Annotated in this window: 116 protein-coding genes and 2 pseudogenes (2 of these 118 cut by a window edge); 62 read left to right on the top strand and 56 right to left on the bottom strand. The window is 61.5% G+C overall.

Features of this window, described 5'->3' with window-relative positions; all coding sequences use genetic code 11:
• From AC1D06_RS03465 to AC1D06_RS03455, 3 genes are all read left to right on the top strand, one after another.
• Positions 1–662: the 3' portion of a LysR substrate-binding domain-containing protein gene (locus AC1D06_RS03465; RefSeq protein WP_477985020.1), read on the top strand. Its footprint begins 223 nt before the window's first position; 662 of the gene's 885 nt are visible here — the last part of the coding sequence; its start codon lies beyond the left edge, outside the window; it ends in the stop codon at positions 660–662.
• Between the two features lie 240 nt (positions 663–902).
• Positions 903–1,847, top strand: a complete 945-nt coding sequence (locus AC1D06_RS03460; protein ID WP_477985018.1) for a threonine/serine dehydratase — start codon at positions 903–905, stop codon at positions 1,845–1,847.
• A 43-nt stretch (positions 1,848–1,890) separates the two neighbouring features.
• Complete coding sequence (locus AC1D06_RS03455) at positions 1,891–2,475, top strand: IMPACT family protein (protein ID WP_477985016.1); 585 nt, start codon at positions 1,891–1,893, stop codon at positions 2,473–2,475.
• 246 nt (positions 2,476–2,721) lie between these two features.
• Here AC1D06_RS03455 and AC1D06_RS03450 read toward each other — a convergent pair whose 3' ends face one another.
• Entirely contained in the window at positions 2,722–4,305 is a 1,584-nt protein-coding gene (locus tag AC1D06_RS03450) for a peptide chain release factor 3 (protein ID WP_477985014.1), read from the bottom strand.
• 91 nt (positions 4,306–4,396) lie between these two features.
• On the opposite strand from AC1D06_RS03450, the gene dut reads away from it, so the two are divergent.
• The 4 genes from dut (at position 4,397) to cysK (ending at position 7,632) form a co-directional block, all read left to right on the top strand.
• Positions 4,397–4,870 carry a dUTP diphosphatase gene (dut, locus tag AC1D06_RS03445; RefSeq protein WP_477985012.1) on the top strand — a complete coding sequence of 158 codons (474 nt, stop codon included), beginning with the start codon at positions 4,397–4,399 and terminating at the stop codon, positions 4,868–4,870.
• Positions 4,867–5,763 (top strand): GNAT family N-acetyltransferase, encoded by an 897-nt coding sequence (locus AC1D06_RS03440; protein WP_477985010.1) that lies wholly within the window; start codon positions 4,867–4,869, stop codon positions 5,761–5,763. The genes dut and AC1D06_RS03440 overlap by 4 nt, the downstream gene beginning before the upstream one ends.
• A gap of 156 nt (positions 5,764–5,919) precedes the next feature.
• On the top strand, positions 5,920–6,537 hold the full coding sequence (locus AC1D06_RS03435; RefSeq protein ID WP_477985008.1) for a LysE family translocator: 618 nt from the start codon (positions 5,920–5,922) through the stop codon (positions 6,535–6,537).
• A 126-nt stretch (positions 6,538–6,663) separates the two neighbouring features.
• On the top strand, positions 6,664–7,632 hold the full coding sequence (cysK, locus tag AC1D06_RS03430; RefSeq protein WP_477985006.1) for a cysteine synthase A: 969 nt from the start codon (positions 6,664–6,666) through the stop codon (positions 7,630–7,632).
• Here cysK and AC1D06_RS03425 read toward each other — a convergent pair.
• Both AC1D06_RS03425 and AC1D06_RS03420 read right to left on the bottom strand, forming a co-directional pair.
• Positions 7,629–8,075, bottom strand: coding sequence for a hypothetical protein (locus AC1D06_RS03425; protein ID WP_477876141.1), 447 nt, complete (start codon positions 8,073–8,075; stop codon positions 7,629–7,631). The genes cysK and AC1D06_RS03425 overlap by 4 nt on opposite strands.
• 14 nt (positions 8,076–8,089) lie before the next feature.
• Positions 8,090–9,622 (bottom strand): YifB family Mg chelatase-like AAA ATPase, encoded by a 1,533-nt coding sequence (locus AC1D06_RS03420; protein ID WP_477876140.1) that lies wholly within the window; start codon positions 9,620–9,622, stop codon positions 8,090–8,092.
• Positions 9,623–10,191: 569 nt separating this feature from the next.
• On the opposite strand from AC1D06_RS03420, the gene AC1D06_RS03415 reads away from it, so the two are divergent.
• A complete protein-coding gene (locus AC1D06_RS03415) occupies positions 10,192–10,425 on the top strand; it encodes a hypothetical protein (RefSeq protein WP_477985004.1) in 234 nt (77 codons plus the stop codon).
• A 162-nt stretch (positions 10,426–10,587) separates the two neighbouring features.
• Here AC1D06_RS03415 and gshB read toward each other — a convergent pair whose 3' ends face one another.
• From gshB to rsmI, 8 genes are all read right to left on the bottom strand, one after another.
• The gene (gshB, locus tag AC1D06_RS03410; RefSeq protein WP_477876138.1) at positions 10,588–11,535 is read right to left on the bottom strand and encodes a glutathione synthase; all 948 of its coding nucleotides are present in this window, start codon (positions 11,533–11,535) and stop codon (positions 10,588–10,590) included.
• A gap of 101 nt (positions 11,536–11,636) precedes the next feature.
• Positions 11,637–12,623, bottom strand: coding sequence for an endonuclease/exonuclease/phosphatase family protein (locus tag AC1D06_RS03405; RefSeq protein WP_477985002.1), 987 nt, complete (start codon positions 12,621–12,623; stop codon positions 11,637–11,639).
• Positions 12,620–13,720, bottom strand: a complete 1,101-nt coding sequence (ugpC, locus tag AC1D06_RS03400) for a sn-glycerol-3-phosphate ABC transporter ATP-binding protein UgpC (protein WP_477876136.1) — start codon at positions 13,718–13,720, stop codon at positions 12,620–12,622. Before ugpC ends, AC1D06_RS03405 begins: the two co-directional genes overlap by 4 nt.
• Before the next feature lie 13 nt (positions 13,721–13,733).
• Positions 13,734–14,648: an ABC transporter permease subunit gene (locus AC1D06_RS03395; protein WP_477985000.1), complete on the bottom strand. Its 915-nt coding sequence runs from the start codon at positions 14,646–14,648 to the stop codon at positions 13,734–13,736.
• Between the two features lie 10 nt (positions 14,649–14,658).
• A complete protein-coding gene (locus tag AC1D06_RS03390; protein ID WP_477876134.1) occupies positions 14,659–15,543 on the bottom strand; it encodes a carbohydrate ABC transporter permease in 885 nt (294 codons plus the stop codon).
• Between the two features lie 121 nt (positions 15,544–15,664).
• Positions 15,665–17,014 (bottom strand): extracellular solute-binding protein, encoded by a 1,350-nt coding sequence (locus tag AC1D06_RS03385; protein WP_477984998.1) that lies wholly within the window; start codon positions 17,012–17,014, stop codon positions 15,665–15,667.
• A 225-nt stretch (positions 17,015–17,239) separates the two neighbouring features.
• A complete protein-coding gene (locus AC1D06_RS03380; protein WP_477984996.1) occupies positions 17,240–17,608 on the bottom strand; it encodes a YraN family protein in 369 nt (122 codons plus the stop codon).
• Positions 17,605–18,513: a 16S rRNA (cytidine(1402)-2'-O)-methyltransferase gene (rsmI, locus tag AC1D06_RS03375; RefSeq protein ID WP_477984994.1), complete on the bottom strand. Its 909-nt coding sequence runs from the start codon at positions 18,511–18,513 to the stop codon at positions 17,605–17,607. The genes AC1D06_RS03380 and rsmI overlap by 4 nt, the downstream gene beginning before the upstream one ends.
• A 179-nt stretch (positions 18,514–18,692) precedes the next feature.
• Here rsmI and dnaN point away from each other — a divergent pair, with 179 nt between their 5' ends.
• The 3 genes from dnaN to AC1D06_RS03360 all read left to right on the top strand — a co-directional run bounded on the left by dnaN (position 18,693) and on the right by AC1D06_RS03360 (position 21,117).
• Positions 18,693–19,811: a DNA polymerase III subunit beta gene (gene dnaN / locus AC1D06_RS03370; protein WP_477984992.1), complete on the top strand. Its 1,119-nt coding sequence runs from the start codon at positions 18,693–18,695 to the stop codon at positions 19,809–19,811.
• Positions 19,812–19,912: 101 nt separating this feature from the next.
• Positions 19,913–20,509: a phospholipid N-methyltransferase PmtA gene (gene pmtA / locus AC1D06_RS03365; RefSeq protein ID WP_477984990.1), complete on the top strand. Its 597-nt coding sequence runs from the start codon at positions 19,913–19,915 to the stop codon at positions 20,507–20,509.
• Positions 20,510–20,511: 2 nt separating this feature from the next.
• Positions 20,512–21,117 (top strand): histidine phosphatase family protein, encoded by a 606-nt coding sequence (locus AC1D06_RS03360; protein ID WP_477984988.1) that lies wholly within the window; start codon positions 20,512–20,514, stop codon positions 21,115–21,117.
• Positions 21,118–21,126: 9 nt separating this feature from the next.
• On the opposite strand, the gene AC1D06_RS03355 is transcribed toward AC1D06_RS03360, so the two are convergent.
• Positions 21,127–21,999, bottom strand: a complete 873-nt coding sequence (locus AC1D06_RS03355) for a sigma-70 family RNA polymerase sigma factor (protein WP_477984986.1) — start codon at positions 21,997–21,999, stop codon at positions 21,127–21,129.
• A 113-nt stretch (positions 22,000–22,112) separates the two neighbouring features.
• Between AC1D06_RS03355 and AC1D06_RS03350 the strand changes: the two genes are divergently transcribed.
• From AC1D06_RS03350 to AC1D06_RS03330, 5 genes are all read left to right on the top strand, one after another.
• Positions 22,113–22,568 carry a carboxymuconolactone decarboxylase family protein gene (locus AC1D06_RS03350; protein WP_477984984.1) on the top strand — a complete coding sequence of 152 codons (456 nt, stop codon included), beginning with the start codon at positions 22,113–22,115 and terminating at the stop codon, positions 22,566–22,568.
• A 100-nt stretch (positions 22,569–22,668) separates the two neighbouring features.
• Entirely contained in the window at positions 22,669–23,361 is a 693-nt protein-coding gene (gene pyrF, locus AC1D06_RS03345) for an orotidine-5'-phosphate decarboxylase (RefSeq protein ID WP_477984982.1), read from the top strand.
• Between the two features lie 42 nt (positions 23,362–23,403).
• Positions 23,404–23,691, top strand: a complete 288-nt coding sequence (locus AC1D06_RS03340; RefSeq protein ID WP_477984980.1) for a DUF1330 domain-containing protein — start codon at positions 23,404–23,406, stop codon at positions 23,689–23,691.
• 65 nt (positions 23,692–23,756) lie between these two features.
• Positions 23,757–24,737, top strand: coding sequence for a complex I NDUFA9 subunit family protein (locus AC1D06_RS03335; protein ID WP_477984978.1), 981 nt, complete (start codon positions 23,757–23,759; stop codon positions 24,735–24,737).
• A 370-nt stretch (positions 24,738–25,107) separates the two neighbouring features.
• A complete protein-coding gene (locus AC1D06_RS03330; protein WP_477984976.1) occupies positions 25,108–25,269 on the top strand; it encodes a hypothetical protein in 162 nt (53 codons plus the stop codon).
• A 44-nt stretch (positions 25,270–25,313) separates the two neighbouring features.
• Here AC1D06_RS03330 and AC1D06_RS03325 read toward each other — a convergent pair whose 3' ends face one another.
• Positions 25,314–26,357 carry an SDR family oxidoreductase gene (locus tag AC1D06_RS03325; RefSeq protein WP_477984974.1) on the bottom strand — a complete coding sequence of 348 codons (1,044 nt, stop codon included), beginning with the start codon at positions 26,355–26,357 and terminating at the stop codon, positions 25,314–25,316.
• 192 nt (positions 26,358–26,549) lie between these two features.
• Positions 26,550–27,338 (bottom strand): annotated as a pseudogene (locus AC1D06_RS03320) (undecaprenyl-diphosphate phosphatase); the annotation flags it as partial.
• 330 nt (positions 27,339–27,668) lie between these two features.
• Here AC1D06_RS03320 and AC1D06_RS03315 point away from each other — a divergent pair.
• From AC1D06_RS03315 to AC1D06_RS03275, 9 genes are all read left to right on the top strand, one after another.
• Positions 27,669–28,361 carry a glutathione S-transferase family protein gene (locus tag AC1D06_RS03315; protein WP_477876121.1) on the top strand — a complete coding sequence of 231 codons (693 nt, stop codon included), beginning with the start codon at positions 27,669–27,671 and terminating at the stop codon, positions 28,359–28,361.
• 236 nt (positions 28,362–28,597) lie between these two features.
• Entirely contained in the window at positions 28,598–29,740 is a 1,143-nt protein-coding gene (gene queG / locus AC1D06_RS03310) for a tRNA epoxyqueuosine(34) reductase QueG (RefSeq protein ID WP_477984972.1), read from the top strand.
• 2 nt (positions 29,741–29,742) lie between these two features.
• Positions 29,743–30,612 carry an SDR family oxidoreductase gene (locus tag AC1D06_RS03305; RefSeq protein ID WP_477876119.1) on the top strand — a complete coding sequence of 290 codons (870 nt, stop codon included), beginning with the start codon at positions 29,743–29,745 and terminating at the stop codon, positions 30,610–30,612.
• Between the two features lie 350 nt (positions 30,613–30,962).
• On the top strand, positions 30,963–31,298 hold the full coding sequence (locus AC1D06_RS03300) for a septal ring lytic transglycosylase RlpA family protein (RefSeq protein ID WP_477876240.1): 336 nt from the start codon (positions 30,963–30,965) through the stop codon (positions 31,296–31,298).
• 84 nt (positions 31,299–31,382) lie between these two features.
• Positions 31,383–32,672 (top strand): RsmB/NOP family class I SAM-dependent RNA methyltransferase, encoded by a 1,290-nt coding sequence (locus tag AC1D06_RS03295; RefSeq protein ID WP_477984970.1) that lies wholly within the window; start codon positions 31,383–31,385, stop codon positions 32,670–32,672.
• A gap of 220 nt (positions 32,673–32,892) precedes the next feature.
• Positions 32,893–34,170, top strand: a complete 1,278-nt coding sequence (locus tag AC1D06_RS03290) for an imelysin family protein (protein ID WP_477984968.1) — start codon at positions 32,893–32,895, stop codon at positions 34,168–34,170.
• A gap of 48 nt (positions 34,171–34,218) precedes the next feature.
• On the top strand, positions 34,219–35,742 hold the full coding sequence (locus AC1D06_RS03285) for a di-heme oxidoreductase family protein (protein WP_477984966.1): 1,524 nt from the start codon (positions 34,219–34,221) through the stop codon (positions 35,740–35,742).
• Positions 35,742–36,824: an imelysin family protein gene (locus AC1D06_RS03280; RefSeq protein WP_477984964.1), complete on the top strand. Its 1,083-nt coding sequence runs from the start codon at positions 35,742–35,744 to the stop codon at positions 36,822–36,824. The genes AC1D06_RS03285 and AC1D06_RS03280 overlap by 1 nt, the downstream gene beginning before the upstream one ends.
• Before the next feature lies 1 nt (position 36,825).
• Entirely contained in the window at positions 36,826–37,905 is a 1,080-nt protein-coding gene (locus AC1D06_RS03275) for a DUF1513 domain-containing protein (protein WP_477984962.1), read from the top strand.
• Positions 37,906–37,907: 2 nt separating this feature from the next.
• Here AC1D06_RS03275 and AC1D06_RS03270 read toward each other — a convergent pair whose 3' ends face one another.
• Genes AC1D06_RS03270 through AC1D06_RS03255 form a run of 4 tightly spaced genes read right to left on the bottom strand, consistent with a single transcriptional unit; the run spans position 37,908 to position 41,577 of the window.
• Positions 37,908–38,969 carry a 3-carboxy-cis,cis-muconate cycloisomerase gene (locus tag AC1D06_RS03270; protein WP_477984960.1) on the bottom strand — a complete coding sequence of 354 codons (1,062 nt, stop codon included), beginning with the start codon at positions 38,967–38,969 and terminating at the stop codon, positions 37,908–37,910.
• 1 nt (position 38,970) lies between these two features.
• Entirely contained in the window at positions 38,971–40,173 is a 1,203-nt protein-coding gene (pcaF, locus tag AC1D06_RS03265) for a 3-oxoadipyl-CoA thiolase (RefSeq protein WP_477984958.1), read from the bottom strand.
• A 1-nt stretch (position 40,174) separates the two neighbouring features.
• Positions 40,175–40,873, bottom strand: coding sequence for a CoA transferase subunit B (locus AC1D06_RS03260; RefSeq protein ID WP_477984956.1), 699 nt, complete (start codon positions 40,871–40,873; stop codon positions 40,175–40,177).
• Complete coding sequence (locus AC1D06_RS03255) at positions 40,870–41,577, bottom strand: 3-oxoacid CoA-transferase subunit A (RefSeq protein WP_477984954.1); 708 nt, start codon at positions 41,575–41,577, stop codon at positions 40,870–40,872. Before AC1D06_RS03255 ends, AC1D06_RS03260 begins: the two co-directional genes overlap by 4 nt.
• 140 nt (positions 41,578–41,717) lie before the next feature.
• Here AC1D06_RS03255 and AC1D06_RS03250 point away from each other — a divergent pair, with 140 nt between their 5' ends.
• Positions 41,718–42,479, top strand: coding sequence for an IclR family transcriptional regulator domain-containing protein (locus AC1D06_RS03250; protein ID WP_477984952.1), 762 nt, complete (start codon positions 41,718–41,720; stop codon positions 42,477–42,479).
• Positions 42,480–42,506: 27 nt separating this feature from the next.
• Here AC1D06_RS03250 and pcaG read toward each other — a convergent pair whose 3' ends face one another.
• From pcaG to pcaD, 4 genes are read right to left on the bottom strand one after another with little or no spacing between them, the layout of a single operon-like run.
• Positions 42,507–43,130 carry a protocatechuate 3,4-dioxygenase subunit alpha gene (gene pcaG, locus AC1D06_RS03245; RefSeq protein WP_477876109.1) on the bottom strand — a complete coding sequence of 208 codons (624 nt, stop codon included), beginning with the start codon at positions 43,128–43,130 and terminating at the stop codon, positions 42,507–42,509.
• 1 nt (position 43,131) lies between these two features.
• Positions 43,132–43,872 carry a protocatechuate 3,4-dioxygenase subunit beta gene (pcaH, locus tag AC1D06_RS03240; RefSeq protein ID WP_477876108.1) on the bottom strand — a complete coding sequence of 247 codons (741 nt, stop codon included), beginning with the start codon at positions 43,870–43,872 and terminating at the stop codon, positions 43,132–43,134.
• A complete protein-coding gene (gene pcaC / locus AC1D06_RS03235; protein ID WP_477876107.1) occupies positions 43,869–44,285 on the bottom strand; it encodes a 4-carboxymuconolactone decarboxylase in 417 nt (138 codons plus the stop codon). Before pcaC ends, pcaH begins: the two co-directional genes overlap by 4 nt.
• A gap of 1 nt (position 44,286) precedes the next feature.
• Entirely contained in the window at positions 44,287–45,075 is a 789-nt protein-coding gene (pcaD, locus tag AC1D06_RS03230; protein ID WP_477984950.1) for a 3-oxoadipate enol-lactonase, read from the bottom strand.
• 87 nt (positions 45,076–45,162) lie between these two features.
• Between pcaD and pcaQ the strand changes: the two genes are divergently transcribed.
• Positions 45,163–46,086, top strand: coding sequence for a pca operon transcription factor PcaQ (pcaQ, locus tag AC1D06_RS03225; protein ID WP_477984948.1), 924 nt, complete (start codon positions 45,163–45,165; stop codon positions 46,084–46,086).
• On the opposite strand, the gene ubiB is transcribed toward pcaQ, so the two are convergent.
• On the bottom strand, positions 46,083–47,660 hold the full coding sequence (ubiB, locus tag AC1D06_RS03220; protein WP_477984946.1) for a 2-polyprenylphenol 6-hydroxylase: 1,578 nt from the start codon (positions 47,658–47,660) through the stop codon (positions 46,083–46,085). The two genes, pcaQ and ubiB, sit on opposite strands and share 4 nt — an antisense overlap.
• A 4-nt stretch (positions 47,661–47,664) precedes the next feature.
• On the bottom strand, positions 47,665–48,441 hold the full coding sequence (gene ubiE / locus AC1D06_RS03215) for a bifunctional demethylmenaquinone methyltransferase/2-methoxy-6-polyprenyl-1,4-benzoquinol methylase UbiE (RefSeq protein ID WP_477876103.1): 777 nt from the start codon (positions 48,439–48,441) through the stop codon (positions 47,665–47,667).
• A 178-nt stretch (positions 48,442–48,619) separates the two neighbouring features.
• Here ubiE and mutM point away from each other — a divergent pair, with 178 nt between their 5' ends.
• The 5 genes and pseudogenes from mutM (at position 48,620) to AC1D06_RS03190 (ending at position 53,892) form a co-directional block, all read left to right on the top strand.
• Positions 48,620–49,507, top strand: a complete 888-nt coding sequence (mutM, locus tag AC1D06_RS03210; protein ID WP_477984944.1) for a bifunctional DNA-formamidopyrimidine glycosylase/DNA-(apurinic or apyrimidinic site) lyase — start codon at positions 48,620–48,622, stop codon at positions 49,505–49,507.
• A 12-nt stretch (positions 49,508–49,519) separates the two neighbouring features.
• Entirely contained in the window at positions 49,520–50,293 is a 774-nt protein-coding gene (locus AC1D06_RS03205; protein WP_477984942.1) for an enoyl-CoA hydratase, read from the top strand.
• Between the two features lie 185 nt (positions 50,294–50,478).
• Complete coding sequence (gene rpsT, locus AC1D06_RS03200) at positions 50,479–50,745, top strand: 30S ribosomal protein S20 (RefSeq protein WP_477876100.1); 267 nt, start codon at positions 50,479–50,481, stop codon at positions 50,743–50,745.
• Positions 50,746–51,621: 876 nt separating this feature from the next.
• Positions 51,622–53,061: pseudogene (gene dnaA / locus AC1D06_RS03195) on the top strand (chromosomal replication initiator protein DnaA); the annotation flags it as partial.
• 24 nt (positions 53,062–53,085) lie between these two features.
• Entirely contained in the window at positions 53,086–53,892 is an 807-nt protein-coding gene (locus tag AC1D06_RS03190; protein ID WP_477984940.1) for a phosphate/phosphite/phosphonate ABC transporter substrate-binding protein, read from the top strand.
• On the opposite strand, the gene AC1D06_RS03185 is transcribed toward AC1D06_RS03190, so the two are convergent.
• From AC1D06_RS03185 to rph, 6 genes are all read right to left on the bottom strand, one after another.
• Positions 53,874–54,872 carry a fatty acid desaturase gene (locus AC1D06_RS03185; protein ID WP_477876097.1) on the bottom strand — a complete coding sequence of 333 codons (999 nt, stop codon included), beginning with the start codon at positions 54,870–54,872 and terminating at the stop codon, positions 53,874–53,876. The two genes, AC1D06_RS03190 and AC1D06_RS03185, sit on opposite strands and share 19 nt — an antisense overlap.
• Before the next feature lie 196 nt (positions 54,873–55,068).
• Positions 55,069–56,256 (bottom strand): radical SAM family heme chaperone HemW, encoded by a 1,188-nt coding sequence (gene hemW, locus AC1D06_RS03180; RefSeq protein ID WP_477876238.1) that lies wholly within the window; start codon positions 56,254–56,256, stop codon positions 55,069–55,071.
• Positions 56,253–56,897: a non-canonical purine NTP pyrophosphatase gene (locus tag AC1D06_RS03175; RefSeq protein WP_477876096.1), complete on the bottom strand. Its 645-nt coding sequence runs from the start codon at positions 56,895–56,897 to the stop codon at positions 56,253–56,255. Before AC1D06_RS03175 ends, hemW begins: the two co-directional genes overlap by 4 nt.
• 11 nt (positions 56,898–56,908) lie before the next feature.
• Positions 56,909–57,214 (bottom strand): antibiotic biosynthesis monooxygenase family protein, encoded by a 306-nt coding sequence (locus AC1D06_RS03170; RefSeq protein ID WP_477876095.1) that lies wholly within the window; start codon positions 57,212–57,214, stop codon positions 56,909–56,911.
• Between the two features lie 28 nt (positions 57,215–57,242).
• Positions 57,243–57,659, bottom strand: a complete 417-nt coding sequence (locus tag AC1D06_RS03165) for a VOC family protein (protein WP_477876094.1) — start codon at positions 57,657–57,659, stop codon at positions 57,243–57,245.
• A gap of 9 nt (positions 57,660–57,668) precedes the next feature.
• Positions 57,669–58,385 (bottom strand): ribonuclease PH, encoded by a 717-nt coding sequence (gene rph / locus AC1D06_RS03160; RefSeq protein WP_477876093.1) that lies wholly within the window; start codon positions 58,383–58,385, stop codon positions 57,669–57,671.
• A 143-nt stretch (positions 58,386–58,528) separates the two neighbouring features.
• On the opposite strand from rph, the gene hrcA reads away from it, so the two are divergent.
• The 3 genes from hrcA to grpE all read left to right on the top strand — a co-directional run bounded on the left by hrcA (position 58,529) and on the right by grpE (position 62,434).
• Positions 58,529–59,584 (top strand): heat-inducible transcriptional repressor HrcA, encoded by a 1,056-nt coding sequence (gene hrcA / locus AC1D06_RS03155; protein ID WP_477984938.1) that lies wholly within the window; start codon positions 58,529–58,531, stop codon positions 59,582–59,584.
• A gap of 222 nt (positions 59,585–59,806) precedes the next feature.
• Positions 59,807–61,618, top strand: coding sequence for a M10 family metallopeptidase (locus AC1D06_RS03150; protein ID WP_477876091.1), 1,812 nt, complete (start codon positions 59,807–59,809; stop codon positions 61,616–61,618).
• A gap of 204 nt (positions 61,619–61,822) precedes the next feature.
• Positions 61,823–62,434: a nucleotide exchange factor GrpE gene (gene grpE / locus AC1D06_RS03145; protein WP_477876090.1), complete on the top strand. Its 612-nt coding sequence runs from the start codon at positions 61,823–61,825 to the stop codon at positions 62,432–62,434.
• Positions 62,435–62,488: 54 nt separating this feature from the next.
• On the opposite strand, the gene ybaK is transcribed toward grpE, so the two are convergent.
• Both ybaK and AC1D06_RS03135 read right to left on the bottom strand, forming a co-directional pair.
• Positions 62,489–62,962 carry a Cys-tRNA(Pro) deacylase gene (gene ybaK, locus AC1D06_RS03140; RefSeq protein ID WP_477876089.1) on the bottom strand — a complete coding sequence of 158 codons (474 nt, stop codon included), beginning with the start codon at positions 62,960–62,962 and terminating at the stop codon, positions 62,489–62,491.
• A gap of 30 nt (positions 62,963–62,992) precedes the next feature.
• Positions 62,993–63,343 carry an arsenate reductase gene (locus tag AC1D06_RS03135; protein WP_477876088.1) on the bottom strand — a complete coding sequence of 117 codons (351 nt, stop codon included), beginning with the start codon at positions 63,341–63,343 and terminating at the stop codon, positions 62,993–62,995.
• A gap of 159 nt (positions 63,344–63,502) precedes the next feature.
• Here AC1D06_RS03135 and AC1D06_RS03130 point away from each other — a divergent pair, with 159 nt between their 5' ends.
• Positions 63,503–64,021 carry a methylated-DNA--[protein]-cysteine S-methyltransferase gene (locus tag AC1D06_RS03130; protein ID WP_477984936.1) on the top strand — a complete coding sequence of 173 codons (519 nt, stop codon included), beginning with the start codon at positions 63,503–63,505 and terminating at the stop codon, positions 64,019–64,021.
• Here the strand turns inward: AC1D06_RS03130 and AC1D06_RS03125 are convergent.
• Complete coding sequence (locus AC1D06_RS03125; protein ID WP_477984934.1) at positions 64,013–64,615, bottom strand: 2'-5' RNA ligase family protein; 603 nt, start codon at positions 64,613–64,615, stop codon at positions 64,013–64,015. The two genes, AC1D06_RS03130 and AC1D06_RS03125, sit on opposite strands and share 9 nt — an antisense overlap.
• A 252-nt stretch (positions 64,616–64,867) precedes the next feature.
• Between AC1D06_RS03125 and AC1D06_RS03120 the strand changes: the two genes are divergently transcribed.
• Positions 64,868–65,431, top strand: coding sequence for a methylated-DNA--[protein]-cysteine S-methyltransferase (locus AC1D06_RS03120; RefSeq protein ID WP_477876084.1), 564 nt, complete (start codon positions 64,868–64,870; stop codon positions 65,429–65,431).
• Positions 65,432–65,483: 52 nt separating this feature from the next.
• Here AC1D06_RS03120 and AC1D06_RS03115 read toward each other — a convergent pair whose 3' ends face one another.
• From AC1D06_RS03115 to AC1D06_RS03105, 3 genes are all read right to left on the bottom strand, one after another.
• Entirely contained in the window at positions 65,484–66,845 is a 1,362-nt protein-coding gene (locus AC1D06_RS03115; protein WP_477876083.1) for a M10 family metallopeptidase C-terminal domain-containing protein, read from the bottom strand.
• 341 nt (positions 66,846–67,186) lie between these two features.
• Positions 67,187–67,699 (bottom strand): GNAT family N-acetyltransferase, encoded by a 513-nt coding sequence (locus AC1D06_RS03110; RefSeq protein ID WP_477876082.1) that lies wholly within the window; start codon positions 67,697–67,699, stop codon positions 67,187–67,189.
• 3 nt (positions 67,700–67,702) lie between these two features.
• A complete protein-coding gene (locus AC1D06_RS03105; RefSeq protein WP_477876081.1) occupies positions 67,703–67,996 on the bottom strand; it encodes a type II toxin-antitoxin system TacA family antitoxin in 294 nt (97 codons plus the stop codon).
• Positions 67,997–68,298: 302 nt separating this feature from the next.
• On the opposite strand from AC1D06_RS03105, the gene AC1D06_RS03100 reads away from it, so the two are divergent.
• Both AC1D06_RS03100 and AC1D06_RS03095 read left to right on the top strand, forming a co-directional pair.
• On the top strand, positions 68,299–69,123 hold the full coding sequence (locus AC1D06_RS03100; protein WP_477876080.1) for a bifunctional allantoicase/(S)-ureidoglycine aminohydrolase: 825 nt from the start codon (positions 68,299–68,301) through the stop codon (positions 69,121–69,123).
• Between the two features lie 34 nt (positions 69,124–69,157).
• Positions 69,158–69,574: an SRPBCC family protein gene (locus tag AC1D06_RS03095; RefSeq protein WP_477984932.1), complete on the top strand. Its 417-nt coding sequence runs from the start codon at positions 69,158–69,160 to the stop codon at positions 69,572–69,574.
• A gap of 47 nt (positions 69,575–69,621) precedes the next feature.
• Here AC1D06_RS03095 and AC1D06_RS03090 read toward each other — a convergent pair whose 3' ends face one another.
• The 4 genes from AC1D06_RS03090 to AC1D06_RS03075 all read right to left on the bottom strand — a co-directional run bounded on the left by AC1D06_RS03090 (position 69,622) and on the right by AC1D06_RS03075 (position 74,617).
• Positions 69,622–70,521 carry an alpha/beta fold hydrolase gene (locus AC1D06_RS03090; RefSeq protein WP_477876078.1) on the bottom strand — a complete coding sequence of 300 codons (900 nt, stop codon included), beginning with the start codon at positions 70,519–70,521 and terminating at the stop codon, positions 69,622–69,624.
• Positions 70,522–70,599: 78 nt separating this feature from the next.
• Complete coding sequence (locus tag AC1D06_RS03085; RefSeq protein WP_477876077.1) at positions 70,600–70,914, bottom strand: EthD family reductase; 315 nt, start codon at positions 70,912–70,914, stop codon at positions 70,600–70,602.
• Positions 70,915–71,139: 225 nt separating this feature from the next.
• On the bottom strand, positions 71,140–73,623 hold the full coding sequence (locus tag AC1D06_RS03080; RefSeq protein WP_477984930.1) for a DEAD/DEAH box helicase: 2,484 nt from the start codon (positions 73,621–73,623) through the stop codon (positions 71,140–71,142).
• A 400-nt stretch (positions 73,624–74,023) separates the two neighbouring features.
• Entirely contained in the window at positions 74,024–74,617 is a 594-nt protein-coding gene (locus AC1D06_RS03075; RefSeq protein WP_477984928.1) for a TetR/AcrR family transcriptional regulator, read from the bottom strand.
• Between the two features lie 157 nt (positions 74,618–74,774).
• On the opposite strand from AC1D06_RS03075, the gene AC1D06_RS03070 reads away from it, so the two are divergent.
• Complete coding sequence (locus AC1D06_RS03070) at positions 74,775–75,173, top strand: RidA family protein (protein ID WP_477984927.1); 399 nt, start codon at positions 74,775–74,777, stop codon at positions 75,171–75,173.
• A 571-nt stretch (positions 75,174–75,744) separates the two neighbouring features.
• On the opposite strand, the gene AC1D06_RS03065 is transcribed toward AC1D06_RS03070, so the two are convergent.
• A complete protein-coding gene (locus tag AC1D06_RS03065; protein WP_477984925.1) occupies positions 75,745–76,341 on the bottom strand; it encodes a hypothetical protein in 597 nt (198 codons plus the stop codon).
• Between the two features lie 641 nt (positions 76,342–76,982).
• On the opposite strand from AC1D06_RS03065, the gene AC1D06_RS03060 reads away from it, so the two are divergent.
• The 8 genes from AC1D06_RS03060 to AC1D06_RS03025 all read left to right on the top strand — a co-directional run bounded on the left by AC1D06_RS03060 (position 76,983) and on the right by AC1D06_RS03025 (position 87,387).
• Positions 76,983–78,503, top strand: coding sequence for a TIGR02677 family protein (locus AC1D06_RS03060; protein WP_477876237.1), 1,521 nt, complete (start codon positions 76,983–76,985; stop codon positions 78,501–78,503).
• Positions 78,500–79,789 (top strand): TIGR02678 family protein, encoded by a 1,290-nt coding sequence (locus AC1D06_RS03055; RefSeq protein ID WP_477984923.1) that lies wholly within the window; start codon positions 78,500–78,502, stop codon positions 79,787–79,789. Before AC1D06_RS03060 ends, AC1D06_RS03055 begins: the two co-directional genes overlap by 4 nt.
• A complete protein-coding gene (locus AC1D06_RS03050; RefSeq protein WP_477984921.1) occupies positions 79,786–83,964 on the top strand; it encodes a TIGR02680 family protein in 4,179 nt (1,392 codons plus the stop codon). The genes AC1D06_RS03055 and AC1D06_RS03050 overlap by 4 nt, the downstream gene beginning before the upstream one ends.
• Positions 83,961–85,262: a TIGR02679 family protein gene (locus AC1D06_RS03045; RefSeq protein WP_477984919.1), complete on the top strand. Its 1,302-nt coding sequence runs from the start codon at positions 83,961–83,963 to the stop codon at positions 85,260–85,262. Before AC1D06_RS03050 ends, AC1D06_RS03045 begins: the two co-directional genes overlap by 4 nt.
• Positions 85,252–85,557 (top strand): hypothetical protein, encoded by a 306-nt coding sequence (locus tag AC1D06_RS03040; protein WP_477984917.1) that lies wholly within the window; start codon positions 85,252–85,254, stop codon positions 85,555–85,557. The genes AC1D06_RS03045 and AC1D06_RS03040 overlap by 11 nt, the downstream gene beginning before the upstream one ends.
• 337 nt (positions 85,558–85,894) lie before the next feature.
• Positions 85,895–86,515, top strand: a complete 621-nt coding sequence (locus AC1D06_RS03035; protein ID WP_477984915.1) for an antitoxin Xre/MbcA/ParS-like domain-containing protein — start codon at positions 85,895–85,897, stop codon at positions 86,513–86,515.
• An 8-nt stretch (positions 86,516–86,523) separates the two neighbouring features.
• Positions 86,524–87,108 (top strand): RES family NAD+ phosphorylase, encoded by a 585-nt coding sequence (locus tag AC1D06_RS03030; RefSeq protein WP_477984913.1) that lies wholly within the window; start codon positions 86,524–86,526, stop codon positions 87,106–87,108.
• A gap of 30 nt (positions 87,109–87,138) precedes the next feature.
• Positions 87,139–87,387 (top strand): DNA methyltransferase, encoded by a 249-nt coding sequence (locus AC1D06_RS03025; protein WP_477876236.1) that lies wholly within the window; start codon positions 87,139–87,141, stop codon positions 87,385–87,387.
• Between the two features lie 259 nt (positions 87,388–87,646).
• Here AC1D06_RS03025 and AC1D06_RS03020 read toward each other — a convergent pair whose 3' ends face one another.
• On the bottom strand, positions 87,647–87,895 hold the full coding sequence (locus AC1D06_RS03020; RefSeq protein ID WP_477984911.1) for a hypothetical protein: 249 nt from the start codon (positions 87,893–87,895) through the stop codon (positions 87,647–87,649).
• A gap of 58 nt (positions 87,896–87,953) precedes the next feature.
• Positions 87,954–88,850: a LysR family transcriptional regulator gene (locus AC1D06_RS03015; RefSeq protein WP_477984909.1), complete on the bottom strand. Its 897-nt coding sequence runs from the start codon at positions 88,848–88,850 to the stop codon at positions 87,954–87,956.
• 294 nt (positions 88,851–89,144) lie between these two features.
• Between AC1D06_RS03015 and AC1D06_RS03010 the strand changes: the two genes are divergently transcribed.
• Together AC1D06_RS03010 and AC1D06_RS03005 are read left to right on the top strand one after the other, a co-directional pair.
• Positions 89,145–89,879, top strand: a complete 735-nt coding sequence (locus AC1D06_RS03010) for an SDR family NAD(P)-dependent oxidoreductase (protein WP_477984907.1) — start codon at positions 89,145–89,147, stop codon at positions 89,877–89,879.
• Positions 89,880–90,004: 125 nt separating this feature from the next.
• Positions 90,005–90,604, top strand: a complete 600-nt coding sequence (locus tag AC1D06_RS03005; protein WP_477876063.1) for an NADPH-dependent F420 reductase — start codon at positions 90,005–90,007, stop codon at positions 90,602–90,604.
• 264 nt (positions 90,605–90,868) lie between these two features.
• On the opposite strand, the gene guaA is transcribed toward AC1D06_RS03005, so the two are convergent.
• Both guaA and AC1D06_RS02995 read right to left on the bottom strand, forming a co-directional pair.
• Entirely contained in the window at positions 90,869–92,446 is a 1,578-nt protein-coding gene (gene guaA, locus AC1D06_RS03000) for a glutamine-hydrolyzing GMP synthase (protein ID WP_477984905.1), read from the bottom strand.
• Positions 92,447–92,491: 45 nt separating this feature from the next.
• Positions 92,492–92,920: a MarR family winged helix-turn-helix transcriptional regulator gene (locus AC1D06_RS02995; RefSeq protein WP_477984903.1), complete on the bottom strand. Its 429-nt coding sequence runs from the start codon at positions 92,918–92,920 to the stop codon at positions 92,492–92,494.
• A gap of 91 nt (positions 92,921–93,011) precedes the next feature.
• On the opposite strand from AC1D06_RS02995, the gene AC1D06_RS02990 reads away from it, so the two are divergent.
• Entirely contained in the window at positions 93,012–93,332 is a 321-nt protein-coding gene (locus tag AC1D06_RS02990; RefSeq protein ID WP_477879259.1) for a hypothetical protein, read from the top strand.
• Here AC1D06_RS02990 and AC1D06_RS02985 read toward each other — a convergent pair.
• Positions 93,324–93,965, bottom strand: coding sequence for a 5'-methylthioadenosine/S-adenosylhomocysteine nucleosidase (locus AC1D06_RS02985; protein ID WP_477984901.1), 642 nt, complete (start codon positions 93,963–93,965; stop codon positions 93,324–93,326). The genes AC1D06_RS02990 and AC1D06_RS02985 overlap by 9 nt on opposite strands.
• Positions 93,962–94,411, bottom strand: coding sequence for a PaaI family thioesterase (locus AC1D06_RS02980; protein ID WP_477984899.1), 450 nt, complete (start codon positions 94,409–94,411; stop codon positions 93,962–93,964). The genes AC1D06_RS02985 and AC1D06_RS02980 overlap by 4 nt, the downstream gene beginning before the upstream one ends.
• Positions 94,412–94,634: 223 nt before the next feature.
• Here AC1D06_RS02980 and AC1D06_RS02975 point away from each other — a divergent pair, with 223 nt between their 5' ends.
• Complete coding sequence (locus tag AC1D06_RS02975) at positions 94,635–95,624, top strand: potassium channel beta subunit family protein (RefSeq protein ID WP_477879262.1); 990 nt, start codon at positions 94,635–94,637, stop codon at positions 95,622–95,624.
• 93 nt (positions 95,625–95,717) lie between these two features.
• Positions 95,718–96,197 carry an MEKHLA domain-containing protein gene (locus tag AC1D06_RS02970; protein ID WP_477984897.1) on the top strand — a complete coding sequence of 160 codons (480 nt, stop codon included), beginning with the start codon at positions 95,718–95,720 and terminating at the stop codon, positions 96,195–96,197.
• 149 nt (positions 96,198–96,346) lie between these two features.
• Here the strand turns inward: AC1D06_RS02970 and AC1D06_RS02965 are convergent, their stop codons facing one another.
• From AC1D06_RS02965 to lptC, 7 genes are all read right to left on the bottom strand, one after another.
• Entirely contained in the window at positions 96,347–97,030 is a 684-nt protein-coding gene (locus AC1D06_RS02965) for a glutathione S-transferase family protein (protein ID WP_477984895.1), read from the bottom strand.
• Positions 97,031–97,065: 35 nt separating this feature from the next.
• Positions 97,066–97,530, bottom strand: a complete 465-nt coding sequence (ptsN, locus tag AC1D06_RS02960; RefSeq protein WP_477879265.1) for a PTS IIA-like nitrogen regulatory protein PtsN — start codon at positions 97,528–97,530, stop codon at positions 97,066–97,068.
• Positions 97,531–97,606: 76 nt separating this feature from the next.
• Positions 97,607–98,188: a ribosome hibernation-promoting factor, HPF/YfiA family gene (gene hpf, locus AC1D06_RS02955; RefSeq protein WP_477879266.1), complete on the bottom strand. Its 582-nt coding sequence runs from the start codon at positions 98,186–98,188 to the stop codon at positions 97,607–97,609.
• A gap of 398 nt (positions 98,189–98,586) precedes the next feature.
• Positions 98,587–100,137, bottom strand: coding sequence for an RNA polymerase factor sigma-54 (gene rpoN, locus AC1D06_RS02950; protein ID WP_477984893.1), 1,551 nt, complete (start codon positions 100,135–100,137; stop codon positions 98,587–98,589).
• 181 nt (positions 100,138–100,318) lie between these two features.
• Positions 100,319–101,068: an LPS export ABC transporter ATP-binding protein gene (gene lptB / locus AC1D06_RS02945; RefSeq protein ID WP_477879268.1), complete on the bottom strand. Its 750-nt coding sequence runs from the start codon at positions 101,066–101,068 to the stop codon at positions 100,319–100,321.
• A 63-nt stretch (positions 101,069–101,131) separates the two neighbouring features.
• Positions 101,132–101,686, bottom strand: a complete 555-nt coding sequence (locus AC1D06_RS02940) for an LptA/OstA family protein (protein WP_477879269.1) — start codon at positions 101,684–101,686, stop codon at positions 101,132–101,134.
• 5 nt (positions 101,687–101,691) lie between these two features.
• Positions 101,692–102,360 carry an LPS export ABC transporter periplasmic protein LptC gene (gene lptC / locus AC1D06_RS02935; RefSeq protein WP_477879270.1) on the bottom strand — a complete coding sequence of 223 codons (669 nt, stop codon included), beginning with the start codon at positions 102,358–102,360 and terminating at the stop codon, positions 101,692–101,694.
• A 197-nt stretch (positions 102,361–102,557) separates the two neighbouring features.
• Here lptC and sppA point away from each other — a divergent pair, with 197 nt between their 5' ends.
• The 3 genes from sppA (at position 102,558) to AC1D06_RS02920 (ending at position 104,446) form a co-directional block, all read left to right on the top strand.
• On the top strand, positions 102,558–103,532 hold the full coding sequence (gene sppA, locus AC1D06_RS02930; protein WP_477984891.1) for a signal peptide peptidase SppA: 975 nt from the start codon (positions 102,558–102,560) through the stop codon (positions 103,530–103,532).
• Positions 103,533–103,552: 20 nt separating this feature from the next.
• Positions 103,553–103,870: an integration host factor subunit beta gene (locus tag AC1D06_RS02925; RefSeq protein ID WP_477879271.1), complete on the top strand. Its 318-nt coding sequence runs from the start codon at positions 103,553–103,555 to the stop codon at positions 103,868–103,870.
• Between the two features lie 234 nt (positions 103,871–104,104).
• Positions 104,105–104,446 (top strand): lipopolysaccharide assembly protein LapA domain-containing protein, encoded by a 342-nt coding sequence (locus AC1D06_RS02920; RefSeq protein WP_477879272.1) that lies wholly within the window; start codon positions 104,105–104,107, stop codon positions 104,444–104,446.
• A gap of 223 nt (positions 104,447–104,669) precedes the next feature.
• Here the strand turns inward: AC1D06_RS02920 and AC1D06_RS02915 are convergent, their stop codons facing one another.
• Positions 104,670–105,125: an SRPBCC family protein gene (locus AC1D06_RS02915; RefSeq protein ID WP_477879273.1), complete on the bottom strand. Its 456-nt coding sequence runs from the start codon at positions 105,123–105,125 to the stop codon at positions 104,670–104,672.
• 117 nt (positions 105,126–105,242) lie between these two features.
• On the opposite strand from AC1D06_RS02915, the gene AC1D06_RS02910 reads away from it, so the two are divergent.
• The 5 genes from AC1D06_RS02910 (at position 105,243) to olsB (ending at position 111,219) form a co-directional block, all read left to right on the top strand.
• Positions 105,243–106,358 carry an RsmD family RNA methyltransferase gene (locus tag AC1D06_RS02910; protein WP_477984889.1) on the top strand — a complete coding sequence of 372 codons (1,116 nt, stop codon included), beginning with the start codon at positions 105,243–105,245 and terminating at the stop codon, positions 106,356–106,358.
• Positions 106,355–107,209, top strand: coding sequence for a TrmH family RNA methyltransferase (locus tag AC1D06_RS02905; protein ID WP_477984887.1), 855 nt, complete (start codon positions 106,355–106,357; stop codon positions 107,207–107,209). The genes AC1D06_RS02910 and AC1D06_RS02905 overlap by 4 nt, the downstream gene beginning before the upstream one ends.
• Positions 107,209–107,700 carry a signal peptidase II gene (gene lspA / locus AC1D06_RS02900; RefSeq protein WP_477984885.1) on the top strand — a complete coding sequence of 164 codons (492 nt, stop codon included), beginning with the start codon at positions 107,209–107,211 and terminating at the stop codon, positions 107,698–107,700. Before AC1D06_RS02905 ends, lspA begins: the two co-directional genes overlap by 1 nt.
• Before the next feature lie 64 nt (positions 107,701–107,764).
• Positions 107,765–110,098 carry a hybrid sensor histidine kinase/response regulator gene (locus tag AC1D06_RS02895; protein WP_477984883.1) on the top strand — a complete coding sequence of 778 codons (2,334 nt, stop codon included), beginning with the start codon at positions 107,765–107,767 and terminating at the stop codon, positions 110,096–110,098.
• 287 nt (positions 110,099–110,385) lie between these two features.
• The gene (gene olsB / locus AC1D06_RS02890) at positions 110,386–111,219 is read left to right on the top strand and encodes a l-ornithine N(alpha)-acyltransferase (RefSeq protein WP_477879339.1); all 834 of its coding nucleotides are present in this window, start codon (positions 110,386–110,388) and stop codon (positions 111,217–111,219) included.
• Positions 111,220–111,295: 76 nt separating this feature from the next.
• On the opposite strand, the gene AC1D06_RS02885 is transcribed toward olsB, so the two are convergent.
• A complete protein-coding gene (locus AC1D06_RS02885) occupies positions 111,296–111,487 on the bottom strand; it encodes a hypothetical protein (protein WP_477984881.1) in 192 nt (63 codons plus the stop codon).
• Positions 111,488–111,660: 173 nt separating this feature from the next.
• Between AC1D06_RS02885 and AC1D06_RS02880 the strand changes: the two genes are divergently transcribed.
• Positions 111,661–112,131, top strand: partial view of a LysR substrate-binding domain-containing protein gene (locus AC1D06_RS02880; RefSeq protein WP_477984879.1) — the 5' portion only. The gene runs 450 nt beyond the window's last position; 471 of the gene's 921 nt are visible here — the first part of the coding sequence; it begins with the start codon at positions 111,661–111,663; its stop codon lies beyond the right edge, outside the window.

Below are 112,131 nucleotides of genomic sequence, written 5' to 3'. Positions count from 1 at the left end.
CGGAGAATGCCGAAAATCTCGTCCGCACTCATCTCGGCGAGCCGAGCGGCACGGTGCGGCTCACCACCTCGGTCCCGACGGCCCAGTTCACGCTTGCCCCGCACCTGCCGGAACTTTCGGCGCGCTATCCGAAGCTTGTGCTGTCACTGCATGTCACCGATCGCTTCGTCGATATCGTGCAGGAGGGGTTTGATCTGGCGATCCGCAGCCATGTCCAGCCGTTGCCGGATTCGGCGCTGGTGCAGCGGCGGCTCGCAACACATGCTTTCCTGGTGGTCGCCTCACGGGATTATCTTGCGCGGCATGGTGCGCCGATGCAGCCGGAAGAGCTGGTATCGCATCGCATCATCGCCGGTGGCGCCAGCGATGTCACATGGCGGCTGGAGAGCGATGAGGGCGAAAAGATTACTCTTGATCTCCAGCCGGTGCTCGCCGCCGACGAACCTTTCGTACTGCTGAAAGCCGCCGCTGCAGGCATTGGCATCACCTGCCTGCCGACCTCCATCTGCCGTCCCGCACTTGAGGATGGCACGCTTGTCCACCTGCTGCCGGATTGGACAGCCGGCAGCGTGACGACAACCATCCTGATGCCCCATCGCCGCGGCCAGTTGCCGGCCGTACGCGCCGTCGTCGATTTCCTGCAGGAACGGCTGGGTGACTAGATTCACGCCTATATTCGCTCAGCGTCGCCTGCCCGACGCAGGACTTTTCGGCGATGTAGAGCGCGCAGACGCCGTCCTCGACCGGATCGCCGTCAAGCTGTGGCGGGACATGTGTGGGTCCTTGAGCCACTCGAGAACGGCTGGTCTTTTGTCCCTGCCGGCGCTTTGTAGAGGTCGGCATCTTGCATTTCGTTTTTTGCCAAGTAACGAAGTAATATCAATCTCCGCGAGGCCAGAATCGTGACCGATATCACCGACATCACTCCCGAACGCATCATCGCAGCCGAGACGTTGATCCGGCCGCATATCCGCCATACGCCTGTGATGACGGTTGCCATGGAGGATTTCGGGCTTTTCGGCGGACCGCTCGACCTCAAGCTCGAATGCCTGCAGCATTCCGGCTCCTTCAAGGCGCGCGGCGCCTTCACCAATCTCCTGACCCGCGACGTGCCGCCTGCCGGTGTCGTAGCGGCCTCCGGCGGCAATCATGGCGCAGCCGTGGCCTATGCCGCGATGAAGCGCGGCATCAAGGCAACGATCTTCGTCCCGTCGATCAGCCCTCAGGCCAAGACAGACCGGATCAGAAGCTTCGGCGCCGATCTCGTCATCGGCGGCGACCGTTATGCAGACGCGCTCGCCGCCAGCCAGGATTTTGCCGCGCAATCCGGTGCCATGCAGATCCACGCCTATGACCAGCCCGAGACACTGATCGGCCAGGGCACGCTGGGCAAGGAGATCGAGGCGGACCTTCCCGATATCGACACGCTGCTCGTCGCCGTCGGCGGCGGCGGGCTGATCGGCGGCATCGCCGCTTGGTATCAAAGCCGCATCCATGTTGTCGCGGTCGAGCCGGAAGAAGCGCCGACGCTCAACCGCGCACTCGAGGCCGGCCATCCGATTGACGCCCCGGCAGGTGGCATCGCTGCCGATTCACTGGCGCCGAAGCAGGTCGGCCAGCTGATGTTCCCCATCGCCCAGAAGCATGTCGGCCTTTCCGTTCTGGTGGCCGACGACGCGATCCGCACGGCGCAGAAAGCGCTCTGGGATCATGTGCGCGTGGTCACGGAACCCGGCGGCGCCGCCGCCCTGGCCGCAATCCTCTCCGGCCGCTACAAGCCGGAAAAGGACGAACGCGTCGCCGTGCTGGTCTGCGGGTCGAACACGACGGCGGTGAAGTTCGACTGAGGCTGGGCTTTCCTTCATAGCATCCCGGCGATAATGCTGTGTCATGTTCCAGCTACAGCAACCGGCCACGTTCGCACAGATCATCAGGAAAAGCAGGTTTCTCGCCACCGCGTTGCCGATCGCCAGTGACGAGGAGGCAAAGGCCGCGATCTCTGCGCACGGCCATGCCGACGCCACCCACAATTGCTGGGCTTGGCGGATCGGCGCCGCCTATCGCTTCTCCGATGACGGCGAACCGAGCGGCACGGCGGGCAAACCCATCCTTGCGGCCATCGACGGTCAATCGCTGGACAGGGTCGTCGTGATCGTCACCCGCTGGTTTGGGGGAATCCTGCTTGGCAGCGGCGGCTTGGTGCGCGCCTATGGCGGCACGGCGGCGGCGTGTATCAAGGGCGCGCCTTTGGTCGAAATGAAGCCTACGGTCGAGGGCATGATCAGCCTCGAATTTTCTGAACTCGCGCGAGTGAAGGCGAAGCTGGCGTCCTACAAGGATGTACGGATTGCGGATGAGCGGTTCACGGAGAAGGGCGCCGATCTGGTCGTCCGTTTGCCGGAGGCAGAACTTGAAGCTATTTCCAGATTGGTTTTGGATTTGACCAGTGGGCGTGCGGGCATCGCGGTTGACTGACGATGGGCTGTGCTTTCGGTACCCGTCAGCGTGTGTGTGGCCGATCCTTCGAGGCTTTTCCGACCGCGTCGAAAAAAGCACCTCAGGATGAGGGGGAGTGTGGAGCGCTGCGGGTGCCCCAATCTCCCCTTGCCGGAACAGTGCTTGTGGCCGTGCAGAGGCCTCAATCTCCACCTCACCCTGAGGTACTTTTTCGACGCAGTCGGAAAAGCCTCGAAGGGTCCTGCGGCAACCGCCTCACGCCACTTAAGCTGCCTTCGCCACCTGATATTCCTTGATCGCCACCATCTTGATCGCAGGATAGCGCTCCGATTCATAGCGCAGCGAAAAGCTGTCCTGCGCCAGGAAAACCGGGTCGCCATCGAGGTCGCGGGCAATATCGCCGCGCCGGGCGGTGACGAATTTGTCCAGATCGAGCGGGTTGTCGGCCGAGATCCAGCGGCAGATCGAGAAGCGGGAAATCTCGAAGCTCACCGGCAGGCCATATTCCGCCGATAGCCGTTCCTTCAGCACATCGAGCTGCAGCGCTCCGACCACGCCGACAATGGCCGGCGAACCATCCTCCGGCGAGAACAGCTGCACGACGCCTTCCTCGGCCATCTGCTGCAGCGCTTCCTTCAGCTTCTTCGCCTTCATCGCATCTTCCAGCCGCACGCGGCGCAGAATCTCCGGCGCGAAATTCGGCACGCCCTGGAACACCAGCTGCTCGCCTTCGGTCAGAGTATCGCCGATGCGAAGCGTGCCGTGGTTCGGAATGCCGACCACGTCGCCGGCATAGGCCGTGTCGGCCAACTGGCGCTGCGAGGCGAAGAAGAATTGCGGCGCCGTCAGGCCCAACTGCTTGCCGGTACGGGCGAGCCTGGCCTTCATGCCGCGCTCGAGCTTGCCGGAGCAGACGCGGGCAAAGGCGATACGGTCGCGATGGTTGGGGTCCATGTTCGCCTGGATCTTGAAAACGAAGGCGGTCATGTTGTCTTCGGCCGCATGCACGGTGCGGATATCGGCCACCTGGTCGCGCGGCGGCGGGGCGAAATCGCCGAGCGCATTGATCAGGTCGCGGACGCCGTAATTCCTCAGAGCCGAGCCCCAGAGCACCGGCGTCATATGGCCGTCGAGGAAGGCGTCGCGATCGAACGGCCTGCAGGCTTCCTTGGCGAGATTGGTTTCGTCGATGAAGGCGTCACGTTCGTTTTCGGGCAGCCGGTTGGCCACCGCTTCCGGGCCGTTGACCGAGACCGGCACGATCTCGGTGTCGGAGCCGCGCACGCTGTTCTCCGCCAGATGATAGGAGCCGCAGAATGTCTTCGAGCGGCCGATCGGCCAGGTCAGGGGCGCCGTGTCGAGCGCCAGCTTCTCCTCGACCTCGTCGAGAATCTCGAACGCGTCGCGGCTCTCGCGGTCCATCTTGTTGATGAAGGTGATGATCGGGATGTTGCGCAGCCGGCAGACTTCGAACAGTTTCAGCGTCCGCGGCTCGATACCCTTGGCGGCGTCGATCACCATCACCGCGGCGTCGACGGCGGTCAGCGTGCGATAGGTGTCGTCGGCAAAATCTTCGTGGCCTGGCGTGTCGAGGATGTTGAAGACATTGCCTTCATATTCGAAGGTCATCACCGAGGTGACGACCGAGATGCCGCGCTCACGTTCGATCTTCATCCAGTCCGAGCGGGTCTGCATGCGATCCTTCTTCGCCTTGACTTCGCCGGCGAGCTGGATGGCGCCGCCGAACAGCAGCAGCTTTTCCGTCAACGTCGTCTTGCCGGCGTCCGGATGCGCGATAATCGCAAAGGTGCGGCGGCGGGAAATCGCCTCGGCCAATTCGTCTGTCATCGTCGTGAAAATCCTGTTGGTTGCCGGCTATCTAGCGATTTGGGCCGGCAAATGCAATTGACCGGCAGCACCGCCTGCGCAACAAAGCGCCATGACCCAGAAAAGCATGATCACACCCGTTATCGGCCTCGTCCGCCTGCCGCATGCCGAGGACCTGCCGCTGCCATCCTACGAGACCGAAGGGGCGGCCGGCATGGATATCCGCGCCGCCATTCCCGCCGACAAGCCGATCGTGCTGAAGCTCGGCAACCGGGCGCTGATCCCGACCGGCTTTGTCATGGAAATCCCGCCGGGCTATGAGGTGCAGGTCAGGCCGCGCTCCGGTCTGGCGGCCAAGCACGGGATTACCTGCCTCAACACGCCCGGCACGATCGATAGCGACTATCGCGGCGAAGTGCATGTGCTGCTGATCAATCTCGGCGAGGAGCAATTCGTTGTCGAACGCGGCATGCGCATCGCCCAGCTTGTCGTCGCTCCGGTCGTGCAGGCGGTCATGGAGGAAAGAGCGCTGGCCGGCATGACCACGCGCGGTGCCGGCGGCTTCGGCTCGACCGGGCTGCAATGACGGGGCCGGTCGAGCGGGATGGGCTGACGCTGAAGGCCGGCTATTTCGACGACCCCGCGGCATTCCAGGCGCTGGCGGATCTGATCTTCGACACGTTCTCATTGGACATAACGCTGGTTGACCGGTTCGGCGGCCCCGATCCGAGTTCCATGCCATTCGGCTGGTTCGACAAGAGCGGCCAATGCGTCGCCAATTTCTCTGCCTTTGCTATGCCGCTGATGGTCGACGGCAAGCCGGTTCGGGCCGTGGGCTACCAATCGGGTGCCGTCAGGCCGGAATACCGTGGCCGCGGTCTCTATCGCGATGTGATGCGCCGGGCCTTCCAATGGTCTGAAAACCAGGGTTACGCATCCGGCCTGCTGCTCACCGAAACGCCGGCGCTTTACGAGCCCTACGGTTTTCGCTCTGTGCCGCAATGGAGTTTCCTCGTGCCGAGGCTGGCGAAGACGACGGTCACTGCGGCGCGGCCGTTGTCGATCGATGCACCGGCCGATGCCGCGCTGATCCGTGCACTGCTCGATGCCCGCATACCGGTGTCGGAGCGCTTTGCGGTCGCAGGCCACGCAATCGAATTCATGCTCAACGCCTGCTTCAATCCAGCGGCGCGATTGAGCTATCTGCCTGATGTCGATGTGGTGGTCGCATGGGCTGAGATCGATGGCCGGTTCCGGCTGCTCGACGTCGTCGGCCGCATGATCCCGAACCTCGCCGAAATCGTCGCAGCAATCGGTATCGAGATGGAAGAGGTGGAAGTAATGTTTCCGCCCGATCGGCTCGGCCTGCAGGATATGCCGATGCGAGGGCCACGGCTCGACTATCTTATGGTCAAGGGCGCGCTTCTGGATGTGTTGAAGGACAGGCAAGTCATGCTTTCGCCGATGGCGGATTTCTGACAATTTCTCGTGTGATAGATCACCAATCGGAAAAAATAGAAATAGCCGTATAAAATACGGAATAATTAAAACATGTCCATAAATTTCTTATTTCGGTGGTTGACCTGACGCTGCCGATTGCGTATGGCTGTATGCGCACCAAGCTGGAGTGCCGCCATGACGCTTTCCACCATCGCCGCCTACGCTTTCGCCTTGTTTGTCGTCGCCCTGATTCCCGGGCCGGGGATCACGGCGCTGGTTGCGCGCGCCCTCGGCGCCGGCTTTGCCGAGAGTTTTGCCATGGCGCTTGGCATCATGCTCGGCGACATCATTTTCCTGTCGGCCGTGGTGTTGGGTCTGTCCGTCCTGGCGCAGGCCTTTGGCACTGTTTTTCTGGTCATCAAGTTTCTCGGCGTCGCCTATCTCGCCTGGCTTGCGCTGAAGATGTGGCGCGCCGGCATCATCAAGACGGATATCACGACAGTGCCGCGCCGAACCATCACGCATTCCTTCCTGTCGGGCCTGTTCGTCACGCTCGGCAATCCAAAGGCGATGATTTTCTATGTGGCACTGGTTCCGACACTGGTCAGTCTCGACCAGATCCGGTTTGCCAGCTACCYGGAACTGGTCGCGATCACCTTCATCGTGCTGACGGTAGTCACGGTCCCCTATATTCTGCTCGCGGCCAAAGCGCGCAATTTCCTGCGCCATCCCGCCGCGCTGAAGCGGGTGAACCGGATCTCGGCCAGCTTCCTGGCCGGCACAGCGGCCTATATCGCGCTTCGCTCGAACTGAGGCAAGACGCTGCCGTCTGGCCGCCTTTGGGAGTTTATTTCCGCAAACCCGGTTGGCGCATGCGAATCTCTCTGGAAATATCGGCACTTGCAGCCTAGTTTCCTCTCGACAACAGGGAGAAACGCCATGGCGGAAACACGCAAGCCCGGTCGGGGCCGGATCTACAATTCGATTACGGAAACCATCGGCGACACGCCGCTGGTGCGGCTGGACAAGCTGGCGAAGGAGAAGGGGGTCAAGGCCAATCTGTTGGCCAAGCTCGAATTCTTCAACCCGATTTCGTCGGTCAAGGATCGCATCGGCGTAGCGATGATCGAATCGCTGGAAGCCCAGGGCAAGATCAAGCCCGGCGAGACAGTGCTGATCGAGCCGACCTCCGGCAATACCGGCATCGCACTCGCCTTCGCCGCGGCCGCCAAAGGCTACAGGCTGATCCTGACCATGCCCGAAACCATGTCGGTGGAGCGCCGCAAGATGCTGCTGCTGCTCGGCGCCGAGCTGGTGCTGACGGAAGGCTCGAAGGGCATGAAGGGCGCCATCGCCAAGGCCGAGGAACTGGCGTTGACGCTGCCCGACGCAATCATCCCGCAACAGTTCGAAAATCCCGCCAATCCGGAAATCCACCGCAAGACCACGGCCGAGGAGATCTGGAACGACACCAACGGTACGGTCGACATCTTTGTTGCCGGCATCGGCACCGGCGGCACGATCACCGGCGCCGGCCAGGTGCTGAAGGCAAAAAAACCGTCGATCAAAGTGGTCGCCGTTGAACCGGCGGATTCGCCGATCCTCTCCGGCGGTAATCCCGGCCCGCACAAGATCCAGGGCATCGGCGCCGGCTTCGCCCCGGCAATCCTCGACACATCTGTTTATGACGAAGTCATCACCGTCACCAACGACGACGCCTTCGCCAATGCCCGGTTGGTGGCAAAACTCGAAGGCGTGCCGGTCGGCATTTCCTCCGGCGCGGCACTGACGGCGGCGATCAAGGTCGGACAGCGCGAGGAAAATGCCGGCAAGAATATCGTCGTGATCATTCCCTCGTTTGCCGAACGCTATCTGTCGACCGTGCTGTTCGATGGATTGGGCGGTTAATTCGGCCAGCTTTTACGACGACCGATTTGGGCCGGCCCCATGCTGGCCCCTTCATATCGCCAGTCCGATGCGAGGCACTCGAAGGTCTCGTCCTTGAAATAGTAGAGGAAATGTCGGTCTCCGCCACCTTTCAGCGCGCGCCAGTCGGTCGGCGCGTCGCGGCGATCGTCAGGTCCGGTAATTTCGTAGAACTCTCCCCATCCCGGGGCCACTCCGCTATAGCGGCACTGCCCGAGATACCAGCCTTCGTCATTCGTCCGGCCCAGGCGCCAGCGGCTGCAGCCGGCAAACGTCAAGGTTCCCCACGCGTCATGCTCCGCCTCATTCGTCCATGGGCCGAGGAGAAAGCGGAGGGTTAGCGCCGACCCCACAACGGAGCATTCGGGCTCCGGCGAGCCCGGGCAAGCATCCCACATCGTGCTCAACCTGATGAAATCCGGCATCGGCCATTCCCCGATCACGCCGCACTCAGCAATCGATCACCAGCAATCCGGTATGAAATCGCCTCGGCAAGGTGAATGCGGCCGACATGCGCCGCACCGTCGAGATCGGCGAGCGTCCGCGCCACTTTCAGAATCCGATGATAGCCGCGGGCGGAAAACTTCATCCGGTCGGCTGCTTCGCGCAGCAGCTGCAATCCGCCGGCATCCGGCTCGGCGATCTTTTCGATCAGCATTGTCGAGCACCGGGCATTGCAATCCGTCTCCGGCTGGCCGGCGGCGATGAAGCGGTCGCGCTGCAATTGCCGCGCATTGGCGACGCGCTTGGCAACGACCGCGCTCGACTCGGCCGCTGCCGGGCGGATCAGGTCGAAGGCCGAGACGGCCGGCACGTCGACGCGAATATCGATGCGGTCGAGCAGCGGCCCGGAGATCCGGCCCTGATAGTCACTGACGCAACGCGGACCTCTTTGGCAGGTATGCCCCGGCTCGCCCGCCATGCCGCAGCGGCAGGGATTCATCGCCGCGATCAGCTGGATCCTGGCGGGGTAGCTGACATGATGGTTGGCGCGGGCGATGACGCATTCGGCGGTTTCAAGCGGCTGCCGCAGCGCATCGAGCGCCTGCGGGTGGAATTCCGGCAATTCATCGAGGAAAAGCACGCCATTATGCGCGAGCGACGCCTCTCCCGGCCGCGCTTTCATTCCACCACCGATGAGCGCCGCCATGGTGGCGGAATGATGCGGCGCCCGGAACGGCCGCCGGTCCGACAGCTTGCCGCCGGAAAGCTGGCCGGCGATCGAGTGGATCATCGACACGTCAAGCAATTCGCCTGATGTCAGCGGCGGCAGGATCGAGGGCAGACGCTGCGCCAGCATCGACTTGCCCGAACCGGGCGGCCCGACCATCAACAGATTATGCCCGCCAGCCGCCGCGACCTCCAGCGCCCGCTTGGCGCTTTCCTGGCCCTTGATGTCGGCGAGATCGGGGAGATTGGCCGGATTCTGGCGGACCGCAGGCTCGGGTCGGGTCAACACCTGCGTGCCGCGGAAATGGTTTGCCAGCCCGATCAGGCTGCGCGGAGCTAGGATATTGAAGCCTGGCCCGGCCCAGGCCGCCTCCGGTCCGCATTCATGCGGGCAGATCAGGCCCCGGTTCATCGCATTGGCCGCGATCGCCGCCGGTAGCACACCTGCGACCGGACCGATCGTGCCATCGAGATTGAGCTCGCCGATGACCAGAAATTCCGCCAACGCATCAGCCGGCACCGCGCCAAGTGACGCCATGATCGCCAGCGCAATCGGCAAATCAAAATGACTACCCTCTTTGGGCAAATCAGCCGGCGCCAGATTGACCGTCAGCCTTTTCGGCGGCATCGCAAGGCCGGAGGCATGAATGGCGGCCTGCACCCGTTCACGGCTCTCAGCCACGGCCTTGTCCGGGAGTCCGACGATCTGCACGGCGATCTTACCCGGCCCGAACATCACCTGCACATCCACCGGCACGCCCTCAATGCCCTGAAATGCAACCGTCCTGACTCTTCCAACCATGCGGCCTGTCCCTGCTCAATGCTGCCGTGAAACAACTTTCCCTGGTCAACGTCAACAGCTTGCAGCTAAACACAGGTCAAGGAATAAAACAAGAACAATGAACGAACAAAAATCTATCCCGCTGGTGTCTGGCCTAAAACACCGTTCTTACCAAGGGCGGACACCAAACCACCTTGGGGGAAATTACCGATGGCAGGTCAGCATCGCAATTGTAATGTTGCCGGGCACTTTGAGTTTTCGGCCGGCTTGATGGCAGCCGGCCCCGTCGCATAGTGACGGCGCATGAGCGTCTTCAGCGACATGGATGCTGTTGTGCTTGATGCAACGCCAGAAATCGGCACGAGATGAGTGAACATCTCGTCAACGTCCGGGGAAGTCGTCCACCGCGCGCTGCCACCACCGGCCACCCGACGAACAGCTAATTTGCCAACGGCGGAAACGGAGCGTGGTATGAACAAGGCTGCTATAAATCGGCTTGATACCATTTTGCTTCATAGTCAACACCCTTAACTTTGTCCATATCCAAGTAGTTCAATTTATGATAGAGATTTTGTGATTGGAGAATCATTGTGAAATTCAACGAACAACACCAAATCATTCTGGATGCCTTTTATAACCGCCGCTACGGCGTGTCCCCCACTGCTACGAGAAGCGCCGTGGAGAGCCATGCGAGGAGACACCTGCTCAAGGGGGCCGACTATACGAAGGCACTCGACAGCGCCATTGCGGCCGGCCTGCTCGTAAGCATGTCGGACGCGAGCTTGGCCATCAGGGGCGCAGGTCGGAACATGCTGCCTAAGTAATCACCGACCACGGCTGCGACAGCCGCTTCCGATCTTGCAGATTTCGGCAGGCCAAGTGACAAAAAAGAACGACAAGCGAACAAAATTGTAGGCCGGCGCAGCAAGTTTGCAGAGAATTTTAAAGCGGCAGCAGAGGCGGCCGTGGAACCGCCGCGATTGCCCTCAACCCCGCCGTCTCTCGACAGCATCCCAGAACAATGCCGCAATATCGGCACCGCCGAATTTCCGCACTTCGCGGATGCCGGTCGGCGAGGTCACGTTGATCTCGGTCATATAATCCCCGATCACATCGATGCCTACGAGGATGAAGCCGCGTTCACGGAGCGCGGGGCCGATGCGGCGGCAGATTTCCTGTTCGCGTTCGGTGAGTTCAGTCTTTTCAGCCCGGCCGCCGACATGCATGTTGGAGCGGCTGTCGGTCTCGGACGGCACGCGGTTGATGGCGCCGGCGGGCTCGCCGTCGATCAGGATGATGCGCTTGTCGCCTTTGCGGACGTCGGGCAGGTATTGCTGGGCGATGAACGGTTCGCGGAACATTTGGTTGAACATTTCGAGCAGTGAGGTGAAATTGCGGTCGTCACGCGACGAGTGAAAGACGCCGGCGCCGCCATTGCCGTAAAGCGGCTTCAGGATGATGTCGCCCATTTCGGCACGGAAGGCGGCGATCTCCGCGGGATCGCGGGTGATCAGCGTCTTCGGCATCAGGTCGGCGAATTCGGTGACGAAGATCTTTTCCGGCGAATTGCGCACCCAGTTGGGATCATTGACCACGAGCGTCTTCGGATGGATGCGCTCCAGCAGATGCGTCGACGTGATATAGGCCATGTCGAAGGGCGGGTCCTGGCGGAGCAGCACCACATCCATCGTCGACAGATCCACGCGCTCCGGCGCGCCGAGCGTATAGTGGTCGCCCTTGACATCGCGCAGCGTCATCGGCTCGACAGTGGCGATAATCTTGCCGTCGCGCATGGAGAGGCGGCTTGGCGTATAGTGGAAGAGATTGTAGCCGCGGGTCTGAGCTTCGAGGCTCATGGCAAAGGTGGAATCGCCGGTGATGTTGATCGAGGACACATGGTCCATCTGCACGGCGACGTTCTTGATCTTTGCCATGGGAATGCTCTCCTGCCCCTGAATGCGTGCGGATGATGTAGGACGGGCACGCCGGTCTGGCAAGCCCATCCGGCCAGCCGGTCTGGCTAGCCAGTCTGGGATCAGGCGAAGCCGTCGATGCGGCAGGTGATGTGGTCGTGGTCGGAGAGCGGCCGGCCGGTCCCATCGAGCGAAGGCGTGATCTCCGAATGGCCGATGATCAGGCCGCGCGACAGGAACCAGTCAAGCTTCATCGCGCGTTCCGGCCAGTGGGTGATCAGGCTCGGCCGCGTCGTCATCTGTTCGATCGGGCCGCCATGGCGGGTGAAGCCACGCGTAGCGCTCATCGGAAACAGGCCCTCGGCCTCGAAATCGCCGCCGGCGTGGTTGCCGGTGTTGAGATCGCCGCCGATGAGGATCGGCAGGGCAGGGAAGGCGGCTTCGATTTCGTCAATCAGTTCCTTCGTCTGCCGCTCGCGATAAGCGGCCGTGGTGGCGCTTTCGAGATGCACGGAGACGGCGACGAAAGGCCCTGCTTCGGTGGAGATCAGGCCGCCGACGGCGCAGCGTTCGCCGATGCGTGGCTGATCGGCATCGTTGCGCCACAGACGCTCGCCCAAGAGGCGGACCATGAACGGCTGCTCGATCGGCACGGAGGAGACAAGGCCGTTGCCGTGGAAACCTTTCTCGTTGATGCTGTCGCGGCAGAAACCACGCTCGGTGTCCGAGCCGAGGCCCATTTCCAGGAATTCGACGCCATAGGCATAGGCCATGCGCATCGCGCTCGCCAAATCTGCGGTCGTATGGCGCTGGGCGGTGCGGGCCATGCCATTGTCCATCTCGGACAGCAATACGACGGCTGGTTCGCTCTTTTCTACATGCGCGGCGCTATCCTCGACGAACAGGCAGCGTTCCAGGTTCCAGGCGGAGACGTTGAACGGGAAGGCGAGCGGCAGGGTGCGGGACGGCGATCCGCCGGTCTCGACCGTGCCCATCGCGCCGAGCCGGCTCATGATCGCATCATGCGCTTCGACGGTTTTGGGACCAACCAGCTGGGCGCGCTCTTCGAGCGAAATCACATCGAGGGCGGAAACTGCGGCACGGATCATTGCACCTGCGCCTGGACTGCGGCGATATCCGCCGCCGGGATCGGGCTGCCGGCGATGCGCTTGCCATCAGTGGCAGAGAAATAGTGAAAATGGTCGGTCGCGATCGTCAGGCCCATGCGCTCGCCGAACGGCTGGGCCGAGGGGGCGGCGACCGTGATCTGCTGCCCACCGACCGTGCCATGCAGCAGACGCTGGGCGCCGAGTTCCTCGACATAATCAAGATGGAACGCGATCCGGCCTTCGATATCGAGCGAGGCCTTTGCATCCTCGGCACGGAAGCCGACGATCAGCTTTGGTTCTTTCGGGGCACCGGCGCTGGCGGGCACTGACTGATCACCGATGCGAATGCCGTCAGGGCCATTCTCGGCATTGACCAGGTTCATCGCCGGTGAGCCGATGAAGCCCGCGACAAAGGTCGAAGCCGGCTTGTGATAGACTTCCAGCGGGCTGCCGATCTGCTCGACCAGGCCCTTGTTGAGCACGACGAGGCGGTCGGCCAGCGTCATTGCTTCGGTCTGGTCATGGGTGACGTAGATCGCGGTCGTGCCGAGCCGCTTCTGCAATTGCTTGATCTCGCCGCGCATCGACACGCGCAGCTTGGCGTCGAGATTGGAAAGCGGTTCGTCGAACAGAAAGGCGACCGGCTCGCGCACGATCGCACGACCCATGGCGACGCGCTGGCGTTGGCCGCCGGAGAGTGCCGCCGGGCGACGGTCGAGGAAGGGTTCGAGATTGAGCGACTTGGCCACGTCGGCGACGCGCTTGGTGCGCTCGGCCCTGGAGACGCCGGCGACCTTCAATGCGTAGCCGATATTCTCGGCCACCGTCATATGCGGATAGAGCGCATAGTTCTGGAACACCATGGCGCAGCCGCGCTCGCGAGGTTCGAGCTTGTTGACCACGCGGCCGGCAATGGAGATTTCGCCGGCGGAAATTTCCTCCAGTCCGGCGACCATCCTGAGCAGGGTCGACTTGCCGCAGCCGGACGGTCCGAGGAAGACGACGAATTCGCCCGACTGGATTTCGAGATCGACGCCATGGACGACGGCATTCTTGCCGTAGCTCTTTTTGACGCCACGCAGGGAGATTGGTGCCAAGGCCAGAATCCTTTCACTTTTCGGTGGAGATAAGGCCGCGCACGAACCAGCGCTGCATCAGGATGACGAGGATGAGCGGCGGCGACATGATGATCAGCGTGCCAGCCATCGCCACGTTCCAGTCCGGCAGGCCGAATTCGGACGGGATCAGCGTCTTGAGTTCGGTGACGGCGATGCCGAATTTGGGATCTGTGGTGATCAGCAGCGGCCAGAGATATTGATTCCAGGCCCAGACGAACATGATGGTGAAAAGCGCGATCATGTTCGAGCGCGACAGTGGCATCAGGATATCCCAGAAGAACCGGATCGGCCCTGAGCCATCCATTTTCGAGGCTTCGGCCAACTCTTCCGGGACCGTCAGGTAGAATTGGCGATAGAGGAAGGTGCCGGTCGCCGTTGCGACCAGCGGCAGGACGAGGCCGGTATAGGAGTTCAATAGCCCCCATTGCAGCTTGACTTCGATGCCGAAGAGATGGGCGACGAGCCAGCTGATGCCGGTGATATCAGAGATCGCCTGGAAGGGTTCCAGCACGTTGGCGGCGATCGAATAGGTCGGAACGATGCGCACTTCGAGCGGCAGCATCAGAGTAATGAAGATCATCCAGAAGATCACGATGCGGCCACGAAAGCGGAAATAGACGATCGAGAAAGCGGCCATGGCCGACAGGATCACTTTGCCGGCCCCGACAGCCGCAGCGAAGATGACGCTGTGCAGGAGCTTGTTGCCGAGATCGGCGCGGACCCAGGCGGTCTGGACGTTCTCCCAGAAATGCGATCCCGGCGTCAGTGGCATCGGCACCGTGTTGACCGCTTTGAGATCAAGTGTCGAGGCGATGATGACGATGGCGAAAGGCAAGAGCGCGATGACCAGCCCGAGCGCCAGCAGCAGATAGCTGATGAAATTGAAGATCGGCGTGCGTTCGACCATGGCCCAGCCCTCACTTATAGTGCACGCGCCGCTCGATGAAGCGGAACTGGAAAATGGTGAGCAGGATGACGAGCAGCATCAGGATGATCGATTGCGCCGCCGCACCCGAATAATCGAGCCCTTTGAAGCCGTCGAAATAGATCTTATAGACCATGAGCTCGGTGGCGCGGGCCGGCCCGCCTTGCGTCATGACGTCGACAATGCCGAACGAGTCTTGAAAGCTCTCGGTGATGTTGATGACGAGCAGGAAGAACAATGTCGGGGTCAGCAGCGGCAGCTGGATATCCCAGATGCGGCGCATCGGCCCGGAGCCGTCCATGGCGGCAGCCTCGATCAGCGAGCGGGGAATGCCTTGCAGCGCCGACAGAAAGAAGATGAAATTGTAGCCGATATATTTCCAGGAAAAGGTGACGATGACGGCGATCATCGCGTCCTTGCCGTCGAGCGCGGGATTCCAGATGTCCGGCCAGATATGGTTGATGATCGACAGCAGGCCGGCCTCGGGCGCCAGGATGAAGCGGAAGGCAAGACCGAGCGCGGGTGCGGCGATCGCATAGGGCCAGATGAAGATCGAGCGGTAGAGCTTATGGCCGCGCAGTTCGCGGTCGGTAAGGATCGCCAGTGTCAGTGCCAGCACCATGGAAATGGCGGTCGACGACAGGCCGAAGACCAGGCTGCGAACGATAGAGTTCCAGTAGATCGGATCGCTCAGCAACTGCCTGAAATTATCGAACCCGACCCAGCGGTTGCCGCCGCCCCACGGCTGTTCCAGCGTAAACGCCCAATAGAGCGCCTGCGAGCCCGGCCAGTAGAAGAAGATGAAGATCAGGATGAGCATCGGCGCCGCAAACAGCAGGCCGATCGTCGTCGAGGAGAAGGTGACGCGCTTTTCCATGAATCGCTTCAATCGGAGTTAAAGGACGGTCCGAAACACGCGGTAAACGCATCCGGACCCGAGATCGTGTGAAGCCCTATCCGGCGCCCTGGCGCCAGATAGGGCCTGGATGCGCGAGGCCTTACGGCAGCTGGACGCCCTTATAGGTCGCCTGGAAGCGGCGCAGGATCTGGTTGCCGCGATCGGCGGCGCCATCGAGCGACGTCTGGACATCGGCATTGTTGATGAAGATGTCCTGCAGGGCGTTGGAGATTTCCTGGCGGATCTGCAGCAGGCCGCCGAGGCGGACGCCATGCGGAGCATTGTCGTTGGCCGGCGAAGCGGTCAGGCTCTTGATGGCGAGTTCGCGGCCGGCATAGGGCGCCTTGTCGTAGAAGTGGTTCTTGACCAGGTACTGATAGCCGGAATTACGCACCGGGATATAGCCCGTGACGGTCGACCAGGTCAGCGCTTCTTCCGGTTTGGCGACGAAGTTGAAGAAAGCGGCGGCAGCCTTGTATTCGGCGTCGGAATGGCCCTTCAGCACCCAGAGCGATGCGCCGCCGACGAACGAGCTGTGACGCTCGGTGCCCTTGTAGACGGGCAACATGGCGGTGCCCCAGTTCATGCCGGCTTTGGCGGTGCGGCCGATATTGCCGTGGTCGCCGACAGAGGTGAGGATGACCTGGCAATCACCGGCAGCGAAGGCTTCGACGAAAGTCTGGCCGGTTTCCTTGGACTTGATGAGCGCTTCCTTGGCGTCGTACCAGCCTTTCAGATCCCTGACGAACTGGACCCACTTGCCCTTGTTGATGGTCAGCTCGGCATCTAGGCCTTCATAGCCGTTCTTGTTCGTGGCGACAGGTTCGCCGTGAATGGCGTTGAACTGCTCTTCATACTGCCAGACTTCGTCACGCGAAATATTGAAGCCGAGCGGGCAGGCATAGCCGGCTGCCTTCAGCGCCTTGAAGTCTTCGCCAGCTTCTTCCCAGGTCGCCGGAGCGTGATCCTTGCCGATCTTGGCGAACGCGTCCTTGTTCCAGTAGAGCAGAGCGGTCGAGGAGTTGAAGGGGAAGGAGTACATTTCGCCCTTCGACGTCGCATAATAGGAAGCGATGCCGGAGAAATAGTCCTTCCAGTCGACGGTGTAGCCCATGTCCTTCATCAGCTTGTTAGCCGGGTAAAAAGCGCCTGACAGCATGATGTCGAGCGTACCGGCATCCGACACCTGGGCAATGGTCGGCTGCTTGCCGGCGCGGTAGGCGGCAATGGTGTTCTGCAGCGAGGCATCGTACGAGCCCTGGCTGGTGCAGACAACTTCGTAATCGTTTTGCGACTTGTTGAAGCGGTCGCACTGTTCCTGAACGCGTTTGGCGATATCGCCGGAATTGCCGAACCAGAAGTCGATCTTGGTCTTTTCGGCGGCGGCGGGGCCAGCAAGGAAGGCTACGGCGAGAAAGGCGCTGACAGCGCCCAGGAGCTTGGCTTGCATGAGAACCTCGAGAAAGAGAAACGCAGATTTTTGCGCGAGGCCCTATTAGCGGCTTCGATTTGTCCCGGCCAATGAAGTTTATATGACGGCTAACAATCCCGGATATCATGGTGTTGGCGAGGTTCAGTTGGGGTAGCGTCCGGCCGTTTGCAGCGCTTTGCCGCCAGCCTTCGGGTCGCCGTCGATCAAGCTTGGCCGAAGTTGAAGCGTGTAAGTCAAAAAGCTTTAAAACGCATCGCTGAAATGCTGCGGCCGGCTCCAGGGGGTGACGGCGACGATATCGTAACGGTAGGCGAGGCGTGACGCATCGGGCTGCCGGGCGATCCAGGCGAGGCTGGCATTGCGGATGCGGCGCTGCGTCGACGGATCGACGGCGAAGATCGCGTCGCCGATGATCCGCCGCGCCTTGACCTCGACGAAGGCCACGAGATCGCCCTTCCTGGCGATGATGTCGATTTCGCCGGTTTTGACGCGAAAGCGCATGGCGACGACGCGGTAACCGCGCAGGATCAGGTAAAAGGCGGCGTAATATTCCGACAACCATCCGATGAGCAGCGCCTTGCGCCGGTCATGTCCGGAGCGCGGCGTCTTCAACTCTTGAGCTCCAGTAGGCGCTGGTAGAGTTCCTTGCGCGGCAGGCCTGTCTGGCGCGCGGCTTCCGCCGCGGCCTTGGCAGCCGGCATCTGGGCCGCGAGCGTTTTCAACATCTCGTCCAACGTCTCGCCCTGGGGCGCCGCTTCAGGCTCCGGCGGCGCGACTGCGACGACGATCTCGCCTTTGACATTCGGATTGTCGTCATAATACGCGGCCAGATCGCCGAGCGTGCCGCGGCGGAATTCCTCGAATGTCTTGGTCAGTTCGCGGCAGACCGAAGCCTGACGGGTCCTGCCGAGAACATCGGCGGCGTCCTTCAAGCTCTGAGGCAGCCGGTTTGGCGATTCGAAGAAAATCAGCGTGCCGGGAATGCTTGCGATTTCCGCCAGCCGGTCGCGGCGGGCCTTTTCCTTCTGCGGCAGGAAGCCGGCGAAATAGAAGGAATCGCTCGGCAGGCCGGCGGCGGAGAGCGCCGTCACTACCGAGGAGGGGCCGGGGATCGGAACGACTTTCAATCCGGCCTCGACCGCCTCGCGCACCAGCCGATAGCCTGGATCGGAGACCAGTGGTGTGCCGGCATCGGAGACCAGAGCCACGGATTTGCCGGCTGCGATCGCCGCGATCAATCTTGGTCCAGCCTCTTCGGAATTGTGCTCATGATAGGCATAAGCACGCTTGGAAATGCCGTAGCGGTCGAGCAGGACGCGCGTCACCCGCGTGTCCTCTGCCGCGAGGATGTCCGCGCCGGCCAGCGTTTCGAGCGCCCGGAGCGTCATGTCGCCGAGATTGCCGATCGGCGTCGCCACGAGGTAGAGCGCGGGCTCCAGCGGCCGCGCGGGTATGTCCAGCGTGCGGATGCGGAAACTGCCGGAGGCGGAATTGTCTGTCTGATCGTCTGCGGCCAAGGCCTGCTCCGGAAATTCAACTGTTTCTCTTTATGGGCGGCGGCGGCGAGATGTGCAAGAGAGCGGGCGCTCAAGCGAAATCGCTTGCCATAGCCGCATTATTTCTGCCATTTTGCGCGTCCGCACCGGGGGCGGGTTTTCCGGCTGGGCCGGCACCAATAACGAAAACGGTAGATATCATGCGTGTTACACTCGAGCGTTCCAACCTTCTGAAATCTCTGGGCCATGTTCACCGCGTCGTGGAACGCCGCAACACGATCCCGATCCTTTCCAACGTGCTGTTGAAGGCTGAAGGCTCCAGCCTGATGATGAAGGCGACCGACCTCGATCTGGAAATCACCGAAGGCGCGCCCGCCATGGCCGAACAGGCCGGCGCCACCACCGTGCCGGCGCATCTGCTCTACGAGATCGTCCGTAAGCTGTCGGATGGCTCCGAAGTGATGCTGTCGACCAATGCCGACGGCTCGACCATGAGCGTCACCTCCGGCCGTTCGAAGTTCTCGCTGCAATGCCTGCCGGAAGCCGACTTCCCGGATCTGACCGCCGGCACGTTCAGCCATGCCTTCACCATCAAGGCATCCGATCTCAAGATGCTGATCGAGCGCACCCAGTTCGCAATTTCCACCGAAGAGACGCGCTATTATCTCAACGGCATCTTCCTGCACGCCGTCGAAGCTTCGGGTGCCCTGAAACTGCGCGCCGTCGCCACTGACGGTCACCGCCTGGCCCGCTCCGAGATCGAGGCGCCCTCGGGCTGCGAGGGCATGCCCGGCATCATCATCCCGCGCAAGACCGTCGGCGAAATCCAGAAGCTGATCGAGGATCCCGAAGCCAATATCCGCTTCGAAGTCTCCGACGCCAAGATCCGCCTGTCCTTCGGCGAGATCGTGCTGACCTCGAAGCTGATCGACGGCACTTTCCCGGATTACCAGCGCGTCATCCCTTCGGGTAACGACAAGGAAATGCGCGTCGATTGCGGCACCTTCGCCAGCGCCGTCGACCGGGTCTCGACCATCTCCTCGGAGCGCGGCCGCGCCGTCAAGCTGGCGCTTGCCGACGGCCAGATGACACTCACCGTCAACAACCCCGATTCCGGCAGCGCCACGGAAGAGCTCGCGGTTTCCTTCGAGGGCGACCCGCTGGAAATCGGCTTCAACGCCCGCTATCTCCTCGACATCACCAGTCAGCTGACCGGCGATGATGCCGTCTTCAAGCTCGCCGATCCGGGCTCGCCGACCATCATCCTCGATTCGTCGAGCGGTGATGCGCTGTACGTGCTGATGCCGATGCGCGTCTGAGCGGCTGTGAACTCTCCGGACAAAATTTAGGCCTGCATAACCGCTTGTCTTGCTTTCACCTTTTTTGATTGCATCTATGATGCAAATCAAAAGGGGAAAACATGCGCGCACTCAAGGATCGCCTGGCGTCGAAATTCGACGACGAAATCCGTTTCATCCGTGGCATGATGGCCGAGCCGAAGACGGTGGGCGCGATCATGCCCACCTCGGCGCGCATGGCCGCCAAGATGGCGAGCATCATCGACACCGGTTCCGGCCTTCCCGTTCTGGAACTCGGCCCCGGCACCGGCGTGATCACCAAGGCGATCCTTGCCATGGGCGTGAAGCCGGAAAACCTGGTCTCCGTTGAATATTCGACGCAGTTCTACGACCATCTGGTGGAAAAATTCCCCGGCGTGCACTTCATCAATGGCGACGCCTTCAATATCGAAGAGACGCTCGCAGCCTATCGCGGCCAGAAATTCGATTGCGTCATCTCCGGCATTCCTCTCCTCAATTTCCCCATGCATGCGCGGGTGAAGCTGGTCGAGAGCCTGCTTGACCTGATGGCACCGGGCCGGCCGGTGGTGCAATTCTCTTATGGCCCGAAATCACCTGTCGCCAAGCGGCCGGAGATCTACAAGGTCGAGCATTTCGACATTATTCTGCGCAACATCCCGCCGGCGCAGATCTGGCACTACAAGAAGGCGCATGCCTGAGCATGCTCGGCTTCTACGTCACCCATCCGCAGATCATCGTGGATCCAGCGGTGGCGGTACCTCGTTGGCACCTGTCCGACAAGGGCAAGGCGCGCGCCGCATTGGCGGCCACTTTGCCATGGGCAAAGGCGCTTGGCCGCATCGTCAGCAGCGATGAGACCAAGGCAATAGAGACGGCGGAAATCCTTAGCAATGCCTCGAATGTGACGCCGGAGATTGTCGAGGGCATGGGCGAAAACGATCGCTCTGCCACCGGTTTCCTCGTGCCTGACGAATTCGAAGCGGCAGCCGATTGGTTCTTTGCCCATCCGGAAGAAAGCTTTCGCGGCTGGGAGCGCGCGATCGACGCGCAGTGGCGGATCGTCTCGGCGGTGACGCGGATTCTCGACCGCCATGATCCTGCCCAGCCGATTGCCTTTGTCGGCCATGGCGGCGTCGGCACATTGCTGAAATGCCGTCTCGGCGGTCAGCCGATCGCCCGTGATGGAGACCAGCCTGCCGGCGGCGGCAACCTCTTCGCCTTCCGCCTCCATGACCGGAAATTGCTGACCGGCTGGGTGGCGATGGATGAATGGACGGGCGAACGGCGGGAGATTTTGGCGAGCTGACATAGACCGTCAGTTCCCGGCATCCATAATCTCCATCTCCGCCAGACTGCCAGCATTGGCCACCGCATAAATCTCCGCAATCATGCCGTCGCGCACGATCACCTTCGACACCAGCAGCAGTTTGCCGACCGGCGCCACCAGGATACCGACCTCGCCGTCGAGCAGCGCGACTTCGGCGGTCTTGGCGCGGCCGAGATAGACCTTGCCGATCGCATCGGCGCCACGGATTTCCCCAAGTGAACCCAGCCGCACGGCAGCTTCGTCGGCGTGGAAGATCACGTTGGGGTCGAGCACAGCCAGCAGGCCGGCGAAATCGCCGTCACGTGAAGCGGCGAGGAATGCCCGTACCACCTCACGATTACCGGCCAGTTCGGCCTCGTCCGGTACCGGCCTGCCCTGCACGCGGCGGCGCGCGCGGCTGGCGAGCTGTCGCGCCGCAATCGGCGTCCGATCCACGATCGGGCCGATATCGTCGAAGGGCAGGTCAAACATGTCGTGCAGCACGAAGGCGATGCGTTCGGCCGGCGACAATTGTTCGAGCACGACCAGCATGGCGAGCCCGACCGAGTCAGCCAGCATCGCCTCTCTCTCGATCACCGCGGCCTCCGGCTCGACGGCCGGCTCATGGCTGGCGGTGTCGATCCCGTCCTCGCGGCGCGATTTCCGCGATCGGAGCATGTCGAGACAGACGCGGGAGACGACGGTGGTCAACCAGCCGCCGAGATTCTTCACCCCGACGGTATCGGCGCGGGAGAGGCGGATCCACGCCTCCTGCACGGCATCTTCCGCCTCGCTGGTCGAGCCCAGCATCCTGTAGGCAATGGATTTCAGCTGGGTGCGATTTGCCCTGAATTGTTCGGCGAGAAAATTTTCTTCGTCCATCGGTCACGTTTCCTTTTGTCGCTCCGTCACACCGATGACGAACGAAAGCCGGGCCGCGTGACGGGTCGCCGGCAAGATCGTCGGAAAATTGATAAACCTGATGGAGACCAACCATGCAAGCGAGAATGAAACATCCGGTCGGACTGCTGCCCGAGACGCTCACCGCACTTCACGCCGTCGGCAAATCGACCGAAAAGGAACTGCCGCTCACCATCCGCAAGCTGGTGGAATTGCGCGCCAGCCAGATCAACGGCTGCAGCGTCTGCGTCCATATGCATGCGGACGAGTTGAAGAAGGCCGGCGAAAGCGACGAGCGCATCTTCGCCGTTGCCGCCTGGCGCGACACGCCCTTCTTCACCGACGAGGAGCGGGCTGCTTTGGCTCTCACCGAATCCGTGACCCGGCTCGCCGACCGCGCCGATCCCGTGCCGGACGACATCTGGGAAGAGGCGCGCAAGCATTTCGACGACAAGCCGCTCGCCGCACTGATCGTCGAGATTGCGCTGATCAATGTCTGGAACCGCCTGAACGCCACCGTCAAACAGGTGGTCGGCGCGCCCTGGAAGTAATAGTGCCATAAATAGCGGTGATTTCCCTGCCTTTCTTCTTGCAGGCCGGTGGCATGCGTGGCACTGGTCGGCCGGTCAAATCAAGGCAAGGGAGCTTGGCATGGCGGCGAGGGACAGGCTGATCGTGGGGCTGGACGTGCCGAACGTCAACGAAGCCGCCGATATCGTCAAGAAACTCGGATCCGCCGTCGCTTATTACAAAATCGGCTATCAGCTCGTTTTCGCCGGCGGACTGGATTTCGCCCGTGAGCTTGCACGCGACGGCAAGAAGATCTTCCTCGACATGAAGCTGCTCGACATCGACAACACGGTGGCGAGCGGCGTCGAGAACATCGTCAAGATGGGCATGACCATGCTCACCTTGCACGCCTATCCCAAGGCGATGCGCGCCGCCGTCGAGGCGGCCAAGGGTTCCAGCCTCTGCCTGCTCGGCGTCACGGTGCTGACCTCCATGGATGAACAGGACATGATCGAGGCGGGATATGACTATGCCCCCAATGCGCTTGTTCTCCGGCGCGCCGAACAAGCCCGCCGTGCCGGCATGGGCGGCATTGTCTGCTCGGCCGAGGAGGCGCAGGTGGTGCGCAAGGTCGTCGGTCCCGACCTTGCCGTTGTCACGCCCGGCATACGTCCCATCGGCATCGACAGGGACGATCAGAAGCGGGTCATGTCGCCCTCCGAAGCCATCCGCGCCGGCGCAAGCCATCTCGTCGTCGCCCGACCGATCGTCAAGGCGCCCGAGCCCCTGGAAGCGGCGCGCGCCATCCTTGCCGAAATCGATTCCGTGCTTTAGACCCCCTTGCACAGCCCAACAGACTGACCGTCGGAGGTAGAAATGGCCAAGGGATATTGGATCGCCCGCGTCGATGTGCGTGATCCGGAGCGCTACAAGGACTATGTCGCCGCCGCCAAGCCGGCTTTCGAAAAGTATGGCGCCAATTTCCTCGCCCGCGGCGGCGAATATCACCGTCTCGAGGGTGAGGTCCGGGCACGCAACGTGGTGATCGAGTTCCCTTCGCTGCAGGCGGCCTATGATTGCTATAACTCGCCGGAATATCAGATGGCCGCCGCGATCCGCCATCAGGTCGCCGACGCCGAAATGGTGGTCGTCGAAGGCATTTAGCCGCTTCACCTCCGAGACGCTTTCAGCTAAGGAACGGATTAAAGGCGGCCTATAGGAGAACGACGATGACGCTAGCGAATGTACCGAAACTCGTGACCGTGTTCGGCGGATCGGGCTTTCTGGGGCGCCACGTGGTTCGCAGTCTGGCGCGGCGCGGCTTTCGCGTCCGTGTCGCCGTGCGCCGTCCCGATCTCGCCTTCTTTCTGCAGCCGCTCGGCAATGTCGGCCAGATTTCCTTCGCCCAGGCCAATCTGCGCTATCGCGCCTCGGTTGACGCGGCGGTCAAGGGTTCGGACCATGCGATCAACTGCGTCGGCCTGCTCTATCCGTCGGGCCGCAACACGTTTGATGCCGTGCAGGATTTCGGCTCACGCGCCATAGCCGAAGCGGTCCGCGCCCAGGGTTGCGGCCTGACGCAGATTTCCGCGATCGGCGCCGATGTCGATTCGCCCTCCGTCTATGCCAAGAGCAAGGGCCGCGCCGAGCGATCGATCCTCGCCACCGTGCCGGATGCGGTGATCATCCGTCCGTCCGTGATCTTCGGGCCCGAGGACACCTTCTATAACCGCTTTGCCGAAATGATGCTGTCGATGCCGTTCCTGCCGCTGATCGGCGGGGGCCAGACGCGTTTCCAGCCGGTTTTCGTCGATGATGTCGCCGAGGCGGTGGCGCGGTCGGTCGAAGGCCGCGTCCCTGGCGGCAAGATCTATGAATTCGGCGGTCCGGAGGTGAAGAGCCTCAAGGCCATCTATGAAGAGATCATGGCGATCACCTATCGCGAGAAGCGCATGGCCACGCTGCCGTTCGGCCTTGCGTCCCTGATCGGCTCGGTCAATTCGCTGATCCCCTTCGTCAAGCCGACGATCACGTCGGACCAGGTGACGCTGCTGCGCTCCGACAACGTCGTTTCGGGCGCCGCCATGGCCGAGGGCCGTACGCTGCAGGGCCTCGGCATCGAACCGACGCTCGCTGGCGCCATCCTGCCGAGCTATCTCGTTCGCTATCGGCCGGAAGGCCAGTTCACCCATTCCGGCTCTGCTGCCTGAAGCATGTCGCCTGAAAGTGGGAACCGGTTTCAGGACAACGACATGCGCAAAACAAGGGTTTAGAGCGCGGTTCTGATTCCATCAGAACGCGAAGCGCTCTAAGCCTCGGCCTGGCTAGCAAAAATATGGCCGCTGCCGGTCCTGGTGGCGGCTTTTTTGTGGCCGGAAATTGCCGAATTTCGGGCGATTTATGCACAAGTTGCACAAAAGCCGCACAAATTCACTATAGCGCATTAACCCGCCGTTCAGCATCGATGTTTTATTGCTTAGATGTGCACGACTGAATAAAACCCGCCCCAACAACAACCCGATTGGATGCGACTGATTTGGCGGATGCACGGGCAAATATCCAAGTCATTAGGGGACTTTAATGGGCAAATCGATCGCATTGTTCTTTGCGTCTGCGGCGCTTGTCATTCTCGCCGGTTCCTTCGTCGCGCCGCATACGGTCGCCGCCGACAAGACCAAATGCGCGCCGGCCTACGGCGTCGATCCCTGCACGGTCACGGGGACCATCCCCACGGGTCATTGAGCGATCTGTGAACGATGAATATGGGGTCGCGGGATGCGGCCCTATTATTTTGCCTTGAGTTTCGTGCCGACAAGGTCGAGCCCGATCAGGCTTTCGGCACTGGCAAGGATCGCCGCCTCGTTCGAACGCGGGTTCCATCCAAGCAATTCCCTTGCCTTGGCACTGCTGCCGGGTCGGACAAGGCCCAGTTGGGGAATCGCGGCCCGCGCCGCCGGATTGAACAATCCGGCAATCCGCACCATCCAATCCGGAAGCTGATAGCGCGGCGTCCTGGATGCCGCTTCGCCCAGCCGGCGTCTTAGCAGCAAGGCAATCTCATGGATCGACATGGGTGGACCGACAACGGCGATGAAGCGCTCGCCGGCCGCTTTCGCATGCGTCATGGCCATGAGATGCAGTTGGGCGACATCGCGGACGTCGACCACGCCGAAACTGATGCGCGGCGCGCCGGGCATGGCGCCGGAGAGCAGCATCCTGATCAGTTCGATCGAGGTCGAGAGATCCGGCCCGAGCACTGGTCCGAAAATCCCGGTCGGATTGATGACCGAGAGTTCCAGCCCACCGCCTTCGCGGGCGATGAAATCCCAGGCGGCGCGTTCGGCGATCGTCTTGGATTTCGCATAGGGCTGGGCGTCCGGCGCGTTGAGATCGGTCCAGTCCTTCTCGGTGAACACGCCGCCTTCGGGCAGGCGGCCGTAACTGACGGCGGCGAAAGACGAGGTCATCACCGCCCGCTTCACGCCCGCGTCGCGGGCGGCGCGGAGCACACGCAGCGCGCCGTCGCGGGCCGGCCGGATCAATTCATCCTCGTCTTGCGGCACGTCGGCGGGAAAGGGCGAGGCGACATGCAGCACATAGTCGCAGCCGGCGACCGCATCCGCCCAACCGGCATCCCGGTCAAGGTCCGCCGGAAACAATGACAGGCGCTCGCCAGCGTCGATGCCGCCGACCTTCAGCATGGCGCGCAGATCGCCCTCACGCCTGAGGCTGCGCACCGTCGCACGCACCTCGTGGCCGTCGGCAAGCAGGGCGACAATGCAATGGCTGCCGACGAAGCCGGTGCCGCCGGTAACGAGAACTCTGCTCATGGCCACCCTCTTTGAGGCCGAGATTGCCCGGCCTCACGTTAAGATGGATAAATGCTGCCGGTTGGCAAGTCGTTTGACGGTTGATTGCGAGTAGTAAGGTCGGGCTTGCCGCCCGACTGACAATTACTGCGTCGTGGTGCTGGTCTGCGTCGCCGCCGGCTGCGCTTCCGCCGGCTTGTTGGCCGGATAGAAATACAGGCCGAACAGGCAGACGAGACCGAAGACGATGCGCCACCAGGCGAACGGCGCATAGCCGCGCCGGGAGACGAAGGCGAGCAGCGAGCGCACGACGAGGAGGCCGGAGACGAAGGCGGCGATGAAGCCGATCGCGACATAGGTCATGTCGTCGACGCTGATATTGTGACGCTGCTTCCACACGGTCAGCACGAAGGCGCCGACCATGGTCGGCATGGCCAGGAAGAAGGAGAATTCGGCCGCCGAGCGCTTGTCGGTGCCCATCAGCAACGAACCGACGATGGTTGCGCCGGAGCGCGACGTGCCCGGGATCATCGCCAGGCACTGGCAAAGGCCGATCTTGAGGGCCAGCGGCAGCGGATAGGCCATGGCGTCGAAATATTTTGGCCTGAGCTTCAGCCGGTCGACGGCGAGCAGGATGATACCGCCGATGATCAGCACGAAGCAGGTGCGGACGGGATCGCCGAACAGGGCTTCGAGGTGACTTGCCACGAAGAAGCCGATGATCGCGGCGGGCAGGAAGGCGACGAGGATCGAGAGGACGAAGAAGCGTGACCGCTGGCTGGAATGCAGGGTCAGCGCCACGTCGAGCAGCTTGCGGAAATAGACCAGCAGGATGGCGAGGATCGCACCGAGCTGGATGAGGATGGTGAAGGAGGCGGCGACTTTGTTCTTGTCGAAGCCGAGAAAATGCTCGACGAGCAGCAGATGTGCGGTTGACGAAACAGGGAGGAATTCCGTCAATCCCTCGACGATGCCGAGGATAAGGGCGTTGAAATAATCCATGGATGCCTCTTGGTGATTGGCTAGGCAGGAAGCCGGCCGAGATGCTGTGGCCCGCCTGATTACCGCCGGCAGGGCGCGATTCGCTCTACCAGCATTCTGTGAAGGAGTCAGTTTACAGATTCGTAAACGTTAAGATTTTATCCGAATGATGGCTCAAATTGTCGATTCATTTACCGGAAACCACCTGCGGATGCGAAGAATCAGCTGAACTGCTTGTATCGGCGGAACCAAATTTCTATACCTGTCAATTGTCTAATCCTCGGACGGCACTTTCCGATTCCCGCTTTGGCGTTGTCGGGAGCGCTGCAGCCAACCTCTAGCCGGTAGCCCATGACCCTCCTCTATCACCATCCCATGTCGACCGCGTCGCGCTTCGTCCGGCTGATCTTCTCGGAATATGCCGTGCCGTCGGAGCTGGTGGAGGAGCCGATCTGGGACAAAAGGCGGGATTTCATCGCGCTCAATCCGGCCGGCACGCTGCCCGTTTATGTCGATGACAACATGCGGGCGCTCTGCGGCGCTACGATCATCTCGGAATTCCTTGACGAGACGAGCGGCGTGTTGAAACGCGACCGCCGCCTGCTTGCCGAAGACCCTTTCCAGCGCGCCGAAATCCGCCGCCTGACGGAATGGTTCCTCAACAAGATGGAGCAGGATGTGACGCGGCCCCTGGTGCGCGAGCGCGTCTTCAAGCTTTACATGACGCCCGAGCAGGGCGGCGGCGCGCCGGATTCGAAAATCCTGCGCACCGCGCGCGGCAATATCAAGCAGCACATGCGCTATCTGACCTGGCTTGCCGGTTCGCGCACCTGGCTCGCCGGCGACCGCCTGACCTATGCCGACCTTGCCGCGGCCGCGGCGGTCTCCGTGCTCGACTATCTTGGCGAGATCGACTGGAACGATATGCCGCAGATCAAGGAATGGTACCAGCGGATCAAATCGCGCCCCGGCTTCCGGCCGCTGCTCAATGATAGGATCAGGGGCGTGACACCGGCGCCGCATTATGCGGATCTGGATTTTTAGGACGTTGATCGCCGTGCCTCGCGGCCACCCCCCTCTGGCCTGCCGGCCATCTCCCCCTCAAGGGGGGAGATCGGCAGGAGGCACGCGCTCCGTCCCGAATAACTGTCGAGCGCTGCGCATGCGACAGAAGAGAGGTCCGGGACACTGCCCCATCGAATCTCCCCCCTTGAGGGGGAGATGGCCGGCAGGCCAGAGGGGGGTGCCGCAGCTCCGGTGCTCAAATACGAGGCCTCCTCATGGCCGCCCCTTCTAACGCCCCGGCCGCCGCCAAGCTCACCGCCCACGTCAAATCCCTGGCGCACGAACTCGGCTTCGACCTCTGCCGCATCACCACCCCCGACGCCATCCCCCATGCCGGCGATGATCTCGCTGCCTTCATCGGCCAGGGCTTTCACGGCACCATGGACTGGCTGCCGGAGACGCGTGAGCGCCGCTCGAACCCCAAAACGCTCTGGCCAGACGTCCGCTCTATCATCATGCTCGGCATGAATTACGGCCCCGAGACCGATCCCCGCGAAAATCTTGGCCGGCGAAGCACGGGCAATATCTCCGTCTATGCCCGCAATCGAGACTATCACGACGTGATCAAAGGCAAGCTCAAGGAGATCGGCGCACGCTTTGCGGCCCGCTCAGGCGCTGAGATCAAGGTCTTCGTCGACACGGCGCCGGTGATGGAAAAGCCACTGGCCGCCTCCGCCGGCTTGGGTTGGCAGGGCAAGCATACGAACCTGCTCAGCCGCGAATTCGGCTCCTGGCTGTTCCTCGGCTCGATCTTCACCGCCGCGGACCTGATCCCGGACGAGCCGGAGGTCGATCATTGCGGCTCCTGCCGCGCCTGCCTCGACGCCTGCCCGACATCGGCCTTTCCAGCGCCCTACCGGATCGATGCACGGCGTTGCATCTCCTATCTCACCATCGAGCACAAGGGGTCGATCGATCCCGAATTCAGGCCGCTGATCGGCAACCGTATCTATGGCTGCGACGACTGTCTCGCAGCTTGCCCATGGAACAAGTTCGCCTCCGCAGGCCGCGAGATGAACCTTGCGGCCCGGCCAGACCTTGTCGCGCCGCCGCTTGGCGAGTTGCTCAGGCTCGACGATGCTGCTTTCCGTTCACTGTTCTCGGGCTCTCCGGTCAAGCGCATCGGGCGCAATCGCTTTGTCCGCAATTGTCTGATCGCTGCCGGCAATTCCGGCGATCCGTCGCTTGTTGCGCACTGTCGGGCTTTGTTATCCGATATCTCGGCGCAGGTGCGCGGCATGGCGGTCTGGGCGCTGTCCAGACTTGAAAAGACGATGGACGATGACGAAGTGAGACGCATTCGTGCCGAAGAGACAGATCCCGGCGTGATCGCGGAATGGCAGAGGGCAGGGTTTTGAATATGAAAATGGTGATTCTCGGTGCCGGCTTTTCAGGCAAGATGATCGGCCGGATCTGTGCGCCGGATTTCGATGAGATCCATGGCACCAGCCGCAGCCTCGAGAATCTCTCGGAACTTGCCGCTCTCGGCATCAAACCGCGGCTCTTCGACGGCAATTCCATTTCGCCGGAGCTTAAGGCCGCATTGGCGGATGCCACCCATCTGGTCCAGTCGATCTCGCCCGGCGAGGGCGGCGACATTTTCCTCAGGCTCACGCCAGACCTCAGGGCACGGATGCCGCGCCTGCAGTGGATCGGCTATCTCTCGACTATCGGTGTCTATGGCAACCGCGACGGCGCCTGGGTGGATGAGACTGCGGAGCCGACGCCGCTGTCCAATCGCTCGAAGGAACGGGTGCTGGCCGAGAACCAATGGCTCGACATCGGCCGGCGGCTGGCAATCCCGGTCGCCGTGCTGCGCCTCTCCGGCATTTATGGTCCGGGGCGCAATCCCTTCGTCAATCTCGCCAACGGTACGGCGCGCCGCATCGTCAAGAAGGATCAGGTCTTCAACCGCATCCGGGTCGAGGATATCGGTCTGGCAACCGCGTTCCTGATCGGTCGCGACGAAGGCGGCATCTTCAACATCACCGATAGCCTGCCCTGGCCGACCCAGGATACGGTCGAATATGCGGCCAGGCTCATGGGCCTGCCGATACCACCGGACATTGATTTCGATACTGCGGAACTGAGCCCGATGCAGCGCTCCTTCTATGCGGAGAACAAGCGGGTCTCCAATGCGCGCATCCGCGCCCTGGGGTTCGAATTCCGCTTCCCGGACTACAGGATTTCCCTTGATCAGATGTGGCAAGAGGGCGCCTGGCGGGGCTGAATTGTGGCAAAAGCTGCCACAATTCTGTCATGTCGGCGGATGAAAGCCTAAAATATCCGGTTAACATCAGGTTAATTGTGAAAAATTTCGTGAAATTCGTGAAGCCGGGCAGAATAAAATGTCGCACCCGACCGTAAAAGGTCTTCACACTGATTCTTTGGTATAAAAAACTGTAAGTTGTAATTTTGTTTCCATCATGTTCCATTTAGCCAATCGATTAATATTTCAATTTTAACATTGCGTGATCGTATCAGGCAAGTTTTTGCCACTTTTGACCCGACAAAACTCGTTCCCAGAAATAAACGTTCAGGGACGGGTTAATGTTCGAAAAAAAGTACCGCGTTTTGGCCATGGCTACCTCCGCCGCTCTCATCTGCAGTCTGTCGTCGGGGGTCGCCGTGGCCAGAAACGGTTGTGGTGGCGCCTCCTGGTATGCGGCGCATTCTCGCACCGCCTCGGGTGAGCGGATGAATCCAGGCATGCTCACTGCCGCCCACCGTTCGCTCCGCTTCGGCACCCGGCTGCGAGTGACCAACAGCCGCAACGGCCGTGCTGTCATCGTTCGCGTCAATGATCGCGGCCCCTTCATTCGTGGCCGCGTTCTCGATCTTTCCCGTGCCGCCGCCAACAGCATCGGCATGATCCATAGCGGCACGGCGCGTGTCTGCTACGACGTCGTCGGCTGATTTCCGGTCGCCTTCCTTCCCAAAAGCTTGCTCTTCAGGCCAATCGCGGTTACCACGCCCGCTTGGACCAATGGAGATCAGTGAATGCGCTTGGGCGGACGGCTATCTGGAGCGATCGAAGTGCTCAATGACATTGAGACCCGACGTCGCCCTGTTGCCGATGCGTTGAAGGACTGGGGACTGTCACKGCGCTTTGCCGGCTCGGGCGACCGGGCAGCAGTTGGCAACATTGTCTATGATGCGCTCAGGATGAAGCTCTCGCACGCCTGGCTCATGGACAGTGCCACGCCCGCGGCTCTCGGCTATGCGGTGATGCTGCGCCAGTGGGGCTTTGCGCCGGAGGCGCTCGCTGCCGAATTCGAGGGCGACAAGTTCGCGCCCGAACCGCTGGACGAGGCAATGCTCAGAGCCTTCTCCACGCGCCGGCTCGAAGACGCTGCCTCCTATATCCAGGCGGATGTGCCCGAATGGGTCGTACCGTTGCTTGAGGAAAATTTCGGCGACGATTGGCTCAAGGAAGCGCAAGCGCTTGCCACCCGCCCGTCGCTCGACCTCAGAACCAACACACTCCGGGCCGACCGTAATAAAGTGGTGCAGGCGCTGGAAGAGGCGCAGGCCCAGCCTGCCGCGATTGCCCGCCAGGGCATCCGCATTCCTCCGGGTGAGGGACCATCGCGGCTACCGAATGTCACAGCGGAACTGTCCTTCGCCAAGGGCTGGTTCGAAGTGCAGGACGAAGGCTCGCAGATCGTCGCCGACCTGGTGATGGCTGAGGACGGCGAACAGATCCTCGACTATTGCGCCGGCGGCGGCGGCAAGACGCTGGCGCTTGCCGCGACGATGCACAACAAGGGCCAGGTGCATGCCTTTGATGCCGACCGCAAGCGTCTGGCGCCGATTATCGAACGCCTGCGCCGCGCCGGCACGCGCAATGTGCAGGTCCAGGAGCATGAGAAATCGCTCGCCGGTCTGCGCGGCAAATGCGACCGCGTGCTGGTTGACGCACCCTGTACCGGCACCGGCACATGGCGCCGTCGCCCCGACACCAAATGGCGGCTGACACCGAAGAACCTCGAAGAGCGCCTCGGTCAGCAGCGCGAAGCCCTGGCCAAGGCGTCCAACTATGTGCGTCCCGGCGGCTGGCTCTGCTATGTCACCTGTTCGGTCCTGCCGGAGGAAAACCAGGCACAGGTCGATTTCTTCCTGCAATCCGATCCGAGTTTCGAGGTCGTCTCTGCCCTCGACAGCTGGACAAAGCTGTTCGGCGACAAGCAGGTCAGGCCGCACAGCAGCGACGGCAAGACGCTGACGCTGTCGCCGGCGCTCACCGACACTGACGGCTTCTATTTCGCCATGCTCCGGAAAAAAGGCTGATCGGCTTCGTGCTCCGCGGCGGATATTTTGCCGCGGCCTTGGCGCAGCACGGTCGCGTCCACCGTCAACGCGGCGGGCAAGGGCGGTTTCGCGAACGCGACCGGATGAGGGAAATCCAGATCCGTTGATCCTATAATTGTTCTAAACTAGACTATTTGACACTAGTTTCATTCTGGTTCATGACACCGCCCAGCCCATCCGCTGCTCTAAGGGGAGTACCATGATCAGCAAATTTGCCCCGCTGGCGCTCACGATCGCGTCGGCCACCGCCATCCTCATGTCCAGCGCGGCGCAGGCCGCCACCGATCCCGCGGCAATCGTCAAGAACTATGTCGCGATCGGCTATGCAAAATATGAGGATTCGCTGATCACCGCCAAGGCGCTCGACAAGGCTGTCGACGCGCTGCTTGCCAATCCCAATGATGCAACGCTGAAGGCGGCGCGCGATGCCTGGATCAAGGCCCGTATTCCCTATCAGCAGACCGAAGCCTACCGCTTCGGCCACAAGATCGTCGACGACTGGGAAGGCAAGGTCAATTCCTGGCCGCTCGACGAGGGGCTGATCGACTATGTCGCCAAGTCCTATGGCACCGAGAGCGACGAGAACCCGGACTATACGCTCAACGTCATCGCCAATCCGCATTTCAAGATTGCCGGCAAGGACGTCGACGCCACCAAGATTACCCCCGACCTGCTCGCCAACACGCTGCAGGAAGCCGACAAGAGCGAAGCCAATGTCGCGACCGGCTATCACGCCATCGAATTCCTGCTCTGGGGCCAGGACCTGCACGGCACCGGCCCGGGCGCCGGCGAGCGTCCGGCGACCGACTATGACCTCAAGAACTGCACGCATGGCAATTGCGGTCGCCGCGCCGAATATCTGAAATCCGCCACCACGCTCCTGGTCAGCGACCTGACCTATATGGTCAAGCAATGGTCGCCGGAGGGTGAAGCGCCCAAGGACGACCTTGCCGACGCGAAGAAGGGCCTGTCGGCCATGCTGACCGGCATGGGTTCGCTTTCCTACGGCGAATTGGCCGGCGAGCGGATGAAGCTCGGCCTGCTGCTCCACGATCCGGAGCAGGAGCACGATTGCTTCTCCGACAATACCTATAATTCGCATCTCAACGACGCCATCGGCATCGCCGAGGTCTATACCGGCAAATATACGCGTCTCGACGGCACCAAGATCGAAGGCGCTTCGCTGCATGACCTTGTGGCGGAAAAGAATCCGGCGCTCGACAAGGAAATGATGGGCAAGCTCAACCACACGCTCGACGCCATGCATTTCATGGTCAAGCGTGGCGAGACGATCGAGAAATACGACCAGATGATCGCCGAGGGCAACAAGCAAGGCAATGCTGTCGTCCAGGCGGCCATCGATGGCCTGGTCGACCAGGCCAAGACCGTTCAACGTATCGTGACTGCACTGGATTTGGGCAAGATCGAGCTTGAAGGTTCCGATAGCCTCGATAAACCTAGCGCCGTGTTCAAATAAGCAAGGCGCGGCGGCGCGGGCCAAAATCCAGCGTCGCCCGGCATAACCATGATGCGTCCATTTCTCGTTTCGCTTCCCCTGCTGGCGCTCGTGCTGGCGGGGCAAGCCGTATCCGGCGATCAGCCCGACAATACGCCGCTGCGCAAGGATCTTTCCGTCAAAGACCGCGCTCGCGTCGAAAGTTTGATCCAACCGACGAAGGATTTTTCCCAGGCTGAGCATTTCGAGGCGTTGCAGGCCGGCGCCACGACATCGGTCGAGGAACCGGACCATCTCGCTTTCTCGCATTTCACCACCAATCTGCACAGCGATTTGGTGATGCGCTTCCATCTCGGCAATGCGCTGTTCCGCCAGATGTGGGTCGCGGCACCCGCCTCGACACATGCGACGGATGGTCTCGGTCCCTTCTACAATGCCCGTTCCTGCGAGAGCTGCCATAAGGACGATGGCCGCGGCCATACGCCGGATGGTGCCGCGGACATGACCTCGATGTTCTTGCGGCTGGCCCGTGCGCCGGCCACGGACAAGGAAAAGCAAGCGCTGGAACAGCATCTGGCGCTGAATTTCCCCGATCCCATCTATGGCCGGCAGTTGCAGGACAAGGCGGTGCCGGGTCTCGCCGCCGAAGGCCAGATGGCGATCGCCTATGCAACCGTGCCCTTCACTTTCCCGGATGGCACGAAAATAAATCTCCGCAAGCCCACTTATACGGCCACCGACCTGCGCTATGGCCCGCTCGACAAGACGACGACGGTCTCCGCCCGCGTGACCCCGGCCATGATCGGTCTCGGCCTGATCGAGGCGCTCTCCGACGACGACCTCAAAGCCAATGCTGATCCCGATGATCGCGACCATGATGGCATTTCCGGCAGGCTGCAGATGGTCACCGATGGCAAGGGCAAGCTGCGCATAGGCCGCTTCGGCTGGAAGGCAGAGAATGCCACGATCCGCGACCAGGCCGCACACGCCTTTTCCGGCGATATCGGGATCTCGACGCCGGACCTGCCGGACCCCAGCGGCGATTGCACCGCCATCGAGGCCGATTGCCTGAAAATGCCCAACGGCGAGCAGACGCGGCTCGGCAAGGGTGAAGCACCCGAACAGGTCCTGTCGCTCGTCACCTTCTATTCGCAAAACCTTGCCGTTCCCGCCCGCCGCCAATCCGGCTTTGCCGATGTGCTCAAGGGTAAGCAGCTTTTCTATGAGTCCGGTTGCGTCGCCTGTCACCGCGCCAAATATGTCACCCGCCGCGACTGGCCGGAAAAGCCGCTCGCGTTCCAGCTGATCTGGCCCTATTCCGATTTCCTGCTGCATGACATGGGCGACGATCTTGCCGATGGCCAGCCGGTCGGCCTGGCCGACGGAAAGGAATGGCGCACGCCGCCGCTTTGGGGTATCGGGCTGACCAAGACCGTCAGCGGCCACGAAGCCTATTTGCATGACGGCCGTGCTCGCACGCTCGAAGAGGCGATCCTCTGGCATGGTGGCGAGGCCACCAAGGCGCGGGACGCCTATGCCAAACTCGCGGCCGAGGATCGCCGCAAACTCATCGCTTTCCTGGAGTCGCTTTGATGATCAAGCTTGCCTGGCTCGTATCTCCTCTGCTGATGCTGGCTGCCGCCCCGCCGGCACTGGCGATCGACCAGACGTTGGCCAGAGAGGTCATGGTCAAGGCGGTGGACGGCTATATCCGGCCCGCCTATGCCGATTTCCATGCCAAGGCATCTGCGCTTGCCAATGAAACGGCAAAGCTTTGCAGCGCGCCCTCGGATGCTGAATTCAAGGCAATGAGCGCCCGCTTCAGCGATACGATCGAATCCTGGAATAAGGTGTCGATCGTGACCGAAGGGCCGGTCATGCAGGAGAACCGCTTCGAGCGCGTGCTCTATTATCCGGATCGCAAGTCGATCGGCCTGAAGCAGGTTCAAGCGCTGATCGCCACGCCGGACGAGGCCGTAACCGACCCCAAGGCGCTGAAAGAGCGTAGCGTCGGCATCCAGGGTCTTGGCGCCTTCGACTATGTCTTCTTCGGCTCTTACCCGGAAGGAATCATGGCCGAAAAAAGCAGTTTCAGATGCCGCTATGGTCTGGCGATTGCTCGGAATGTTGAAGGTATCGCCGCCGAATTGCAGGCGGCGTGGGACGACCCGAAGGGGGTTGCCAAGGACTGGAAAAACCCGTCCAAGGACAATGCCGTCTATCGCACCGGCGAAGAGGCGATGCAGGCGCTGATCGGCATTCATGTGCACGGTATCGAAATGGTTCGCGACAAGCGCATCCGGCCCTTCTACGACGGCAGTAACCAGAAAACGACGCCGAATGCCGCGATCTTCCGCCGCTCCGGCAACACGATCCGCACCATCACCGCCAATGTCGAGGGCCTCGAAAAGCTCTGGCAAGCCGCCGATCCCGACATCTTCCTGCCCGAGGATCAGAAGGCCCGCGCCGGTAACGTCGCCTTCGACTACACAGCCGCCGCCCAGGCGATCGCCAAACTGCCCCCACCGAACGCCGAAAACCTGGCCGATAAGAAATATCTGGCGAAACTCGCTTTTATCGATTCCACGCTGAAGGATGCCACCACGCGCATCAACAATGATGTCGGCGCCGCCGTCGGCCTCGAAGCTGGCTTTTCCTTCGCAGACGGAGACTGATATGTTCACCGACCCGATCGGCAAGCGCGCTTTCCTGAAAGCAGCCGGAGCCGGCTTTGCTTTGAGCCTGCTGCCGCGCCAGTCCGAAGCGCTGGAGCGGGCGGAGGCGGTTTTCGCCACCAATTTCATGGCTGCGGACAAGAGTTTTGGTGTGGCGCTGCTGACGGAGGAGGGCAAGCCGATCACGCAGTTGAAGCTTCCGGCGCGCGGTCACGATATCTCCTTCGATCCGGTGTCTTCGCGGGCGGTCTCCTTCGCTCGCCGGCCCGGCACATTCGCCTTCGTCTTCGACACCGCCGCAGGCCAGCCGGTCAAGCTTATCCAGGCGGCCGAGGGCCGGCATTTCTTTGGCCACGGTGCCTTTTCCGCCGACGGCAAGCTGCTCTACGTCGCCGAGAACGATTTTGACAATTTTGCCGGCATGATCGGCATCTACGACACCCGCTCCGGCTACCGGAAGATCGGCGAGTTCCCAGCCCACGGCATGGACACCCACGACATCCAGATGATCGAAGGCGGCCGCTATCTCGCCATTGCCAATGGTGGCATCAAGCAGCATCCCGATAGCGGCCGCGCCAAGCTCAATCTCGACCACATGGAGCCGTCGCTGGTTATCGTCGATCTCAGGGATGGCCGGATGGTCGAGAAGCATGATCTGCCGGCCGATATACGCCAGCTCTCGACCCGCCACATGGATACCGACAATCAGGGCCGCATCTGGTTCGGCTGCCAATTCGAAGGCGCTCGGGACCGCCACCCGCCGCTGCTCGGCCATTTCAAGCGCGGCGAGGACCTGACCTTCATCGATATGCCCGAAGATGTGCTCGAGGGCTTCGCCAATTATGTCGGCACGGTCGACGTCAACCGCCAGGCGGACCTTGTCGCGATCTCGTCGCCCCACGGCGGTCAATGGGCCGCCTTCGAAACCAGGACCTGCAAGCTCGCATACAAGGAAAAAATCGCCAGCGTCTGCGGCCTGGCGCGCGATCAAAAGCTCTTCGCGCGCTCGACGGAAGAGGGATGGTTCGATCGTGAGCACTCGGATGTTGCCTGGGACAATCACATCACGCCGCTGACGTGACCTCAGCCGGACGCTTTGCCGATCCGCTTCACCGCTTCCAGCAAAGCGTGCGCGTGGAGCAGCGCCATCCCCGTCGCATTCAGCATTTGCGGCAGGATCAGCCATTCGAGCGTCCAGGCGGCGCCTGAGCGTTCCTGCTCATGCACCAGCGCCTGATGCAAGCCTGAGACCTGCACGGCATTGAAACGGGCGAGCGACACCAGCACCTCGGCGCGCACCGGGTTCTGTTTGTGCGCCATGGCCGACGAGCCACCGCCACCCGAAAGCGCAATCTCGCCGATCTCGTTCTGCGCCATCAGCGCGACATCCTGGCCGATCTTGCCAAGCGCGCCGGTGACCTGCGACAGCCAGTCGCCCAGCGCTGCGATCCGATCCCGCGCGGCATGAGGCACGTAATCGGGGACGGAAAGGTCCAGCGAGGCGGCCAGGGCCTGTCTGACGGCATCGATCTTGTCGCCGAATTTCTCCGCGGTGCCGGCCGGCCCTGCGAGGGAAAGGATAAGGTTTTGCGACCGGACGGGTCCGAGCGCCAGGTGGACGCGCTTGACGAGGCCGCGCCAGACGGCAAGCCGATCGCCAGCGGAAACCGGGATCGCTGCCTGCATCCGGGTCCGTCCCATCAATTCGGCTTGGCCGAATTCTCCGATCAGGCGATCCAGGATCGGGAGCAACCCGTTCAACCGCGCATCGAAGAGTTCAAAGACACCACGCAGCTTCATCGCCAGCGCCGTATCGATCACATCCTGACTGGTGGCGCCGAGATGCACCGACCCGTCATGCGGCGCAGCGACATGCGCCTTGAGCTGCTTGACGAAGTCAGCAACCACGACACCGTCCTTCAGTGTCGCGTCACCGAGATGCGGTAGGTCCGGGCGGAAGCTCTTGGCACTGAGCGCGATGTGATCGGCGGCTTGCCGACCGATCAGGCCACATCCGGCCTCCGCCTCGGCGAGCGCCACCTCGAAGCGCAGCATCGCCTCGAGCTCGACCCTGGTGCCGATCAATCCGGCGAGCACCGGATCGATCAGCAGTGGTCCAAGGAAATCCGCCAGCAAGCCTGTCATCTCACACCCGTTCGAGCGCCACCGCAATGCCCTGGCCGACACCGATGCACATGGTCGAGATGGAACGTTTCCCGCCGGTCGCGACCAGTTCCAATGCCGCCGTGCCGGCAATGCGGGCGCCGGACATGCCGAGCGGATGGCCGAGCGCGATGGCGCCGCCATTGCGGTTGACGCGCGCATCGTCGTCGGCAATGCCGAGCTCGCGCAGTGTCGCCAGACCCTGCGAGGCAAAGGCTTCGTTGAGCTCGAACACATCGAGCTGATCGACGGTCCAGCCGATCTTCTCCAAGAGCTTCTTCGTGGCCGGGGCAGGGCCGATGCCCATGATCCGCGGCGGCACACCGGCAGTGGCGCCGGCAACGACGCGGGCGATCGGCGTCAGGCCATGTCTCTTTGCCGCTGCTTCCGAGGCGATGATCAGCGCCGCCGCACCATCATTGACGCCCGAGGCGTTGCCGGCCGTGACAGTCCCGCCTTCACGCACGATCGGCCGCAGCTTGGCCAGAGCCTCCATATTGGTGGCGCGAGGATGCTCGTCCTTGTCGACGCTGATCGGATCACCCTTGCGCTGCGGAATGGTCACCGCGGTGATCTCCTTGGCGAGCCGGCCATTGGCCTGCGCGGCGGATGCCTTGGCCTGTGACCGGACGGCGAAAGCGTCCTGGTCCTCACGGTTGACCTTGTAATCATCGGCGACGTTTTCGGCCGTTTCCGGCATGGAATCGACGCCATATTGCTTCTTCATCAACGGGTTGATGAAGCGCCAGCCGATCGTGGTGTCATGGATCTCCGCATTGCGCGAAAAGGCACTGTCGGCCTTGGGCAGCACGAAGGGTGCGCGGCTCATGCTCTCGACGCCGCCGGCAATGATCAGGTCGGCCTCGCCGGTCTTGATGGCGCGGGCGGCGGTAATCACCGCATCCATGCCCGAACCGCAAAGCCGGTTCATCGTCGTGCCGGGCACGCTGACCGGCAGGCCTGATAGCAGCGACGACATGCGCGCGACATTGCGATTGTCCTCGCCCGCCTGATTGGCGCAGCCGAAGATCACCTCGTCGATCGCAGCGAGATCGAGCGACGGATGAGCGGCAATCAGCGCCTTGAGCGGGATGGCGCCGAGATCGTCGCTGCGGACGGCGGAGAGTGACCCGCCGAAACGTCCGATTGGCGTGCGGATATAGGCGCAGATAAAGGCTTCGGTCATTTCACTTTTCCTGCAGTTCAGGCACGACGAGATCGCCAACCGTTCCATCGACATGAAGCCGCGCCCCGGTCATCGCCTGGAGTTCCTCCATCGACATGGCAGCGAGCTTCTCCCGCACCACGAAACGCTTGTCGACAATGTCGATCACGGCATGGCTGGTATAGACCCGTGTGATACAGCCAACCCCGGTCAGCGGAAAGGCGCATTTTTCCACCAGCTTCGGTTCGCCATTCTTGGTCACGTGCTCGGTGATGACGATCACCTGCTTGGCGCCGTGCACAAGGTCCATCGCACCACCGACGGCCGGCACGCCCTTGGAGCCGACGCGCCAATTGGCGAGGTCGCCGTTCTCGGCCACCTGATAGGCGCCGAGGATGGCCACGTCGAGATGGCCGCCGCGCACCATGGCAAAGCTGTCGGCATGGTGGAAGAAGGCCGCACCCGGCTTCAGCGTCACCGCCTTCTTGCCGGCATTGATCAGGTCCCAGTCCTCTTCGCCCGGCGCTGGCGCCTCGCCGAAATTCAAAATGCCGTTTTCGGTATGGAAGATGGCCTGCCGGCCCGGAGGCTGGAATTTTGCCACCATTTCCGGAAAGCCGATGCCGAGATTGACATAGGCGCCATCGGCAATGTCCTGGGCGGCGCGCCAGGCGATCTGGGCATTGGAAAGTTTTATGTCTTCGCGCGTATCGATCGTCATGCGTAGACCACCCCGGCTCGAATGAGCTCTTCTTCCTGCTGCGGATTGGCGACTTCGACGACGCCATTCACGAATATGCCCGGCGTCACCACATGCTCAGGGTCGATGCCGCCGGCCGGCACGATCTTCGACACCTGGGCAATCGTTTTCGCCGCCGCCATGCACATCAGCGGATTGAAGTTGCGGCCGGCCTTGTTGTAGGTCAGGTTGCCCTGGAGGTCGCCGATATGCGCCTTGACGATGGCAAAATCGGCCTTCAGCCAGCGCTCCTGTACATAGTGCCGGCCGTCGAATTCGGCGATCACCTTGCCGTTCGCCAGTTCCGTGCCATAGCCAGTCGGCGTGTAGAAGGCGGGGATGCCCGCGCCTCCGGCCCGGATTCGCTCGGCCAGAGTCCCCTGCGGCACGAGCTCGAGCTCGATCTGGCCGGCCAGATATCTTTCCGTAAAGGCGCGGGGATCGGACGAGCGAGGGAAGGAGCAGATCATCTTCCTGACCAGTCCGGCATCGATCATCGCTGCAATGCCGATGCGGCCATTGCCGGCATTGTTGTTGATCACAGTCAGGTCTTTCGACCCCTTGTCGATCAGCGCGTGAATGAGTTCGATCGGCGCGCCCGAGCCGCCGAAGCCGCCGATCATGACGGTGGCGCCATCGCCGATATCGGCAACCGCATCCGCCAGGCTTGCTATCGTCTTGTCCATCAAAACCTCCATCTCCGACGGAATTTTCGCCGGTGATCTCGACAGGATCAGTAGGCGAAGAAAGGCTCGACGTCTAGCATTTTGTGCGTTATACGATCTTTGTTCGAATATCGCACAAAAACAAAGCCGAGGACATGAGCATGGCAGTCACCGAGCGAGACATGATGGGTGGGCTGGCAAAGGGCCTGAAAGTTATCGAAGCCTTCACTGCCGACCGGCCACGGCTGTCGATCGCGGAGGCCGCGGCCGTATCCGGCCTCGACCGCGCCACGACGCGCCGCTGCCTGCTGACGCTCTCCGAGACGGGCTATGCACAGTATGACGGCAAGTTCTTCACACTGACCCCGCGCGTGCTGAGGCTCGGAACGGGATGCCTGGCCGCCATGCCGTTGCCGCGCATCGTCCAACCGGTTCTCGATCGCCTGTCACAGGAAATCGGCGAAAGCACCTCCGTCTCCATTCTCGACGAAACCGAGATCGTCTATGTCGCCCGCGCGGCGCAGCGGCGGGTGATGTCGATCGCCTTGATGCCGGGCTCGCGCCTGCCTGCCTATTGCACCTCGATGGGTCGCGTCCTGCTGGCGGCGCTGGAGCCGGCGGAGGCAAGGCATCTCCTGGAACGCTCGGACCTGACGCGGCGAACCGAGCGCACGGTGACCGATCCGGACAGGCTGATGGCCCTGCTCGAAGAGACGCGAAAGCAGGGCTATGCAGTCAACGACCAGGAGGTCGAAATCGGTTTGCGCTCCATCGCAGTACCCCTGACGACGGCGCGGGGGCAGACTGTCGCTGCGCTGAACGTCGGTCTGGCTGCCGGGCCGGAGGAGATCTCGACGGTCAGGGATCGCCTCCTGCCGGCATTGCTGAAGGTCAAGGCGGAACTGGCGAAGGTTCTTGCGTGAAGAGGAGGACGATACCGCCGCCCTCATTCACATATCAAAAAACACAGTCTCGTCTTCGCCTTGCAGACGAATGTCGAACCGCACCTCATTGCCGTTCCTCTGTCCGATCAGCGTCTTGACCCGCTGCCTGTGTTCGATGCGGGCAAGGATCGGGTCCTCGGCATTGGCTGCCTCTTCATCGGAAAAATACATCCGCGTCTGCAGCCCGATATTGATGCCGCGCGCCACCACCCAGAACAGGATATGCGGCGCCATCAGCCGTGCATCGTTTGCCCGGAACGGCACGCGACCGGGCTTGATCGTCTCGAAGGCAAATTCGCCGGTCTGCATGTCGCCAGGCTGCCGGCCCCAGCCGAGGAAATTCGGATCGGCCTTGCCGCGCGTCTCCGACGGGCTCTGATAAAAGCCATCGGCATCGGCCTGCCAGATTTCCACCAGTGCATCCTTGAGCGGCGCGCCAAGGCCGTCATAGACAAAGCCGCGCACGGTAATCCGTTCGCCGCGCGTATGCTCATTGGTCAGCGGTCCCGAGCCGAGATCGCTGTCGAACACGCCGTTGATGCCGACGAAATTCGGCGTGCAGCCGATATGCACATAAGGACCGGCGGTCTGCGACGGTGATTCCTTGAGATAGTTGAGCGGCTGGACCATGTCAGTTGCCCTCCTTGCGGTTCTCGAAGAAGGTCGAGCGGCGGCCGCGCAGCACGATGTCGAATTTGTAGGCGCGCATGTCCATCGGGATCGTCGCGTTCCAGTCGAGCGGCGCAATCAGCTGTTCGATGGCGCGCGGGTCGGAAATGGTGTTGACGATCGGACATTTGGCGATCATCGGATCGCCCTCGAAATACATCTGCGTGATCAGCCTCTGCGCAAAACCATGGCCGAATACCGAGAAATGAATATGCGCCGGCCGCCAGTCGTTGACACCGTTCGGCCAGGGATAGGCGCCGGGCTTCACCGTCTTGAACCAGTAGCTGCCGTCCTCGTCGGTGATCGCACGGCCGACACCGCCGAAATTCGGATCGATCGCCGCGAGATAGGTCTCCTTCTTGTGGCGATAACGCCCGCCGGCATTGGCTTGCCAGAATTCCACCAGCACGCCCGGCACGCCGCGGCCGCGTTCGTCGAGCACCCGACCGTGGACGAGCAGCCGTTGGCCGATCGCCATCTCGCCAGGCCGGGCATAGTTGACGATCAGGTCATTGTCATAGGGACCGAGCATATTGTGGCCGAAGACCGGGCCGGTCAATTCCGTCGTCGTGCCTTCCAAAGAAATCAGCGCCTTCTGCGGCGAGCGCAGCACGGAAGTCTTGTAGGCCGGCGCATAAGCCGGCGGATGCCAGCCGCGGTCGCGGGCGAAGAATGCTCCCGTCTCCGGCAATGTGTTCTTCATGCCTGTCCTCCTCGCGTCTCTTTCGCCGCGCTCATCTCATCGAGAGTCTTCTTGACGATCTTGATCGCCGAATTGGCGGCGGGCACGCCGGCATAGATTGCCACATGCAGCATGGCTTCGCTCAGATCGTCCGGGGTGGCGCCCGTATTGGCCGTGGCGCGCACATGCATCGCCACTTCCTCGTCATGGCCGAGGGCCGCGAGCAGCGCGATCGTGACGATCGAGCGCTCGCGCTTCGTCCAGTTCGGCCGCGACCAGACATGGCCCCAGGCAGCTTCGGTGATCAGCGTCTGGAACGGCTCGTCGAATGCGGTCTTGTTGGCCTCGGCGCGGTCGACATGGGCGTCGCCCAGCACCGATCGGCGGGTCGCCATGCCCTGTAAAAAACGTTCCGACGGAGCCTTGCTCGCCATCTCAATCTCCGCTGATGAAATCGGTCAACAATTCAGCCAGTTTTTCCGGCTGCTCGATACAGGGCAGGTGGCCGCAGCCCTTGATGATCTCGAATTGCGCGCCGGCAATGCGATCGGCAGTGGCCTTGACGAGATCCGGCGGCGTCGAGCCGTCCTGGTCGCCGACCACGACCAGCGTCGGCACCTTGATCTTGGCTGCATCGCCGGTGAGATCGGTGTCGCGCAAAGCCACGCAGGTGCCGATGTAGCCCTCGACCGATTGCCGGACGAGCATGTTGCGGTAGCCGGAAAGCTCTGCGGCCTTGTTCGTATGGAAATCCGGCGTGAACCAGACTTTCATCACACCGTCGGCAATCGCTTCGATGCCCTTGTCCTTCACGGTGGCGATACGCGTGTTCCAGCTGTCGTCGGTGCCGACCTTCGCGGCCGTATCGCAAAGCACGAGTTTCTCGACCAGGCTTGGCTTCAGCTTATAGACCATCTGCGCCACCAGCCCGCCGACCGAAACGCCGCAAAGAACGGCCTTCTTGATGCCAACATGCTCCATCAGGCCGATCACGTCGCGGGCATGGTCTTCCATCGAATAGGGCGCTTGACCGAGATCGGAAAGACCGTGGCCGCGCTTGTCATGCAGCAGGATCGACCAGTTCTCCGTCAATTCGTCGATCAGCGGCAGCCAGATGCGGAAATCGGTGCCCAGCGAATTGATCAGCACCAGCACCGGCTCATCCTCGAACTCGGTGAGATATTCGTAGTGAAGAACCGTCCTGTTGATTTTTGCGAAAGCCATGAATGTCTCCTCAGTCGCACGTTATTGGATGATTTTGTTTTGGTATAATGATATTTTTGCCAGAAATCATAACTGGATTGGCATGAATTGGACAGCCGGATCAAGTTTCGTCATCTGCAGACCTTCATCGAAGTGGCGCGACAGAAAAGCGTCGGCCGCGCGGCGGATGTGCTCGCCATCACCCAGCCGGCGGTGACGCGGACGATCCGCGAACTCGAAGACTATCTTGGCGTCGATCTCTTCGAAAAGGAAGGGCGCGGCATTCGTATCACTCGCTTCGGCGAGGTTTTCCTGCGCCATGCCGGCGAAAGCGTCGCAGCCGTGCAGCGCGGGCTCGACTCGATCGTGAGGGCAAGGAATTCCAGCGGCCCACCGCTGCGGATCGGGGCGCTACCGACGGCCTCTGCGAGTTTCATGCCGGAAGCAATGGCGGAATTTTTGAAGGCCGGGACGGGCAGCCTCGTCACCATCGTCACTGGCGAGAACCGAACCTTGCTCGACGCGTTAAGGATCGGTGATCTCGATCTCGTCGTTGGCCGGCTTGCAGCGGCGGAGCGAATGACGGGACTGCATTTCGAGCCGCTCTATTCGGAAGAGGTCTGTTTCGTCGTCCGCACCGGCCATCCGCTGCTTTCTCGGCGGAATTTCTCGCTCACGGAACTCGCCCATTATACAGTTCTGATGCCGACGGAAGGTTCGGTCATCCGTCCATTCGTCGATCGCCTATTGCTGACCAACGGCATCGCCGAACTCACCAATGTCATCGAGACGGTGTCGGACAGCTTTGGCCGCGCCTTCCTCGAAACGCATGATGCGATCTGGGTCATCTCCAGGGGTGTCGTGTCGCGCGAGATCGATGCGGGGCGGTTGGCAAGGCTCGATGTCGATACATCGGAGACCTCGGGCGCCGTGGGCTTTACGACGCGAGCCGATGCGGTGCCCAATCTGGCATTGCAGATCATGATCACCACGATCCGGGAGCATGTCCGGACGTCCGGGCGGGGGCTCTAAAAATAAAGCTTTGCCGCGATCGCCAGCAGCGACAGCGCGATGACCCATTGCGCCACGCGGCCCCAGCGCGTTGCGCGCGCTTCCGCCTTGCCGATCGCCTCTGCCGTCGCCGGTTCGAAGCGCAGGCCCTTTTCCGTCATCTCTGTCAGTTGGATGGCGAAATTTTCTGCTTTCCTGGTGATCTCAGGCATGGCCTCAGCCAGCCGGAAAGCGGCATAAAGCCCATCCTTCAGGTCACCAGCGATCCGGCGCGGGCCGAGATTGTCGCGAATCCAGCCGCCGACCACCGGCTCCGACGCCTTCCACATGTTGAAATGCGGATTGAGCGAGCGCGCCACGCCTTCGACCACCACCATGGTCTTCTGCAGCATGATCAGTTCAGGCCGCGTCTCCATGTCGAACAGATCGGTAACCTCGAAGAGCAGCGTCAACAGCTTGGCCATGGAGATCGTATCGGCCGGCTGGCCATGGATCGGCTCGCCGATCGCCCGGATCGCCTGGGCAAACGAGGCGTGGTTGTGGTGCGAGGGCACGTAACCGGCTTCGAAATGCACGTCGGCGACGCGGCGATAATCGCGGGTGATGAAGCCGTAAAGGATCTCGGCGAGGAAACGCCGTTCCTTCTTGCTCAGCCGGCCGACAATGCCCATGTCGACGGCGACCACCACGCCATCCTTGTCGACGAACAGGTTGCCCTGGTGCATGTCGGCATGGAAGAAGCCGTCCCTGAGCGTATGCCGCAGGAAAGACTGCATCAGCTTCTCGGCTAATTGGTTGAGGTCGTAGCCGGCGGCACGCAAGCCGTCGACATCAGACATCTTGATGCCGTCGATCCATTCCATGGTGACGACATCGCGGCCGGTCCGTTCCCAATCGACTTTCGGCACGCGGAAGCCGGGATCGTCCTTGGTATTTTCCGCAAGCTCCGAAAGTGCCGCCGCTTCCAGCCGCAGGTCCATCTCGATCTTGGTCGTTTGCTCCAGTGTCCTGGTGACCTCGACGGGCCGCAGCCGCCGGGCGGGCGGATAGAAGCGCTCCTGCATGCGGGCGACGACATAGTTTGTCTCGATATCCCGGGCGAAACGTTCGCGCACGCCTGGACGGATCACCTTCACTGCCACCTTCTGGGCGATGCCATCCTTGACCACTGTCGCAGCATGGACCTGGGCGATCGAGGCGGCGGCCACCGGCGTGCCGAAATCGGCGAACAGGTCCGTCATCCGCCGGCCGAGCGAGGCCTCGATCTGGGCCGTAGCCTGCTCGGTCGGAAAAGTCGGCATGCGGTCCTGCAACTGCGCCAGGTCGGCGGCAAAATCATTTCCGACCACGTCGGGGCGGGTCGCGAGGAACTGGCCGATCTTGACATAGGATGGTCCCAGCCGTTCGACGGCACGGGCGAGATTGTCGGATCGCGTCGCACTTTTCGCCCGGTTGCGGGCGAAAAGACCGGCGAGCGAATGGCCGAATTGCAAAAGCGGCGGCAGGTCGTCGGACGGCAGCGCCGAGATGACGCCTTCGCGCACCAGCACCCAGCCGAGTTTGATCAGGCGGACATAGGCTCCAGCAGTGCTCATGAGATCAGAGTTTCCAGCCCGAATGCAGGGCTGCGACGCCGCCGGTGAAATTGGTGAAGTTCGCGCGTGCAAAACCGGCCTTGGTGATCATCGCGGCGAAATCRCGCTGATTGGGGAATTTGCGGATCGACTCGACCAGGTATTGATAGGGCTCGGCGTCGCCGGTGATCGCTTTGCCGATCTTCGGGATGGCGTTGAATGACCACGTTTCGTAGACGCGGTCGAGCAGCGGCAGCTCCACGTCCGAAAATTCCAGCACCAGCAGCCGTCCGCCGCGCTTCAGCACCCGGTAGGCTTCCGACAGCGCCACATCGATGCGCGGCACGTTGCGGATGCCGAAGGCGATCGTATAGGCGTCGAATGTATTGGCCTCGAACGGCAGTTCCTCGGCGTTGGCCTCGACAAAGGTGACATTGGGCGTCAAGCCCTTCTTCGAAGCCCGATCGGCGCCAACGGCCAGCATCGAGCCGTTGATGTCGAGCACGGTGGCATGCGCCAGCCGGTTGGACGCCTCGACGATGCGGAAGGCAATGTCGCCCGTGCCGCCGGCGACGTCGAGCACCTTATAATCGGCGCTCTTGCGCGGGTTGAGCGCGGAAATCATCGCATCCTTCCAGACGCGGTGCATGCCGGCCGACATCAGGTCGTTCATGACGTCGTAACGCTTGGCGACCTTATGGAACACGTCGTTGACGAGACGCTGCTTCTCGCCCGCGCCGACCTCGCGGAATCCGTAGGATGTTTCCATCCCGCCTTCGGCATTGGTGCGCGCTTCGTTCATCGTCGTGACTCCACTCTTCCTATATGCGGCGCACAATAGCCAATCGCCTCATGGCGCGCCAGTAAGCCAGGCAGCGAAATCGCATGTCCGCCGGCCCGCAAGCGGGCCACTTGCCTATGGACCGAAGCAGCCCGCTCCGCCTATATCTGTGACCAGGATTGATTATCAAGAGTGCGCGATGCCTGAATTGCCAGAGGTGGAGACCGCCCGACGCGGGCTTGCCCCGTTCATGGAAGGCGGATCGGTTCGCAAGCTGACATTGAAGCGTGGCGATCTGCGCTTTCCCTTTCCGGAGAAGTTCGCCGAGAGGGTCGAGGGCCGCAGGATCATCGCGCTTGGCCGGCGGGCGAAATATCTGCTGATCAATCTCGACCAGGATCTCACCATCATCGCCCATCTCGGCATGTCCGGCTCCTTCCGCATCGAGGCCGAGGCGGATGGCGCGCCCGGCCAGTTCCATCACCCGCGCTCGAAGGACGAGGCGCATGACCATGTCCTCTTCGACGTGGATCGCAAGGATGGGCCGGTGCGCATCATCTATAATGACCCGCGCCGTTTCGGCTTCATGCATCTGATGCCGACCTCCGACCTCGACACCTATCCCGCTTTTGCCGGCCTTGGCCCGGAGCCGACCGGCAACAGCCTGTCCGCCGTCTATCTCGCCGGACGCTTCGAAGGCAAGAAGCAGCCGCTCAAAAGCGCACTGCTCGATCAGCGGGTCGTGGCCGGCTTGGGTAATATCTATGTCTGCGAGGCGCTCTATCGCGCCCATCTTCTGCCAACCCGCGCTGCGGCTTCCGTCGTCACCAAGGCTGGCAAGCCGGCCAAGTCGCTGGAACTCCTAGCCGACGACATCCATGTCGTGATTGCCGAAGCGATCGCGGCTGGTGGCTCGTCGCTGAGGGACCATATCCGTATCGATGGCTCGCTCGGCTATTTCCAGCACAGTTTCCGCGTTTATGACCGCGAGGGCGAACCCTGCCTGACGCCGGACTGCAATGGAACCGTCACCCGCATCACCCAGTCCGGCCGTTCGACCTTCTACTGTCCGGTCTGCCAGAAATAGAGGAGAGTTCCGATGGCTTACGAAACCCTGATCGTCGAACAGCGCGGCAGCGTGGCTTTGGTCACGCTCAACCGGCCACATGCGCTCAACGCGCTCAACAAGATCCTGCTGGACGAGTTCCTGGAGGTTCTGGCCCGCTTCGCCGACGATGACGGCGTCCATGTCGTGGTGTTGACCGGCAACGAGAAAGCCTTCGCCGCCGGCGCCGATATCAAGGAGATGAAAGACTTCTCCTATATGGACGCCTATCTCGGCGACCATACGTCCGGCTGGGACAAGGTCGCCACCTTCCGCAAGCCGCTGATCGCCGCTGTCGCCGGCTTTGCTCTGGGTGGGGGCTGCGAAGTCGCGCTGATGTGCGACTTCATCATCGCCGCCGACACAGCCAAGTTCGGCCAGCCGGAGATCACCCTCGGCGTCATCCCCGGCATGGGCGGCACCCAGCGGCTGACGCGTGCGGTCGGCAAGGCCAAGGCCATGGACATGGTGCTGACGGGCCGAATGATCGACGCCGCCGAGGCCGAGCGCATCGGCATGGTCGCTCGCGTCGTGCCGGCCGAGAAGCTGATCGAGGAGGCGCTCGCAGCGGCAGAGAAGATCGCCTCGCTCTCACGTCCGTCGGTGATGATGGCCAAGGAAAGCGTCAACCGCGCCTTCGAAACGACGCTTTCGGAAGGCATGCGCTTCGAGCGGCGCCTATTTCACTCTTTGTTTGGCACGGAGGATCAGAAAGAAGGCATGGCCGCCTTCACCGAAAAGCGCAAGCCGAAGTTCCGGAACCGGTGATAGGGCCGCAGATTCTTTCCGAAAGTCGATTGACGTTCCCGGGGATTGGCGCTATACGCCCGGCCACAGTTTGAAAAGCCAAGCGCTTTTCTGGATGTTCCCTCATTGCCCGGCATTGAGGCCGCCCGTCCTAGGGCAGCGGCATCGGGGCATGTTGGACCAGAATCGATTGAAGAGAGGCATAGATGGCCAATACAGTTTCGGCGAAGAAGGCGACCCGCAAGATCGCGCGCCGCACGGCAGTTAACAAGTCGCGTCGTTCGCGCATCCGCAGCTACGTGCGCAAGGTCGAGGAAGCGATCGCTTCCGGCGACAAGGCAGCCGCCGAGGCGGCGCTCAAGGCGGCTCAGCCGGAGCTGCAGCGCGGCGCAACCAAGGGTGTGATGCACCGCAATACTGCGTCCCGCAAGGTGTCGCGTCTCGCGCAGCGCGTCAAGGCGATCAGCGCTTAATTTCGTCTAAATTCATGCTTAAAAAAGCCTGGCACGTCGTGCCGGGCTTTTTGTCGTCCTGTTGCAAATAGTTAATATTTCCTTCACGCGGCATCAGTGTGATAATTTGAGATGACAAGTTTTATTAAACAAATTCAAATAGATACAGAAGGTCCGCGGAAGGTGCTGTCCGCTTACGCTACGGCAACTTGTCGCAAGAGCGAGTCAAGTGAATTTTTTATTTTTTTCGTCGATTGGCCGAGTCGCGCGCTTCACAACTGAATCCCGTTGATTCCCAAGCGATTATTTTTCCACTCGAGCGGTGGTTTGGGCGCCCACGGTAATGTCAATCGCTTTCTCTTAAGAATGCGTAAAAAAGGGCATTGATCTTGCCCGATGAACTTGCCTAAATGCCTTCCACAGAGGCGAGGCGCTCTGGTCCGGGAATGCTGAAAGGGCATTCGGATCGGCAGTCCAAAGACCTGTATTCGCGGTGGAATCTCGAATTCCGCTTCATCCCGGACCGTTAGGCAAGGCAAAGGGCACGCAAGCGCCCGATGGAAGGTTTTTGTCTGTCGGGAAGGGCTCATGAAACGGTGGTGCGGCGAAGGAGATAGGCAGAGGACGGCAGCACGTCTGTCGATCCAGGAACCGGAAGACTTATTGAACGTTATTCCCGATTGTCGAGTCGAGCGAGGACCTCTGCTCAGTCCTGGGGACGGGACGGCAAGGTACGATGGATGTCGGGAGAGGAACCAAGGGTACACCCTTGGACCACGAAATACAAAAGGCGGCGACATGCATATGACAATGACAGATAAAAACGCGTATTCCAGCAGGGATAATGCGCGTATTGTGCCATCCAGCAATGCAGATGCAGATTCGGGGGAAACGGGGATGAAACACGACGCCTTGTTCGAGCGCTTCAGCGCGCGTTTGAAGGCGAAAGTGGGCCCGGATGTCTATGCAAGCTGGTTCGGCCGGCTGAAAATCCATTCGATCTCGAAGAGTGTGGTCCGGCTCACCGTGCCGACGACCTTCCTCAAGTCGTGGATCACCAATCGTTATCTCGACATCATGACGGCACTGCTGCAGGAAGAGGATGCCAATATCCTCAAGGTCGAGGTTCTGGTCCGCAGCGCGGCGAAGCCGAGCCGGCCTGATATCGCCGACGCCCCTGTCGTTGTCGACGCGTCGATCACGCAATTGCCGCGCAAGGCGGCCGCCCCGACGCTGTTCCAGCCCGCTGCATCGCAGTCGGCCCCGGCTGCCAAGCCTGTGCAGAACTCCACCCTGTTCGGTTCGCCGCTCGACAGCCGTTACACCTTTGCAAGCTTTGTCGAAGGTTCGTCCAATCGTGTCGCCCTTGCCGCGGCGAAGACGATTGCCGAATCCGGCGCCGGCGCCATCCGTTTCAACCCTCTGTTCATCCATTCGAGCGTCGGACTGGGCAAGACGCATCTGTTGCAGGCGATTGCCGCGGCGGCGCTGAGCAATCCACGCAATCCGCGTGTGGTCTACCTGACGGCCGAATATTTCATGTGGCGTTTCGCCACTGCGATCCGCGACAATGATGCGCTGACGCTCAAGGAATCGCTGCGCAATATCGATATCCTGATCATCGACGACATGCAGTTCCTGCAGGGCAAGCTGATCCAGCACGAATTCTGCCATCTGCTCAACATGCTGCTCGACAGCGCCAAGCAGGTCGTCGTCGCGGCCGACCGGGCGCCTTGGGAGCTTGAATCGCTCGATCCGCGCGTCCGTTCGCGGCTGCAGGGCGGCGTGGCGATCGAGGTCGAGGCGCCGGATTACGAAATGCGGCTCGAAATATTGAAGATCCGCCTGGCCCAGGCCAGGCAGGAAGACCCGAGCCTCGATATTTCCGACGAAATCCTCCAACATGTGGCGACCAATGTCACGGCGTCGGGACGCGAATTGGAAGGCGCCTTCAATCAGCTGATCTTCCGCCGGTCCTTCGAGCCGGACCTGACCATCGAGCGTGTCGACGAACTGCTGTCGCATCTCGTCGGAGCCGGCGAGCCGAAGCGCGTCCGTATCGAGGACATCCAGCGCATCGTCGCCAAGCACTATAATGTGTCGCGGCAGGAATTGGTATCCAACCGCCGCACACGCGTGATCGTCAAGCCACGGCAGGTGGCAATGTATCTGTCAAAGACCATGACGCCGCGTTCCTTCCCGGAAATCGGCCGGCGCTTCGGCGGTCGCGACCACACGACGGTGCTGCATGCGGTGCGCAAGATCGAGGAGCTGATCTCCAACGATCAGAAACTGTCGCATGAGATCGAATTGTTGCGCCGTCTGATCAACGAATAGCCTCAATCCTTTAGGGGAGTGCCGATGGCCCGCGCCAGCCTTGCCATGTACGATTCTTTGCCACCCGTCCGGGCGGCCAATATTCGGCTCTGGCAAGGTATCCGCGACCGTCTGCGCGCCGCGGGATTCGAGGCGCCGGAGGCGCTCGATTTCGAAACCGAGCACGACGATGTCTGGCTCAAGCCGGACGTCGTGCTGGCGCAGACCTGCGGCTATCCTTACGTTTCCTATCTCAAGGGCAAGGTCAGGCTGGTGGCGACGCCGGCCTATGACTTTGCCGGCGGCGAGGGGACTGAGCGGGTCAGTTTTGTTATCGTGCCTGAGGCGAGCAAGGCGCAAGGCCTTGAGGACCTGCGCGGCAAGGTCGCGGCGATCAACGATTGGGGCTCCAATTCCGGCATGAATCTGTTTCGCGCCGCGCTGATGCCGCTGGCGAAAGACGGCAGGTTCTTCTCCGTCGTCAAAATCACCGGCGGCCACCTGTTTTCCATCGAGGCCGTGCGGGCGGGCGAGGCCGATGTCGCTTCGATAGACACGGTCACCTGGGGCATGCTCGACCGGCACCGGCCGGACATGCTGTCCGGTGTCCGCATCCTCACCGAGACCCCCAGCGGCCCCGGCCTGCCTTTCATCACCCGATTGACGGCCTCGGACGCCGAGGTCGATGCCCTGCGCCGGGCAATCGCCGACACGATCGCCGATCCGGCCTATGTCGAAGCCATGGCTGCACTGGGCCTGAAGCGTATCGAGATTCTCGGCGACGATGACTATGATCGGCTCGACGCCTATCGCCGCGAGGCCGAGCGGCAGGGCTATCCGATCATCGCCTGATCGTTCTGCAGTTCCGGCAGGTCCGTTCCAGCCACCGTCGTGGGATGATGGGGGTGGATGGGTTCATGATGCGCCTTGAACAGATAGCGCCGCGCCACGTCGAGATAGCCGTTATAGACGAGGCCGCCGTTCATGGTCAGAAAGGCGTCACGATTGGCCCTGTAAAGGCCGGGGATCTTGTACCAGGCGAGTGCCGGCTTCGTGTGATGCACGATATGCAGGTTATTGTAGAGGAAAAGCAGGCCGAAGGCCGGCGAATTCTCGACGATCGCCGTCCGCTCTTCTTTGACGCCGGCATATTGATGCTCGGCGAAGGACCGCAGCCGCGAAAAGGCGATTCCCGCATAGAGGAAGGCGGTCAGATAGATCCAGAGCGGCATGCCGCAGACCGCAAGCACCCAATAGAGCACGGCAGCGCAGCCGATCAGATGCAGGAACCAGATGCGGGCATTGCGAAAATCGCCGCGCGCGACATGCAGGACTTCATGGCCCCAGAAGGTGGCGAGCGACACCAGCGGCCCGATCAGCAGCCGGCCGGCCAAGGTATTGTCGGTCGTGGTGATCAGCCGGCCGACAGCGCCGGTGCGATGCCAGGCGTCGCCGGTCAGGTAATAGGATTCCGGGTCCTCGATCGGATCGGTGAGCCATTCGTCATTGTGATGTTTGAGATGGGCGCGCTTGTAGAGCGCGTAGGGTAGCCAGAGCGCGATCGGGAACCAACCGATCAGGTCGTTGACCTGGCGAAAGCGGGTCGGGTGTCCATGCAGCACCTCATGCTGCAGCGAGCCGTGCCAGGCCAGCAGCCAGCCGCCGGCGATAACGAGCACGATATAGGGTACGGAGGCCCAGAAATAGGTGAGCAGGAACCAGGCCGTATAGATAAGAACCGCGAGAAAAAGGGTGGGCCATTCGACCGCGAAACGGGATTTCTTTTGCCGTTTCGCGATCGAGCTCGGATCATCGAAATGAATCGTCGCCATTGAAATCCGCGAATGTCAAAATCAGGTTCTGAACGCGGAGAGCAAATCGTCCTGGCGCTACCTTATGTATAGATATATGCGGCCAAGCTTGCGCGGCGGTCAAGAGGCCTGACGGGTCGCTTGCAAAAGAAATCGATGATTTTGGTAGATTTTCGTCAAATCGCTGTTTCCGTGGTGCTTTTGCCGCACTGAAATTTCATTCGGAGGCGAGGTCGGCGACCACCGCATCAAGCACCAGCATGCCGGCCTGGGTGCAGCGCAGCCGCGAATTGCCGAGCCGTTCGAGGAGGCCGTGGCCGATGAGAAAATCTTCTTTCTCGACCTCGATCGACCGGCCGGAAAGTGCGCTCCAGCGTGCCAGATCGAGACCCTCGCGCAGCCGAAGCCCCATCAGCAGCATTTCGTCGGCCTGTTCGTCGCGGTCGAGGCTGTCATTGTCGACCATGCCGTGACCTTGCGCCTTGACCGTCTCCAGCCAGGCTTCCGGATTGCGCTCGGTGGCGGTGGCAAATTTTCGTCCGCCGGAGGTCAGCCGGCCATGCGCGCCGGGTCCGATGCCGGCATAGTCACCATAGCGCCAGTAGGTGAGATTGTGGCGGCTCTCCGCGCCCGGCGCGGCGTGATTGGAAACCTCATAGGCCGGCATGCCGGCGGCCTCTGTCACCTCCTGGGTGATCTCGTAGAGCCGGGCGGCTTCGTCCTGGTTAGGCAGTACGATCTTGCCATTCTTATGCAGGCCGAAGAAGGGCGTGCCCTCCTCGATGGTCAACTGATAGAGCGACAGATGATCGACGGCGTAGGAGATGGCCTCCTCGAGTTCTCTGACCCAGTCCTCCGCCTGCTGGCCGGGTCGGGCATAGATCAGGTCGAAGGACATGCGCGGAAAGATGTCACGTGCCAGCTTCACGGCCTTGAGCGCATCCTCGACATTGTGCAGCCGGCCGAGAAAGCGCAAATCTGGGTCGTTGAGCGCCTGGACGCCGAGCGAGACGCGGTTGACGCCGGCGGCACGGTAACCGCGGAAGCGCTCGGCCTCGACGCTCGACGGATTGGCTTCCATGGTGATCTCGATGCCATCTGGCACATGCCAATGCCGGGCAATTGCCGAAAGAATCGCGTCGACCGTCTCCGGCTTCATCAGCGATGGTGTGCCGCCGCCGAGGAAGATGGAGGTGACGGTGCGCGATCCCGAGATCGACCGCATCGCCGCCATTTCCCGAAGGAAGGCGGCAACGAACGCCTCCTGATCCACCGGCTGATGGCGGACATGGCTGTTGAAATCGCAGTAGGGACACTTGGCCGCGCAGAACGGCCAGTGGATATAGACCCCGAAGCCTGGTTCGCCGGTATCCGGCAGCAGCGGCGCATTGATGTCCAAGGTCAGATGTCCAGTCCGGTTTCGACGAAGAGCTTGAAGGCGCGGGCGCGGTGCGATAGCGCCGCGGCGTCGCCCGGCTTCCAGCCATGCTTCGCATCGGCCAGCATTTCGCCGAAAGTGATGTCATAGCCGCTCGGCTGGAACACGGGATCGTAGCCGAAACCGAGATCGCCGCGCGGCGGCCAGACGAGATGGCCCTCGACCTCGCCCCGGAACGTCTCGGTATGGCCATCCGGCCAGGCAAGGCAGAGCACGCTGACGAAACGGGCGGCGCGCTTGTCCGGCGTCGAAGCCCCCTTCTCCTGCAGCGCCTTTTCCACCTTCTCCATCGCCATGCGGAAGTCACGGCTGCCATCCTCGCGCTCGGCCCAATTGGCGGTATAGACGCCTGGCGCGCCATCCAGCGCATCGACGGCAAGCCCGGAATCGTCGGACAAAGCCGGCAAGCCGGAAGCCGTGGCCGAAGCCAACGCCTTGATCCGGGCATTTTCCTCATAGGTCGTGCCAGTCTCGTCAGGCTCTTCGAACCTGAGATCGGCGGCCGACTTGGCCTCGAAGCCGAATGGTCCGATCAGATCGCGAATCTCGCGGATTTTGCCGGCATTGTGGCTGGCGACGACGATGGTCTTGGTGTCGAGCTTGCGCATTCGCTGTTCTCTCAGGCCTCTTCTATCACGTCATAATGCTGCACGGTCGCATCGTAATCGATCAGCGCCGCCACGGCACCCGGCTCTACGACCGCTTTGCCGATCTCGTCGCCGGCAAAGGCGCGGATCGCCTCAAGATCCTTCCAGCGCGTCAGCACCAGAAATTCGATGGTGTCGCCGAGCGGGCGCCGGCTGAGATGCGCGCCGACGAAGCCGGGCAATTGGCGCAGTTCCGGCAGCACATTGTTGCGGAAATGCGCCGGATAGGTCTCCGGACTGGACGCCGATGCACGGCCACGCCATTCGCGTATGATCATCCTGTCCTCCTGCCGGCCGACAAGTCTGTCAAATGATGTTCCAGATCCGGGCTTCAGCGAATTCCAGCGAATTGCCGGCCGGATCGCGGAAATAGATCGAACGGCCACCCTGTGGCCATTCGACCACGGATTCGATCTCGATGCCGGCCGCCGTCAGCCGCGCGGCCCATTCGTCGATCTCGTCGGATGTGGCGCGGAAACAGAGATGGCCCTGCCCATGCGCCCCATGCGGCGGCACCGGCAACTGACCTTCCTTGTAAGGAATGATCGTCTCGGCTGGATTGAAGATCAGGAGCACGCCTGGGCCACAGCGGAAGAACACATGCCGGTTGCCAAACCGCCCGATCTTCTCCAGTCCGAGAATGCGCTCGTAGAACGCCTCCGCCGCATCGAGGTCATCGACGTAAAGTGCCGATTCCAGAATTTGCGACGGAGCCTTGTTCATCGTCTCATCTCAGGCGATCGCCTGCTTCTGCATTTGCACGAGGTCGCTGATACCCTGCTTGGCGAGACCCATCAGCGTCAGCAGTTCTTCCTCGGAAAACGGTGCGCCTTCGGCCGTGCCCTGGATCTCGACGATGCCGCCCTTGCCGGTCATGACGAAGTTGGCATCCGTCTCGGCCGAGGAATCTTCGAGATAATCGAGGTCCAGGACCGGCTGATTGGCGAAGACGCCGCAGGAGATCGCTGCCACATGATCCTTCAACGCCTTCTCGACCTTGATCATGTTGCGGACTTCCATCCACTTCAGGCAATCATGCAGCGCGATCCAGCCGCCGGTGATCGAGGCCGTGCGCGTGCCGCCATCGGCCTGCAGCACATCGCAATCCACGGTGATCTGGCGTTCGCCAAGCGCGGTGAGATCAACGATGGCGCGCAGCGAGCGGCCGATCAGCCGCTGGATTTCCTGGGTGCGGCCGCCCTGCTTGCCGGAGGTCGCCTCACGCCGCATGCGATCACCCGTCGAGCGCGGCAGCATGCCATATTCAGCAGTGACCCAGCCCTTGCCGGAATTGCGCAACCATGCCGGCGGCTTTTCTTCGACGCTGGCCGTGCACAGCACATGCGTGTCACCGAACTTCACCAGGCACGAGCCTTCGGCATGCTTGGAAAAGCCGCGTTCGAAACTCACCTTGCGCATTTGGTCTGTTTTACGCCCGGATGGCCGCATATTCGGAACTCCTTGGAATGTTGAGACGCGTATTAAGGCGCGTTAAGTCTTTTTGCAAAGGAAAAGGGGCGAATTTCCTTTTGCGTACCCGCTTCGAATCCTTATATTTCAGGCATGAGTTTGATCGATGTGATGGAAAAGGAATGAAGGCGCTCGACGACCGCTCCAGCGAAATCTTCCGACGCATCGTCGAAAGCTATCTCGGCACCGGTGAGCCGCTCGGTTCACGCTCGCTGTCGCGTGTGCTGCCGATGTCGCTGTCGCCGGCGTCCATCCGCAACGTGATGAGCGATCTCGAAGAGCTCGGCCTCATCTATTCGCCGCATGTTTCCGCCGGCCGGCTGCCCACCCAGCAGGGCCTGCGATTCTTCGTCGATGCCTTCATGCAGGTCGGCGCGCTGTCGGAAGACGAGCGCCGTCAGATCGACCGGCAGATCCGTCCGGCCGACCGGGTGGGTTCGGTCGAGAACGCGCTCAATGATGCGAGCCAACTGCTCTCGTCGGCCTYGCGCGGCGCCGGCCTGGTGATCACCGCCAAGAGCGACACGCAGCTCAAGCATGTGGAATTCGTCCGCCTGTCGCCGGACAAGGCGCTTGCCATTCTGGTCGGCGACCGCGACGAGGTTGAAAACCGTATCATCACTCTGCCGGCCGGAACGACCTCGTCGCAATTGACGGCGGCGGCCAATTTCCTCAACGCGCATATGTCCGGCCTGACATTGGGCGAGGCGCTGGAGCGGACCGAAAAGCTCAAGACCACAATCCGCTCCGAGCTCGACCAGCTCTCCGGTGAACTCGTCGACAAGGGGCTCGCTATATGGTCGGGTGGCACTGAAGATGGCCGGCCGACGCAGCTGATCATTCGCGGCCGTTCCAACCTGCTCGAAGGGCTCGAAGGCATGGAGGACCTTGACCGGCTGCGCATGCTGTTCGACGACCTCGAAAAGAAGGAATCGCTGAGCGACATCCTCAATCTTGCCGAAAGCGGCCAGGGCGTGCGCATCTTCATCGGCTCGGAGAACACGCTGTTCTCGCTCTCCGGCTCGTCGCTGATCGTCGCACCTTATCGCAATGCCGAGGACCGCATCATCGGCGCCGTCGGCGTCATAGGCCCGACCCGACTCAATTATGCGCGCATCGTGCCGATGGTCGATTATACCGCGCAGCTGATGTCGAAACTCAATGGACAGGCGCGCTGACGATCCGGAAAATCTCCGACATTTTTGCTTTTACATTGACTTTTGGGCAGAATTTCAGTATTTTCTAAATATAAATTCCCGCAGTTTGTGATTGTCAAGCTACGGAGAGCCTTCCATTTCTGGTCTATATTTTGGTGATGCAAGCAACGCGCCGATTTCGGTCGGCGCGGGCGGAATGACGCGTCAACTTCGTCAGTCATGCGTTCGGGGGAGGGCATTGCGATGCAGACCATTACCTTTTCGGAACAGGACTTCGGTTCCTTCGACCCGATCTACAAATGCAAGGTCAACATCATCCAGTTCCACGGCCAGATCGTTGCCGATGGCGCCCAGGTGACGTCGCCGGTGCTGGCACACGACACGACCTATATGGGGCCGGTGTCCTGGACGTTCAGCAATCCGGTCGATCGCGTCGAATTCGATGTCGGCTATTTCGACGATGTCGACACCACCACGGTCAAATTTTTCGACGCGGCGGGCAACCTGCTCGAGCGGTTCAAAAATGACCAGACCGGCTTCCAGCATTTCGTCTACAGCAACGCGGTCGGAATCGCGCGCGTCGTCGTCAACAACGACAAGAATGACGTGCAGGGCTTCGGCGTCGACAATATGTCGTTCCGCAATCAGCCGCCGCAGGTCAACCTGACCAATACGGACGACATCAACGGACTGCTCTGGGGCTGGAAATGGGATCACAAGGATCTCACCTATTCCTTCCCCACCAGTTCCGATGAATACACCCATAACGGCTACAAGGCGGTGACCGGCTTCGAGGCGATGAATGCGGACCAGCAGAGCGCTTGCGCCACCATCCTTGCCAATGTCCAGGGCGTGTGCGGGCTGACCTTCACGCAGACTGCCGACGTAAACGCCGATATTCGTTTCGGCGAGGCCGATACGATCGACTATTCGGACGGAAGCGGAGCCCATATCCCCGGCAGCCGCACGGCCGAGGGTAATCCTCCCGACCCGGCCAGGGCGACGGTCGGCTGGGGCGATTGCTGGTTCGTCCACAACACATACGACATGCCGACGGTCGGCAGTTTCGCCTATGCGTCAGGTCTGATGCATGAACTCGGCCACTCGCTCGGCCTCAAACACGGCCATGTAAGCCAGGGCGGTCACGGGATCACATTTCCGCAGCTTCCCGCGGATCACAATTCCTTTGAATATTCCGTCATGACCTATCATCAATATGTCGGCGACACGACCCGGGGCGACAGCGCGATCGACCATCCGACGACTCTGATGCAGGATGACATTGCCGCCCTGCAATATCTCTACGGCGCCGATTTCAGCTTCAACAATGGCGATACCGTCTATAGCTGGGACGACAACAACCAACTGCTGATCAACGGCACAGGGCAAGGCACGCCCGTCAATCATCGCGCCCTCCTGACCATCTGGGACGGCGGCGGCACCGATACCTATGATTTTTCCAACAAAACCGCGAATCTCACCGTCAACCTCAATGCCGGCGAAGGGTCGACCTTCGGGCCGCTCGCCGATCTCGGCGACGGCCATCACATGGCCCGTGCCAACGTCTACAATGCGCTTCTCTACAAAGGCAAAACCGCCTCGCTGATCGAAAACGCCACGGGCGGCACCGGCAACGACAAGTTCACCGGCAATGTGCTTGCCAATACGCTCATCGGCGGCGATGGCAACGACCGCCTCGACGGCAGCTATGGCAATGACATCCTGACGGGTGGCAACGGCAACGATGTCTTTATCTTCAGGACCCTTCTCGACGGTGTCAACAATGTCGACTCGATCACCGACTATACGGTCGGCAGCGATCTCGTTCGCCTTGAGAACAAGGTGTTCACTGCTCTCCCCGAGGGCGTTCTAGATCCCACGGCCTTCTTCGATGGTGCACAGGCGCATGACAGATCCGACCGCATCATTTATAACGACGCCACAGGTGCCTTGATGTATGACGCAGACGGCAGCAGGAACGGTGCGGCCGCCATCAAGTTCGCTCAGCTGTCGACAGGCCTTGCGATGACCAACACCGACTTCATCGCCATCTGAGCAGGTCCTCCGCATCGGCACACGGGCCGGCGCCAGCGCCGCCTCTATATCTCTGCGATCTCCGCAATAACCTGATTGCGACATCTGTCATGCGATTGCCATGCTCCATGCACTGGTAGGAATCTTCACCGAAACCCTTGATTTTTTCGCGCTAAACCTCGATATCCGCAGCAAATCACGACATACCAGTATGCGGAGACCGCCATGACGGATGAAAATAACAATGCGTATCAGACGGACGCCGACAATGATGTGAATGCGGCGCAGGGTGCCGATGGCCAGCCCGCCGTAGCGCCGGAGCCCGATCCGATCGATGTGCTGAAGGCCGAGAATGCCGATCTCAAGGACCGTTATCTCCGGCTCGCCGCCGAGATGGACAATCTGCGCCGCCGCACCGAACGGGATGTGAAGGACGCCAAGACCTACGCCGTCACCGCCTTTGCCCGCGACATGCTGGCGGTTTCCGACAATCTGCGCCGCGCGCTCGATGCCATTCCGGCCGAAGCGCGCGCCGGCGGCGATGCCGGCTTCGTGTCATTGGTCGAAGGCGTCGAGATGACCGAGCGCTCCATGCTTTCGGCTTTGGAACGCCACGGCGTCAAGAAAATCGCGCCCACCGGTCAGAAATTCGACCCGAATTTCCACCAGGCGATGTTTGAGATCCCGAACTCGGAAATCCCGGCCAATACCGTGGTCCAGGTCGTGCAGGATGGTTATGTGATCGGCGATCGCGTGCTGCGGCCCGCCATGGTCGGCGTTTCTAAGGGCGGCCCCAAGGCGGAAGCCCAGAGCGGCACACCGGAAACCGCAGCCTGATAAGGCACATTTTTCAAATGACCTCCTGGCCGCCTGGAGAAATATTCCCGGCGGCTAGGCGACAACAGATGCGAAAATCGCGCTGGCTGCCTTTACGGCCGCCTGCGGCGCCAGCTTCACTTGCAGCCCGCGCTGGCCGCCATTCATGAACACCAGATCATGCGCCATGGCTTCGGCCTCGAACACGGTCGGCACCTGCTTCTTCTGGCCGAACGGCGATATGCCGCCGACGACATAGCCGGTGGCCTTCTCCGCCGCGGCCGGCTTCATCATGTTGGCCGACTTGCCGTGGAAGGCGGCCGCCAGCTTCTTCATGCTGACTTCCTTGTCCGAGGGGATGACGACGCAGACCGGCTTGCCGTCCACCTCCGCCATCAGCGTCTTGAGCACGATCGCGGGTGAGACGCCGAGCGCTTCGGCTGCCTGGATGCCGATCTTGTCGGCATCGGGATCGTAATCATAAGTGAGCACTTCGAATATGGCGCCCGCCTTGGCAAGCGCGAGCGTCGCACGCGTGGATTTGGACATGATCGCCCCCCGATCGGCTATCGGTATGGATTAGCGCTGAAACAATGCAGCGTATATGTCCGGCTTGAATCCGGCGGTGATCCTGTCGTCTTCCACCAGCATCGGACGCTTGATCATCGTCGGGTTCTGCACCATCAGCCGGATAGCCTTGTCTGCATCCAGATCGACCTTGTCGGCATCGGGAAGCTCTTTGAAGGTCGTCGAAGCCTTGTTCAGCACCTTCTCCCAGCCAAGCTTTCTCACCCAGTTCTTGACCGTGCCGGCATCGATTCCCTCGGCGCGATAATCGTGAAAATCATAAGCGACATCGTTCGTCTTCAGCCAGTCGAAGGCCTTTTTCATCGTGTCGCAGTTCTTGATGCCGTAAATCCTGGCGGACATGCTTGTCTTCCTGTCTGTTTCTGCCGTCTCTATCAATCCACCTGCGGATTTGGAATATGAGATTTCCCTGGCGTCGATCAAATCGGGTGGCGACCGCGACATCTCGACTCTATCTATTGGCTGCCGCCATTCCCGAATGACCCGTTTTCCGGATTTCTCATGGCCATCAAAAGCCTTCAACTCTCCTCCATCGAAGCCGATCATGCGATCGGTCCGATACTGATCGTCTTGGACGGGGAGAAACTCGTCGCCCTCGATTTCGATTCTCCCGAAGGCCGTCTGCGTCAAATTCTGCAGCCGCGTTACGGCCGTGACCTCAGTTTCGAGGAAACCGTCTGTCTGACCCACATTGCCTCCGCCATCCATGCTTATCTCGACGGCGCCTTGGATGCGCTCGACAGCATACCTGTCGAGCCGGGCGGCACGTCTTTCCAGCGGCAGGTCTGGATGGCATTGCGCGCTATTCCAGCCGGCACGACATTGAGCTACGGCGAACTGGCTGCCCGGCTGGACAGGCCGAACGCGCATCGGGCCGTCGGATCGGCCAATGCGCTCAATCCCGTCAGCATCGTCATCCCCTGCCATCGCCTTGTCGGCAGCAACGGTGCCTTGACCGGCTATGGCGGCGGCATGGAACGCAAGCGCTGGCTGATCGACCATGAACGCCGCTCACGCTAGCGGCGGCCATTGCCAGAGGCTCTCGTGCCGGCATTCGCCGATATGGCTCCAGATGATATGGAAATCCCGCACCAGCCATCGCACCGGCGTTTCCAGCGATTGCCGCATCACAAGCTGTTCGGTGTAAAACAGCGTCAGATGCGGGGTGAATGTCCGTGTCGCTTCACTCTCGACACCCGGCTGGCTTTGGGCCGCGGCGATATTTTTCTGCAGTTCGATGAGGTAGCGATTTGGCTGGCTGCAGCATAAGATCAGCGCCTTTTTGTCATGCGGCCGCTGGAAGCTCATGATCTGGTCGAACGTCAGCATGAAGGGTTCGACCGCGACCGACGACAATTCCTCCTTCTTCGCAGCCAGATCCATAAGGGAGAACATGTTATGCATGCCCAGCCCTTGGAGCGTGACATGCGGCGGCCGAATCTCCTCGGCGACACCGAGGCGGCGCATGAAAACTCCGGCTATATCGGTCGCTTGTCTGGCCGCGGCAGCGGATGCCTGCAGGCCAACAAACAAATCCACTCTGGCCTTGAAACTTGGCGGCGGATTGTTGTCTTCGCCCCCGGTCAAATCGAATTCGAATTGTGCGCGTGACATTGGCATCTCCATCAGTTCGTTTGACGCCTTCACTAAGCCTCAAAAATACCGGCAGATCAAGAACAAAAAGAGAACAAATTGCTTTGACAAGGGCCGTGGTTTCGAGTCAAACTGATATACGCAGGCGAAGCCAAAGACGTTTCAGCTCGATGTGAGAAACCGCGAGAAATGCGCATTTTGTGCAAGAATCGGGTGGAGGCTGGAGGATTTGAGCACGATATATGGGGCATATCGAAACACGAGGGCTGAACCATGGCTCAGATGAATCAATTCTATCATGTCTTCGAAACCGCAGCCGGTTTCTGCGGGATCAGCTGGAATGAAAGCGGCGTCACACGCTTCCAACTGCCGACCAAAGCCGCGGAGTCCACGGAGAGACTGCTGCTGCGCCGCATCCCGACTGCCAGCCCCGCCACACCGCCGGCCGAGGTCATGGACACCATCGCCGCCGTGAAACGCTATTTCGACGGTGAAGCTGTCGATTTCTCCGGCGTGAGGCTCGATCTCGGCGAGCAGGACGATTTCTTCCGGCGCATCTATGATGCTGCCCGCCGCGTCGAATGGGGCCACACGACCACCTATGGCACGCTTGCCAGGCAACTCGGCGCCGGCCCCGAGGCCGCCCGCGATGTCGGTCAGGCGATGGCGAAGAACCCGGTGGCGCTGATCATCCCCTGCCATCGCGTGCTGGCGGCCGGCGGCAAGATCGGCGGTTTCTCGGCGCCGGGCGGCTCTGATTCCAAGCGGCGCATGCTGGAGCTGGAAGGCGTGGAGGTCACGCCGCCAAAGCCGGTGCAGCAGTCGCTGGCCTTTTGACGGCGGGGACACGTCTGCGTGACCGGGAAGCAGGCGTGTCGGCGACCACCTGTCAGAGAATGAAATCGTCCTTCGTCAACGCGATCGCACCATCGAGGTGAATGGCGAAATCGGCTTTCTTGTCACCGTTCGTGTCGCCATACACATAGGTGTCGGCGTCCTGCTCGACGAAACGCAGTTCGCCGACCTTGCCGGTGAAAGCCGCCGAACCGAGATAGGTGAAAGCCTGGTTTCCGGATATCTGCGAATTGGCGTCGATGGCCGAGAGAGCGATGTGATCGCCGTCTGTGCCCGAGAAATCGAGGATCGAATCCTGGCCGACAGCGGCAACCGTGCTGTCGGCCAGCGTCTTGAAGACGAAGCTGTCTGCCTGCGTGCCGCCGGTCATCGTGTCTGTGCCGAGACCGCCATAAAGGGTATCGGCACCCGCGCCGCCGGAGAGCGTGTCGTCGCCGTTGCGCCCTGACAGGACGTTGGCGACGTCATTGCCGATCAGGATGTCGGCGGCGGCAGCACCCCTGGCATTCTCGATGACGACAGAATGGGCAATGGTGTAGCCGCCGGTCAGTGTCTCGGATGTCGAAACCCAGCCGCCGCCGCCGATCTCGGCTTTGAGCGTGGCAGCGCGCAGGTCGATCTTTGCCCGGCTCTCGCCGCGATAGGCAATCGTGTCCGTGCCGCCGGTATCCCAGATGGTCGTGTAGCCGTGGTCGAAGTCGACATTGTCGGTGAACGTATATGTGTCGTTGCCGGTATTGTGGGCGCGCGCGCCATAGATGTGCTGCAGCGACGCGATATCGATCGCGCCATAGGAACCTGGCTGCGCATTGACCGGCGTGTCCAGATCCACGGCATCGGTGAACGGATTGTCCTCTCCCAGGAAGGGGAACGTATATCCCATGACGGTATAGAGCTGCGAGTTCAGGTGGCCGGTCCCGTGGTCTTCCGGATTGACCACGCCCGGAAGTTTCGGCCCCTTCGATACGTCATGCGGATGCTTCAGCCCGAGCGCGTGTCCCGTTTCGTGCAGCCATGTTTCGGAAAAGGTCCCGAGCTTGACGGCTGCCGCCGATCCCGCCACGTCGACATTGATGCCGACTGTCGAGTCAAGCGTGGTCACGCCCGGCGCCGGAACGCCCGATTCACCGCCGCCGCCTTCCACCAGCTTGAAGTTGATATTGCCCTGGCTGGCGACATGCTTGAAATTGAGGTTGGTGAAGGATTCGATGTTGGCGAGGATCTCGCGATAAAACGCCTTCCAGTCGCCCTCGTTGAAATCCGGAATACCGTTGCTGTTGATGTCACCGTCGGCGAAACTGTAGGTGACAGTCTGAGCGTTCCATGCTCCTCCATCGATCAAACCGTTCAATACCGGATTTTTGGAAAGAGCGACGGGTCTGTATGAATCGGCCATGAAATCTCGCTTTATGTCTGCATATAACGCCGGTTCCACCACGACTGTCTTCGTTGAGCAGTGGCAAACGGCGCTGCGGCTGGCATATTCCAAGCAAGCACGCGGCTGTCAATTCGAGCGGAGGCAAGCCTCGGAGAATCCTGCGTTAAACGGATAGGCGCTATGGGAGATTTTGATAGTGTCTGGCATGCCGCAAGTCTTGGTTTGGCGGCGACCTCGGTTTTGTCGTGTCTATCTCCTTATGCGAGGTCGACCCGACGCTCGATAAAGCGGCCGGGCGGAGGATGCCGTCCGCCTCCAGCATGCTCCCGTGCCTTCTCTTGACGTAGAAAGGCTCATGGCTAGTCAAATAGCTTTTGGATGTCCGCCATTGATCGGAAGAGCTTCAGAGGCCGATCCGGAAACGGCAGGAAACTTTCGCGCTCATAGAAGCGCTTGGCGCTCTCGTCCTTGGCATCGACAATGACCGCAAATGACGCGATCTCGCTCCGAACCGCGCGAAAGAGTGCGTCAGCCAGCAAGAACCGGCCGTAGCCCCTTCCTTGATATCTTCGGTCGACGGCGAGGCGGCCAAGCAAGGTCGCCGGAATCAGCGGGTAGCGTGGAATTTTCCGGACCACGGCTTCAGGCAATTCCGGTAGCTCAACCGCCGTCGACGACAATGTGTAATAACCTGCCACCGTCCCGTCGGACAGAACAAGGACGAACGGTGCCGCCATCTTCTTCTTGTAATCTTGTCCGGCCTGGGTCCTGAAATATCGGTCGAGCGGCTCCACGCCGCTCGAGAACCCAACACGGTCGTGCTGCGGGCCAAGAACTTCGACCCGAAGCCTATCGTCCAACCATTCTCCCATGAATTAGACGCCTGTTTTCTCGCGATAGCGGCGAATCGTGTCATGCATCCGGTCGTTGACAGGTTGAGGTTCGACCAGTGCGTCGACAAACGCTGTGGCGTCTCTCATGGAAAGTGTGAGATGCTGATATTCCTCGATTGCTCGTCGTGCGGCATCCTGAACGCTGGTCAGGACGAAGTCGGTCACGCTCCGACCCTGTAGTGCGGCAGCATGTTCGATGAGGCGTTTCTGTTCCAATGTCACACGCGTCTCAAGTCGCTCACTACGGACGCGGCCCGTTGCTTCACCTATAGCCATTTTCTCGATCTCCTAAAGTTTTGGAAAATGTACGGCCAATGGCCGGAAAAGGCAACTGCAGCATAAGACTGGCTTCAATGCATGCACCAAGATGCCATCGCGCATTGGAGCGAGATTTCCCGCAGAGCGACAAGGGCTGTCAAATTTTTGAAGCTATGTCAGGCTGGGGTGATTGTTTCAGCGCCGCCAACGACTGGACAAGGCCGTCGGATAGGGGCAAATCACACAACACTCTGTTCGCCACGGCCTAGCGCCGTCGAACGCCTATTGATGATGTGCACCATAGTTCGCGGAGTGCCAAAGTGACCAAACCGACCTATTTCGCGCCCAAGGGCGGCGCCCCGGCGCAGACTGATCTTCTCACCGGCCGTGCCGTCTTCACCGAAGCCTATGCAGTCATCCCGAAGGGGGTGATGATGGATATCGTCACCAGCTATCTGCCCTTTTGGAATGGCACGCGTCTTTGGGTGATCGCGCGTCCGCTCTCCGGCTTTGCCGAAACCTTCTCGCAGTACATCATGGAGGTCGCTCCGGGCGGCGGCAGTGAGCAGCCGGAACTGGATCCAGGCGCCGAAGGCGTGCTTTTCGTCATGGAAGGGGAAGTGACGGTCGAGCTCGGGGGCAACATACACGTGCTGCAACCCGGCGGTTTCGCCTTCCTGCCGCCCTCAAGCGGCTGGCGTCTCCACAATCGCGGTTCGGTTGCCGCACGCTTCCACTGGATTCGCAAAACCTATGAGGCCGTTCCCGGCCTGGACACGCCGGAGGCATTCTTCACCAATGAGCAGGATATTGCTCCGTCGCCGATGGCTGGGACAGAGGGGAAGTGGGCAACGACCCGCTTCGTCGACCCGCTGGACCTGCGCCACGACATGCATGTGACAATCGTCACCTTCGAACCCGGAGCTGTCATCCCGTTTGCGGAAACCCACGTGATGGAGCATGGCCTCTACGTGCTTGAGGGCAAGGCGGTCTATCGACTGAACCAGGACTGGGTGGAGGTCGAAGCCGGCGACTTCATGTGGCTGCGCGCCTTCTGCCCGCAGGCGTGCTATGCCGGAGGCCCAGGAAAATTCCGCTATCTCCTCTATAAGGATGTCAACCGTCACATGAGGCTGTCGCGCTGACTGCATTGAGCACGACGAGGCGAAAGGAAGCAGCATGACCACGGTCCGCGATGAAATTTCCATCGACGTCCCCGCAGCCTTTGCCTGGACCAAGCTGAAGGATGTATCCAGGACCCACGAGCTTTTCCCCGGCGTGCTCGTGGGGTCCTCGCTCGAGGGCGATATCCGCACGGTGACGTTCGCCAATGGCTCGGCCGTCCAGGAACGCATCATCAGTATCGCTGACGAGCTCAGGCGAATTGCCTATGCCGTCCTGGGCGGACGCTTTGAACATCATGCCTCTTCGATGCAGATCGAAGCCATCGACGCCGATCACTGCCGGTTCGTCTGGACCAGCGACTTTCTACCGGACTCGAGGGCTGAGACTGTCAGACCTCTGATGTCGTTGGGGTGTGCGGCCCTGAAGCGGGCGCTTGAACACGACAATGCCGATCACTCCTTGACCTCATAAGCGCAGCATGTCCGGCACTTATGAGGCGAGCTCGAATTCGTCTGCTTTCATGCTCCGAGGCTGACACGCGCGTCTGCATTCTGCTCTGTCAGAGACACGCCACAAACGTCGATGAGGATATTCGACAAGGCGGCCGGCTGTGACAGGAATGGCGAGTGGCTGCTTTCCAACGTGTGCGTCACCGTCTTGCCGCCGATGGCGGCGTCAACCGCCGCAATCATGTGGTCCTGACCTGTTACCGGAACCGCGCGATCCTGTGTGCAACGGATGTAATGGCGCGGCACCGTGCCAAATCTTTCGGGCGTGATTTCCGATGGAGCAAAGGCGCCAGCGTTCGATTCGTCGCAATGAAGTTGCGATGCCATATGGGCGGATTCGGCCTCCGACACGTCGCCGTAAAATGACGCTTTGAGCAGCGATCGATAGGCTTCGTCGGATGATCCAGGATTGATCCTGGTCGCACCAATGGCAACGGGGTCGCCGATGAACAGCAAAGGCGCAAGCGCTGAAGACATGGTTTCATGCTGAAGCATCGCCAGCAGCGGCATGCCGTTCGGCACCATGAAGGCGGCCAGATAGACGACCGCCAGAAGCAGGTTCGGAACCTCTTCCGCGACAGCTGAGATCGTCATTCCGCCCGCCGAGTGACCGACCAGGATGACCTTGTCGCCGCTTGACGCGGCTTCTTTCACCAGCGCGACGACTGCTTGCGTCCGCTCCTCCTGTGTCACGCCAGCCATCGGTGACGGCTCGGCGGCAAACGCCGCAGGGTCGAACGGGCGGGCGCCGAACGCTTTTGGCGCTACCGCATGGACCCCGGCGCCTGGAAGGTCGAGCGTCAAAGCCCCGAAGCCGTTGGCTTCGAGGATTGGCGTAACCTTGTCCCATGCCGAATGGTTGTGCCAACCACCGTGGACCAGGACAAAAACTGCTCTTGTTGCTGACATCTCAGCCCTCTTTATCTGATTTTACGATTCTTACGACCTGAACAAGCGGCTCTGCAGGGACGAGCAAAAGGAAGCCAGTCAAACGTCCCTATTGTCGAAGAGGAACATCTGCACGCCGGAGTCATCCGGCGCATAGAGACGGCGATCCGCGCCGGCCGCCTGTCCCTCCGGGCTTGCAAACGCAGTCTGGATCGCCGCAAGGTCGTCGAAATAAAGCGTTCCGATCCGATGAATTTTGGTGGTTCCGACCGGCATCGCGATGGCACCATGGCTGACCTCGTATTTCCTCAGACCAGGGATCTTCTTGGCGAGCGGCACGTGGATGTCGAAGTAATGACGGTCAAACGCTTCTACATCCCTGGGGGTTGGGTAAATCACCAGCATGCGGGCCATTGCAATTCTCCTTGTGTTTTGGACACACCAAGGACGACGCGACGACCGGAAACGGATCGCCACCTGCAAGATTTTTGGAAAATTATCTTGAAGTGCTTCAACGTGTTTGCCGCTCGGCTGCAACGGCTGACGCGGCTATTTGGCTGACTTGAAAGGCTGTATGTCGAACATAACCTGGCCGCGCCGAATCAGGGCGGCAACGCCCTGATCCGGCGAAGAAGGCCTTCACCCGTTCGCGCGTCGCAACCCGTTCGCAAGCGCCGAAAGCGCGTCGGCGAGCTGTTGGGCGGTTTCGCGTGGCGGCATCGGCAGCTTGAGGCTCTGTACGCCGGTTGCCGGATCGCGCTCGACCCAGGGATGCGGCTGGGCTTTGGGATCGTTGGCGGCCGCGAGAGCTGAAACCAATTGTGCGCCCACCTGGACCAGGGCGGACCACGGATCGGCCGCAAGGTTGCTCGGCGGCGCCACAGGCATGCTCGGCGGCGCGACATCGCCGTGATCGATGCCCGCCCCTGCCTTCACGTCTTGCTCGGATCCTGCATCGTCGGCAAAGCCGCCGGTGCTCCCGATTTCCTCCGCCGGCGTCACGGCCTCGCCTTCGCCCATGCGTCCGGTGACGTTCTCCACCTCTTTCATGAAGCGTGTGAGGCGCGAACCGCCCAACGAAATCTCGCCGCTGCCGCCGTCGAGAATTCCCGATGACAGCGAGCGCTTGAACGCCAGCACCGAAAGCATGCCTTCCTCGATCGTGCCCTTGGCGACGAAATTGATGATCCGCACGGGCTGTACCTGCCCCATGCGATGGATGCGGGCAATGCGCTGTTCCAGCACCGCCGGATTCCACGGCAGGTCCATGTTCACCAGGGTAGATGCATGCTGCAGATTGAGACCCGTGCTGCCGGCGTCGGTGGACAGGAATACCCGGCAGGCGGGGTCCCCCCGGAAGCGTTCGACGAGCGCCGGCCGGTTTTCCGATGCAATGCCGCCGTGGAAGCTGACATAGCCGAAGCCGCGTTCTTCGAGGCGCCTGATGACGATCTCATGGGTCCGCGTCCATTGCGAGAACACCACCGCCTTGGCCGTCGGCTCGGCAAACAGATCGTCGAACAGGGCTGCCAATTCGTCCGCTTTGACGCCGTGGTCGGTCTCCTGGTCGAGCAGATAGGTGCTGTTGCACGACATGCGCATGTTTTGCCGCGATGAGGTCAACCGCCGCTGATCCTTGTCCGACAGGAACCCGGTCTTGCGCCAGCGCTGCACGATTCTCGCCACGATATCGGCATTCTCCTGATGATAGAGCATCTGCATCTCTGTCATCGGCACCAGAAGGTTCTGGTCGAGGCGTTCGGGCAATTGCTTGAGCACTTCGGATTTGCGCCGGCGGACCATGATCGGCGCCAGCGTCTGGCCGATCTTATCGAGCTGGGTATAGCCGGTGACCCGCCCACCTTCGTCCTTGATCTGGTGCTCGTGCAGCAGCTTCCATGTCGGCCCCAGCCGATGCTGGTCGACGAACTGAACGATGGACACCAGCTCTTCGAGCTTGTTCTCAAGGGGCGTGCCTGTCAGCACGATGGCATAGGGACTATCGATGCGCTTCAGAGCCCGCGCCGCGATCGTGTTCCAATTCTTCACCCGCTGCGCTTCATCGACGATCACCAGGTCTGGCGCCCAGGCAGCGATCAGGTCGAGGTCGGGACTGAGCTTCTCGTAATTGGTGATCTTGCAGAAATCGTCCAGGCGATAATCAATCTGACGCTGTGCCCGGCCACCATTGATGACCCGCGCCGCATTCTCGCCCTGCCGGCCGGAAAACCGCAGGATCTCGCTCTGCCATTGATATTTGAGCGAAGTCGGGCAGATCACCAACACCCGTGCTGCGCCGAAATGCCGCGCCAGCAGTTCCATGGCGGCAATCGCCTGGGCGGTCTTACCCAGTCCCATATCGTCGCCGATCAACGCCCGACCGGACCGGACCGCGAATAGCGCGCCTTCGGCCTGATAGCGAAAGAGCGGCACTTTCAGAAGACTTCCGAGTGCCGGATCGGCAGCGCCGAGCGGAAACAGTTCTTCAAGTTTCGCAGCCCGGCGCTCCGCATCGCGCCTTCCGGCAATGAAATCGAGCGCATCGTCATAGGCACGAAACTCATGGTCCAGTATCGAGGCGGCGGCGAGGAAAGACTCGATCTCATTCAGCCTGTCGTCCAGCAGCATTCCGTCGTGATCGGTGTCGAACAGCATCTCGGCCGCCTCGATGAGCGCCTGCGGACAATCCGTACCGGCCCGGAAATGGATACGGCGCTTGCCGTCRTTGCGGAGATAGAGTTCAGAAAAAGCCGGGCGGTAGCCGCGCGCGAATGCAGCCTTGGCGCCGCGCTTCTTCTCCAGTTGAGCGAGGGTGAACTCGATATGTTTGCAGGTCCCCAATTCGCTCGTCGCATAATCGGGGCATGAGCAGAAATTGCCGCCCGGCCCCTTGCCCCGGATCACCACGCGATAGCTTGACTTGGAGGCCGGGTTGCTCACCCGGAATTCGGAGAAGAACGGTTCCTTGGTGAGATTCTCGAGCCCGAATGCCTGCTCGCGGCCAAACTGGCGGCGCAAGCCGCGTTGCCAGTCCACCGGCGACAAATCGGCGGGCGCGTGGGTCCGCGAGAGCTTTGGTTCCTTCGGCTTGGTTGCAGATTTGCTTCGGGGCTTGGACTTCATCGCGCTATCTTCCGTTCAGACCAGGTTTCTCGTGAGGCGTTGATCTCGCAGCCCATGGCAGATTGCAGGTCCGTCGGAGACGCCGTCAAAATTATCGGCCACCATCAGCACAAGGCGGTGATCGAAGCCGAAGCGTTAAAAATCGACATCTGTCTATCACAAGCCAAGCTTCGACTGGTGATGGAATAGTTGATTATCAACAGCACCATCCGCAGAGCGATATGCCTCTCCGAAGCCCCTCTATGAACCGTCAGTGCCCAGCGTCCTCAGCATCTCAGTGACCAAATCAAATCCGATTCTCTCGACGTCCTCCAATCACACGAGGACATCCGAATGTCGTTTGGCCGTCTTTCGACCATTTGTGCCAAGCCCACGCCAAGTTTGCTCGGAATTTCCTGGATCACTCCTGTTTTGCCAACAGACCGCTGGCCAAATGTCGGAAGGCGTCGACGGCCTTCGGAAGAACATCCTTTGGAGCGTTGCTGGCCGCAATCCAGAGGGCCGCATTGAGCGCAGCGCCACTGACGAGCCGGGCTGCGGCTTCTGCGTCCACGGACTTCAGAATTCCTTGCGCGAGAAGCCGTTCCACGGTCTCCTTGGTCACCTGCAAACAGCTGTTCTGACTCGGCCATTGCGATGGATCTCCGAGCACCGCCGGCCCGTCGAGGAGAACAATACGCTGGACTTCGGGGTCGAGCGCCATCTCGATATAGGCGGCCCCCTCGGCCAGCAGGCCGTCCCAATCGCCTCTCTCCCTGGCGCCGATCGCCTGCGCCCGCAAAGCCATTTCTGCATCGATCTGATGAACGACCGCAGCCAGAAGTCCGCGCTTATCCCCGAAATTGTGGTAAAGCGCCCCACGCGTCAGACCGGCTTCCGCGGTCAGTTCATCCATGGATGCGGCGGCATATCCTTTTTCGGCAAAGGCTTTTCGCGCCGCGGCAATCAGTTTTGCACGGTTCTCTTCCATCGTCTCGACGCGTCGCTTGGCCATTGTCGTTACCCATATTCACATACGTCTCGTATCTGATTTGACATACGCATCGTATGTCTGTATCTCGCATACATTGCGTATATCAAATGGCACGGCGATATGGAAGTTCCCGCGCCGCGCATTGCCGAATCGACAACGATGAAAAGGAGATCATAGGATGACCCAGCGCGAAGCTATTTTTCCTGCCGACAGGCACGCACTGTATGAAGCGCATGGCTATTCAGCCGCAATCCGCTTCGGAGAGCTCCTGTTCGTCTCAGGACAAGTTGGCAGCCGTTCCGATGGAACCGCCGAGCCTGATTTCCCGCGCCAGGTTCAATTGGCCTTCGACAATCTTGAGGCAGTGCTCAAAGCAGCTGGCTGCTCTTTCGCCGACATCGTCGATGTGACCACATTTCATACGGACCCGGAAAACCAGTTCGACACCATCATGGCCGTCAAGAACCAGATTTTTAGCGCCGAGCCCTATCCCAACTGGACGGCGATCGGGGTCAACTGGCTCGCTGGTTTCGATTTCGAAATCAAGGTGATCGCTCGCATTCCTAGAGAGGTATAGCGGGCGATTTCCGCTGTGTGCATTGGCGAGATATCGCGTGCCCAGTCTCAAGCGGCGGCAATGCGAGCGATGCCTCGAGCCGCTCGAGACCGAAGGCGTACCGGCATATAGAATGCCGCAGCATGCGTGATCGGAGCAGCAGCACGCCGAAAATCGGAATCAACTGGAGCGACCAAGTGTTCCCCCCGCGCGGGAAGTCGACCGTCCCGGAAATATTTCCAGATGATTGACACTCTTCAGAGCTGGGCTGTGCCAGTCGCCATGGCAATGGCCGCTGGCACAGCGAACAGACTGGTTGCTCCTCCCTTTGACCTCTCAAATCAGGGGTCGATTGACGCCGCCTCGAACACCGCCGTCAAAATGCCGAGCCGGCCTTCCATAATGCTTCGTCCCAGATCGGCGGCCAGCTCAGCCATGTCCGGACCCATCATCGTGCCGAGATTTGGCGGAGCGGGCGGCCCGGCCTGGCGCCGCTGGCAAACCACGCCTTGCGGGCTATCAACGCATGGCGCCGTCGCCTGTTCAGCTTGTCTCGCCTGAGCTCGTCCAGGCGTCGTGGGTCGACCGTCCCTCAATTGAATTGAATGATGGTATTTATCTTGGGATTTGGATTGACGGCGGCGCGGATCCGGTGTGCCACATTTGGTGCCACGGTTTTCAAGTAGTTTGGATTCTGCATATAGGCTCTGAAGGCTTCCGCCATCAGTTCAGCCCGTGCATCAGCGCCAAAGCACCCTCTCTGCTCAGGCCCGAAGCCCCGATATTCAGGATCGTCGGCTTGATCGGCATCCGGCTTGATGCTTCTTGCTTCGCCCAGCGCCGGATTGTTCAAATCGTTGTAGACGTAGCGAATTTCATCGTCGATACCGTGCTGATCGATCGCTGATATAGTTTCCTTTTTCTCATTGAGACACGGCTGGCCTGCCTTCAGCTCAATGACGTGGCCGAGCATATGGAGCACAATGCGGCGGGCAGTCCCAGCATCAAGCGTGTGCAGGCGAGCAAGGTGTTTTCGACACGGGCAATTGGCAAACAGCTTCTTGTTTTCGGGAGCTTCGAAGAACGGAAGAAGGGTGTGCTGGGGAGCTTCGAGGAGCGCGGACAGGGATATTGCCGACGCATCGGCCTTCTTCTCGCGCTTCTTCCTGCTGAATAGATCGAATAGCACTCGATGGCTCCATTGTTGAATCTGGCCACCACAGAGCGGAAGCCCGTGCAGAAGTCGTTGGCATCGTCATACAGTTGTTGAGATTCTACACCAGGCCTCGACGCCTTCAACCATTTATACCATCCAATGCGATCTCTTCCACTGTTCAAAATCGCCGGTGAATTTCCGCGATCACGAACTTGTCGTCGCCGGCAATCATATCTTTTAAATGTATATTGCCGGTAGCGCCTTGTTCGACATTGGTGGCGTAAATTCTCAGGCGATTTTGAAAGGAAATTTATTTTCGTTCAACGGAGGTAATGCCGGACATAACGTCGGAAATCTGGGCTTTGATTTCATTAATGAATTTTCGCTGTTCGCGAATTCCATGCTTTCGTGGACTATCGATAGGACCGTCGGTTTTCCTTCGGAGACAGGCAGCGCAACTGAAAGCATGTCTCCAAGGCTGTGGAGAAGCCTGGCGAGACTGTCATTTGGCGACAATGCCTGTCCTTGACCCGACTGAGAAAGTCTTCTGACAGGGTGCATGGACGGAGCGCCCCACACAGGTGGTTATGCTCAACGATCAACATAGCGTCTTGACAAGATTCGAGAACAAAGCAAAAACATCCGAAGTGAGTTTGTGGAGGCAGCGATTGCCTATGCACGTTGTGAATGACCCGGCGGATCTCTTTCGTCACGTGAGCACCGAGAAGGCCGCATTCTACCGCCGCATCATGGACGTCTTCGCAGCGGCCAAACGGCAATACCGCTTGCAGTTGCGGCCCGACGAAGTGCTTGCCGAAGCCCGCTGGCCGGACGGGTCACCGCGCCTTGAGGACGTGAATGTGGCGCTCACCCAACTCACGCAATGGGGCAATCTCGAATCACACCCCGACACTGCGCGGGTTTCGAGCCTCAGCGACTTTTACCGCGCGCGCTTTCTATACCGGCTCTCGCAGGGAGGCGAGGCCGTGGAATCGGCATTGACGGTGTTCTTGCAGACCTTGCAGCGCCGCGCCGAACTGCAAACGGTGGCGCTCGAGGACATAGCGAGCCGACTGCACGCCCTTCAGGCGCTGGCCGGTGCCGCCGAATCCGATGTGGCCAAGATCCATGAAACGCTACGGGATCTGGTGCGGGTGTTCGAAGGCCTGGCCGAGAACGCGCAGGCGTTCATGGCCGGTGTCGCCCGCAGCATCGAGCTGCAACAGGCCGAGGCGGGGGCGGTTGCAACCTACAAGAGGCGGTTGATCGATTACCTGGAACGTTTCATGGGCGATCTGGTGCGCCGTTCCGACACGATCGCGCGCCTCGTCCAGGCTTTGGAGCCAGATGTAGACGGCCTGCTTGGACAGGTGGCCGAACGCGAATCTCGCGACGCGGCTCCCGGTGGAGCGCAGGATCAGGCCAAGTCGCGGGAAGCCTACCTGCAGGCCTGGCGAGAACGCTGGAAGGGTCTGCGTGGCTGGTTCCTCAGCACCGGCCACGAGCCGCCTCAAGCAGAGCTGCTGCGAGCGCGGGCGCGGTCGGCCATCCCGCAGCTTCTGGCTGCGATCGCAGCGCTCAACGAACGGCGCAGCGGCCGTAGCGACCGCTCTGCCGACTTCCGCCTGCTTGCCGGCTGGTTTGCCGCCTGCGCAGACGACGGCGAGGCACACCGGCTCGGGCGGGCTGCCTTCGCTCTCAATCCGGCGCGGCATTTCTCGCTTAACGCCGATGCGGAAACCGAGCTGCCGGCCAGCATCTCATGGGCTGACGCTGCGCCGCTCAAGGTTCACCCGCGTTTGCGCGAATATGGCGAAGCGGCACCGCGCGGACCCCTGCCGCGCGTGCGAGACCGCGCCGAAGAGCGCGCGTTCCTGGCACGCCAGCTTGCGGAGGAATCACGGCAGGTCGAAGCGGCGCGCAGGCGTCTCGCGACCAGCCGCCCGGCGCGGCTTTCGGATCTGGGGGAACTCGACATGCATGCCTTCGGTCTGTTCCTGGGCCTGCTCGGGGAGGCTCTGGCTGAACAAGCCGGGCCGGAGACGCCGGTGGAACGCCAGACCAGCGACGGCTTGCTGCGCATCCACCTGAAGCCGCTTGCCCCCGACAGTCGCGCCACGATCGACACGCCGCATGGCGTCTTTGCCGGGCGTGACCATCTGATCACCATCACCCCCTTGCAGGACGGTCGATGAAGGCGGCGAACGACGACAACGACAGCCGCGGCATCGGCCTGCTGCAACAGCGCTTCCAGCGCGAGGAGTTTCGCGCCTGCGTGCGCGTGCTGCTGATGACGCCTTTGATAGGTCCGGCACATGAGGATTTTGCCGCCATACGCCGCCAGGCCGAAGCATTGCGCGAGTGGTTTTCTCGCGAGACGGGCTGGATGCTGCAGGTCGAGCGCGAGGGCGCACGCCTCTATAAGCTGCCCGGAAACCTGACCGACGCCACGCGCGGCATCCCTGGCTACGATCGCCGGCGCTATGTGCTGCTTTGCCTCGCCTGTGCCGTGCTCGAACGCGCCGACCCGCAGATCACTTTGCGCCTGCTAGGCGAAAGGCTGCTGGAGTTCTCCGCTGAGCCGACGCTCGATTTCACCTTCACGCTCGAGGCGCAACACGAACGGCGCGAACTCGTTTCGGTGTGCCGCACATTGCTGAGCCTCGGGGTGTTGTACCGCGTCGCCGGCGACGAAGAAACGTTCGTGCGGGCCGGCGGCGATCAAGCCGATGCGCTCTATGACGTTCAGCGCCGCATGCTTGCCGGCGTGCTGGCGTCCGTGCGTGGCCCTTCCACCTGGACCCCGGAAGAGGCGCCGGCGGCGATCGAGGAGCGGCTGCGCGCCTTGGTCGGCGAACATGTGGCGGATAGCGAGGAAGGTCGGCGCACGGCGCTGCGCCACCAGATTGCGCGCCGGCTTCTTGACGATCCGGTAGTCTATGTGGAGACGTTGGAGCCGGAAGCCCGGGCGTATTTCTTCAACCAGCGCGGAGCGATGGCCGCTCGCCTGTGCGACGCCGCCGGCCTGGTGGCGGAACAGCGCGCAGAAGGGCTGGCGCTGGTCGACGACGCCGGTCTGCTGACCGACGTGGCGATGCCGGCCGAAGGCACCGATGCCCATGTGACACTGCTTGTCGCCGAGTATCTGGCCGCCGGGCAAAGGCAGCGGCGGGCGAATGGCGCCGACACGGCGAAAGCCTTAGCCCGGGATATCCACGAACATGACATCGCTGACTTCCTGCACGAGGCGAAGGCCCAATACGGCCGTTATTGGCGTAAATCGGCCCGCGAACCAGGCGCCGAACGCGAACTCGCTGCCATCGCGATCGAACGATTGGAAAAACTGCAGCTGGCTGTGCGAGACGCCGGTGCCATACACCCGCTGCCGGCGCTCGCGCGCTTCGCGATGGGCGACGCCGAAATCCGCGAAACTCGCAAGGCGCCGACCGTGGACGTCGGCTTTCGGTTCGAACCGACATGAATGACCGCTTGTATCTGTTCTCCCTGACGCCGGAAAAACCGGCTTTGCCGATGCCGACGCGGCAGCGCTGGCAGCCGCTGCGCCTGGGCTTGGTGGAGCTCTTTCACTACGACAGCGAGGAATTCTGGTTCCGCGACGGCCATCTGTTGCTGCGCGGCAACAACGGCACGGGCAAGTCCAAGGTGTTGTCACTGACGCTGCCGCTGCTGTTCGACGCACAGCTCAAGTCTTCGCGCATTGAGCCCGATGGGGACGGCGGCAAGAAGATGGCATGGAACCTGCTGATGAACAGCTACGACCGGCGCATCGGCTACGCATGGATCGAGTTCGGCCGCGTCGCGGAAGACGGCACGCCGCGTTTTCTCTCGCTCGGCGCCGGCCTTTCGGCGACGGCCGCCCGTCCGCAGGTCGACAGCTGGTTCTTCCTGCTGGAAGACGCCGACGGCGCGACACGCATCAACCAGGATATTTGGTTGACGAGTGCGCAGCAGGTGGTGCTGACCAAGGAGCGCCTGCGCGACGCGCTCGATGGCCGTGGTCAGGTGTTCGACACCGCGGCCGGCTACCGTCGCGCCGTCGACGAGCGCCTGTTCCGTCTGGGCGTCAAGCGCTACGACGCGTTGATGGACACATTGATCCAGCTTCGCCAGCCGCAGCTTTCCAGAAAGCCAGACGAGACCGCACTGTCGAACGCACTGACCGAGGCCTTGCCGCCGCTGGCGCCCGAATTGCTCGGCGACGTTGCCGAAGCGCTCGGACAGTTGGAAGAAGACCGCCGTCAGCTCAACGAATATCAGACTCTGGCCAAGGCCGTCGGCCGTTTCGAGGAACGTTATCGCGTCTACGCTGGCACGCAGACCCGCCGCCAGGCCCGCTTGTTGCGCCAGGCCCAGACGGAGTTCGACAACGCCAGCCGGGCACGAGGTGAGGCCCAGGCTCACTTCGACGAAGCGCAAAGGCAGGAAGTGCTGGATCGGACCGCTTACGATAGTGCCGAGATCGCTCTGACGCGCGGGCGTGCACAGCTCGATACCTTGCGCTCCGACCCAACGATGCAGGACGCCAACCGCCTCGAAAACGCGGAGAAGGAGAGGGCGGCGCGATTGCAAGCAATGCTGAAGGCCACTGCAGCCGTCGAAGAAGCGGGCCGACGACTGGGGCTCAGCACCGAGGAAGCCGGACGCGCAGCCCAGCGCGTGGAACTGGCGGAACGCGCATTGGCCGATCTGCGTCGCGAAAGCGCAGTTTACGCCGATGCGGCTGGCATCGCCCGCCAGCACGCCGAAAACCTCCTCGCCCAATTGGAGGCTTCCGCGCTGGTCGAACTGACGCAGCATGCTTTCGACGGAGCATGCGTCGAGCTTCGCAACCTCGTTGCCGTCCGGCGTGAACAGATCGCGTTGCTGCGTCGCCGCCACGGCGAAGTCGCTGAGGCCGAGGCGACCTATATGCGACGCCGCGAAATCCGGGATGAACGACAGGTCGAGGCCGAAGAGGCCGCCGAACGCCGGACCCAAGCTGATGCCGAGGTCGAGCGGCAAGGCTGGAATCTGGTGGAAAGCTGGGACCGCCATTTCGTCGGCCTGAAGCAATTGCAGATCGATCCCGACAGCAGGCCCGCGGCATTGACGGCCCTGGCGGAATGGGCCGCGACGCTGCAGGGCGACAACCCTGCCCGCGACCTCCTGCAATCGGCATATGATGGGGCCGGCCTCTCCCTGACACAGCGTCGCGTGGCGCTCGACGGCCAACAGCAGACACTGGGGGCGGAACGTGAGGCGCTCGAAGACGAACGCGGACGCTTGGAAGCCGGCGACGACATGGCGCCGCCCCTGCCGTATACGCGTGGTCTCGATGCACGCGAGGCGCGCCAAGGCGCGCCGCTCTGGCAAGTGGTCGACTTTCGCGACGCGGTGGCGGCTCCGCAACGCGCCGGCCTCGAGGCCGCGCTCGATGCCTCCGGGCTTCTCGACGCCTGGATCTCTCCTGACGGACGCCTCCAGGCCGGCGATGACGGGATCCTGCCTTACGACACGCAGGCGCTGGAACGGCAAAAGTCTTCTCCGTCGCTCGCCGACTGGTTGGAGGCTACCGTACCGGCTGGTTGCGCTGTGCCGRCCGATATCGTCGAGCGCCTGTTGTCGGGCATCGCCTGCGCCGATGACGATCCCGTCGACAGTGAGGCGTGGATCGCTCTCGACGGCCGCTTTCGCCTCGGCGCGCTGTCCGGTGCGTGGGGCAAGCCTGCGGCGGTTTACATCGGCCACGTGGCCCGCGCCGCCGCCCGCATGCGGCGATTGGCCGAGATTGCCGGCCGCCTTGCGCAACTCTCCGAAGAATTGACAGCCGTGCGTGTCAAAGTGGAGCAGCTCGCGCTGGATCGCAAACAGGCCGACGAAGAGTGGCGCCTTGCGCCCGCCGACGAGGTGTTACGAGGCGCTCATATGGCGGCGGCCGCCAGCGCCCACGCGGCGCGTCTCGCCAGCGAAAGACTGGCGGAAGCGGATACGCGGTGCCGTGAAGCCGAACAGGCGTTCAAGGCTGTGTGCAAACAGCGCGCCGCGGATGCCGCAGACCTGCGCCTGCCCGAAATGCCTGACACGCTGCCCGCCGTCGAAACAGCGCTGGATCATTGTCGCGACGCGCAGGTCCGACTCCAACAGACAGCCCACGAGTTCCGTCTGGCGCGGCCGGAATGGCAACGCCAACGCGCTCGCGAGAACGAAGCGCATGGTGACCTGCGGCAGCGCGAGGAGGATCTCGCGGCGGCACATGTCGAAGCGGAAGAGGCCTCTGCCCGGCTCAATGTGCTCAGGGAAACGGTCGGCGCCAAGGTCGAGGAATTGCAGCTGCGGCTGAGCGAAGCCCGCCGTGCCGTCGAGACCGGCGAAACCACGCTGAAGCTTGCCGGCGAAGCCCTGCGCAAGGCGGGCGAGACACGGGCGGTCGCTGGCCAGCAGGCCGAGACGGCGAACCTTGTCCTGCAGCAGCGCGGTGAGGCGCGCGGCCAGACGATCTCCAAACTGCAGCAGTTTGCAGAAACCGGCTTGTTCTCGGCGGCGCTGCCGCATGTCGAACTTCCCGATATGGGCGTTCAGTGGACGATCGACCCGGCGCTGACACTGGCCCGCCGCGCGGAACAGGAGCTGTCGAACCTCAAGGACGACGACGAGGCGTGGGCGCGCATCCAGCGGCAGATAGCCGAAGAACTGACCGAGCTGCAGCGTGCGCTCGGCGCGCTGGGCCACCAGGCCCAGGCCGATCCCAGCGACTGGGGTTTCAGGGTGGACATCGTCTACCAGAACCGCCGCGAACGGCCGGACCGCCTCGCCATGCGGCTGGCCGAAGAGATCGCCCAGCGCGGCGAACTGCTCAGTGCGAACGAACGCGCCGTCCTGGAGAACCATCTGCAGGCCGAAATCGCCGCGGAGATCCAACGTCTGTTACAGGCTGCCGAACGCCAGGTCGATGCCATCAACGGCGAACTGCACAAGCGCCCGACCTCCACCGGCGTGCGCTATCGCCTGTTGTGGCAGCCGCTTTCTGAAGAGGAAGGCGCGCCGGTGGGTCTCGAGGCGGCGCGCAAGCGCCTGCTCAACACCAGCGCCGACCTTTGGTCGGCAGACGACCGGAGTGTCGTCGGCGCGATGCTGCAGCAGCGTATCTCCGCCGAACGGGAGCGCGCTGATTCCAGCGGCGGAAAGGACAGCGGCGGCACCTTGCTCGACCAGCTCGCCCGCGCCCTGGATTATCGTCATTGGCACGGTTTCCGCGTCGAACGCTGGCAGGAGGGCCATTGGCGCAAGCTGTCCGGGCCCGCATCGAGCGGCGAGCGGGCGCTCGGCCTCACGGTGCCGCTCTTTGCCGCGGTCGCCAGCTTCTACAGCCAGGGCAGCTATGCTCTGGCTCCACGGCTGATGCTGCTCGACGAAGCCTTTGCCGGCATCGATGACACAGCGCGAGCGCATTGCATGGGGCTGATCCGCGAGTTCGATCTGGACTTCGTCATCACCAGCGAGCGCGAGTGGGCTTGTTATGCCGAATTGCCGGGTGTCGCCATCTGCCAGTTGCAGCGGCGCGAAGGCATCGACGCCGTATTCGTCTCGCGATGGACCTGGGACGGACGAGAGAAGAAGCCCGAGGCCGATCCCGATCGCAGATTTGCGCCGGCATGAGCGATCAAGTCGACCCGCGTCTTCAACGCCTGCTCGGTGGTGACCATCTTGCCTCGCTGCGCAAGCGGCTGCGCCAACGCTTCGAGCGTGCGCCGATCGAGGGCGCCGTCGATCATATTCGCGTCGTCGGACTGAGCGCAGAGGAATACGCGGCACTGGCCGCGCTGCTCGGCCGCCGGCAGCGCCGCTCCAAGTCCCTGCAGATCGACGTTCTCCGGCTTGATGCCGACCTGCGGCGCTCCGGCATCGCCACATCCCTGCGCGATGCGTTGGAAAAGCTTGACGGCACCATCCCTCATCTCGCCGGAATACGCCTTAGACAGCAAATATTGTGGTCGGGCGTGATAGACAGTTGCAGCCACTCCGACTTGGCCAGCCTGCTCCTGACTCCGGGAGGTATCAGTCTGCTCAAACGGCTCGCTCGGGGGGATACGGCTGCGGCAGCGGAGCTTTGCTGGCGCGCCGAAGAAGTGCTGCGGCACCTGCCGGCAAAAGGCACGACGCGTTCGCAACTGGCCGCGGACGTGCTGGGCGACGCCCATGCGCTTGACAACGGTCGCGGGGTCGCCGCCCTCGTTCTGGCGGTCTTGCGCCAGATCGCCACGCCCACTCCCGACGCCGCAGCACTCATTGCCGACGAAGACAGCGAGATGGTACGGAAATCGAGAGAGGATGTCGTTTTGGAGCCGGTCGCCGGTGCCGAGCGGATACGGGATACATGGGCCAGAGCAGGCGTTCTGGTCAACGAGTTGGCACGCCCGGCCCTCTTTCTGAACCTGCCGCCAAACGGGACCGAAAGCGATCGTTGGCCCTTGGGAGAGCCGGCCTTTGCATCGCTGCGATCGCTGCTGCGCTCGCCGCCTCGATGGGATGTGGCGGGCCGCGACGTTTACGTGTGTGAGAATCCCAACCTGCTCGCCATTGCCGCGGACCGATGGGGGGCTGGCTGCGCGCCGCTGGTCTGTACCGACGGCATGCCCGCGGCCGCGCAACGATGCCTTCTGGATCAACTCGCACTGGCCGGCGCGCGGCTCCGCTATCACGGCGATTTCGACTGGCCCGGATTGCGTATCGGCAACCAAGTCATGCGAGAACACGGTGCGGAGCCTTGGCGGTTTGGCGCCGTCGACTATATTGCCGCGGTGCGGACGGCACAGAGCCTGGCACACCCGCTCGGAGGAAAGGTGGCCGAAGCATCATGGGACGGAGCGCTGGCGCCCGCGATGCGTGAGCATCGCGTGGCCATCGCCGAAGAGGCCCTGGCCGCCTCGTTGTTGCAGGATCTCGATGATCGGTGAAGCTTCTTCAAAGAAGGACGCATTTTCAGCGCAACAGGAGAAGCAAGTTATCAATCAAGATCACGAAGGTGAAGAATGCGGCGGAACAGGCGTTATATGGCGCTGTGGGGTTAACGACCGCAACGCCGTTCYCGCTCTCTATTTCAATGATCTCATTGATGAGAAATTCCTCCGGTCCGAGGTCAGCAAGAAGACCGTCCAAGAGCTCCCAATGTTTGTCGGCAGCGACCTGAGGGACGACGATGAAGAGGCATCAAGCCCCGGTCGGTTTCGCCGCTCAGTCCGAGCCAGTTGACGTGGCTTGCTTCATGTCAACGTTCCCACGCAACCGCGACCAAGGATGCGGACAAGCACTGATGGATCGGAAATTTCACGAGATCACCGCGTTTCGCATTGGTCAATTGCCGTGGGTCATCCTTCAAGATCACACGCTTCGACGACTTTATTTTCACGCCCTGCTCGGAGAGCTGACTCTCCGATTCAGCCAGAAATCGGGCGTTCTAAACCATACGACACGCCAGTGGTCATAGCCGGCAGCTCCGCTAACCCATCTGCCCTCAGCGAAACGGTTTTCCAGTTCTAGGGTTGCCTATTTTGCCTATTTTGCTTATATTGCCCAAGGAGAACGAGTCATGAGCGCAGTCAAACCATCTCATCTTACGCGGGCCGCCCTGACCAAGGCGATCGAAAGCAAGGTCGAGCGCATGCCCTTGCATGACCTTGTCGAGCTGGCTTCGACGCTGAAGGTGCCTATGGCCGCTGTCGCTAAAGCGATCCGTCGGCGAGAGCCGAAATCAATGTCGTCGCCGCCACCTTCCGATGGCCGCGTGCTGCAAGGCGACGGTGTCGGCCCGGTCGTCTCGGCGGCGGAGGGCGGCAGGCTTCTGGATGCCATCACTGTCGACGATGAAGCGGCCAACTGGACCGAGAGCGAACTCGTCGGGGCTGGAGATTTAGTCCGGCGACTCAGCATTGCGCGGGGAACCCTCGATAACTGGCGTAAGGCGGGAAAGGTCATCGCGCTGCGAAAGGGGTTGCGGAATTTCGTGTATCCACTTCGGCAGTTTGATCGTCGCCGGCCTTTAGACGGTCTCGACGAGGTGGCGGAGCACTTCGCTTCAGCCGAAGAGACGTGGGAGTGGTTGGTCGCGCCTAATCGGATGACGGACGGCAAGGCTCCGATCGACGCCCTGCATGCCGGCGACGTTCGTGGCGTCGTGAGCGCGGCGGCGGGCGCCTTTGATTACGCGTGAAGCTCGTAATGTCCAAACTTCGTGACCGGGTGATCGCCGCGTGTCTCTCAGACTGGCCGCGCATTCTGCCCACAAAGCACCGGGCGGCGCCGACCGGCGCCGGGTTCGGGTCGAGCCGCTACTCTAGTCCGACCGACTCCTTCCGCGTGCTCTACGCGGCGGACAACTTCTCTACTGCATTCGCCGAGGCCGTCGTGCGAGACCGATTTGAGGACAAGTCACGGCGCTATCTCTACCGGCCTCATCTGGAGCAGGTGTGCCTAACCGCCATCGGTTCCAGCCGAGATCTCACGCTGCTCGATCTGCGGGGAGCCGCGGCCTATGAGCTGGGTGTCGACACCGACGCGAGTCGGGCTCGCGACCACACCGCCGGCCAGACCTTCTCCCAACTTGTCCACGATCAGATGGCAGATGTCGACGCCATCCTGTTCGACTCGCGCCTGACCAGTGGTGCCTGCGTCGCCATCTACGATCGCGCCTTTTCCGCATTGTCGGCAACAGTCCCGATCGGCCTGCTGCAGGCAGCGTTGCTGCCGGCCGAAATCACCCGCCTGGGGATCACGCTACGCCGCCAACGGGGCTATGCGCCATGATCAGGCCATCTCACCGCCCTTCCGTCCGCCCTGGGGCCAACTAATGGCCAAGCGACTTCGCATCGTTTCGCCGAAGCGGAACAAACGCCTGCAGACTGGGAAGGCTTCTTTCCTTACTACGCCGGCTATCCCGAGCTATTCGCCCGCGAGTTGCTGCAGAGCGCCAAGCTACCGCGCGGCGCAGTCGTGTTAGATCCGTGGAACGGCAGCGGCACCACGACCTATAGGGCCACGTCGCTCGGTCTGAACGCTATCAGGATCGACCTGAACCCGGTCTGATCATCGTCGAACGCGCCCGCCCGTTGCCGCCGAGCGAGGCAGATCACCTCCGACCGTTGGCAGCGACGATTCTATCGCACGCCCGCTCGGCACCGCCGAAACTGTCGCCGAATGACGCGCTTCTGGGCTGGTTCGATCCGGAGACCGCCGCCTTTATCCGTGGCATCGAACAGAATATCCGCCGAAGCCTGGTCGGCAGCATGACCAAGTCCCCGGACGGGGTGCATCTCGATCGGATATCAGGTACCACGACGACGCTCTATGTGGCGCTGTTCGCCGCCTGCCGCCRACTGGTCGCACCCTTCCGCTCGTCGAACCCCACCTGGCTGCGCGCACCCAAGGCGGACGACACCCGGATCTCCGCATCGCGCCGTCCCGCGATGAAATCGAGTGCATCGTCATAGGCGCGAAACTCATGGTCCAGGCTCGATGCAGCGGCGAAGAAAGATTCGATCTCGTTCAGCCGGTCATCCGGCAGCATTCCGTCGTGATCGACGTCGAACAGCACCTCGGCAGCCTCGCTGAGCGCCGGTGGACAATCCGGGTCGCCGGCGACCCGCCGCGCGTCAGTCGCGCGAAATGGACAAGCCCGCGAGAAGCGGAGCGTAGGCGGCGAGCCTGCGGGATACGAACTCCGTGAAGAGCCGCACGCGCTTGGTCTTGCGTGTCTCCCCCTGTGTGAGAAGCCAGAGCGTTCCGTACATGTGCAGGTCGGTGCCCGGCACCCTCACCAATAGGGGGTCGGCATCTCCGACGAAGCACGGCAGCGCCGTCATCCCGAGCCCCTGCCGCACCGCGACGATCTGCGCCTCGCCGTCCGTGGTCCTGAACGGAACCCCTGTGGCGCGAACCTCACCGTCGCTGGCCCAGTCCGGAATTCCATGAATGCTTATGACGATCCACCGGATGGGATCAGGCGCCCCCGCGCGCCACGCGGACAGTCGATCGCGGGACATGTAGACGCCGCCGAACAGCTCCGGTCCTTTCAGACCGTGAAGATTGAGCGGCAGGGATTTGCGGTCGTAGACGACGCGGATCGCGACGTCGGCCTCTCGGTTGGTCAGATTTGCCAGCTCGCCCGACGACAAGATTTCCATTTCGATGTCCGGATGCAGGCGCGCGAAATCGGCGAAGTCCGGCATGAGCAGGTGTGCTGCAAGGGGCGGTGCCAGCGTCACCCGCAGAAGCCCACGCACGCTCTGGTCGCGCCCGAAGACGCGCGTTTCCAAGAGGTGCGACGACGCTTCCATCTGGTCCGCGAACTCGAGGACCTCCTCGCCCGCAGCCGTCAGGCGGTAGCCCGAAGGCAGCTTTTCGAACATCTGCACGCCGAGGCGTTCCTCGAGCTGGGCGATGCGTCGCAGCACAGTCGAGTGGTTCACGCCGAGGCGCTCGGCGGCAGACCGCACCGAGCGTCCGCGCGCGACGGCAAGAAAATAGCGAACGTCGTCCCAGTCGATCATGGTGCAATCCCGCACCGCGGGGTGCGCCTCCCAAGGCCCGTGTCCAACGCCATCGAACATCCTCTCGAATGTGGGGTAGCACGGGCGGCCATCATAGCTCAATGCCGACAAACAGGTCCTAATTCCGAATGACGGACGCCGATCGCCGCCACTGCCGTCAGTCATCCAGCCGGATCGATTTCGCACCACCGATATGCGCGTTTCCGCACTCAACGCTTGAGGCCAGCAGACCTATTTCGAGGTTCTCGGGGACCTCCCCGAACGGTCAAAGACAAAGCCCGAAAGGAGAAATTCATGGGAAAGCTAGACGGTAAGGTTGCAGTCATCACGGGTGGATCGAGCGGCATGGCGCTGGCGAGCGCCAAGCGGTTCGTTGAAGAGGGCGCCTATGTTTTCATCACGGGCCGGAGACAGGAGGCGCTGGACGAGGCCGTCAGGCTGATCGGCCGGAACGTGACCGGTGTGCGCGGCGACGCGTCCAATCTCGACGACCTCGACCGCCTGTTCGATACGGTCAAGCGGGAAAAGGGCAAGATCGACGTCCTGTACGCGAGCGCCGGCATGGGCGAAGCCGTCCCACTGGGCGAGATTACCGAGCACCACTTCGATGCGGCCTTCAACCTGAATACGCGCGGCACGCTGTTTACGGTTCAGAAGGCGTTGCCGCTGTTCAACGACGGCGGATCGATCTTCATGACCGGGTCAGTTGCTTCGGTGAAAGGTTTTCCTGGTTACGGCGTGTATGCGGCGAGCAAGGCGGCGTTGCGCTCATTCGCACGCACCTGGCTCAACGAACTGAAGGGCAGGAATATCCGGGTGAACGTGCTGAGCCCGGGGCCGATCGCCACACCGATGCAGGACCAGGTTCTCACCGAAGAAGCGAAGCGGATGTTCGAATCCCTCATCCCGCGGGGAAAGATGGGTCGTCCTGAGGAAATTGCAGCGGCTGCGCTGTTTCTCGCTTCAGACGATTCGAGCTTCGTGAATGGCGTGGAATTGTCTGTCGACGGCGGCTTCTCGGCCATCTGAATTCGCACCGGATCGTGGGGAGTGGTGATCGGCGGGAACGTCTACGAAGGTCGCCACACTGCGAAACGGATAACCCGGCGCCGTTGAAGGCCGGAATCAATATCAACACGGATTGGAGAAGCATTATGAGCTATGCGATTGTAGGATTCGGTAAGGTAGGCCAGGCTCTCGCCCACGCCTTCGCCCGTAAGAACATCGACGTGACCGTCGCGAGCCGCCGGCCGCCCGAGACGTTGGCGCCGCAGGCTCGGGCGATTGGACCCACGGTCGCCGCCAGGTCGCTGCGGGATGCACTCGAGGCCGATACGATCATCTTGGCGGTCCCGTTCGGCGAACATCGCGAGGTTGCGAAGGCCCTGCCGAGCTGGAAAGGCAAGACGATCATCGATGCCATGAACGCGTTAGTTCCCCTTGAGGAGCTGGACGGCCTCCCGTCCTCCGCCTTCGTCGCGAAGGCGTTCACCGGCGCCAAGCTCGTGAAAGGTTTCAATCACCTAGTCGCGGCCACCCTCGCTGCCGATCCGATCATCGAGGGCGGCCACCGGGTGGTCTTCCTGTCGAGCGACGACGAGGATGCGACCGCTCCCGTGGCGGCCTTGGCCAAACAACTGGGATTCGCACCCGTCAAACTGGGAAAGCTCAACGAAGGTGGCGCGCTGGTGCACGCACGCGACCGCATCTGGGGCCAGCTCATCTTCCAGGATTTGTTCAAGAAGGAGCAGTAATCGATCTACGACCGCTTGATCGCCGCCGAAAACCGGTCGCGCGCGCCAACGTCTTCGAGCAGCGCGCGACCGAATATTTGAAGGCCACAATGTCGCGAAGGTTGGGGTGGGCCTGACGGCGCATGCGCGCCGTTCGAGGGACGGGGAGACGCCCGACAGAGTGGCTAGATCTGCGGGTGTCTTAGAATCTATCGAACGGTATCGGTGGCCCAGGATTCGCTCGAGTGTCCTGCGCTATCCAATACCACTCCACGGTACTCCCCGTCATTCCCACTCGATCGTCCCGGGCGGCTTGCTCGTCACATCATAGACCACCCGGTTGATGCCGCGCACCTCGTTGATGATCCGCGTCGCCGTGCGGCCGAGGAAATTCATGTCGTAGGGATAGAAATCCGCCGTCATGCCGTCCACGGAGGTGACAGCGCGGAGTGCGCAGACGAAGTCGTAGGTGCGGTAGTCACCCATGACGCCGACGGTCTGTACCGGCAAGAGCACGGCGAAGGCTTGCCAGATCGTGTCGTAGAGGCCGGCTTTGCGGATTTCGTCGAGATAGATGGCGTCGGCCTTGCGCAGGATGTCGAGCTTTTCGCGGGTCACGCCGCCGGGGCAGCGGATGGCGAGGCCGGGGCCGGGGAAGGGGTGGCGGCCGATGAAGCGGTCCGGCAGGCCGAGTTCGCGGCCAAGGGCGCGGACCTCGTCCTTGAACAGTTCGCGCAGCGGTTCCACCAGCTTCATATTCATGCGTTCCGGCAGGCCGCCGACATTGTGGTGCGACTTGATCGTCACCGATGGTCCGCCCGAGAAGGAGACGCTTTCGATGACATCGGGATAGAGCGTGCCCTGGGCCAGGAAGGCCGGCGCGCCCTTGCCGTCCGCGGCAATCTTCTGGGCTTCCGCGTCGAACACTTCGATGAACAGGCGGCCGATCGTCTTGCGCTTGACTTCGGGGTCGGAGACGCCGGCAAGCTCGGTGAGGAAGAGGTCGGAGGCGTCCACATGCACCAGTGGGATGTTGTAGTGGTCGCGGAACATCTTCACGACTTCGTCCGCCTCGTTCATCCGCATCAAGCCATGGTCGACGAAAATGCAGGTCAGCTGGTCGCCAACCGCCTCGTGGATGAGAACCGCCGCAACCGAGGAATCGACGCCGCCTGACAGGCCGCAGATGACCCGTTCCTTGCCCACCTGCTCGCGAATCTTGCGGATCATCTCGGCGCGATAGGCCGACATCGTCCAGTCGGATTTCAGGCCGACGATCCGATGGACGAAATTGGAGAGCAGCTTGGCGCCGTCGGGAGTATGCACCACTTCCGGATGGAACATGGTGGAGTAATAGTGCCGCTTCTCGTCGGCGGCGATGGCAAAGGGCGCATTCTCGGAGGTGGCGATGACCGAAAAGCCCTCCGGCAGCTTCGTCACCCGGTCGCCATGGCTCATCCAGACGGGATAGCGTTTGCCAGTCTGCCAAAATCCTTCGAACAGCGGGCTTGCGGCCCTGATCTCGACATCGGCACGGCCGAATTCGGCTGCATGGCCACCCTCGACCGTACCGCCGAGCTGGTGCGCCAGCGTCTGTTGGCCATAGCAGATGCCCAGGATCGGCACGCCGGAATCGAACACCGCCTGCGGTGCCCGCGGGCTGCCTTCATCCGTCACCGAGGCCGGGCCGCCGGAGAAAATTACGCCTTTCGGCTGCAATTTCTCAAAAGCCTGAGCGGCATTCTGGAACGGATGGATTTCGCAATAGACCCCGGCTTCACGGATGCGGCGCGCGATCAGCTGCGTCACCTGGCTGCCGAAATCGATGATGAGAATGCTGTCGGGATGAGCTGTCTGGGTCATGTCGGGCCTATAAAGAAACATCGCCGGGTACGCAATTGGGAATCGTCAGCTGTCGCGCAACTTTCGCAGCAGGTCGCCGAGCGCGGCAAAGGCATCGTTGCCAATGCGCGACCGGTACTCTGTTTCGATCTCTGTCTTGATGCGGTTGGCGTCGCGCATGGCGGCTTTCCCGATTGCTGTCAGCGCAACGATCCGGCCGCGCTTGTCGTCGGGGTCGGCGCGGCGCTCAAGAATGCCGTCGGCTTCAAGGCCGTCGATCAGCTGCTGCACGGCCTGTTTCGAAATTGCCAGGCGTTCGACCAACAGCGCCTGCTTTGTACCCTTCGGCGCGATGCTGCCGATCAGTGTCGAACGGGCCTCGGTGAACCAGCCGTGCCCGGCCGCCTGCATGCGGGCAACGAAATCGCCATGCCAACGATCGCTCGCCTCCCAGAGCAACCAGCCGATATGACCTGGGAATTTATCGTCAAGCACCTTGACTATGTTCCTTATGCGCCCTACTTCATTCTCGTCAAGCTACTTGACCATACCGAAGCTGTCGAGTTCTCAAGAAAAGGTTTCCACCATGATGACGCTTGAAAAACCCGTGCTTGCCGCAATCCTCATCCGCACGACCCACGAAGTCGATCTGGGCGAGGGCCGGCAGGCCACAATTTATTACGAGACCGAAGACCGCGCCCATATGCGCCTGCCGGACGGCGTGACGATGACCGGCGATTGGCACCTGCTGGACGATGGCTATGCGATCGAATGGCAGAACGGCCCCTCAGGCCGGTGGACGCTCAAGGCGATGCCTGGACGGATCAGCTATTTCGATACCGAAGGCAAGGATCGCGGCACGGTGCGGGCGATCACCTTCGGGCCGAATGCCGCCTTCTCATCCTAAGCCAATAGTGCCATCCTCGATTCCGGCTTCCAACAGCGCAACAGCCGCTGCCAGTTTCTCGTCGATAATGTGCAGATATTCGGTCCAGTCGTCGATATGGCTGACCTCGGCCTTGCCGTCGGAAATGCCGCGCAGGCCGACCAGCGGAATGTCGAAGGCCATGCAGGAGCGGAGGATGGCATAGGTTTCCATCTCCACCATCTCGGCGTCGATCGAATCATAAGCGAGGCCCGAAACCACGGCGCCGCCCGTCGAAAGCCGCGCTTCCTTGACGGCGGGAATGCGCACCGGCAATGGCAGCACGGCGGGCAGGCCGAGGAAAGGCGTCACGCCCCGTTCGAAACCGAAGGGCGTTGCATCCATATCGCGATAGCCGACGGAGGTGGCCTGGTAGACTTCGGCCTGTTCCAGCGTCGCCGAGCCGGCGGAACCCAGGGAGACGACAAGATCCGGCTTGCGCCCGTCCATGACGAATTGCGCCAGTGTCTTCGTCAGCTCGACGGCGGCTTCGACCGGACCGACGCCGGTCATGACAGGCTTGAACAGCGCCTGCAGGTGCGGACCATATTCCGCCTCCGCCGCCATCACATAGAGCAGCGACTTGCCGCCGACGGTTTTCAAGCGATCGCTCATCCGCGTATATCCTCCCGGCCGCGCAGGGCCATTTTCGTGCCGGTCATCGATGCGATCAGCTTTGCCGGTCCGTCGCCGATCGCATAGGCGCGGCCGTCGGCAACGATGATGTTGGAACCGGGTTTGGTGATCTCGCCGCGGAACAGGAAGCGGTCGCCTTTGCCGGGCGAGAGCAGGTTGACCTTGAACTCGATCGTCAGGATCGAGACGTCGGGCTCGATCATCGTATAGGCGGCATAGGTGCAGGCCGCATCGAGTGCGGCGGAAATCACGCCTGCATGCAGAAAGCCATGCTGCTGCGTCAGCTCAGGGCGATAGCCGAGTTCGATCTCGACGCTGCCGTGCTGGATGCGGGTCAGCTCGGCGCCGATCAGCGACATCGCGCCCTGGCGGGAGAACGACGTGCGGATACGCGTGCGGAAATCATCTATGGGTTCGTCCGGCATTGGGCTTCCTTTCGCGGCCGCGAAACTGCCATTGCCGTCATCGCAGCACAAGCGGCATTGAAGATTTCACCAGAGTTTTCGGATGGCAGTGCTTCCACCCGCGACATCAACAGTTCGTCAACGCCGGTTTTTCGAAGGGAGAGGCAATTGTCTTTGGTCCCGCTCTGCGTCTATGTTGCCGCATCTTCTCCCCCTCCATCGTCGTCCTCCGAGGAACTGCATCATGGAATATCGTCGTCTTGGAAAATCCGGCCTGAAGGTCAGCGAGTTTTCGTTCGGATCATGGGTTACGTTCGGCAAGCAGGTCGATGGCGACGATGCCGTCAGCCTGATGGCGCATGCCTATGACAACGGCGTCAATTTCTTCGACAATGCCGAGGGTTATGAGAGCGGCAACTCCGAAATCGTCATGGGCGAGGCCCTCAGGACTCTGGGCTGGAGCCGGGACAGTTTTATCGTTTCGAGCAAGGTGTTCTGGGGTGGCAGCAAGCCGACGCAGCGCGGGCTTTCGCGCAAGCATGTGACCGAGGCCGCGCATGCGGCGCTCAAGCGCCTTAAGGTCGACTATCTCGATCTCTATTTCTGTCACCGTCCCGACATCGATACGCCGATCGAGGAAACGGTCCGCGCCATGCACGATCTCGTTACCCAGGGTAAAGTTCTCTATTGGGGCACGTCGGAATGGTCGGCCCAGCAATTGACCGAAGCCTATGCGGTGGCGCGCGATCTCCGCATCACGCCGCCGACGATGGAACAGCCGCAATACAATCTTTTCGAACGCCAGAAGGTCGAAGCCGATTACCTGCCGCTCTATGACCTGATGGGCCTGGGCACCACGATCTGGTCGCCGCTCGCATCGGGCGTTCTAACGGGCAAGTACAACAACGGCATGCCCAATGACAGCCGCATGAATCTGCCCGGCTATGAATGGCTGAAGGAGAGATGGTCAAGTGACGAGGGCCGCACGAAGCTCGCCCAGGTGGCGAAATTGGCTGAGCTGGCGAGCGAGACCGGCATTTCGATCACGCATCTTGCTCTGCTCTGGTGCCTTTCCAACCGCAATGTCTCGACGGTGATCCTCGGCGCGTCGCGGATGAGCCAGTTGGAGGACAATCTCGCCGCACTTGCCCACAAGGACAAGCTTACGCCTGATGTGCTGGCCCGCATCGACGCCATCGTCGGAAACAAGCCGGCAGCGCCACAACGGTTTTGACGAAGGAAGGGCTGGGCTACTGCTTCGACCCGGTCGGGGTGGTCCAAATTTCGGGTCGGGCAGAATGCGGTTCCAGCCCAGTCAAGGGGCGGCATGATTTCCAACTACAATGATGCAGGGCTCGACTTGTCTCGTGATGTCGAGTTTTTCACATTGATGGCGGAAAGCTTCGAACGGTGCGTGGGGCGTCCCTTGGCGCCGGAAGGCCGGGGTGCCGACTGGCTTTACGATGAGTCGCCTGCCGTCATCCTCGCGCACAACACCGAACCCGATCCACGGTTTATCTATGCCAACCGTGCCGCCCAGGCCTGCTTTGAATATTCATGGGACGAGTTCATCGCCTTGCCGTCGCGCCTTTCGGCGGAAGTGCCGGACCGCGCGGAGCGCGAAAGACTGTTGAATGCCGTTGCCGCAGAAGGCTTTGTCGCCGGCTATAGCGGCGTTCGTATCGCCAAATCGGGACGACGTTTCCGCATCGAGAACACGATCGTCTGGGATCTCATCGATCGCCATGGGCGCCGTCTTGGGCAGGCGGCGATCTTCGGGTCCTGGCGCGATGAGGTCACAAGCTAGAGCATGTCGCCTGAAAGTGAGCACCGGTTTCAGGACAACGACATGCTCAAACAAAGGCTTGGAGCGCGGTTCTGATCTATCAGAACGCAAAGCGCTCTGAGCGTCGGACAGACGGCGCAAGTGGAGCTTCGCCGTCTCAGGTCCGCTGGTCAGTCCGGCTGGTGGAAGCGGGCGCTGAGCTTTTCTTTATAGGGATAGTATTGGAAATAAGGGCGCGCCTCGTCGAGCACGCGGGCCACGGATGACCGCGCCAGAAGCCGTTCGAAATAGGCCCCCAACCCGGGGTGGGATTGCGAGAACGGCAGAAGCGTGTCGGCAAAGAACAGCGCCGGCAGAGCCGCGCAGTCGGCAATGCCGAATGCCTCGCCATTCGCCCAGGTCCTGCCGGCAAGATGCTGTTCGGCCATGTCATAGGCGGTCTTGAGCATCTGATAGGCGTCCGCCACACCTGCCGGATCCTTCTGCTCGTCGGATCGCAGGCGGTCCAGGACGATCTTCTGCATCGGCACGCTGACATAGAGATCGAAGAACCGGTCCCAGAGCCGCGCCGAAAGTCCCGCTTCGAAATCGTCCGGAATGAATCGGATCGCTCCGGGATAATGCCGGTCGAGATATTCGATGATGATGCTGGTCTCGGGAACGGTGTGATCCCGCGCGGTGTCCTTGAGCATCGGAATCTTGCCGATCGCCCAATTCCTGATGAGGTCGGCGCTCGATTCTTCATCCGCAAGGTTGACCATGCGCGCCTCGAACGGCGTGCCGTTTTCATAAAGAGCGATCAGCACCTTGTGGCAGAAAGACGCCRGCGGGTGCATATAGAGGATGAGCGCCAAAGTTCCCTCCATCAAAGGACGCGGCGCTATGCCGGTCACGCAGCGTTGGACGTCTGTTCCTGATTGAGGCAAGCGCTGATTGCCGAGACCGTATCCGAGCCCCGCAGCCGCGCGACCAGATCCTGGTCCCTGAGGGCGCGGGCGATGCGCGACAATGCCTTGAGATGATCGGCGCCGGCTCCTTCCGGCGCGAGCAACATGAAGGCGATGTCCACGGGCTGGTCGTCGAGGGCCTCGAAATCGACTGGCGTTTCCAGCCGGGCGAAGACGCCGGTGATCTTGCTCAACTGCTTGAGCTTGCCATGCGGGATGGCGATGCCGCCGCCGACCCCGGTCGATCCCAGTTTCTCGCGCTGCAGCACGACATCGAATATTTCCCGCTCCGAGATGCCGGTCAACTTGGAAGCGTTTGTCGCAAGTTCCATCAGAAGCTGTTTCTTGGATTGTACGCGAAGCGCCGGAATAATACCTTCCGGATGCAAAATATCCGCCAAAGCCATTCATTTTGTCCTTTTTGGCTTGGTATAGCCGGGCCGGCGCCGCCGCCGACCCGTATTATTATCCTCGCAAGCTTGCTCAGCCCTTGATGTTGGCGGAATCGATCCAGCCGATATTGCCGTCATTGCGGCGGTAGACGATGTTGAGCTCGGTGGAGCCGGGCTTGCGGAACATCACCACTGGGTCGTCGGTCATGTCGAGCGCCATCACGGCACTTGCCACCGACATGGTCTTCAGCGACTTGGTCGTCTCGGCGACGATCACCGGTGCATAGTCCTCGGCCACTTCGTGGCCATCGTCCTGTTCGGGGGTATCAATGACGGCATAGGCGATCTCGGTGCCATTGCCGTTGCGGTTTTCGCCGTGATGATGGTCGCGCAATTTGCGCTTATAGCGGCGCAGGCGCTTTTCGATTCGTTCGAAGGCGGTGTCGAAGGCGACTTGTGGGTCGTTGGCATCGCCGGCGGCATGCAGATTGGCCCCGGAGTCGAGATGGATCTTGCAGTCGGCATTGAAGCGCGCGCCCGATTTTTCGACCAGCACCTGGCCTGAAAAGCCGCCGTCGAAATATTTTATGATGGCGTCATTGATCGCTCCGGTGATCTTGGTCCGGAATGCCTCACCGATATCCATCTGTTTGCCGGTCACACGCACGGTCATAGTGTCATCCTTCCTGCAGTCGAAGTGCCCGAAGCCCGCCTGGACGCGCATTCCCGAAACGGGCTTCTCATCCCGGGAAAGCGTTCGCGGTCGCATCACGGTGGTGATCCGAACCCAAGACCACGAAAGGATGGTCAGGCCCGGATGTCCCCTAAGCAATCGCAAACCAATCGGAAATCAGTCTATTCCAACGCGGCCCCCGATCCAAGCACTTCGTTTGCTGCGCTGCCACAGAGCGCAATCTGCTGAAAATGGCGAATTCTTGCCGATTTCTGGCGGCGGGCTCTACCGATGGCCCCGTTTGGAGTCAAGCGGCGCGGTCAATCGAGCCTGTGAAAAAGCGGGGAAAAAATACAAGCTAAGGCTGTTTCAGCACTGGCTTACGTACGTCAGGCCGATCAGGCCAGCGCCAGTCTGGCCATGGCGCGCTTTTCCCGCCGCCGCTGCACGGAGGAGGGGATGTTCATCGCTTCACGATATTTGGCCACGGTGCGGCGGGCGATGTCGATACCGCCACCCTTGAGTTGCTCGACGATGTCGTCGTCCGAGAGCACGCTATCGGCGCTTTCATCGGAAATCATCGCCTTGATTCGATGGCGAACGGCCTCGGCCGAATGCGCATCGCCGCCTTCGGCCGAGGCGATGGAGACGGTGAAGAAATATTTGAGCTCGAACAGGCCGCGCGGCGTCAGCATGTATTTATTCGACGTCACCCGGCTGACGGTCGATTCATGCATCTTGATCGCCTCGGCTACTGCTTTCAGGTTGAGCGGCCTCAGATGCTGGATGCCGCGAACGAAGAAGGCATCCTGCTGGCGTACGATTTCGGTCGCCACCTTCATGATCGTCTTGGCGCGCTGGTCGAGGCTGCGCGTCAGCCAGCTGGCGCTCTGCAGGCATTCGCTGAGGAAACTCTCTTCGTCGGTGCGCTTGCCGACCGAGCCCGCGATCCGCTGATAATATTGATGATTGACGAGCACGCGCGGCAGCGTGTCGGGATTGAGCTCTATGGTCCAGCCGCCGTCCGGCGCCGCCTGGACGATGACATCGGGAATGATCGACTCGGACGGACCGGTCTCAAAGCCGTTGCCGGGCTTCGGATCGAGCCTGCGGATCTCGGCCAGCATATCGACCAGGTCCTCCTCGTCGACACCGCAAAGCCGCTTCAGCGTAGCGAAGTCGCGCCGGGCAAGCAGGTCCAGATTGGCGAGCAGAGCCTGCATTGCCGGGTCGAGCCGGTCGCGCAGGCGCAGCTGGATCGCCAGGCATTCGCTCAGCGACCGCGCATAGACCCCCGGCGGATCGAGCTCCTGCAGCCGGCCGAGCACATGTTCGATTTCGCCGATTTGGACGCCCAGGCGCTCGGCCACGTCCTCGACGCCGCTATGGATGTAGCCTGCCTCGTCGAGCAGGTCGGTCAGGGCGTTGGCGATCAGCCGCTCGCGCGCATCGGCGACCGCGAACGGTATCTGCTGGTTGAGATGGTCCTTGAGCGAGATCTGTCCGGCGACGAAATCGTCGAGGTCATAGGCCTCACCGCTTTCGCCGAGGCTGCCGGGCATGGATTTCCACTGCTGCAGCAGTTCGGGCGCATCCGCCTTGCGCGGCGCGTCGTCCTGAAAGACATTGTCGAAGCCGGTGTCGAGCGCATCGCTGAGCCGCTCGGCACGGCTCGGAGGGGGAACCTCCTCGGCCTTGCCGTCGGCAGCGCGGCCCTCGAAGATCGATGCGGCCCGGTGATCGATCACCATGCCATCACCGGCCCCGTCCAGGCTGACCGGCTYGTCGCCGGAGGCCATTTCGAGCAGGGGATTGCGCTCGACTTCCTGAGCGATGAACTGGTTGAGTTCGAGGAACGTCATCTGCAGGAGCTGGATGGATTGCATCAGCTGCGGTGTCATCACCAGCGACTGGGACTGTCGCAAATGCAGGCTGGCAGACAAAGCCATGGCGGACGCTATACTCCCTCGAAGAGATGAGTTCCGACGGTGGTGGGAACGTCAAATCCAAACTGGCCCAAAAATTGCTTATTAATTTTTCCGGGTCAAGAACTCTTTGCCATCGGGGCGAAATTTCGCGAGCCGGCGGGAAATTCGATCATGTCGTGGTTAATGGCGCCCCACCGGCGGTTCACAGGCTGAAATTGTCGCCGAGATAAAGCCGCCTGACGTCGGCATTGGCGACGATGTCGGAAGCGCGCCCATGCGTCAGCACTTCGCCGGCATGGATGATATAGGCCCGGTCGATCAGGCCGAGCGTTTCGCGCACATTGTGATCGGTGATCAACACGCCGATGCCGCGCCGGGTCAGATGCCGGACGAGATTCTGGATATCGGCGACGGAGATCGGATCGACGCCGGCAAAGGGTTCGTCGAGCAGCATGAAGGCAGGCTCGGTCGCCAGCGCGCGAGCGATTTCCAGCCGCCGCCGCTCGCCGCCGGACAGCGCCACGGCGGGCGATTTCCTCAGATGCTCGATGGCGAATTCCTCGAGCAGCGATTCCAGCTGTTCCTCGAGTGCCTTGCGGCTCTTGAACTTGACCTCGAGGACAGCCCGCAGATTCTGCTCGACCGTCAGCCCGCGAAAGATCGAGGCTTCCTGCGGCAGGTAGCCGACGCCGAGCCGCGCCCGCTGATACATCGGCATCCAGGTGACGTCGTTGCCGTCGATCTCGATCCGGCCCTGGTCGACTGGGACGAGGCCGGTGATCATGTAGAAACAGGTCGTCTTGCCGGCGCCGTTCGGTCCGAGCAAACCGACGGCTTCGCCGCGCCGCACGATCAGCGACACGCCATTGACCACGCGCCGTGTGCGGTAGGTCTTGGTGATGCCGCGCGCAATCAGCGTGCCTTCATAACGGGCCTTCTGCGCCGGATCCATTGAATCCGCGCCATCAGCCCTTTTGCCGGTCGATGTCAGGAAGGGTATCTTCAAGGGCGAAGATCAGTTCGTCTTGTTGTTGGTCTTGTTGGACTTCGGATCGATCGAGATCCGAACCCGGGTGCCGCAATTGTCGAGTTTGGCAAGGCCGGTCTGCATCTGGACGGTGAGTTTGCAGCCGGTGAACACATTCGATCCATCGACCAACACCACCTGCTTTCCGGTAAGCGTCAGGAGCTGGCTTGCCATATCATAGGTGCCCGCGTCGCCCTTGGCACTCTGCGTGCCGGAAAAGGCGCTGACATTGCCGGTCACCTCGATGCGCTTGATGTCGCCCTGGCCGGTCGTGACGTCGCTGCCCTTGCCGTTGTAGAACACGATCATATGGTTGGAGTTCAAGGTCATCGCGCCCTGCACGACCTGGACATTGCCGTCGAACAGCGCCTGCTTGTCCTGGTCATGGATTTCCAGGTGGTCCGCCTCGATCTGGATCGGCTTGTCCTTGGACAGTTTCAGCCCATTGATCTGGCTCGTGCTTTGCTCGGCGAAAGCCGCCGTCGCCGCGGTCGCGAGCAATGCGGCTGCGGCCACGCAAGCGGTGATACGGAAAAGCCCCATGTCGCTCATTCCCCCTGAGTGCTCTTGGATTTATGCATGGCGGACGGACTGATCATCACGTGGATCTTGCCATCGAAGGCAATCACGCTGCCCCTGCCGGTTACTGTCATACTGTTTGCCGTCAAAGTCGAATCTTTTGCGTTGACCGTCACCGGCTTGTCGGATTGCAGCAGGCCGGAATGCGGGTCCATATTCGCGGCCTGAAAATGCACGACCACGCCGGATGACAGGGTCACCACGAAAGGTGCCGTCATCTGCAATTTGTCGGTGGCGCGGTCGAACTTCGCCGCCTTGCCCGTAACGCGCGCAATCAGGTTTCCCTTGATCGGCACCGCGGCTTCGATGTCTTCGAGCGCGATGTCGTTAGGGTTGAGGATTGCCTGCAGCGCCCGCCGGGCATTCATGAAATAGCTGATGCCGTCGCCGTTGCGGCCGGAAATCGCCGGCTTTTCCATGACGATGCGGCCATCTTCGATCGTGGCGCCACCGATCGTCAGGTTTTCCGGAATCATCGTCTTGATCCAGGACACGGCGATGAAACCGAGCGAGATCACTACTGCCATGATCGGCAGCAGGATCTTCCAGCGCCGCACACGGCCAGAATGGGAAAGCGCGCGCTTGTAAGCGGCGGCCGAGCCCGTTCCGGGAATATCGATCGTGGCGCGAATGTCCATTTGAGTCTCAAGAGCCGTCGGGGCGAGTGGGCGTCTGACAAATAGGCAAATCACGGCGGAAATACAATGTGTCATTCCGTGAGCGGTGAAATTTGCGCCGCTGCGTGGCGTTTTTCGCCACTGCTGTTTCCTTCTTCACATTGCCGCGTTATCTGTGTGCCGCCAACCAACCGAATTCACTCGAAAGTCCCGATCCGATGGCCTTCAACGATATCGCCGAGCGCCGGCGCATCCGGCGCAAGCTGAGCTTGTGGCGCGTCTTCACCTTCCTGTTCATCGCGCTTGCCATCGTGCTGCTCTGGCTGCTGGCGACCGGCGGCAATCTCTCCGACAACAAGGAGCGCGATCATATCGCGCGCATAGAGATTTCCGGCCTGATCACAGATGATCGTGAACTGCTGGAACGGCTCGACCGGATTGCCAAGAAGAACTCGGTCAAGGCGTTGATCGTCTCCATTTCCTCGCCCGGCGGCACCACCTATGGCGGCGAGGCCATCTACAAGGCGATCCGTCGTGTCGCGGAAAAGAAGCCTGTGGTATCCGACGTCCGTACGCTCGCCGCCTCGGCCGGCTACATGATCGCGGTCGCAGGCGACAGGATCGTCGCGGGTGATACGTCGATCACCGGCTCGATCGGCGTCATCTTCCAGTACCCACAGATCAAGCCGCTGCTCGACAAGATCGGCGTGTCGCTGGAGGAGATCAAGTCGGCGCCGCTCAAGGCCGAACCGTCGCCCTTCCACGACGCGAGCCAGGAGGCCAAGGATGTCATGCACCAGATGGTGATGGATTCCTTCGACTGGTTCGTCAGCCTCGTCGCCGAGCGTCGGCATCTGCCCAAGGAGCAGGCGTTGAAGCTCGCGGACGGCCGCATCTATACCGGCCGGCAGGCGCTCGCCGTCAAGCTCATCGACCAGATCGGCGGCGATGACGACATCCGCGCCTATCTCGAAAGCCGAAAAGTGACCAAGGGCCTGCCGATCATCGACTGGGAACCGCGCCGCGAAGCATCGTCGTTCCTGTTCGGCAGCATGGTCCATGAGTTCATGGACTCGCTTGGCCTTGGCTGGCTGACAAAAGTCAATTCTTTGGGGAAATTGAGTGATGACAAGATGTTACTTGACGGTATGGTGTCGGTTTGGCAGTTTGATGCAAATGACAAGGATCGATAAGACCGTCTGAGGGGGCTTCCGTGATCAAGTCTGAATTGGTGCAAATCGTCGCAGCCAAGAACCCGCATCTCTATCATCGTGACGTCGAAAATATCGTCAATGCGGTCTTGGATGAGATTACGGACGCGCTTGCCGGCGGCAATCGAGTGGAGTTGCGTGGTTTCGGCGCATTTTCCGTCAAGAATCGCCCGTCGCGCTCCGGCCGTAATCCGCGTACCGGCGACGCGGTCTTCGTTGAGGAGAAATGGGTTCCCTTCTTCAAGACCGGCAAGGAGCTCCGCGAGCGCCTCAATCCCGACCTTGCAGACCAGGAAGACGACGAGGACGATGAGGATTGATTTCCTTCGCCTCGCGAGGGGCAGGCAATTCCTGGCTTGATTTCGCCTGCCGGACATCGTGAGCGTGCTGTTATAGTCTGAAGGCGCTCTGCCTGGCCCTTTGGGCTGGCTGAAACGGGCCGGCTGTCAGGTCAGCTCCCGTTTGAGCCAACAGAACGCTTCCAAATTACAGCAGCACGCTCTAGAGAGAGGCGCGGTGTTTGTTTGCGCCGCCATCAAGGGAGTTCGGTGAACATGATCACGCGCTTTGTCAGGTTAGTCATTCTCGTTCCGGTCGCGATCATCCTCATCGTGCTCTCGGTGGCAAACCGTCATTCCGTGACCGTGGCGCTCAACCCGTTCCGTCCCGAGGACAGTATCCTGGCCCTGACGCTGCCGCTCTTCGTGCTCCTGCTTCTCACGCTGATGATTGGCGTCGTGATCGGCTCGGCCGTCACCTGGTTTTCGCAGGGCCGCCATCGCAAGCGGGCGCGCAACGAGGCTTATGAAGCCAAGAAATGGCGCGACGAAGCCGGTCGCCAGCGCGACAGGCTCGAACAGCAGACCGCGCAGAAGCTGCTCTCCGCCTCCAAATAATCAAAGCAATTGTCGAATATTGCCGCAGATGGCGCCGGAACCCGCTTCCGGCGCTACAGCATGTCGCTCGAAAGTGGTCCCGGTTTCGGGGCACGACATGCGTAAAAGCAAAAGCATGTCGCCCGAAAGTGGCTCCGGTTTCCGGATACCGACAGGCGCAGAAACAAAAAAGACAAAGCGCGTCACTTGACCCGTGAACAGGCTACGCGCTTGAGCGTGGATGTTACGCCTCTGAGAGATCCTTGGCGCGGGTGCGGTCCGAAATCGTCTTTTTCAATTTGGTGAAGAATTGCTCGACGATCTTCTTCGCCGACGAGCGGATGAGACCGGAGCCCAGCACCGCGAGCTTGCCGCCGACCTTGGCGTTGACCGTATAGCTCAGCACGGTTTTGCCGTCCTCTTCGCGCAGCTTGACGTCGGTGCTGGCTTTGGCGATGCCGCCTTCGCTGGTGATCGTGTAGCTTTCCGGCGCGTTGATATTGCTGAACTTGACCTCGCTCTTGAAGTTGCGCGAGATCGGACCGACCTTGACCTTGATCGTCGCCACCATTTCGGTCGGCGATTTGGCTTCCAGCGACTCGCAGCCCGGAATGCACTTCTTCAGGACATTCGGGTTGTTCAGCGCTTTCCAAACCTGCTCGCGGCTGGCCGCAATCTGCTCTTCGCCGGACATGTCCATGATCGTCTCCTTGGTCGTCTCTTGTCGGCCCCTTATTGCCTCTCTCAAATCACTTTGCCAAGAGGAGATTGGATGCTATTTCAGCCCATTGTCGTGGAAATGATAAGAAGACAACGAGTGAAGAGCAAGAATCCACCGCGTGCAGCCGCTTCCGGCAATGCTTCTCAACGCATGCGCGAGAAGGTGCGGCCGGACGGAAGCAAGTCCCGGGAGGATCAGCGTGACCGTGTCTCGCCTGTTTCGGCACAGACACGGCGTGAGCGTCCGCAAACGCTACAGGTGCCGCCGCTTGGCTTGAGACCGGGCGCTCGGCCGGCCGAACGGGCGCCGCTCATCCTCGAAACCGCAGGCGAGGAAGGCTACCGTCTGCTCGACAGCGGCAATGGCGAAAAACTCGAACGCTACGGTTCCGTCATCGTCATCCGGCCCGAGGCACAGGCGCTGTGGCCGAAGGCGCTGCCGAAATCGGAATGGGATAAAGCCGACGCGATCTTCACCGGCGACACCGACGAGGAGGGCATGGGCCGCTGGCGTTTCCCGAAGCAGGCGTTGGGCGAAACCTGGCCGATGCAATTGCTCGGCGTCGAATTCCACGGCCGCTTCACCTCTTTCCGCCACACCGGTGTGTTTCCGGAGCAGATCGCGCATTGGTCCTGGATGCGGGAGGTGGTTCAAGCGCGGCTCGCCGCGAACGGCCGGCGGCCGAAAGTGCTCAATCTCTTCGGTTACACCGGCGTCGCCTCGCTCATCGCCGCGGATGCCGGTGCCGAGGTCACCCATGTCGATGCTTCGAAGAAGGCGATCGGCTGGGCCAAGGAGAACCAGCAGTTGGCGCGGCTCACCGATCGCCCGATCCGCTGGATCATGGACGACGCGATGAAATTCGTCGAACGCGAGCAGCGCCGCGGCAACCGCTACGACATCGTGCTCACCGATCCGCCGAAATTCGGCCGCGGCCCGAACGGCGAGGTCTGGGAATTGTTCGACCATGTGCCGCAGATGCTCGACATCTGCCGCGACCTCCTGGCGCCCGATGCGATCGGCCTGGTGCTGACCGCCTATTCGATCCGCGCGAGTTTCTATTCGATGCACGAATTGATGATGGAGACTATGCGCGGCATGGGCGGCCTGGTCGAATCGGGAGAACTGATCATCCGCGAATATCCGACCATGCCAGGCCAGGCGGCCCGCGCCCTCTCCACCTCCCTTTTCAGCCGCTGGACGAAGGCATGACAGACAGAGACGACGACGGCCCGCGCCGGCCCGGACAGGTGAAGGAAATCACCTCGCTTGCCAATCCGATCATCAAGGACATCAAGGCGCTCAGCCAGAAGAAGAACCGAGAGGCCTCGGGCACCTTCATGGCCGAGGGGCTGAAGCTTGTCCTCGACGCGCTGGAAACCGGCTGGAAGATCGAGACGCTGATCTATTCCAAGGAGGGCAAGGGCAAGCCGCTGGTCGAGAAGGCTGCTGCGCGCACCGTCGCCGCCGGTGGACTGGTGCTGGAAGTCACCCAGAAGGTTTTGGAGTCGGTCACCCATCGCGACAATCCGCAGATGGTGGTCGGCATTTTTCGCGCCCGCTGGCAAAGCCTGCACAATGTGAAGCCGAAGTCGAACGAAACCTGGATCGCGCTCGATCGTGTGCGCGATCCCGGCAATCTCGGCACCATCATCCGCACCGCAGACGCCGCCGGTGCATCGGGCGTGATGCTTGTCGGCGACACGACCGACCCGTTTTCCCTGGAAACCGTCCGGGCGACCATGGGCTCGGTGTTCAGCCTGCCGCTGGTTCGCACGATACCGGCCGAATTCCTGAAATGGCAGAAATCGGCCGGCGTCAATGTCGTCGCCACCCATCTCAAGGGCGCCGTCGATTATCGCACGGCGGATTATAAATCGAAGCCCGTCGTGCTGCTGATGGGCAATGAGCAAGCCGGCCTGCCGGACGACCTCGCCGACGCCGCCAACATAAAGGTGCGCATCCCGCAACAAGGACGGGCGGATTCGCTCAACCTGGCGGTGGCGACCGGCGTCGTGCTGTTCGAGGCACGCCGCCATCTGCTGACACTGGATGAACGATGATGCCGCAGTCGAACCCGTTCTCCAGGCCCCTGCCGGCGGCCACCTTCATTATCATCGCGATACTCCTCGACCAGGTAGTGAAATATCTGGTCGAGAGGATGCTGCCGTTCCAGGAGGCCGTGCCGGTCATACCACACCTGGCGCTCTACCGGACATGGAATGAAGGTGTGGCCTTCTCCTTCCTCTCGGGCATGAACGGCTGGGCGCTGATCGGCATGCGGCTCCTGATCGTCGCCTTCATTTTCTGGTGGTGGCGCAATTCCAGCCGCTCGGGAATGCTGATGCATCTCGGCTTCGCCATGATCGTTGCGGGTGCGGTCGGCAATATCGTTGACCGTTTCATTTATGGACATGTGGTGGACTATGTTCTCTTCCACGTCGGCACCTGGTCTTTCGCGGTCTTCAACCTTGCCGACAGCCTGATCACCGTGGGCGCGATCATCGTCGGCTTCTCCGAGATTTTCCTGCATCGAGGCGAAGCAAAGGGATAGAATTGATCCTTTTTTAAGGACGCTCCGCAAGCATTCCGTAAGTGCATTTGTGCTAACTGGAGGCATGACCGAGCCCCAGAATCTTCAGCATCGCGTCGCGATGGCGTTTCAGGAACCGTCCGCTCCTCCGCCGGAGGAAGCGCTCGACAACCTCTATGCGAAAGTCGAGCATCCGGCCAGCCGGCTGCCGCACCCCCTGGATCCCGATCCGGAAGACTTTTCCTTCGACGATACCGGCACGGACAGGTCCGGCGTGCTGCGCTATTGGATCGCCGGCATCGGTCTTGTCGCTTCGGCGCTGGTGCTGTCGCTCGGCTCCGGGCTGGGCTTTGCCCTCGTCGCCATCGGCCTTGCCGCCGTCGGCGTGTCCGCGATCATCTATTCCCTTGCTTCGCGATTGGACCGCAAGGCAAAAGTGATCGGCGAGCAGGTGGCCGTACAATCCGAAGTGGCGCCTGCCGACCCTATCGCCGGCACGGACAGTTATGCCGCCGCCGGCGCGATGATGGGCGATATCCATGATGCGCTTGGCGATATCACGCTCTGCCGCAGCCTGGGCGGCGTCATCCTGTCGGCAAATAAAACGTTCCGTAAGGTCGCCCGCTGCGAAAAACCCGAGGGCCGCTCCTGCGAGGAGCTCGGCATCCGTTTCACCCCGCGCACCGTAGAGCATTGCTACGACGTGGAGTTCAAGACACCGGTCGGCTCCAAAACCTTCCTCTGGCACGACATCGTCACCCGCGATCCGATTCTCGGTGATCTCGTTCTTCAAAGCGTTGCCCGCGACGTGACCGCCGAGCGCCAGGATGCCGAGAGCCGCGAGGAAGCGCGCGCGCGCGCCGAAGAGGAAAGCGTGATGAAATCGCGGCTGATCGCGACCGTCAGCCACGAAATCCGCACGCCGCTTTCCGGCCTGCTCGGCATGGGTCATCTGCTCACCGGCACGTCGCTGACGCCGGAACAGAAGAACTATCTCGACGGCATCAGCCAGTCCGGCACCGCACTGGTGCAGCTTGTCGAGGACCTGCTCGATTTTTCGACGCTCGCCGCCGGCCGCTTCCAGCTGAAGCCGCGCCGCGAAGCCGTCCGCCCGCTGATCGAAAGCGTGGTCGAACTTCTTTCCAGCCGGGCACATGCCAAGGGCATCGAGATCGGCTCGACCATTTCCCCGGCGATCCCGGAAAATCTGGTCTTCGACCCGGCACGGTTCCGTCAGGTGCTCTACAATGTCGTCGGCAATGCGGTGAAGTTCACCGAGGAAGGCGGCATCCTAGTTTCCGCCGCTCTCGAGGGAACCACGCTCGTCATCCGCGTCAAGGACACAGGCCCTGGCATGAACGAGGCCGAAACCAAGCGCATTTTCAACGAATTCGAACAGGGCGACCTCAGCCGCGCCCGCGAGGGTGGCGTTGGCCTCGGCCTGGCGATCTCGGCCCGGATCATGGCCGAAACCGGCGGCGCGCTGTCGGTCGAAAGCCGTCTTGGCGAGGGCAGCACGTTCACGGTCCGGCTGCCCGTCACCGTCGATTCCACTGCCATGCGGCTTGGCAATGAGCTCAGCAATGCCAAGGTCCTGCTCCTGGCGCCCATCGGACCCGCCGCCACGGCGCTCGCCACCACGCTCAAGGGCCTTGGCGCGGAAACCTATATGGCATCCACCGCCGCCGATGCCGAATCGATCCTTGCCTTTCGCGAGCACTTCACCGGCATCATCGTCGATCACCGCCTCGACGCCGATTTCACCGCGGCGCTGAGCCACAATCCACGGCTTGCCGGCGCCAAGCGCGTCTATCTGGTCAATCCCGAATCGCGGCCGGCGCAGATGTCCGGCGATGACTATGACGGCTGGCTGATCCGCCCGTTGCGCGAACAATCGCTGCTCGACGTGCTGACCGGCAAGCTGAGGGGTCTGGAACATCGCCGCGCGGCAAGCGAACAATTCCCGGTCATTTCCGCCGAGGCGGAGGATGAAGCCGTTGCGACCCACGAAGGATCGTCCTCCGGCGAGCGCCTGTCGATCCTGCTCGGTGAGGACGATCCGGTCAACGCCATGATTTCCCAGGCGATCCTGGAAAAGGCCGGCCATAATGTGCGTCTGGCGACCAATTTCGCCCGGCTGGCCGAAGTGCTTGCCGAAAACACTCCCGATATCGTGCTGACTGACTATTCCATGCCGGATGGCACCAGCGATGATTTTATTTACCGCCTGCGGCAGATCGAAAGGTCCACTCAGGGTAAGCCGCTTCCGGTCATCGTGCTGACCGCCGACGGCAGCGACGAAACCCGCCGCCGCCTGCTCGTCAACGGCGCCGATCTGGTGCTGGTCAAACCCGCCAGCCCCGATATGATCAACGGCGCCATCGCGCGGCTGAACGAGCGCCTGATTCGCGCAGCCTGAGCCGACCATCCGAGGCGCGGGAACGATGTTTCCCGCGCGGTTCCCCAAAAATTACCCACCAAATTGCTTTCCCGGGAACAATAACGCCCACACGCGGCCACGCCGCTTGGCGAACTGTTGTCTTTATGCCCCACACGGCGTTCGGCTTGCCTGTTCCAAGCCGGCTATGCACTTGATTTCTGTCATCGTACTGTCTCATACATGTGATTAGTGGCTGGTCGATTGCCAAAGGGACACCGGCCATGGAATTGGAGCTTTTCGACCTGAAAGCGGAAATAGCGCCCAGCATGGACAGCGGGACGTCGATCTCGGACATCAAATTGCCGGTGCTCGGCCGGATTGGATCTTTGGAAACGCGGCTCGCCGTCTCCCGTCAGGAGATCGTGGCCGCGCAGCAGATTCGTTATCGCGTTTTCGTCGAGGAAATGGGCGCCGAACTACCGCCTGAGGCGATGCGCGCCAAGCTGGATTTCGATGCCTTCGACGATATCTGCGACCACCTGATCGTGCTCGATACGGCGATCGAGGGTGATTCCGCCGATCAGATCGTCGCCACCTACCGTATCCTGCGCCAGGAAGTGGCGATGCGGCATTCGGGTTTTTACTCGGCTTCGGAATTCGACATCGCACCGCTGATCGCGCGCCATCCGGACAGGCAGTTCATGGAGCTCGGCCGCTCCTGCGTGCTGCCGCCCTACCGTACCAAGCGCACCGTCGAACTGCTCTGGCAGGGCAACTGGGCCTATGCGCTGAAGCACAATCTCGGCGTCATGTTCGGCTGCGCCTCGTTCCCGGGCCGCCATTCGGAGATGCATGCGCTGGCGCTCTCCTTCCTGCATCACAATGCCTTGGCGACGGGCGAATGGGCGGTGCGGGCCGCCGGTCCGTACGCCCGCAACATGGACCTGATGCCGCCTGAGGCGATCAATGCCAAGCGGGCGCTGATCACCATGCCGCCACTGGTCAAGGGCTATCTGAGGCTTGGGGCCATGATCGGCGAGGGCGCCGTGGTGGATCCGGCCTTCGATACAACCGACGTGCTGATCGTGTTGCCGGTGGAAAGCATTTCCAGTCGCTACGTCAATTATTACGGAGCCGACGCCCAACGTTTTGCCAGCTGAGGATCCCTGGAAAATCCATCCGAATTTTCCGCACCCCTCCTTCAGCCGGTCCGGGGCACGAGTAAGCCCCGGCTTTTTATTGAAACGAGCAGAAGGCCTTTGGATCGGACATTGTTCCGACGCGCCTCGCGAACGGCAGGTCTGCCAATTCCCGCTGGGACATTGCGCGGATTTGCGGATGCGACCACGGATCGCCCCAGTTTTCCGGCAGGCTGCTTTCGGTTTCGGTCAAGTGGTGCGCGGCATCCCGGAGCTTGATCACCGTCATTGCGGCTATCCCCTTGATTTGACCGGTGAATGTGGCCGCCATCCTGGACGAAAGATTTTGATCGGCCGTTCTCATGGCGATGGAACTCCTTCATGACATCATTTCTATAGATATCCTGCTGCACATTGTGAGATTCAATTGATAAATTGAGCCATAGCATATAGATAATCTATATGAAGAACTTGAACCTCGTTCATCTCAACGGCCTGCGGGCGCTGGAGGCGGTTGGTCGTCTCGGCTCGCTTCAGGCGGCCGCCGACGAACTGGGCGTCTCCATCGGTGCCGTCAGCCAGCAGGTCATCAAGGCCGAGGCGCAACTCGGCCACACGATCTTCGAACGTCGGCCGAAGGGCCTCGTGCCGACCGACATCGGCCGGCCGGTGCTGGGCCGCCTGACCGAAGGATTTGAGCGGATGTCGGAGGCCGTGGCACTCGCCCTGCGCCGCGACAACCATTGCCTGACGATCTCGGTAGCGCCGGTCTTCGCCGCGCGCTGGCTGGTGCGCCGGCTGGAAAGCTTTGCCCGGCAATATCCCGACATCGTGCTCAGGATCGACGCGACGCTCAAGCTTGTCGACCCCGCCACATCCGATATCGATCTCGGCATCCGCGTCGGCAACGGCCAATGGCCCAACGTCCATTCT

It is taken from the genome of Rhizobium sp. P2_G2 (assembly GCF_056403555.1).
The sequence above is the reverse complement of the archived record's forward strand: the minus strand, read 5'-3'. Positions and strand labels throughout refer to the sequence as shown.

Bases quoted from the DNA above. Each gene is read 5' to 3' on its own strand.
- AC1D06_RS03455 (WP_477985016.1), top strand. From the start codon at position 1,891: ATGTTCCAGCTACAGCAACCGGCCACGTTCGCACAGATCATCAGGAAA.
- AC1D06_RS03450 (WP_477985014.1), bottom strand. From the start codon at position 4,305: ATGACAGACGAATTGGCCGAGGCGATTTCCCGCCGCCGCACCTTTGCG.
- dut (WP_477985012.1), top strand. From the start codon at position 4,397: ATGACCCAGAAAAGCATGATCACACCCGTTATCGGCCTCGTCCGCCTG.
- AC1D06_RS03440 (WP_477985010.1), top strand. From the start codon at position 4,867: ATGACGGGGCCGGTCGAGCGGGATGGGCTGACGCTGAAGGCCGGCTAT.
- cysK (WP_477985006.1), top strand. From the start codon at position 6,664: ATGGCGGAAACACGCAAGCCCGGTCGGGGCCGGATCTACAATTCGATT.
- AC1D06_RS03425 (WP_477876141.1), bottom strand. From the start codon at position 8,075: ATGCCGGATTTCATCAGGTTGAGCACGATGTGGGATGCTTGCCCGGGC.
- AC1D06_RS03420 (WP_477876140.1), bottom strand. From the start codon at position 9,622: ATGGTTGGAAGAGTCAGGACGGTTGCATTTCAGGGCATTGAGGGCGTG.
- gshB (WP_477876138.1), bottom strand. From the start codon at position 11,535: ATGGCAAAGATCAAGAACGTCGCCGTGCAGATGGACCATGTGTCCTCG.
- AC1D06_RS03405 (WP_477985002.1), bottom strand. From the start codon at position 12,623: ATGATCCGTGCCGCAGTTTCCGCCCTCGATGTGATTTCGCTCGAAGAG.
- AC1D06_RS03395 (WP_477985000.1), bottom strand. From the start codon at position 14,648: ATGGTCGAACGCACGCCGATCTTCAATTTCATCAGCTATCTGCTGCTG.
- AC1D06_RS03390 (WP_477876134.1), bottom strand. From the start codon at position 15,543: ATGGAAAAGCGCGTCACCTTCTCCTCGACGACGATCGGCCTGCTGTTT.
- AC1D06_RS03385 (WP_477984998.1), bottom strand. From the start codon at position 17,014: ATGCAAGCCAAGCTCCTGGGCGCTGTCAGCGCCTTTCTCGCCGTAGCC.
- dnaN (WP_477984992.1), top strand. From the start codon at position 18,693: ATGCGTGTTACACTCGAGCGTTCCAACCTTCTGAAATCTCTGGGCCAT.
- pmtA (WP_477984990.1), top strand. From the start codon at position 19,913: ATGCGCGCACTCAAGGATCGCCTGGCGTCGAAATTCGACGACGAAATC.
- AC1D06_RS03360 (WP_477984988.1), top strand. From the start codon at position 20,512: ATGCTCGGCTTCTACGTCACCCATCCGCAGATCATCGTGGATCCAGCG.
- AC1D06_RS03355 (WP_477984986.1), bottom strand. From the start codon at position 21,999: ATGGACGAAGAAAATTTTCTCGCCGAACAATTCAGGGCAAATCGCACC.
- AC1D06_RS03350 (WP_477984984.1), top strand. From the start codon at position 22,113: ATGCAAGCGAGAATGAAACATCCGGTCGGACTGCTGCCCGAGACGCTC.
- pyrF (WP_477984982.1), top strand. From the start codon at position 22,669: ATGGCGGCGAGGGACAGGCTGATCGTGGGGCTGGACGTGCCGAACGTC.
- AC1D06_RS03340 (WP_477984980.1), top strand. From the start codon at position 23,404: ATGGCCAAGGGATATTGGATCGCCCGCGTCGATGTGCGTGATCCGGAG.
- AC1D06_RS03335 (WP_477984978.1), top strand. From the start codon at position 23,757: ATGACGCTAGCGAATGTACCGAAACTCGTGACCGTGTTCGGCGGATCG.
- AC1D06_RS03330 (WP_477984976.1), top strand. From the start codon at position 25,108: ATGGGCAAATCGATCGCATTGTTCTTTGCGTCTGCGGCGCTTGTCATT.
- AC1D06_RS03325 (WP_477984974.1), bottom strand. From the start codon at position 26,357: ATGAGCAGAGTTCTCGTTACCGGCGGCACCGGCTTCGTCGGCAGCCAT.
- AC1D06_RS03315 (WP_477876121.1), top strand. From the start codon at position 27,669: ATGACCCTCCTCTATCACCATCCCATGTCGACCGCGTCGCGCTTCGTC.
- queG (WP_477984972.1), top strand. From the start codon at position 28,598: ATGGCCGCCCCTTCTAACGCCCCGGCCGCCGCCAAGCTCACCGCCCAC.
- AC1D06_RS03305 (WP_477876119.1), top strand. From the start codon at position 29,743: ATGAAAATGGTGATTCTCGGTGCCGGCTTTTCAGGCAAGATGATCGGC.
- AC1D06_RS03300 (WP_477876240.1), top strand. From the start codon at position 30,963: ATGGCTACCTCCGCCGCTCTCATCTGCAGTCTGTCGTCGGGGGTCGCC.
- AC1D06_RS03290 (WP_477984968.1), top strand. From the start codon at position 32,893: ATGATCAGCAAATTTGCCCCGCTGGCGCTCACGATCGCGTCGGCCACC.
- AC1D06_RS03285 (WP_477984966.1), top strand. From the start codon at position 34,219: ATGATGCGTCCATTTCTCGTTTCGCTTCCCCTGCTGGCGCTCGTGCTG.
- AC1D06_RS03280 (WP_477984964.1), top strand. From the start codon at position 35,742: ATGATCAAGCTTGCCTGGCTCGTATCTCCTCTGCTGATGCTGGCTGCC.
- AC1D06_RS03275 (WP_477984962.1), top strand. From the start codon at position 36,826: ATGTTCACCGACCCGATCGGCAAGCGCGCTTTCCTGAAAGCAGCCGGA.
- AC1D06_RS03270 (WP_477984960.1), bottom strand. From the start codon at position 38,969: ATGACAGGCTTGCTGGCGGATTTCCTTGGACCACTGCTGATCGATCCG.
- pcaF (WP_477984958.1), bottom strand. From the start codon at position 40,173: ATGACCGAAGCCTTTATCTGCGCCTATATCCGCACGCCAATCGGACGT.
- AC1D06_RS03260 (WP_477984956.1), bottom strand. From the start codon at position 40,873: ATGACGATCGATACGCGCGAAGACATAAAACTTTCCAATGCCCAGATC.
- AC1D06_RS03255 (WP_477984954.1), bottom strand. From the start codon at position 41,577: ATGGACAAGACGATAGCAAGCCTGGCGGATGCGGTTGCCGATATCGGC.
- AC1D06_RS03250 (WP_477984952.1), top strand. From the start codon at position 41,718: ATGGCAGTCACCGAGCGAGACATGATGGGTGGGCTGGCAAAGGGCCTG.
- pcaG (WP_477876109.1), bottom strand. From the start codon at position 43,130: ATGGTCCAGCCGCTCAACTATCTCAAGGAATCACCGTCGCAGACCGCC.
- pcaH (WP_477876108.1), bottom strand. From the start codon at position 43,872: ATGAAGAACACATTGCCGGAGACGGGAGCATTCTTCGCCCGCGACCGC.
- pcaC (WP_477876107.1), bottom strand. From the start codon at position 44,285: ATGGCGAGCAAGGCTCCGTCGGAACGTTTTTTACAGGGCATGGCGACC.
- pcaD (WP_477984950.1), bottom strand. From the start codon at position 45,075: ATGGCTTTCGCAAAAATCAACAGGACGGTTCTTCACTACGAATATCTC.
- ubiB (WP_477984946.1), bottom strand. From the start codon at position 47,660: ATGAGCACTGCTGGAGCCTATGTCCGCCTGATCAAACTCGGCTGGGTG.
- mutM (WP_477984944.1), top strand. From the start codon at position 48,620: ATGCCTGAATTGCCAGAGGTGGAGACCGCCCGACGCGGGCTTGCCCCG.
- AC1D06_RS03205 (WP_477984942.1), top strand. From the start codon at position 49,520: ATGGCTTACGAAACCCTGATCGTCGAACAGCGCGGCAGCGTGGCTTTG.
- rpsT (WP_477876100.1), top strand. From the start codon at position 50,479: ATGGCCAATACAGTTTCGGCGAAGAAGGCGACCCGCAAGATCGCGCGC.
- AC1D06_RS03190 (WP_477984940.1), top strand. From the start codon at position 53,086: ATGGCCCGCGCCAGCCTTGCCATGTACGATTCTTTGCCACCCGTCCGG.
- AC1D06_RS03185 (WP_477876097.1), bottom strand. From the start codon at position 54,872: ATGGCGACGATTCATTTCGATGATCCGAGCTCGATCGCGAAACGGCAA.
- AC1D06_RS03175 (WP_477876096.1), bottom strand. From the start codon at position 56,897: ATGCGCAAGCTCGACACCAAGACCATCGTCGTCGCCAGCCACAATGCC.
- AC1D06_RS03170 (WP_477876095.1), bottom strand. From the start codon at position 57,214: ATGATCATACGCGAATGGCGTGGCCGTGCATCGGCGTCCAGTCCGGAG.
- AC1D06_RS03165 (WP_477876094.1), bottom strand. From the start codon at position 57,659: ATGAACAAGGCTCCGTCGCAAATTCTGGAATCGGCACTTTACGTCGAT.
- rph (WP_477876093.1), bottom strand. From the start codon at position 58,385: ATGCGGCCATCCGGGCGTAAAACAGACCAAATGCGCAAGGTGAGTTTC.
- AC1D06_RS03150 (WP_477876091.1), top strand. From the start codon at position 59,807: ATGCAGACCATTACCTTTTCGGAACAGGACTTCGGTTCCTTCGACCCG.
- grpE (WP_477876090.1), top strand. From the start codon at position 61,823: ATGACGGATGAAAATAACAATGCGTATCAGACGGACGCCGACAATGAT.
- ybaK (WP_477876089.1), bottom strand. From the start codon at position 62,962: ATGTCCAAATCCACGCGTGCGACGCTCGCGCTTGCCAAGGCGGGCGCC.
- AC1D06_RS03135 (WP_477876088.1), bottom strand. From the start codon at position 63,343: ATGTCCGCCAGGATTTACGGCATCAAGAACTGCGACACGATGAAAAAG.
- AC1D06_RS03130 (WP_477984936.1), top strand. From the start codon at position 63,503: ATGGCCATCAAAAGCCTTCAACTCTCCTCCATCGAAGCCGATCATGCG.
- AC1D06_RS03125 (WP_477984934.1), bottom strand. From the start codon at position 64,615: ATGTCACGCGCACAATTCGAATTCGATTTGACCGGGGGCGAAGACAAC.
- AC1D06_RS03120 (WP_477876084.1), top strand. From the start codon at position 64,868: ATGGCTCAGATGAATCAATTCTATCATGTCTTCGAAACCGCAGCCGGT.
- AC1D06_RS03115 (WP_477876083.1), bottom strand. From the start codon at position 66,845: ATGGCCGATTCATACAGACCCGTCGCTCTTTCCAAAAATCCGGTATTG.
- AC1D06_RS03110 (WP_477876082.1), bottom strand. From the start codon at position 67,699: ATGGGAGAATGGTTGGACGATAGGCTTCGGGTCGAAGTTCTTGGCCCG.
- AC1D06_RS03105 (WP_477876081.1), bottom strand. From the start codon at position 67,996: ATGGCTATAGGTGAAGCAACGGGCCGCGTCCGTAGTGAGCGACTTGAG.
- AC1D06_RS03095 (WP_477984932.1), top strand. From the start codon at position 69,158: ATGACCACGGTCCGCGATGAAATTTCCATCGACGTCCCCGCAGCCTTT.
- AC1D06_RS03090 (WP_477876078.1), bottom strand. From the start codon at position 70,521: ATGTCAGCAACAAGAGCAGTTTTTGTCCTGGTCCACGGTGGTTGGCAC.
- AC1D06_RS03085 (WP_477876077.1), bottom strand. From the start codon at position 70,914: ATGGCCCGCATGCTGGTGATTTACCCAACCCCCAGGGATGTAGAAGCG.
- AC1D06_RS03075 (WP_477984928.1), bottom strand. From the start codon at position 74,617: ATGGCCAAGCGACGCGTCGAGACGATGGAAGAGAACCGTGCAAAACTG.
- AC1D06_RS03070 (WP_477984927.1), top strand. From the start codon at position 74,775: ATGACCCAGCGCGAAGCTATTTTTCCTGCCGACAGGCACGCACTGTAT.
- AC1D06_RS03060 (WP_477876237.1), top strand. From the start codon at position 76,983: ATGCACGTTGTGAATGACCCGGCGGATCTCTTTCGTCACGTGAGCACC.
- AC1D06_RS03055 (WP_477984923.1), top strand. From the start codon at position 78,500: ATGAAGGCGGCGAACGACGACAACGACAGCCGCGGCATCGGCCTGCTG.
- AC1D06_RS03045 (WP_477984919.1), top strand. From the start codon at position 83,961: ATGAGCGATCAAGTCGACCCGCGTCTTCAACGCCTGCTCGGTGGTGAC.
- AC1D06_RS03035 (WP_477984915.1), top strand. From the start codon at position 85,895: ATGAGCGCAGTCAAACCATCTCATCTTACGCGGGCCGCCCTGACCAAG.
- AC1D06_RS03030 (WP_477984913.1), top strand. From the start codon at position 86,524: ATGTCCAAACTTCGTGACCGGGTGATCGCCGCGTGTCTCTCAGACTGG.
- AC1D06_RS03015 (WP_477984909.1), bottom strand. From the start codon at position 88,850: ATGATCGACTGGGACGACGTTCGCTATTTTCTTGCCGTCGCGCGCGGA.
- AC1D06_RS03010 (WP_477984907.1), top strand. From the start codon at position 89,145: ATGGGAAAGCTAGACGGTAAGGTTGCAGTCATCACGGGTGGATCGAGC.
- AC1D06_RS03005 (WP_477876063.1), top strand. From the start codon at position 90,005: ATGAGCTATGCGATTGTAGGATTCGGTAAGGTAGGCCAGGCTCTCGCC.
- guaA (WP_477984905.1), bottom strand. From the start codon at position 92,446: ATGACCCAGACAGCTCATCCCGACAGCATTCTCATCATCGATTTCGGC.
- AC1D06_RS02990 (WP_477879259.1), top strand. From the start codon at position 93,012: ATGATGACGCTTGAAAAACCCGTGCTTGCCGCAATCCTCATCCGCACG.
- AC1D06_RS02985 (WP_477984901.1), bottom strand. From the start codon at position 93,965: ATGAGCGATCGCTTGAAAACCGTCGGCGGCAAGTCGCTGCTCTATGTG.
- AC1D06_RS02980 (WP_477984899.1), bottom strand. From the start codon at position 94,411: ATGCCGGACGAACCCATAGATGATTTCCGCACGCGTATCCGCACGTCG.
- AC1D06_RS02975 (WP_477879262.1), top strand. From the start codon at position 94,635: ATGGAATATCGTCGTCTTGGAAAATCCGGCCTGAAGGTCAGCGAGTTT.
- AC1D06_RS02970 (WP_477984897.1), top strand. From the start codon at position 95,718: ATGATTTCCAACTACAATGATGCAGGGCTCGACTTGTCTCGTGATGTC.
- ptsN (WP_477879265.1), bottom strand. From the start codon at position 97,530: ATGGCTTTGGCGGATATTTTGCATCCGGAAGGTATTATTCCGGCGCTT.
- hpf (WP_477879266.1), bottom strand. From the start codon at position 98,188: ATGACCGTGCGTGTGACCGGCAAACAGATGGATATCGGTGAGGCATTC.
- lptB (WP_477879268.1), bottom strand. From the start codon at position 101,068: ATGGATCCGGCGCAGAAGGCCCGTTATGAAGGCACGCTGATTGCGCGC.
- AC1D06_RS02940 (WP_477879269.1), bottom strand. From the start codon at position 101,686: ATGGGGCTTTTCCGTATCACCGCTTGCGTGGCCGCAGCCGCATTGCTC.
- lptC (WP_477879270.1), bottom strand. From the start codon at position 102,360: ATGGACATTCGCGCCACGATCGATATTCCCGGAACGGGCTCGGCCGCC.
- sppA (WP_477984891.1), top strand. From the start codon at position 102,558: ATGGCCTTCAACGATATCGCCGAGCGCCGGCGCATCCGGCGCAAGCTG.
- AC1D06_RS02920 (WP_477879272.1), top strand. From the start codon at position 104,105: ATGATCACGCGCTTTGTCAGGTTAGTCATTCTCGTTCCGGTCGCGATC.
- AC1D06_RS02915 (WP_477879273.1), bottom strand. From the start codon at position 105,125: ATGGACATGTCCGGCGAAGAGCAGATTGCGGCCAGCCGCGAGCAGGTT.
- AC1D06_RS02905 (WP_477984887.1), top strand. From the start codon at position 106,355: ATGACAGACAGAGACGACGACGGCCCGCGCCGGCCCGGACAGGTGAAG.
- lspA (WP_477984885.1), top strand. From the start codon at position 107,209: ATGCCGCAGTCGAACCCGTTCTCCAGGCCCCTGCCGGCGGCCACCTTC.
- AC1D06_RS02895 (WP_477984883.1), top strand. From the start codon at position 107,765: ATGACCGAGCCCCAGAATCTTCAGCATCGCGTCGCGATGGCGTTTCAG.
- olsB (WP_477879339.1), top strand. From the start codon at position 110,386: ATGGACAGCGGGACGTCGATCTCGGACATCAAATTGCCGGTGCTCGGC.
- AC1D06_RS02885 (WP_477984881.1), bottom strand. From the start codon at position 111,487: ATGACGGTGATCAAGCTCCGGGATGCCGCGCACCACTTGACCGAAACC.